Genomic DNA, 115,343 nt, shown 5'->3' on the forward strand with positions numbered 1-115,343 from the left:
CGAGGCCGAAGCCGACGAAGAGCGTATCGATGCCGAGCGTGCGCTTGAAATCGCCACCGACGGGGATCGAGCCGCCGCTGCCGATCGAGACGACGCGACCGCCCCATTCCTCGGCGAGCGCGACGCGAGCCTTCTGGAGCACCGGCGAATCCACCGGCACGGCCAGCGCCGGGGAGCCGGAATGACTGATGAACTCGGCGGTCACGTCCTCGGGCAGGCGCTCGCGGATGAACTGGTGGAAGGCAGTGGCGATCTTCGCCGGGTCCTGGTCGCCGACGAGCCGGAACGAGACCTTGGCAGAGGCTTTACCCGGAATGACCGTCTTGCTGCCCTCGCCGGTATAGCCACCCCAGATGCCGTTGACGTCGCATGTCGGGCGCGACTGAATCTGCTCGATCAGCATCCGCCCCTTCTCGCCGATGGAGTGCTTGAGCCCGATCTGGCCGAGGAAATCCTTTTCCGTCAGGTTCAGGTCGGCCCATTCGGCCTTCTGGGCATTGGTCGGCTCGTGCACGCCCTCGTAGAAGCCGGGGATGGTGATGCGGCCGGTCTCGTCATGGATCTCGCCGAGGATGCGCGCGAGGAGATGGATCGGGTTGGCGGCCGCGCCGCCGAACAGGCCGGAATGCAGGTCGCGATCGGCCGCCGTCAGCGTCACCTCCTGATAGACCATGCCGCGCAGGGTCGAGGTGATCAGCGGCGTCTCGCGGTCCCACATGCCGGTGTCGCAGACCAGCGCGTAATCGGCCTTCAGCTCCGCCGCATTGGCCTTGATGTAGCCGGGCAGGTTGACCGAGCCGGATTCCTCCTCGCCCTCGACCAGGATGGTCAGGCCGATCGGCAGGTCACCGGTCTCGGCCAGCGTCGCGCGCAGCGCCTCGATGAAGGTCATCACCTGGCCCTTGTCGTCGCAGGCGCCGCGCGCCGAGATGATCTTGCGGCCAGGCTCCAGTTCGCGGACGGCCGGCTTGAACGGATCGGTATCCCAGAGGCTGACGGGATCGACCGGCTGGACGTCGTAGTGGCCGTAGAACAGCGCATGCGAGGCGCCAGGCTTGGGACGGTGGGCAAGAACGACGGGGTGCCCGCCGGTTTCGCGCAGCTCCGCCTTGAAGCCGAGCCCCTCCAGATCAGCCCGCAGCCACTCCGCAGCAGCACGCGTTTGCGCATTGAAAGCCGGGTCGGTGCCGATCGAGGGGATCTCGAGCCAGGCGGAGAGACGGTCGAGAGAGGCGTCGAGCCCATCGTCGAGGCGAGCGAGAATGGCGGGAAGCTTGGTCATGTCGGCCATCGGATGCGATTCAGGTGACGGCATCATGGCAAGCCCCGCTGCGGGCGTCAGCTCCTATTCGCGCATGGCGGGCAGGCTCGCGCTTCTGCGCCCTGACGCTAATTGCCAATCATTCGCAATTGCGTTGACAGACCGACAACGAGCCGATACCCCTTATTGCAATCAAGTTGCAGCAAGGCCTCATCATGTCGCAAAGCGCCCCCGAATCCTCGTCGATCTGGCTTCGATCGCGGGGCGAACCGTCCCTGACGGATGTCTTCCGCACCATCAAGGTCACGCCGAGCTCGTCGAGCTGGCGCAAGTTCCTCGCCTTCTTCGGGCCCGGCTATCTCGTCGCCGTCGGCTACATGGACCCCGGCAACTGGGCGACATCGCTCGCCGGCGGCGCCCAGTACGGCTACACGCTGCTCGTCGTCGCGCTGGTCTCGAACCTGATGGCGATCATCCTGCAATCGCTCTGCGCACGGCTTGCCATCGCGACGGGGCGCGACCTCGCCCAGGCCTGCCGCGATGCCTATCCGCCCTATATGGCCTGGCCGCTCTGGCTATTGGCGGAACTGGCGATCTGCGCCACCGACCTTGCCGAGGTGATCGGCACCGCGATCGGCCTCAACCTGCTCTTCGGCATCCCGCTCGAGATCGGCGTGCTGATCACCGCCTTCGACGTCTTCATCATCCTGTGGCTACAGACGCGCGGCTTCCGCTGGATCGAAGCCTTCATCATCACGCTGCTCGGCGTCATCGCGCTGTGCTTCGGCATCCAGATCGCGCTCGCCGATCCGAACTGGGGCGAGGTCATCCGCGGCTTCGCGCCGACGACGGAGATCGTGACCAACCCGAACATGCTCTACATCGCGCTCGGCATCATCGGCGCGACGGTCATGCCTCATAACCTCTACCTGCATTCCGGCATCGTGCAGACCCGCGCTTATGGCGAGACGCTGCCGGAGAAGCGCGAGGCACTGAAATTCGCGACGATCGATTCCACCCTCGCGCTCTGCTTCGCGCTGCTGATCAACGCCTCGATCCTGATCCTCGCCGCCGCGACCTTCCACAAGGCCGGCCATACCGACGTCGCCGAGCTCGGCAAGGCGCAGGAACTGCTGCAGCCCCTGCTCGGCGCCTCGATCGCGCCCGCGCTCTTCGCCATCGCCCTGCTCTGCTGCGGCCTGAACTCGACGGTGACCGCGACCATGGCCGGGCAGATCGTGATGGAGGGCTTCCTGCGCATCCGCCTGCCGGCCTGGATGCGGCGGCTGGTGACGCGCCTCGTCGCCATCGTCCCGGCGATTGCGGTCACGCTGATCTATGGCGAGAGCCAGACGGCGAAGCTCCTGATCCTGAGCCAGGTCGTTCTCAGCCTGCAACTACCCTTCGCGGTCGTGCCGCTGGTGATGTTCACCGCCTCGAAGGACAAGATGGGTGCGCTTGTCGCCCCGCGCTGGCTCAGCCTGACCGCAGGCATCGTCGCCGCGATCATCATCGTGCTGAACATCAAGCTGATCGTCGATTTCGCGACCGGGGCTTGAGGGCAATAGCGCCCCCCGACGCGCGTCATGCTCGGGCTTGACCCGAGCATCTACTGCCGACAGAGGCTCAGGCATCCTTTCCGGGCCGAGATTCTCGGGTCGAAGCTTCGCTTCGCCCGAGAATGACGCGCTTAAGCAGCCCTCAGCGCTTCCCCGACATCGAGCCCAGAATACCGCGCAGGATGGCGGTGCCGACCTGCCGACCGATCGAGGTCGCGGCCGAACGGGCGGCGGAGGTGATGATCTTCTCGGCCATGCTCTGCGGCAGCGGACCGCCACGCGAGCCCGGCCCCGTCTTCGGGCGCTGCTGCGGAGCGCCGCCGAGCCAGCCGCCGATCGTGTCGAGGATGCCGCCGCCCCCGCCGCCATCCGCCGACGCTTCGATCGGCGAGCCGTCCGGATTCAGATTCTTGCGCTTCAGCAGCATTTCATAGGCCGACTCGCGGTCGACCATGGTGTCGTACTTGCCCTTCTCGGGCGACATGTTGATCGCCTGCTGGCGCTGCTGTGGCGAACACGGGCCGACCTGCGCCATCGGCGGCGCGATCAGGGCACGCTCGACCATCTCGGGCGAGCCCTTGCCCTCGAGCATCGAGATCAGCGCCTCGCCGACGGCAAGCTGGCTGATCGCCTCCTCCGTGTTGATCTTCGGGTTCTGGCGGAAGGTCTCGGCAGCGGCGCGCACCGCCTTCTGGTCGCGCGGGGTGAAGGCGCGCAGCGCGTGCTGGACGCGGTTGCCGAGCTGTGCGAGCACCGTATCCGGGATATCGAGCGGGTTCTGCGTGACGAAATAGACGCCGACGCCCTTCGAGCGGATCAGGCGCACGACCTGCTCGACCGCCGTCAGCAGGGCCTTAGGGGCGCCGTTGAAGAGCAGATGCGCCTCGTCGAAGAAGAAGACGAGCTTCGGCTTATCGAGATCGCCGACTTCGGGAAGCTGCTCGAACAGCTCCGAGAGCAGCCAGAGCAGGAAGGTGGCGTAGAGCCGCGGATTGTTCATCAGCTGGTCGGCGGCGAGGATGTTGACGATGCCGCGGCCGTCGCGATCCGTCTTCATCAGGTCGTTGATGTCGAGCGCCGGCTCGCCGAAGAAGAGATCGCCCTTCTGGTTCTCCAGCACGAGCAAGGCACGCTGGATCGTTCCGACCGTCGCCGACGTGACGTTGCCGTATTTGGTGGTCAACTCCTGCGCATTCTCGGCGATGAAGGTCAGGATCGCGCGCAGGTCCTTGAGGTCGAGCAGCAGCAGCTTCTGCTCGTCGGCGATGCGGAAGGCGATGTTGAGCACACCTTCCTGCGTGTCGTTGAGATCGAGCAGGCGGGCCAGCAGCAGCGGGCCCATCTCGGAGATGGTGGCGCGGACCGGGTGGCCCTGCTCGCCGAACACATCCCAGAAGACGGTCGTGAACTGGTCCGGGTCATACTTGAGGCCAAGTTCCTTGGCCCGGTTGACGAAGGGCGGCTTCGAATCGCCGGGCGCGACAATGCCGGAGAGATCGCCCTTGATGTCGGCTGCGAAGACCGGGACGCCGTTGCGGGCGAAGCCCTCGGCCATCACTTGCAGGGTCACCGTCTTGCCGGTTCCGGTCGCGCCGGTCACCAGCCCATGGCGATTGGCGAGCTTGAGCAGAAGGTTTTCGGGCTTGCCGCTCTTGCCGATCAGAATCGCGCCGTCATTCGCCATTGAAATTCGTCCATCAGGTTTCGCGCCGGTACGGCAAGGGTGTAACCAAACGACGCAGAAGGCGGAAGCCCGGGGCCGCTGGAAATCAGATCGTAAATATGTAAACTATTTTTCGAAGACTTCGTGGCGAAGCCATTCTGGCAAGGGGTTTGGGTATCATGGAAGAATTGCTCACGCGCGTGGCTGCGGCCGCCGGCATCAATGAAGAACTCGCCCGCAAGGGCGTCGGCATCATCCTTGCCTTCCTGCAGAAGGAAGGCCCCGCTGCCGAGATCGGCCAGTTGATGGCCGCGCTGCCGGGCGCGCAGGAACTGGCCGATGCCGAAGGCGGCGCCAAGGGCGGCATGCTCGGGGCGATCGGCGGGCTGATGGGCGGCGGCGGGGGCGTGATGGCGCTCGGCGGCCAGTTGATGGGTGCGGGCCTCTCGATGGGCCAGATCCAGAGCATCTCGAAGGAAATGTTCGCCGTCGGCCGCGAAAAGGCGGGCGAGGACGCGATGGGCGCCATCGTCGGCGCGATCCCGGGCCTCGGCCAGTTCGTCTGATTCCATCGAAATTCCCGGATCGCCGCGGCGCCGTCTCAGGATGGCTCCGCGGCATTTTTGCATTCCCGCACCTGCCTTGCGACGAAGTAGGGATGGCGGTGCGCGCGCACCCATGGCAATCAGCGCTCCACGGCTGCACATTGTGCGGAAGAGGAGCATAGGCGCGCATGAACTCGGCTGCCCCATCCGACCTTCCCTATCTCGACGCTTTCGCGGCGCCGTCGCATGACGCGTGGCGCGTGGCGGTCGACAAGGTCCTGAAGGGTGCCGATTTCGAGAAGAAGCTCGTAGGCCGGACCGCCGACGGGATCCGCATCGAGCCGCTCTACCCTGCGGCAACCGCATCGACACGGGCATTGCGCGCCGAAACCGGGCGCTGGCATGTCGCGGCCCGTCTCGACCATCCGCAGCCGGACGAAGCGCGGGTTCTCGCTCTCGCCGATCTCGAAGGCGGCGCCGACACGCTGACCATCAGCTTTGCGGGCGCGCAGGCGGCGCACGGCTACGGACTCGCTGCCGACAACGTGGCAGCGTTCGATGCCGCACTCCAGGGGGCGATGCTGGACCTGATCCGGTTGCGGCTCGACCCGGCCCCACAGGCCCGCATCAATGCCCTGTTGCTGGCTGCCCTGATCCAGAAGCGCGGCCATGCGCCGAGCGAACTCTCCGTCTCCTTCGGCCTCGACCCGATCGGCGTCTTCGCCGGCCGTGGCTCGCTAGCAGCGCCCTGGCCCGAGCTTGGCCGCCGGCTTGCGGCAACGATCCGCACGCTGAAGGAGCGTGGCTTCGCCGGGCCGTTCATCGAGGTCGACAGCCGGCCTTATCATGAGGCCGGCGCCAGCGAGGCGCAGGAGCTCGGCGTGGTGCTTGCCACGTCGGTCGCCTATCTGCGCGCGATCGAGGCGCAGGGCATGACACTGTCCGAGGCGCGGGATGCCCTGGCCTTCACGCTGGTCGCGGATACCGACGAGTTCCTGACCGTGGCGAAGTTCCGCGCCGCGCGCCTGCTTTGGGATCGCATCCAGCAGGCTTGCGGCCTGACACCGAAGCCGGCCCGCATCCATGCCGAGACGGCATGGCGCTCGCTGACCAGGCGCGATCCCAACGTCAACCTGCTGCGCGGCACCGTCGCCGCCTTCGCGGCCGGCGTCGGCGGCGCCGACTCGATCGCCGTCCAGCCCTTCACGGCCGCGCTCGGCCTGCCTGACGCCTTCGCGCGCCGCGTCGCCCGCAACACCCAGCTCATCCTGCTCGAAGAGAGCAATCTCTGGCGCGTCGCCGACCCCGCCGCCGGCGCCGGCGGCTTCGAGACGCTGACGCAGACGCTCTGCGAGCAAGGCTGGCTGGCCTTTCAGGAGATCGAGCGGCAGCGCAGCGGGGATCTCGCCGGCATTGTCGCAGCCCTGGTCGACGGCCATCTCCAGAAGACGCTCGCCGAGCAGCGCGCCACCCGCGCCAAGGCCGTGGCGACCCGCCGCGAGCCGATCACCGGCACCAGCGAGTTCCCCAATATCCGCGAAGAGAAAGCGGCCGTGTTCGCCGTCGCGCCGGTCAAGCTCGACGGCAAGCGCGTGCAAGGCAGTCTTGCGGAGCGCAACCAGGGCGAGATCATCCGCTCCTTCGTCGACGGCGCCGGCCGGGCCGACGCTCTCGCGGCGCCTGCCGCGGGCCTGCGGGCGGAGCCCCTGCCCTCGCTCCGGCTGGCGGAGCCGTTCGAGGTGCTGCGCGACAAGGCCGACGCCCAGCCGAAGCGCCCCATCGTCTTCCTGGCGACGCTTGGCCCGATCGCCGATTTCACGGCGCGCGCCGGCTTCGCCCGCAACCTGTTCGAAGCCGGCGGTTTGGCGGCGGCCAGCGGCGATGGCTTCGCCAAGGATGGCGCGACCGATCTCGACGCGCTGATCGCCGCCTTCCACGCCTCGGGCGCGAAGCTCGCGTGCCTGTGCGGCTCGGATGCCGCCTATGCCGCTGAAGGTGCCGTCGCAGCCGAGGCGCTAGCCAAGGCTGGCGCAACCGTTTGGCTCGCCGGCCGGCCGGCCGAGACCGAAGCCTTGAACAAGGCCGGCGTGACCTCGTTCATCTATATGGGCTGCGACGTGGTCGAGACGCTCACACATGCTCAGGCCGTCGCAGGCGCCTGACCGGAGACAAGAGTTTGACTGCCATCGCCCTCACCATCGCCGGTTCGGATTCGAGCGGCGGCGCCGGCATCCAGGCCGATCTCAAGACCTTCGCGGCGCATCAGGTCTATGGTGCCAGCGTCATCGTCGCGCTGACCGCACAGAACACCAGAGGCGTCAGCGCCATTCATGCCGTGCCGCGCGATTTCGTCGCCCAGCAGATGGACGCCGTGTTCGAGGATCTCGACGTCAATGCCGTCAAGATCGGCATGCTGGCGACGGCGGAGCTGATCGAGACGGTCGCGGCCGGGCTCAAGCGCCATGGCGCAAAGAATGTCGTGCTCGACCCCGTCATGATCGCGGCCTCCGGGGCGCGATTGCTGGAAAGCGCGGCGGTCGAGGCGATCCGGACCCATCTCTTCCCGCTCGCGACGCTGATCACGCCGAACCTGCCTGAAGCCGCCGCGCTGCTCGGCATGGGCATGGCCGAGACCGATCAGGCCATGGACGAGCAGGCGGAGAAGCTGGCCGCGCTCGGCGCGGCCAATGTGCTGGTCAAGGGCGGCCACGGCACCGGCGAGATCAGCAGCGACCTCCTGCTGCTCGCAGGAGGTGCGCGCCAGCGCTTCAACGCGCCGCGTCTCGCGACGCGCAACACGCATGGCACGGGCTGCACCCTGTCCTCAGCCATCACCGCCAACCTCGCCAAGGGGCTGGATCTGCCGGAGGCTGTCGGCCACGCCAAGACCTATATCTCGGCCGCCATCGCCGCGGCCGATCAGGTTGCAGTTGGCCACGGCCACGGACCGGTGCATCATTTCCATCATTGGTGGGACCAGGGGAGCCAGCCATGACCGCGATCCCGGATTTCACGAAGTTGTCCTTCGCCGCCGGGGCTCGCCCCGCTGCCAGCGCGTTGCCCACGGGCGAAGCCTGGCAGACGCCCGAGGATATCCCGGTCAAGCCGGTCTATACGGCAGCCGACCGCGACGGCCTGCCCTTCGTCGAGACGCTGCCGGGGATCGCGCCCTATCTGCGCGGCCCCTACCCGACCATGTATGTCAACCAGCCCTGGACGATCCGGCAATATGCCGGCTTCTCCACGGCCGAGGATTCCAACGCCTTCTACAGGCGCAATCTCGCCGCAGGCCAGAAGGGGCTTTCAGTCGCTTTCGACCTCGCGACCCATCGCGGCTATGACAGCGACCATCCGCGCGTCGCCGGCGATGTCGGCATGGCCGGCGTCGCGATCGACTCGATCTACGACATGCGCACCCTGTTCTCCGGCATCCCGCTCGACCAGATGAGCGTGTCGATGACGATGAACGGCGCCGTCCTGCCGGTGCTGGCGCTCTATATTGTGGCGGCGGAAGAACAAGGCGTGCCGCAGGCCAAGCTCTCGGGGACCATCCAGAACGACATCCTCAAGGAGTTCATGGTCCGCAACACCTATATCTATCCGCCCTCGCCCTCGATGCGGATCATCGGCGACATCTTCGCCTTCACCTCGGCGAACATGCCGAAATTCAACTCGATCTCGATCTCCGGCTATCACATGCAGGAGGCTGGCGCGACGCAGGACCTCGAGCTCGGCTACACGCTGGCCGACGGCGTCGAATATATCCGCGCCGGCCAGCGCGCGGGGCTTTCGGTCGATGTCTTCGCGCCGCGCCTGTCCTTCTTCTGGGCGATCGGCATGAACTTCTTTATGGAGGTCGCCAAGATGCGCGCCGCCCGGCTGATCTGGGCGAAGCTCGTCAAGGATTTCGGGGCGCAGAACGAGAAATCCCTGCCGCTGCGCACCCATTGCCAGACCTCCGGCTGGTCGCTGACGGCCCAGGACGTGTTCAACAACGTGCCGCGCACGATGATCGAGGCGATGGCTGCGACGCAGGGCCATACCCAATCGCTGCATACCAACGCGCTCGACGAGGCCTTGGCGCTGCCGACCGATTTCTCCGCCCGCATCGCCCGCAACACCCAGATCCTGTTGCAACAGGAGAGCGGCACGACCCGGATCATCGATCCCTGGGGCGGCTCCTATTATGTCGAGCGGCTGACCGCCGAGCTCGCCGAGAAGGCCTGGGGCCATATCCAGGAGGTCGAGAAGCTCGGCGGCATGGCCAAGGCGATCGAGGCCGGCATCCCGAAACTCCGCATCGAGGAAGCCGCCGCCAAGACGCAGGCCCGCATCGATGGCGGCCAGCAGGCGATCATCGGCGTCAACTGCTACAAGCCCGACAACGAGGCGACGATCGACGTGCTCAAGGTCGACAATGCCGCCGTGCGCGCTCAGCAGCTCGACAAGCTCAAGCGCCTCAAGGCCGAGCGCAGCGAGACCGAGGTCGAGGCTGCCCTCACCGCGCTGACCAATGGCGCGGCCGGCAACGGCAACCTGCTCGATCTCGCGGTGAAGGCTGCCCGCGCCAAGGCGACGGTCGGCGAGATTTCCATGGCGATGGAGAAGGTCTTCGGGCGCCACCGCGCCGAGATCAAGGCGATCTCGGGCGTCTACAAGCGGGAGGTCGGCGAGATGAACCCAGCCGTGACGCGCGTCCAGTTGATGTGCGAAGCCTTCGAGGAGGCCGATGGGCGCCGCCCGCGCATCCTCGTCGCCAAGATGGGGCAGGACGGCCACGATCGCGGCCAGAAGGTCATCGCCTCGGCCTTCGCCGATCTCGGTTTCGACGTCGATATCGGCCCGCTTTTCGCGACGCCCGACGAGGCGGCGCGACAGGCGGTCGAGAACGACGTCCATATCGTCGGCGTGTCGTCGCTGGCGGCCGGCCACCTGACTTTGGTGCCGGAGCTGAAGGCCGCGCTCGCCAAGGCCGGCCGGCCCGACATCATGATCGTGGTCGGCGGCGTCATCCCGCCGCAGGATTTCGACGCGCTGATCGAAGCCGGCGCCTCGGCGATCTTCCCGCCCGGTACCGTCATCGCCGATGCGGCGGAGAAGCTGCTGCAGGAACTGAACGAGCGCCTCGGCTACGCCCAGCGGACGGCGGCGGAATAAAAGAAGGCGGGCGCTGCCAACCGACAGCGCCCGCCCCATGATCACGACCGACGTGGCGACACTTACCGCCAGCCGTAACCATAGCCGTAACGCGGCGGTGGCGGCCGCATGCCATATTCGTCGGAGTAGCGGTGCCAGCGGCGGTGCCCCCAGAAGCCGTAGACGGCGGGCGGCGCGGAGCGCCAGCCATAACCATAGGCCGGGCGATCATAGGAGCGCTCATAGCCACCGCCGAAGGCCCGGGCCTCGCCAGCCCCGGCGAATGTTGCCCCTGCGAGCACGGCACCACTGAGCGCGAGCGCTGCCAAACCGATCCGGGCGCGATTGCCAAACATGGTCTCATGTCCTGTTCCGGCAGGGATCGCCCTGCCACGGATCGGACATTCGCAGGTTCTGGCTGAACGGGCTTTGAGGGCGCCGTTCAGCCCGTGTTTATCCAAGGAGCCATGCCGTCATTGCGAGGAGCGCAGCGACGAAGCAATCCAGGGGGACTGGGTTCAACGTCTCACCCAATCCCCCTGGATTGCTTCGCTGCGCTCGCAATGACGGATAAATTCGACCCAAGGCAGCCTAGCTGCCGGAGAGCTGCTCGCGCTTGAGCAGGAGCGAAGCCGCGATCACCACGACGGCGACGGCGCCGATCATGATCGTGCAGGCGGCGTTGATCTCGGGCGAGACGCCGAGCTTGACCGCCGAATAGAGCCGCATCGGCAGCGTCGTCGCGCCGGGCCCGGTCGTGAAGCTCGCGATGACGAGGTCGTCGAGCGAGAGCGTGAAGGCCAGCATCCAGGCTGCCGCCACCGCCGGCCAGATCAAGGGCAGGGTCACGGTCCGGAAGGTGACGAAGGGCGTGGCGCCCAGATCCTGTGCCGCTTCCTCCAGCGAGCGGTCGAAGCCGGCCAGCCGCGATTGCACGACGATGCAGGCGAAGCCGAGGCTGAAGGTCGCGTGCGCGATCGTGACCGTCCAGAAGCCGCGCTCGACATCGGCGGCGACGAAGAGCAGCAGCAGCGACAGCCCCGTCACCACCTCGGGCATGACGAGCGGCGCCAGCACCATGCCTGAGAACAGCGTGCGCCCCATGAAACGGCCATGGCGCGCCAGAGCAAGTGCCGCCAGCGTACCGAGGATCGTCGCCAACGTCGCGGAGACGAAGCCGAGGCGGATCGAGAGCCAGGCAGCATCGAGCAGCGGCCCGTTCTGCATCAACGCGCCGTACCAATGCGTCGAGAAGCCGCCCCAGACCGTCACCAGCCGCGAGGCGTTGAAGGAGTAGGCGACGAGCGTCAGGATCGGCAGGTAGAGGAAGGCGAAGCCGACGATCAGCGCCAGGATCAATCCGGGACCGAGCCGGCTCATGCCGCCAGCTCCCGCCGCAGCCGTGCCCGCTGGGCGAGGACGAGCGGCAGCACCAGCGCGACGAGCAGCACCACCGCCACGGCCGAGGCCAGCGGCCAGTCGCGGTTCGAGAAGAACTCGTTCCAGAGCACTTTGCCGATCATCACCGTATCGGGGCCGCCGAGCAGGTCCGGGATGACGAATTCGCCCACAGCCGGGATGAAGACCAGAGCGGAACCGGCGAGGATGCCGGGCAGCGATAGCGGCAGCGTCACCGTCAGGAAGGCCGTGATCGGTGTGGCGCCGAGATCGGCCGCCGCCTCGAGCAGGCCGCGATCGAGCTTCTCCAGCGTCGCGAAGAGCGGCAGCACCATGAAGGGCAAGTAGGAATAGACCATGCCGAGAAGCACCGCCGTCTCGGTGTTGAGCAGACGTAGCGGCTCGGCCTCGAAGCCGAGGAAGGCGAGCGCGGCGTCGAGCAGCCCTTCCGGCCGCAGGATGCCGATCCAGGCGTAGACGCGGATCAGGAAGGAGGTCCAGAATGGCAGGATGACGAAGACGAGCAGGATTCCGCGCCAACGCGCGGGCGCCGATGCCATGGCGTAGGCGAGCGGATAGCCGATCGCGAGCGCGAAGATCGTGGTCAGCGCCGCAATGCGTAGGGAATAGAGATAGCTCTGCCAGTAGAGCGGATCGTCGCCGAGCAGGCTGAAATTCGCGATATCGAGCTGCGAGAGGAATTCGCCGAGCTGGGCGAAGCCTTCCCAATGCGGGGCATAGGGCGGCAGGGCCGTCGCAGCTTGCGAGAAGGCCATGCGCAGCACGATGGCGAAGGGAGCGAGGAAGAACAGCGCCAGCCAGAGATAAGGCACGGCCACCACGAGGCGGCGTAGGCGCTGCAACGAGGCGGCCGCGCTCATGGCGGCAACACCATGCCGGCCTCGACATCCCAAGAGAGCCAGACCTTGTCGTCCCAGGCGAAGGGCCGGGCCATCCGGCGCGTCCGGTTGGCCAGAGCGACCTTGACGAGCTGGCCGCCCTGCCCCTCGTCGCCCTGGCCCAGCATTACCTGGATCATGGTGAAGTCGCCGAGATAGCCGATATCCCAGATCTCGCCCGCGACCTTGTTGACGGCCTGCAACGGCTCGTCATGAGCGATCTCGATCTTCTCCGGCCGGATGCCGACGATGAGGGGCTCGCCCGGCTTCAGCGCCGGCGCCTCCTCGTCGAGCTCGACGGTGCCGACGATCGGCACGTCCGCACGCACGAGTTCGCCTTCAACGGCCGCGATCCTGCCCTCGAAGATGTTGATGTCGCCGACGAACTCCGCGACGTGCCGATTGGCCGGTGCCTCGTAGATCACGTCGGGCGGGCCGATCTGGACGAGCTTGCCATGGTCCATCACCGCCATGCGGTCGGCCATGGTCATCGCCTCGTCCTGGTCGTGGGTGACGACCATGAAGGTCAGGCCAAGCTCGCTCTGCAGATCCATCAGCTCGAATTGGGTCTGTTCGCGCAGCTTCTTGTCGAGCGCCGCCATCGGCTCGTCGAGCAGAAGCAGCTTCGGCCGCTTGGCCAGCGAGCGGGCGAGCGCGACGCGCTGGCGCTGGCCGCCGGAGAGCTGATGCGGCTTGCGCCCACCAAGACCGGAGAGCTTGACCAGCGCCAGCATCTCCTCGACGCGCCGGTCGATCTCGGCGCGCGGCAGCCCCTCGCGCTTCAGCCCATAGGCGATGTTGCCGGCCACGCTGAGATGCGGGAACAGCGCATAGGACTGGAACATCATGTTGATCGGCCGCAGATGCGGCGGGATGCCGGTGATGTCCTGCCCGTCGAGCAGGATCGTGCCGGCATCCGGCGTCTCGAAACCGGCGAGCATGCGCATCAGCGTGGTCTTGCCGCAGCCGGAGGGGCCGAGCAGCGCGAAGAACTCGCGCGGGTAGAGCGCGAGCGAGAGATCGCCCACCGCGGTGACGTCGCCGAAGCGTTTGGTCACGCCCCGGAACTCGACCAGCGGCTTCGCCGCCGGGTCGTTCCAGGGCTGGAAGGCCCGGCGCACGCTGCCGGGCGAGGTCTTCTTCATGGTGCTCGCGACCTGTCCGGAGCCGGTCACTTGCCGGTCTTGACGCGGGTCCAGAGCCGGTTCACCAGCCGCTGGGACTTCTGGTCATAGGGCGTGATCGTGTAGAGCCGCCCCATCACTTCGTCCGACGGGTAGATGCCGGGATTGTCGCGCACCGCCGCCGACAGGAACGGCTTCGAGGCGAGGTTGCCGTTGGCATACTGGATGAAGTCCGAGTTCTTCGCCGCCATCTCGGGCCGGTTGACGAAGTCGATGAACTTCATGGCAGCCTCGACATTGCCGGCATCCTTCGGGATCACCAGGGAGTCGAACCACATCAGCGCGCCCTCCTTCGGGATCGAATAGGCGATCTGGACGCCGTTCTTGGCCTCCTCCGCGCGCTTCTTGGCCTGGAGGATGTCGCCGGAATAGCCGACGGCCAGGCAGATATCGCCGTTCGCCAGCGCGTTGATGTATTCCGAGGAGTGGAACTTCTGGATATGCGGGCGGATCTTGCGCAGAAGCTCGCCGGCCCTGTTGAGATCGGCCTCGTTCTTGGAATCGGGATCAAGTCCGAGATAACGCAAAGCCGCGGGGAACATCTCCTCGACCGCATCGAGCACATGCACGCCGCAATTCGACAGCTTCTTGAGCTGATCCGGTTCGAAGACGATCTTCCAGCTATCGATCACCGCATCCGGGCCGAGCCGCTCCTTCACCTTCGCGGTATTGTAGCCGATCCCGGTCGTGCCCCACATGTAGTTCACGGCGTATTTGTTACCGGGATCGTACTTGCCGAGCCGCGTCTGAATCTCGGGCCAGATATTCTTGAGATTCGGCGCCTTGTCCTTGTCGACCGGCTGGTAGATGCCCAGCGGGATATGGCGCGGCAGGAAGGATGCGGTGACGACGATCAGGTCGTAGCCGGTCTTGCCGGCGAGAAGCTTGGTCTCGACCGTCTCCATCTGGTCGAAGGTATCGTAGACGACGGTGATACCGGTTTCCTTCTTGAAGGCGTCAAGCACCTCCGGATCGACATAATCAGACCAGTTGAAGATGCGCAGTTGCTTGTCCTGCGCGGCCACTGGTGCGGCCAGAAGTCCCAATCCGATCGCGCAAGCTGCAATCGCCTCGGTCAGTCGCTTCGTCGTCCTACCCAATCCGCCCCTCCATCGTGTTGGCGCGCGCACGCTACCAGCTTTCCCCCCGGCATCAACCGCGATCGGGCGCGAGCGAACGCCCGCGCACAGGCAAGCTGCGCCTGACGCAAGCGTGATGCGCCGGGTTCTTGCCGGCCCGCGCCGTCATGCACATACCGTACCGCATGCGCCTTCTCCGCCGCTTCCTGCTGTTCTTCGCGATCGCCTTCCTGCTGCCGCTCGCGAGCCATGCGGGCTGGTGGATCTGGCAGACGCATGCGCCGGACTGGCAGCGCGCCGACTGGACGAGCGCGAAGCTCCTGCCGGCGGCTTCGGTCGAGCCTGAAGCCACGGTACATGTTTTCGCCGCGCGCGTCGGGCGCTGGCGCGGCATCTTCGCGCATCATTCCTGGGTGGTGGTGAAGGAGCGGGGTGCGAGCGCCTATACCCGCTTCGATGTCGTCGGCTGGGGTGCGCCGGTCCGGGTCAACCATCGCGATGCCGATGGCCGCTGGTTCGGCAACATGCCGGAGCCGGTCGCCGAGCTTCGCGGCGAGGCAGCGGAGCGGCTGATCCCGCGCATCCGTGCGGCGGTCGCGAGCTATGCGTATTCCAGCCCCGGCAGCTATCTCGCATGGCCGGGGCCGAACTCGAACAGCTTCGTCCAGCACGTGCTGGCGGAGGTGCCCGAGCTGCATCAGGCGCTGCCGCCGACAGCGCTCGGCAAGGACTGGCGCGCCGACGGGCTCTTCGCGGGGCTTACCGCCAGCCGCACCGGTATCCAGGCCTCGCTCTACGGGCTTGCCGGCGTGACCGTGGGCTGGGTCGAGGGCATCGAGATCAATCTGCTCAGCCTCGTCGCCGGGCTCGACCTGCGCAGCCCGGCGCTGAAGCTGCCGGGCTGGGGACGGGTCGGAGTTTAAGGTTTCGAGGCGGTCAAACCGCCTCGAAGGCCTGCGCCAGATCCGAGATCAGGTCCTCGATATTCTCGATGCCGACGGAGATGCGGATCAGCGCGTCGGTCAGGCCGATCTCTTCGCGCAATTCGCGGGCGACACCGGAATGGGTCATCGCGGCGGGATGCGAGACCAGCGTCTCGGTGCCGCCGAGGCTGACCGCGAGCTTCATGATCTGGAGGTTGTCGAGCAGCGCGAAGGCCTCCTTCTCGCCGCCCTTGACGTCGAAGGCGAAGGTCGAGCCCGCCGCCGTGCACTGGCGGTCGAAGACGGCCTTGCGCGGATCGCTCTCCTTGAGATTGCCGAGATAGTGGACCCGGGCGACCTTGGGATGGCTTTCGAGGTATTCCGCGACGAGCTTGGCGTTCTCGTTGGCGCGGCTCATGCGGATGTCGAGCGTCTCCAGCGAGCGCATCAGCATCCAGCAGGAATTGGGATCGAGCTGCGTGCCGAGCGAACCGCGCCAGCCCTTGACCTGCCGCACCAGCGCCTCCGAACCGCTGATCGAGCCGCCGACGAGGTCGGAATGGCCGCCGACATATTTGGTCAGAGAGAGCAGCGAGAGGTCGGCGCCCTGCTTCAGCGGCTTCTGGTATTTCGGGCCGAGCATGGTGTTGTCGACCACGACGGGCGGGCGATGGCCCTGCGACTTCTCCAGCTCGTCGGCGATCGCCTTACAGGCGGCGAGGTCGACGAGGCCGTTGGTCGGGTTGGCCGGGGTCTCGACCAGGATCATCGCGACGCGGCCCTTGGCGGCGGCCGCCTTGGCGACGTCACGCATCTGCGCGATGTCGAGCCCGTCGGTGAAGCCGAAGGGCGTGACGCCGAAGGCGCCCATCTGGTTCTTCAGCAGCGTCTCGGTGCCGCCATAGAGCGGGCGCGAATGCAGGATCGTGTCGCCGGGCCGCAGGAAGGCGAAGCAGGTCGTTGCGATCGCCGCCATGCCCGAGGCGAAGACAGCGCATTTCTCGGCCTCGTCCCAGATCGCCAGGCGATCCTCGAGGATCTCCATGTTCGGGTGATTGAAGCGCGAATAGACCAGGCCGGGCTTCTCGCCGGGCTTGGGTTGGCGCCGGCCGGAGGTGAAGTCGAAGAAATCCTTGCCCTGCTGGGCGTTCTCGAAAACGAAGGTCGAGGTCAGGAAGACCGGCGGCTTGAGCGAGCCCTCCGACATGGCCGGCGAGTAGCCGAAGCCCATCATCAGCGTCTCGGGATGGAGCTTGCGGTTGGCGATCCGGTCCTTGTGGTAGTTGTCTTCGCTCATGGCCGTCTCCCTTGCGATCCTGCTGCGCAGGCCGGTTTCTGCCACCAGATTATTCCTATCGGCGCGCCATTGCTTGGCCGATCAGCATCATCCTAATGTGCAATAAGCAGCTTTCTGCTCAATTTTGATTTAGATGGAGCATATCATGCTCGACAGCATCGACCGCCGGATTCTCGCCGTACTGCGTGAGGACGGGCGTATCACCAACCAGGACCTGTCGCAGCGCGTCGGGCTTTCGCCGACGCCCTGCCTTCGCCGCCTCAAGCGGCTGGAAGAGACCGGTGTCATCCAGGGCTATACGGCCGTCGTCGACCCCAAGGCCTATGGCCTGCCCTTCAGCGTCTTCGTCTCGGTGCGGCTGACCCAGCAGAACCAGGAGCAGATCGCCGAATTCGAGAAAGCGGTCGAAAGCTGGAGCGAGGTGGCCGAGTGCTATCTCATGACCGGCTCGCAGGACTATCTGCTGCGCGTCGTCACCGACGGCATCGAGGGCTATGAACGCTTCCTGAAGCAGAAGGCGACGCGATTGAAATGCATCCAGTCGGTCGAATCCAATTTCGCTTTGGCGACGATCAAGAAGCGCTCCGGCCTGCCGCCGATCTAGCGTCGTTCAACGAGAGCCGAACAGCTCCGCCGCCGCGGCCTTGGCCATGCCGCTCTGCTGATGCGCCACGCCCGGCACGTCGACCTCGCGCCAGCGGAGCGCCACGCCGAGACGGCGCGCCTCGTCCGTGGCTGTGGCCATGAAATGCTGCCCGCGTGCGAAGCGGGTCGGCCCCTGATCCTCCGCGCCGCGGGATTTGTTGAGTTGGTGGTGATTGGGGTCGATGTCCTGATCGCCGAGCATGACCAGCATCGGCTTGGCGAGGGCGCGAGCCAGCGTCGCATCGGCGGCAGGCGTCCCCTTGAGCGAATAGGGATAGGCGCGCGCCCCGCTCTCGCCGGTCAGCGCGGGCAACGTGTAGTAGCCGGCATTCGCCACCGCGGCCGTCGCGATGCGCGCCTCCGGCATGAGCATCACCATGCGGTGCACGAACTGGGCACCGGCCGAATGACCGAAGATCGTGTAGCTGTTGCCGGCGACGCGGCCGCGGGCGCGGGCGGTGTCGAACAGCCTTTCGATCAGGCCGAAGGTCCATTTCGCCTTGTCCGGCTCGCCGCGTACCCCACCCTGCTGGAACAGGCGGCTCGGAAACTGGTCATTGTCGAAACGCGGGGCCAGAACGAGGAAGCCCGCCTGATCGGCCGCAGCCTTCCAGGCGTCGCGCGCGCCCTTCGCGTTGCGGCCCATGCCATGGATCGCGATCAGCAACGGGCAGGGCTTGGCCGCGCAGGCCGGCGGCGCATAGCTCGAAACCTCGATGGTGGCCGGCAGCGGATCGGCGTAGCTGCTCTCGGCCGGTCCAATCTGAGCGAAGAGTGCCGGTGTCTCGGCCGATGCGGCGCTGAGGCCAAGGCCCAGCGCCAACACAACGACCGTCAATCCCCTGCCCAGCCGCTTCATTCCGCCCGCCCTCTCGTGCATCGGCCCCAGAGGCAGATAGCACCTTTCGGCGGAATCCGCGCGCGGCGACCTAGCCGCTGCGATCCATGGCGCGGCGCACGACCTGCGTGACCTCGCTATTGGACAGGAAGAGGTCGTGGCGCAGCATGCTCCAGCCCCGGCCGGATGTATCCGCGACCCTGACGCCCAAAGCCTCCAGCCGCGAGCGATCCGCCGCTCCGGCCCGCGCGACGCCACCCGCGATGCGGGCGGAGACCGCCAGCGCGCGATCGCCGGGATCGATGATCACGGTCATGCGCTGAGCCAGGGGCCCGAGCTTCTTCACCGTCTGCTCGAAGGCGTCGATATCGACATCGGGCGAGGCCAGCACGACCGAACCGATCCGGGCGTAGAGCTCCTGGGAATCGCGCAGCTCGCGCAGGCCTTCTAATGTCAGGAAGGTGCCCATGGAGTGAGCGACGATATGGATGCGGCCGACAGTCGGATTGGCGACGAGCGCCTGCAGCGCCTGGACGAAGCCATCGCGCGACCAGAGCGCGCTCTCCCGATCATAGGCATAGTCGAAGAACTTGCCGCCGGAGGGCCAGGTAAACAGCGCGGTGCGACCCTGGAATTCCAGCGAATGCGAGAGCTGGCCGGCGCTGCGCGCGGCGGTCTCGAAGGTCTCGTTGAAGCCGTGAATGTAGAGCAGCACGTCGCGCCCGTTCACGGAATCCGAGAAGGCGCGCGCCGCGTCCCTCGTCGTCTCCTTGGAAATCCCGAGCACAGCCCAGTCGCCGCTCACCGCCGAGGAGACCCGGCCTGCGATACCGCGCCCCGGCGGCGCCAGCCGCGCCTCGGCAAAGGTCAGTTGGCCGCGATCGGTGCTGAAATAGGGCGTGGCGTTGCCGGTCGACTGGCGCGTCGTCATGACGAGCAATCGCGGGTCCTTGCCAAGCGCCGACGTATCGGCCCGCTCAGGCTCCGAGAAGGGCGAGACGCTGGCCTCACTCTGCGCACAGGCGGTCAGGCCGAGCGGCAGGAACGCCGCAAGGGCCAGCGAACGGCATGAAAAGGCGCGCCTTGTAACGGGCATGGGGACAGGCATCCGATCAGAATTTGAGAGGCCGATCTGACGGCCGAACCTCTAAAGGCAGGCCAACGCGGCCATAATGGGGCAAGAGCGCCGCCTCTCGATGAAGCGACGGCTGGCGTTGCGCCGGGGCGACATCACCGCGTCGCGCCCGAGATAATGGTGATCGGCGCGGTGACGACGAGCCCGACCGTCGAACCAACCGTCCCCATGACCCCGCCGGCGATATCACCGACCCTGTCGCCGAATTGCGGCCCGGCAAAGCCGATGCCCTTGTCCTGCTGCAGCCTTTGGCCGATGAGCTGCACCACTTTCGGCGAAGACGCGAATTTCGCGTGGTTCAGGCTGTCGCTGGAGGAAACCTCGGAGATGTCGATCAGCTTCACGCCGAGCTTTTCCAGCTCCGCAATCGTTTCGGTGTCCTTGCTCGACACCGCGCCCAATCGCTTTTTGTCGCCGGCGAAGCGCCGGGAGAAGTCGAGCGCGCGGTCGTCGGCCGAGACGAAGACCGTCACCGGCCGCCGGATCTCGCGCATCTGCGTCTTGAAGACGTCGAGATCGACATCCGGCGCCGCGAGCATGACGTCGCGCAACTTGCCGCCAAAGGTGCCGTCACCACGGATCGCGGCCTGGCGCAAGGTCTCCAGCGTCAGCAGCGTGCCCATGGAATGGGCGAGGATATCCATGCGCGAGGTGCCAAGGTCGCGGGCGATGGCACGCAGGTTCAGCTCGAGGAAATCACGGGAGTAGAAGGCGCTTTCACGGTCGTAAGGGTAGGCCAGGAGTTGCCCCCGTGAAGGCCAGGTGAACAGCACCGGCACGCCCTTGAAGCCGGAATCATGGACGATCTGGGCGAAGCGATAGACCGCATCGGCGAAATTCGTGTTGTAGCCGTGGACGAAGACCAACACGTCGCGCTGGGACGCCGGCCGCCGTTGCAATTCCTTGCGCACGTCGGAGACGACCGGCGCGAGATCGAGCTTCTGGATATAGGTCGCGGTGAAATGCTTGGCAGGATCGCCCGGCCCCGAATCGGGCAGCTCCAGGTCGCCGGTCTTGTGGTTGCGCGGTACGGTGATGTCGAGACGGGCGAAGGAGAGCTTCGGTCCGCGCTCGCCGCTGAAATAGACCGGCTGCGCCGAGATTTCGCGGGTCGTTGCGACATAGATCTGAACGGTCCCGGCGATGTCCGCCTTCGGTGCCTCGCTCAGTTCCAGCACGCGCGGCGTGCCACAGGCCGCGAGCGCCAACGGGAGCAGCAGGACCAACAGGAAAACACGAAGCCGCAGCGCCACGCACATCATCGCCAAGTCGTCTCATTGCCACGGCGGATTCACAAGATGCGCACATGACACAGTGATGAAGGAAGTGAAGCGCGAGGACGCCTTGTCGGCCATGCCAGCAGCTTGCTAACTGGCGAGATGGTCGACAGCAGCTCTCCAGCCGATCCGCTCGGCGACGCCATCCTCGCCGGCGATCGTGCAGCTCTGGCCCGCGCGATCACGCTTGCGGAATCGCGCCGGGCCGACCACCGCGAGCAGGCACAGGCCCTGATCCAGCAGCTTTTGCCCCATACCGGACGGGCGATGCGGGTCGGCATCACCGGCGTGCCCGGCGTCGGCAAATCGACGACGATCGATGCGCTCGGCTCCTATCTCACCGGCAAAGGCCATAAGGTCGCGGTGCTCGCGGTCGACCCCTCCTCGACCCGCACCGGCGGCTCGATCCTCGGCGACAAGACGCGGATGGCCCGGCTCGCGGTCGACAGCCAAGCCTATATCCGCCCCTCCCCCTCCTCGGGCACGCTCGGCGGCGTCGCAGCCAAGACGCGCGAGACCATGCTGCTCTGTGAGGCCGCAGGCTTCGACGTCATCCTCGTCGAGACGGTCGGGGTCGGCCAATCGGAGACGGCGGTGGCCGACCTCACCGATTTCTTCCTCGTGCTGATGCTGCCCAATGCCGGCGACGAATTGCAGGGCATCAAAAAGGGCATCATCGAGCTCGCCGACATGATCGCGGTGAACAAGGCCGATGGCGACGGCGCCATCGCCGCACGCGCTGCCGCCGCACAATACAAGGCAGCCCTCCACATCCTGGCGCCGGCCTCGTCGCTGTGGAGCACGCCGGTCCTGACGATCTCGGGGCTGACCGGGCTCGGCCTCGATGCCCTCTGGTCCAAGGTCGAGGACCATCATGCCCGGTTCGAGGCCAAGGGCCTGATCGCCGAAAAGCGCCGCCGGCAGGACGTGAAATGGATGTGGGCGATGGTGCAGGACCGATTGCAGGCGAAGCTGCGGCACGATCCCGCCCTGAAAGCCCGCACTCCGGAGCTAGAAGCCGCCGTCGCGGCCGGTCGCCTGCCGCCGACGGCAGCTGCCGACGAGATCGCCCGGGCGCTGGGATTGTGAACCGACCGCCGGGAGCCGCGGTTCCGGATCGGTACAGGTGAAGCTGGCACGCGGCTTGATCGGCACCGGTCGAGCAGGAGTTTCCATGGTTCTTTCCCGACGCAGCGTACTGGCGATGGGCCTTTTCGGCACGGTCTCGCCCGTTCTGCCCGCTCAGGCCCAGTCGCGCGGCGCGGCAGCCGGCCCGCTCGGCCATCTCGGGCTCGATGCGGGCCAGTTCGGATTGCGCCCGGGCGCGGCCGAGGATCAGTCACGGCAGTTGCAGGCAGCCTTGAAGCAGGCGGCCACGCGCGGCGCGCCGCTCCTGCTGCCGCCCGGCCGCTATCGGATCGGTGGCGTCACCCTGCCCGAGAACGCCCGGATCATCGGCGTGCCCGGCGAAACCCATCTCGTCACGGCGAATGGCCAGCCCCTGCTCATCGCCCGCGATATCGGCCGCGCCGCGCTTTCCGGCCTAAGCTTCGACGGGCTCGACATTCCCGCCACCCAGCGCAGTGGCCTGCTTGCCGCAGGAAATGTTGGCGAGATCACGGTCTTCGAATGCGCCTTCGCCAAGGCCGGCTCGGTCGGGCTGACGCTCGACCGCTGCGGCGGGCGCATCACGGCGAGCCGGTTTCGAGGGATGCGGGATGCAGCGCTGTTCTCGATCGATTCGAAAGCTCTCACCATCGAGCAGAACCGGGTCGAGGATTGCGGCAATAACGGCATCCAGATCTGGCGCAGCGAGCTGGGCGACGACGGCTCGATCGTCCGCGGCAACCATGTCATGCGCATCCGCGCCGAGGGCGGCGGCAGCGGCCAGAACGGCAACGGCATCAGCACCTTCCGCGCCGGCGGCGTCCTCATCGAGGGCAACCAGCTGCGCGATTGCGCGATGACCTTCATCCGCAACAATTCCGGCTCGGGCGTGCAGATGCTCGGCAATCAGGGGCGGCGCTGCGGCGAGGTCGGCCTCTACAGCGAATTCGCCTTCGAGGGTGCGATCATCGCCAACAACCTCGTCGAGGACTGCGCGGCGGGCGCGACCATGACCAATCTCGACCATGGCGGGCGCGTCGCGGTCTGCGCCAACAACATCATCCGCAGGGCAAAGCGGGTCAGCATGCCGTACACCAAGGACCCGGTCGGCGGATTCGGTGTCCATGTCGAGGCGGAAGCCACTGTGACCGGCAATGTCATCGAGGATGTGAGCGATGCCGGCATTGCGCTCGGCTGGTCCTGGGGCATGCGTAACCTCGCCGCCACCGGCAACGTCATCAGAAAAACCGGCATCGGCATCTCGGTCTCACTCGTGCCGAAGGAACGCAATGCGCTGATCGCGAACAACGTCATCGCGGAAGCGCGCGACGGCGCCGTGATCGGCACCGAATACGGCAAGCCCGTTACCGGCGACCTCACGAAGGCTCCCGACGCCAAGGCGTCGGGGATCGTGATCGCGAACAACGCGGTGCGTTGAACTCGGTCCATCCCCGAGCCCTCATCCTGAGGAGCCGCGCCAGCGGCGTCTCGAAGGATGCTCCAGGAGGTTCCCCAGGCATCTGAAGCATCCTTCGAGACGCCATTTCCAAGGAAATGGCTCCTCAGGATGAGGGCTCGGACAGTTGCTGCCCCCGGCTCAGGCGACCGGCGCGCGGATGCGGCCGACCTCGATGCCGTTCCAGTTCTTCAGCACGGTCTCGCGCAGCGGCGCGAAGGCTACCTGCGTGGCATCGTCCATCGGCAGGAAGCGTGCGATCAGGGCGCCGAGCGCGATCTCCGCGGCGCGACCGGCGCCGTCATCGCATTTCAGGGCGATGCCATAACCGAGTTCCGGCAGCGCGGCGCAATAGACGCCCTCGGCACCGGTCTTGGTGAAGGCGCGCGCGCCGAGCAGGCCCATCAACCGGGTATCGTAGCGGCCGGTGCCGGCGACCATGAAGGGATGGGCCGCCGCGGCAGCCCGGATGCGCGCCGCCGCCTTCGCCCGCTCCGGCCCGAAGCCCCGGCCGGTGCCGAGCCGCGCAAAACCCAGCGCCAGCGCTGAAAGCGGCACGGCGTAGGACGGGATCGAGCAGCCGTCGATGCCCATCCGGTCGGCACTGTGCGCGGCGCCGGTCACGGCTTCCAGCGCACCGCGCACCGCCTGCTGCACGGGATGGCTCGCCTTCACATAGCCCTTGGGATCCTCGTCCATGTTGCAGGACAGGCAGACGAAGCCGGCGTGCTTGCCGGAGCAGTTGTTGTTGAGGGCGCTCGGCTCGGCGCCCGACTTCGCCAGGGCGCGCGAGACCAGTTCGTTCGACGGCCAATGCGCGCCGCATTCGAGGCAGCCGGCGTCGCGCCCGGCCTTGCGCAGCATCGACAGCGAGGTCTCGGCATGGAGCGGCTCGCCGGAATGCGAAGAGACGGCGAGCGCGATCTCGGCCTCGGTCAGCCCATAGCGATCAGCAGCGCCGCTCTCGATCAGCGGCAGGCCCTGAATCGCCTTGACGGCCGAGCGCGGGAAGACCGGGCGCTCGACATCGCCGGCGGAAAATACCACGCCGCCATCGGCATCGACGACGATCGCAGCGCCGCGATGGCGCGATTCGACGACATTGCCGCGCGTGACCTCGGCGAGAACAGGGTTTTCCATGGCGACCTCCATTGCCCATTCGTGTGGGCTTGCCGCCTTTTGGCGCCGACCCGGGGTCCTGTCAAAAGCGCTGGCGCGAAGCGCGCCGGGCTGCCACGGTGCGGCCCAGCAAACCTGCGCCCTTCAGCGATGGACGATCGATGTCGCCTGACTACGAGACCGAGTACAACAACCGCGCCCGCGTGCCGGAACACCCCGGCATCATCGCCAGCTGGCAGACCGATGCCGCCGCCTATCGCAGCGAGGCCCTGTGCGAGCTGGACGTCTCCTATGGCGAAGGCGCTCGCCAAGCCTACGACCTCTTCAAGCCCGATGCGATCCGGGGCAATGCGCTGGTGATGTTCATCCATGGCGGCTACTGGCAGGCGCTGGACCGCAGCTATTTCTCGCATATGGCGCGCGGGCTGAACCGGCTCGGCCTGCCGGTCGCGGTCGTCGGCTATGACCTCTGCCCGCAGGTCCATCTTGGCCATATCGTCTGGGAACTGCAGCAGGCGGCGGCGGCGCTCTGGCGGCGCTTCGGCCTGCCGGTTGTTGCGACCGGCCATTCCGCCGGCGGCCATCTCAGTGCTTGCGCGCTCGCGACCAACTGGAAGAATGTCGACCCGAATCTGCCGGACCAGCTCGTGCCGGCCGCCTATGGGATCTCCGGCCTCTACAACCTGAAGCCGCTGACCGAGACCAGCATCAACAAGGCGCTGGGCCTCGACATGGAGGCAGCCGAGCGCGAAAGCCCGCTGTTCTGGCCGGCGCCGTCGCGCTTGACGATGGATGCCGTGGTCGGAGGCACCGAGAGCGACGAATATCACAAGCAGAGCCGCCGGCTCGTCGACGTCTGGGGGCTGGAAGGCGTGGCGACGCGCTACGAGGAGATCCCCGGCGCCAACCATTTCACCGTGATCGCCGGGCTGAGCGATCCCGAAAATGCGATGACACGACGGATCGCCGCGCTCGCCGGCGCTTGATCTCCCCCCATCCAGGATTCTATCCAGACGGCATCAGAGTTTCGGAGTGCGCGATGCAGACCTTCTTCGTCGAGATCAAATGCAAGCTCGGCAAGACCTACGAGGTCGCCAGCGAACTGGCCGATCGCGAGATCGCCTCCGAGATCTACTCGACCGCCGGCAATTACGACATCCTGGCCAAGTTCCATGTCGGGGCCGATGTCGATATCGGCCATTTCGTCGCGCAGAAGGTGCAGTCGATCCCCGAGATCGCCGACACGCACACGATCATCACCTTCAAAGCGTTCTGAGCGCGCGACACGTTACCTCAGCCCTCATCCTGAGGAGCCATTCCGCGAGGAATGGCGTCTCGAAGGATGCTCCAGGAGGTTCGGAAGTCCACCGGAACATCCTTCGAGACGCGCCTGCGGCGCTCCTCAGGATGAGGGCTCACATATTCAACTCGGCTTCCCCGGCGCCGGGGATTTGTCGAATCGTTTCCGGCGCTTGCGTGCGACTTCTCGCATGCCGATTCAGCATCTTGCCAAATTGATTCAAGTTCGCGCCTGAGCCATCCTTTCCGCCCCGGCGAAACTGCTAGCGGTGCCGATGGCTTGACGGCATGGGGGCTTTCGCGCGACCAGCAACATTCCGACTGCGGGGATGAAGGCGCGCGATGAAAAGCACTCTCTCGAACGATCTGCGCTCGGGCGCGCTCGTCTATCACCGCCAGCCCCGCCCCGGTAAGCTCGAGATCCAGGCGACCAAGCCGCTCGGCAACCAGCGCGACCTCGCGCTCGCCTATTCGCCTGGCGTCGCCGCCGCCTGCGAGGCGATCGTCGACGATCCCTCCGAGGCGGCCGAACTCACCTCCCGCCAGAACCTCGTCGCCGTCATCACCAACGGCACGGCCGTGCTCGGCCTCGGCGATATCGGCCCGCTCGCTTCCAAGCCGGTGATGGAGGGCAAGGCGGTCCTCTTCAAGAAATTCGCCGGCATCGACTGCTTCGACATCGAGGTCGAGCAGAAGAACATCGAGAAATTCGTCGAGGTCGTCGCAGCGCTGGAGCCGACCTTCGGCGGCATCAATCTCGAGGATATCAAGGGGCCGGAATGCTTCGAGATCGAGGAGCAGCTCAAGGCCCGGATGAACATCCCGGTCTTCCATGACGACCAGCACGGCACGGCGATCATCGTCTCGGCCGCCGTCCTGAACGGGCTCGACCTCGCGGGCAAGAAGATCGCCGACGTCAAGATCGTCGTCTCCGGCGCGGGCGCCGCCGCGCTCGCCTGCACCAACCTGCTGGTCGAGCTCGGCGCGCAGCGCAAGAACATCTGGGTCACCGATATCGACGGCGTGGTCTACAAGGGCCGCAACACGCTGATGGACCGCTGGAAGGAGGTCTACGCGCAGGAGACCGACGCCCGGACGCTCAATGACGTCATCGGCGGCGCCGACATCTTCCTCGGCCTGTCCGCCGCCGGCGTGCTCAAGCCCGAGATGGCCAAGCAGATGGCACCGAAGCCGCTGATCCTGGCGCTCGCCAACCCCAATCCCGAGATCACGCCGGAGGACGCGCTCAGCGTTCGCCCCGACGCGATGATCTGCACCGGCCGCTCGGACTATCCGAACCAGGTCAACAACGTCCTCTGCTTCCCCTATATCTTCCGCGGCGCGCTCGACGTGCAGGCGACCACGATCAACGAGGCGATGAAGCTCGCCGCCGTGCGCGCCATCGCCGCGCTCGCCCGCGAAGCGACCTCCGACATCGCGGCGCGCGCCTATGGCGGCGAGGCCTCGACCTTCGGCGCGACCTCGCTGATCCCGAACCCATTCGATCCGCGCCTGATCATGCGCATCGCGCCGGCCGTCGCGGAGGCTGCGATGGCGACCGGCGTCGCCCGCAAGCCGCTGGTCGACGTCGAGGCCTATCGCGAGCAGCTCTCGCGCTTCGTCTTCCGCTCCGGCTTCCTGATGAAGCCGCTCTTCCAGAAGGCCAAGGCCGATCCCAAACGCGTGATCTATGCCGAGGGCGAGGACGAGCGCGTGCTGCGCGCCGCCCAGGTCGCGCTGGAGGAAGGGCTTGCGGTTCCGATCCTGATCGGCCGCCCGAGCGTGATCGAGACGCGCATCCAGCGTTTCGGCCTGTCGCTGAAGCCCGGCGTCGATTTCGAGGTGGTGAATCCCGAGGACGACCCGCGCTATCGCGACTATGTCCAGACCTATCTCGACATCGCCGGTCGGCGCGGCATCACGCCCGAGGCGGCGCGCGCGCTGGTGCGCACCAACAACACCGTGATCGCGGCGCTTGCCGTGGCACGCGGCGAGGCGGACGCCATGATCTCGGGTCTCGAAGGCCGGTTCATGTCGCGGCTGCGGCATATCAAGGACATCATCGGCATGGCGCCGGGCGTCTGCGATCTCGCGGCGATGACCCTGATCATCACCAACAAGGGCGCCTTCTTCCTGTTGGACACCCATGTGAAGCACGATCCGACGGCGGAGGAGATCGCCGACATGACCGTGCTCGCCGCCGACCATGTCCAACGCTTCGGCATCGATCCGAAGATCGCGCTCTTGTCGCATTCCGATTTCGGCGCAGCCGACACGCCCTCCTCGCTCAAGATGCGCAAGGCGCTGAAGCTGATCCGCGAGCGGGCGCCGCATCTCGAATGCGACGGCGAGATGGAGGTCGATACCGCCCTCGTGCCGCTGATCCGGGAGCGCGTCCTGCCCTCCTCGACGCTGAAAGGGATGGCGAACGTCCTGATCTTCCCCAATCTCGACGCCGCCAACATCTCCTACCAGTTCGCCAAGGTGATGGCCGACGCGCTGCCGGTCGGGCCGATCCTGATCGGCACGGCCAAGCCCGCGCATATCCTCACCGGCTCGGTGACGGCGCGCGGCGTGGTCAACATGACCGCTGTCGCCGTGGTCGAGGCGCAGGAGAGCGCAGCCGCTGCGGCCGGGCGCTGAGCCTGTAGCCAGCTCCTGACAACCAAAGCGCGAAAACCACGGCCCGGCCGTCGTTTTCGCGCTTGGCAGACTCGATCCGACAGGGTCTACTTCCCTGAAGTCGGGCATCGCTCGCAACGACGCCCGCTTCGAGGGAGGTTGCCATGCTCGACGTCACGCGCCGTCACGCGCCCTTGGCGTTCGCCGCCATCCTGGCCGCGACCCGCACCGCAGGCTCCCAGGGCCGGATCGTCTTCCATCGCGGCAATGACGGCGATCCCGAAACGCTCGATCCACACAAGACCTCCACCGTCGCGGAAGCGCATCTGCTGCGCGACCTGCGCGAGGGCCTCGTCATCCACAATATGAAGGGCGAGGTCGTGCCCGGCGTCGCCGAAAGCTGGACGATGAGTCCGGACGGCAGGAGCTGGCGCTTCAAGCTGCGCGGCAACGCAAAATGGTCGAATGGCGATCCGGTCAGGGCCTCGGACTTCGTCTATTCCTTCCGGCGCATCATCAACCCGGAAACCGGCGCGAAATACGCCAACCTGCTCTTTCCGATCCGCAATGCCGCGGCGATCCACAAGGCGACCGCCGGCACCTCGCTCGAAGCGCTCGGCGTCACCGCTCCCGACGAGAGCACGCTGGAGATCGCGCTGGAGCAGCCGACGCCCTATCTGCTCGAACTCCTGACCCACCAGAGCGCCCTGCCCGTGCATGCGGCCAGCGTAGCCAAGGCAGCACAGGAGCCCGCGAAACCTGAGAACTGGGTCACCAACGGCCCCTACATGCTCAAGGAGCTGGCGCCGAACTCGCATATCCGGCTCGACCGCAACCCGCACTTCCACGCAGCCAGCGAGGTGAAGATCGATACCGTGATCTTCTACCCGGCCTCGGACCTCGCGGCGGCGGCGCGGCGCTTCCAGATTGGCGAACTGCATCTCACCACCGACATACCGGCCGACCAATTCAAGAGCCTGAAGGACAAGCTCGGAGAGCAGGTCCGGATCGGCCCCTATCTCGCGACCTATTTCCTGATCATCAACAGCGCCAAGCCGCCCTTCGACGACGAGCGCGTCAGGCGGGCACTCTCGTTGCAGATCGACCGCGAGTTCATCGCCGACCGGGTCTGGGGCGGCACGATGCTGCCGGCCTATGGTGTGATACCGCCGCGTATCGGCAATTACGGCGAGCGCGCCGAGCTCGATTTCCGCCATGCCTCCGTGCTGGAGCGCGAGGACGAGGCGAAACGGCTGCTCGCCTCGGCCGGGTTCGGCAGCGTGCCGCTCCAGGTCGAATTCCGCTTCAACACCACCGACAACAACCGCCACACGGCGGAGGCGATCGCCGAGCAGTGGCGCGCCATCGGCGTCGAGACCCGCTTCGTCGAGGCCGATTTCCGCACGCATTTCGCCTATCTGCGCGATGGCGGCGATTTCGACGTCGCCCGCTATGGCTGGATCGGCGATTATTCCGACCCGCAGAACTTCCTCTTCCTGTTCGAGAGCGACAATGCCGGCTTCAACATCGGCAAGTACCGGAACCCGCAATTCGACGCGCTGATGAAGCTCGCGACCGAGGAACTCGACATCGCCCGGCGTGCCGCGATCTTGCGCGAGGCCGACAGCATCGTCATCCGCGAGGAGCCCTGGATTCCGGTGCTGCACTACTCGACCAAGAACCTGGTCTCGCCCAAGCTCGCCGGCTTCGAGCCGAACCTGCGCGGCGCGATCCCGACACGGTTCCTAAGCTTGAAGGCGTAGTTTTCTGGGCCGCTCTTCCAGAATCATCCCGGACGGAGCGTAGCGCAGATCCGGGATCCATGCCTGGACCTCTATCGAACAAGCTTCCGGCATGGATCCCGGGTCTCCCTCCGGTCGCCCGGGATGACCCGCGTGTTTCCATTGAAAGCCGTCGTGTCGGCTCGACAACCGGCCCTGCGCCAGACGCCGGGCTGTTTCCCCGCCTTGAGGCTCGCAACCGGCGCCAAGCTTCGCTAGGAAGGGCCGGCGTTCCCTTCCAATCAGCGAGTCCGCATCGATGAGCCGCATCGTCTACGTCAATGGCGCCTATCTTCCCGAGGAAGAGGCCAAGATTTCCGTTTTCGACCGCGGCTTCATCTTCGGCGACGGCATCTACGAAGTTTCGGCAGTGATCGGCGGCAAGCTCGTCGATTGCGAGGCGCATCTGGCTCGCCTCGAGCGCTCCTGCGGGGAAATCCGCCTCGGCCTCCCCTGGTCCAAGGCCGAGCTCGTCGCGATCCATCAGGAGCTGATCAAGCGCAACAATCTCGACGAGGGCGGCATCTACCTGCAGGTCTCGCGCGGCGCTTCCGACCGCGACTTCCCCTTCCCGAAGGATGTCGCGCCCACGCTGGTGATGTTCACCCAGGCCCGCAACTTCGTGAATGCGCCGACGGCGAAGACCGGCATCAAGGTCGTCTCGACCCCGGACCTGCGCTGGGCCCGCCGCGACATCAAGAGCGTCAACCTGCTCGCCCCCGTGCTCGCCAAGCAGTTCGCGCTGGAAAGCGGCGCGCAGGAGGCCTGGCTCACCGAGGACGGTGTGGTGACGGAGGGCGCCTCCTCCACCGCCTGGATCGTCAAGGGCAAGACGCTGATCTCGCGCCCGCTCTCGAACAAGGTGCTGCCGGGCATCACCCGCAAGGCCGTTCTGGCCTATCTCGCGGAATCCGGCTTCAGCTTCGAGGAACGCGAGTTCACGCTGGCAGAGGCGCTCGACGCCGAGGAGGCCTTCATCACCTCCGCGACCAGCCTCGTGATGCCGGTGACCACGATCGACGGCCACACGATCCATAACGGCGCCCCTGGCCCGACCGCGCTGCGCCTGCGCGAGATCTATATCGACTACGCCCGCAAGGGCGGCGTGCTGGGCTGAGCCTCAACGCGGGTCATCCCGGACAAGCGGCGCAGCCGCGCCGATCCGGGATCCATGCCTGAACCGTTCCGGAATGGATCCCGGGTCTCCGCTTCGCTGCGCCCGGGATGACTCCAGGTGATGGAGAGGGCGCTACAGGACCACCCGCTCCCCCATCACATAGGTCGCGGCGACATTGCGCTCGTCGCCGAGCGTGACGAGGACGAACAGCTCCTCCACCAGATCGCGCGCCGTCTCCATGCGGTGCGCCATCGCCCGCGTCGCACTCGTGTCGAGCACGACGACATCGGCCTCGCGGCCGAGCTCGAACGAGCCGATGAGATGATCCAGACCGAGCGCCACCGCATTGCCGCGCGTGACCGCGTGCAGGGCTTCCAAAGCCGACAGGCTTTGCCCTTGAAGCTGCAGCACCTTGTAAGCCTCGGCCATGGTCCTGAGCATCGAATAGGATGTGCCGCCGCCGATATCGGTGGCGACGGCGACCTTCACGCCGCGCTGCCTTGCATGAGCCCAGTCGAAGAGGCCTGAACCGAGGAACAGGTTCGAGGTCGGGCAGAACACCGCGACCGCCTCTGTCTCCGCAAAGGCCTGCCATTCGTTATGGGTCATGTGGATGCAGTGACCCATCAGGCTTTTCGGGCCGAGCAGGCCGTAGCGGCGATAGATGTCCGCATAATCGGTCGCTTCCGGGAAAAGCTCGCGGGCGAAGGCGATCTCGGCGCAGTTCTCGTCGATATGGGTCTGGACATGGCAGTCGGGATGCTCGGCCGCCAGCTTGCCCGCTGCGGCCATCTGCTCCGGCGTCGAGGTGATCGCGAAGCGCGGCGTGATCGCATAGAGCTGCCGGCCCTTGCCGTGCCAGCGCGCGATCAGCGCTTTGGTGTCGCGATAGCTGCTCTCGGCGGTGTCGGTCAGCGCTTCCGGCGCGTTGCGATCCATCATCACCTTGCCGGCGATCATGCGGGTGTTGCGGCGCTGCGATTCCGTGAAGAAGGCCTCGGCCGATTGCGGATGGACTGAAGCATAGACCGCCGCCGTGGTGGTGCCGTTGGCCAGCAATTCATCAAGGAAAAAGCGCGAGAGCTTCTCGGCATGGCCCTGCTGCGCCAGCTTCTGCTCCTCGACGAAAGTATATTTGTTCAGCCACTCCATGAGCTGAGCACCGTAGGAAGCGATGACCTGCGTCTGCGGCATGTGGATATGGGCGTCGATGAAGCCCGGCATGATCAGATGCGGGCGGTGATCGACGATCTCCGCCTCGGCCGGCAGCATTCGCAGCAGTTCCCCCGCCTCGCCCGCCGCCTTGACCAGCCCGTTCTCGATGACGAGCAAACCGTCCGCGACATAGCGATGCGCCGTCTCGCCGGCGCTCTGCGGGTCATCGACGAACCAGAGCAGGCGGCCACGCAAAGCGCGCAAGGAGGTGGATGCGATCACGGCGGGCAGCTCCGGCACAATTCCACATCACATCTGCACCAAATCGAAGCTTCCGGCCAAGCGCGGATCATGCCTAATCTGCAGGCATGATTTGGCTTTGCGAATGGAGCGGGCAGGATGCGTGAAAGCTTGCGCTTCCTGCTCGGCGACAGGCTGGTCGAGATCGACCGCTGCGATCCGACGCTCACCGTGCTCGACTGGTTGCGCCTCGACCAGCGCATGACCGGCACCAAGGAAGGCTGCGCCGAAGGCGATTGCGGCGCCTGCACGATCGTCGTCGGACGGCTCGACCGTGGCAATCTGCGATACGAAGCGATCAACGCCTGCATCCGCTTCCTGCCGACGCTGGACGGCTGCCAGCTCCTCACCGTCGAGCATTTGAAGGGCGCGGATGGCAGTCTGCATCCGGTCCAGCAGGCGATGGTCGAGTGCCACGGCGCGCAATGCGGCTTCTGCACGCCGGGCTTCGTGATGTCGCTGCTGGCGCTCCGGCTGAACGAGGCGGAGCCAAGCGTCGGCCGCATCGAAGATGCACTCGCTGGCAATCTCTGCCGCTGCACCGGCTATGAGCCGATCATCGCCGCAGGCCGCCGCATGGACGCGATCGCGCCGCGCGAGGCTGATCCCTTCCTGCGGGAGCGCGAGGCCGTAGCGGCGCGGCTTGCAGCGCTGAACGATACCGAGACGCTCGCCCTGCAAGGCGAAGGCGGGCGTTTCTACGCTCCCGCGACCACCGAAGCGCTGGCGGGGCTCGTCGCTGCGCACCCTCAAGCGACACTCGTCGCTGGCGCAACCGACGTTGGGCTCTGGGTCACCAAGGCAATGAAGCGGCTCGATCCGGTGATCTATCTCGGGCGGATCGAAGCCCTGCGGACCATTAGCGACGATGGCGATCATCTGCGCGTCGGCGCTATGGCCTGCCATATCGATGTCCGTAACGCTCTGGCCGCTCTTTCGCCGCAGCTCGACGAACTGATGCGCCGTTTCGGCGGTGAGCAGGTGCGCAATGCCGGCACGATCGGCGGCAACATAGCCAATGGCTCGCCGATCGGCGATCTGCCACCGGCGCTGATCGCGCTCGATGCGACGCTGGTGCTGGCTCGGCGCTCCGAGACCGCAATCGAGCGCCGCTCGATCCCGCTCGAAAGCTTCTTCATCGAATACCGCAAGCAGGACCGGCGCCACGGCGAATTCGTCGAGGCCGTGCTGGTGCCGAAGCTGGCTGGCAGCATGCTGTTCCACGCTTCCAAGGTCTCGAAGCGCTTTGATGAAGACATTTCCGCCGTCTGCGGTGCCTTCCGACTGACACTCGGGAGCGAAGGGCGCATCAGCGAAGCCCGCCTCGCCTATGGCGGCATGGCCGGCATTCCCAAGCGTGCAGCAGCGGCTGAAGCTGCCCTCGTCGGCCAGATATGGAACGAGACGGCCGTCACGGCCGCGATTGCAGCCCTCCCGCAGGATTTCACGCCGCTCGACGACATGCGCGCCTCGGCGCATTATCGGCTCAAGATCGCCGGCAACCTGCTGCGGCGCTTCCTGATCGAGACGACGCAAGGCGCGACGGAAACGCGGGTCGCCGGCCTGCTGGCGGAGGCCGGCCATGGCTGATGCACGTCGCAAGCTCGATATCGGTCTGGAGAGCGGCCCGGTCGGCAGCTCCCGCATCCACGATTCCGCGCCCAAGCATGTCGCAGGCGAGGCGCTCTATATCGACGACATCGCCGCGCCCGAAGGCCTGCTGCACGCCTATCTCGGCACGAGCCAAATCGCCCATGGCAAGCTGATGTCGCTCGATCTCGCGGCGGTCCGCGCCGCGCCGGGCGTCGTCGCCCTGTTGACGGCGGCGGATATCCCCGGCGCCAACGACATCTCCTCGACGCATCTGCATGACGAGCCGGTCTTCGCGACCGATGCCATCCTGTTCCACGGCCAGCCGCTGTTTGCGGTGGTGGCCGAAACGCGCGAGCAGGCGCGCCATGCCGCGGCGCTGGCTAAGGCCGAATATCTTGAAGAATCGCCGCTGATCGACATCGCCGCCGCCCGCAAGGCCGGCGGCAAGCTGGTCACTGCGCCGCTCAAGCTGGAGCGCGGCGATGTCGCGGCGACATTGGCAGCGAGCCCGCGCCGGCTGAAAGGCTCGATGGCGATCGGGGGCCAAGAGCATTTCTACCTCGAAAGCCAGATCGCGCTCGCAATCCCCGGCGAGGACGAGGACATGGCCGTGCTGATCTCGACCCAGCACCCGAGCGAGGTCCAGCACATGGTCGCGGCCGTGCTCGGCGTCGGCTCGCATGCGGTCACGGTCGAAGTCCGGCGCATGGGCGGCGGCTTCGGCGGCAAGGAGACACAGGCCAATCTCTTCGCCTGCGTGGCGGCCATCGCAGCCCGCAAGCTGAAGCGGCCGGTCAAGCTCAGGCCCGATCGCGACGACGACATGGCGATCACCGGAAAACGCCACGATTTCGTCTGCGATTACGAGATCGGCTTCGATGACGAAGGCCGCATCCATGCGCTCGATGCGGTCTATGCGGCGCGCTGCGGTTGGAATGCCGATCTGTCGGGGCCGGTGACGGACCGCGCGCTGTTCCACATGGACAATTGCTATTTCTACCCGGCGGTGCGCGCCCGCTCGGAGCCGCTCTTCACCAATACCTGCTCCAACACCGCCTTCCGCGGCTTCGGCGGGCCGCAAGGCATGGTCGGGGCCGAGCGCTTCATCGAGGAGGTCGCCTATGCGACCGGGCTCGACCCGTTGGAGGTGCGGCGACGCAATCTCTATGGCGGCGCCGGCCGAGACGTCACGCCCTATCACCAGACGGTCGAGGACAATATCGCGGCCGACGTCATCGCCGAGCTGGAGCGGCGCTCAGACTACCAGGCGCGCAAGGCGGCGATCCGCGAGGCCAACAAGGGGAGTCCGATCGTCAAGCGCGGCATCGCACTGACGCCGGTGAAGTTCGGCATCTCCTTCACCGCGACATGGTTCAATCAGGCGGGTGCGCTGGTGCATGTCTATACCGACGGCACGGTCGCGCTGAACCATGGCGGCACCGAGATGGGGCAAGGGCTCTACATCAAGGTCGCGCAAGTGGTGGCCCATGCCTTCGGGATCGGGCTCGATCAGGTCAAGATCACCGCGACGACCACCGGCAAGGTGCCGAACACCTCGGCGACCGCCGCCTCCTCCGGCTCCGATCTCAACGGCATGGCGGCGCTCGATGCCTGCGAGACGATCACGAAGCGATTGACCGAATTCGCCGCGAAACATTGGCAGGTCGAGGCGGAGGATATCACCTTTCTGCCCGGACGCGTGAAGGTCGGCGCTCGCGAGATCGCCTTCAAGGAGTTGATCGCAGCAGCCTATATGGCCCGCATCCAGCTTTCGGCGACCGGCTTCTATACGACGCCGAAAATTCACTGGGACCGCAAGGCCGGGCGCGGCCATCCGTTCTATTATTTCGCCTATGGTGCGGCGGCGGCAGAGGTCGCGATCGATACGCTGACCGGCGAGTACAAGGTCGAGCGTGTCGATATCCTCCACGATTGCGGGCAGTCGCTGAACCCGGCGATCGACAAGGGCCAGATCGAAGGCGGCTTCGTGCAGGGCATGGGCTGGCTGACGACCGAAGAGCTGGTCTGGGACAGGAAGGGGCGTCTCTGGACCCACGCGCCCTCGACCTACAAGATCCCCGTCGCCTCCGACCGGCCGCGCATCTTCAACGTGTACCTGCTGGAAAATGCGCCGAACCGCGAGCCGACGATCCACCGTTCCAAGGCGGTGGGCGAGCCGCCCTTGATGCTCGCGATCTCAGTGCTCCACGCGTTGTCGGATGCGGTGGCGAGCGTCGGCGATCATCGCATCTGCCCACGCCTCGATGCGCCGGCGACGCCGGAGCGCGTGCTGGACGCGGTCGAGCGGGTCAGGGCGGAGATGGGGCGGTGAGAAGGCTTCGCCACACCCTTCACCGAAACAGGCGCGGGAGGGCGCTATGATCCTCGCCGCCTTCCTCACCGCCCTTCAACGCGACGGCATCGTTCTCGTCCGCATTGAAGCCGCAGAAGGCTCGACGCCGCGCGAGGCCGGCGCCTGCATGGCGGTCAGCCCGAATGCCATCGCGGGAACCATCGGCGGCGGGCAGCTCGAATTCCACTGCATCGACATCGCCCGGCACATGCTCAGCGAGGGCGCCGAGGACCAGCTGCTCGACATTCCGCTCGGCCCGCAGATGGGCCAGTGCTGCGGCGGGCGGGTGCGTGTCTCGCTGCGCCATGCCGGCGCGGCCGAGATCGCCCTGTTCAGCGCCCGCGAGAAGGCGGAAGCCGCGGCGCGGCCACCGGTCCTGATCTTCGGCGCCGGCCATACCGGCCGGGCACTGGCCCATGCACTCGCCCCACTGCCCTTCTCCGTCTCGCTGATCGACGACCGCGACGATGTCATGAGCGGGCTGCCAGCGACCATGACCTGCATCCGCATGGCCGACCCCGTCGATGCGGTCGCGAACGCGCCTGCAAGAGCCGCCTTCGTTGTGCTCTCGCACAGCCACGCCCTCGACTACCGACTGGCGGAGGCGGCGCTGGCCCGCGGCGATGCCGCCTATATCGGCATGATCGGCTCGGCCACCAAGCGTGCCCGTTTCGAGGCGAGCTTCCTGCGCAGCGGCGGGCGGCGCGAGGCGCTCACGCGTTTGACCTGCCCGATCGGCGGTTCGGATGTGGACGACAAGCGCCCGGAGGTGATCGCGGCCTTGACGGCAGCCGAGCTGGTGCGTTGCTTGCTTGGCCGCCGGGAGCCGGCGAAAGGGAGACGTTCGCGACATGAATCAGCCGCGTGAGCAGGAAGTGCCGCCGCGGCTGGCGCTCGCCCATATCTCGAAGAGCTTTCCCGGCGTCAAAGCCAATGACGACATCAGCCTGAGCGTCAAACCCGGCGAGATTCACGCTCTGCTTGGCGAGAACGGCGCCGGCAAGTCGACGCTGGTCAAGATCATCTACGGCGTGCAGCAGGCCGACGAAGGCACCATTCACTGGAATGGCGAGGCGGTCGCGGTCCCCTCGCCCAAGGCCGCGCGCAGGCTCGGCATCGGCATGGTCTTCCAGCATTTCTCGCTGTTCGACGCGATGACGGTGATCGAAAACATCGCGCTCGGGCTCGACGAGGCTGTCGATCGCGAGGAGCTGAAGAGCCAAGTCGCCGCCATCCTGCAATCCTATTCGCTGCCGCTCGATCCCGAACGGGAGGTGCATACGCTCTCGGTCGGCGAGCGGCAGCGCATCGAGATCGTGCGCTGCCTGCTGCAGAAGCCGAAGCTCCTGATCATGGACGAGCCAACCTCCGTACTGACGCCGCAGGAGGTCGAACGCCTGTTCGCGACGCTGCGCCAGATCGCGACTGACGGCTGCTCGATCCTCTACATCTCGCACAAGCTCCACGAGATCAAAGCGCTCTGCGACAGTGCCACCATCCTGCGCGGCGGCCGCGTCGTCGCGACCTGCGATCCCCGGGTCGAGACGACCAAGCGGATGGCCGAGCTGATGATCGGCGCCGAGTTGCGCAAGATCGAGCACGGCAAAACGGCGAGTACTGGTGCTGTCCGGCTGGAGGTCAAAGGCCTGTCGCTCCCCGGCGAACCGCCCTTCGGCACCGATCTGGAGAGCGTTTCCTTCGAGGCGCGAGCTGGCGAGATCCTCGGCATCGCCGGTGTCGCCGGCAACGGGCAGGCCGAACTCCTGACCGCGCTCTCGGGCGAGCAGCTCGCCGCCGGCGCCGAGGCGATCAAACTCGACGGCAAGGCGGTCGGCCTGGAAGGCGCAGGCGCCCGCCGGGCGCTCGGCCTCGCCTGCGTACCCGAGGAGCGCAACGGGCATGCCGCCGTGCCGGATTTCTCGCTCGCCGACAACGGCATCCTGACGGCGCGCCACCGCCTGCCGCTGGCGCCGCATGGCTTTATCAGCCGCGGCAGCGTGAAGCGCTTCGCCGATGGTGTCATCAAGCTCTTCGACGTCCGCACCACCGGCAATGCCGCGCTCGCGCGCTCGCTCTCGGGCGGCAATCTGCAGAAATTCATCATGGGCCGTGAGATCGGCCAGCAACCGGCCGTGCTCGTCGTCTCCCAACCGACCTGGGGCGTCGATGCCGGCGCCGCGGCGGCGATCCGGCAGGAGCTCGTTGACCTCGCCGCCAAGGGCTCGGCGGTGGTCGTGATCTCGCAGGATCTCGACGAATTGCTCGAGCTTGCCGACCGGCTCTGCGTCATTAACGAAGGGCGGTTATCGGCGCCGCGCCCGGTTGCCAGCCTCGGCATCGACGAGATCGGCCTGATGATGGGCGGTGTCCACGGCGCGGAGGCGGCCCATGCTTGAATGGCGCCGCCGCCGCGAACCCAGCACGCTGATGCTGCTCTCGAGCCCGCTGATCGCGATCGGGCTCACCATGCTCATCGGCATGATCGTCTTCACCGCCATGGGCTATGACGGCTTCCACGCCGTCGAGAGCATCTTCCTGACGCCCTTCCTGGAGCCGCAGCGCTGGGGCGATATCGGGGTCAAGGGCGCCCCACTCGTCATGATCGCGCTCGGCCTTGCCGTCGGTTTCCGGGCCAATGTCTGGAATATCGGCGCCGAAGGGCAGTACATCATGGGCGCGATCGCCGGCACCGGCGTCGCGCTCCTGACCTACGACATGACGGGATGGTGGATCCTGCCCGCCATGGTCCTGGCCGGCATCCTCGGCGGCATGGCCTGGGCCGCGATCCCCGCCTTCCTGCGCGTCAAATTGCAGGTCAGCGAAATCCTGACCAGCCTGATGCTGACCTATGTCGCGGTGCAGGTCCTGTATTTCCTGGTGCGCGGCCCATGGAAGGATCCGGGCGGCTTCAACTTCCCACAGACACGGATGTTCACCGCCGACCAGACGCTGCCGACCGTACTCGAAGGGACGCTCGTCCATCTCGGCATTCCCGCCGCGCTCGTGCTTGCGGTCATCGCCTGGCTGCTGATGGAGAAGACGACGGCGGGCTATGCGATCAAGGTCGTCGGCCTCGCGCCGGCCGCAGCGCGCCATGGCGGGTTCAGCGCCGCGCGCACCACCTGGGCGACGATGCTGGTCAGCGGCGCGCTCGCCGGGCTTGCCGGGCTGTTCGAGGCGGCCGGCCCGTTCGGACAGCTCACGCCGCAATTCCCGGTCGGCTACGGCTTCACCGCGATCATCGTCGCCTTTCTCGGCCGGCTGAACCCGCTTGGCATCGTCTTCGGCGGCATCGTGCTGGCGGGAACCTATGTCGGCGGCGAGATCGCCCAATCGACCGTCCGGCTGCCGCAGGCCGCGACCGGGCTGTTCCAGGCGACGCTGCTGTTCATGCTGCTGGCGACCGACGTGCTGGTGAGGTGGCGGCTCGTCTTGAAGCGGAGGGCGGCATGACCTCTGCCATGCTCGTCTCCATCCTGATGACGCTGATCGCGGCTTCGACGCCGTTGTTGCTGGCTTCCCTGGGCGAGCTCGTCGCAGAGAGGGCTGGCGTGCTCAATCTCGGCGTCGAGGGCATGATGCTCTGCGGCGCGGTCGCGGGCTTCGCCGTCGCCTTCTCGACCGGCAGCACCGGCGTCGGCCTCATCGCGGCGATGCTGGCCGGAATCGCAGCTTCGATGATCTTCGCCGTGCTCGCGCTCTCGCTGATGGCCAATCAGGTCGCGACGGGGTTGGCGCTGACGATCTTCGGCATCGGCGCCTCCTCGCTGATTGGCGCCGGCTTCGTCGGGCGCACCGTGACGCGGCTGCAGCCAGTATTCCCGGCGGCGCTCTCCGAGCACCCGCTGCTGCGGGTGATCTTCGGTCACGACATCCTCGTCTATCTCTCGCTCGCGCTCGTTGCAGGTGTCAGCTGGTTCCTGCGCCGGACGCGGCCGGGGCTGATCCTGCGCGCCGTCGGCGAGAACGATGCCTCGGCCCATGCCATCGGCTATCCGGTCGTTGCCATCCGCTATGCCGCCGTCGCCTTCGGTGGCGCGCTGGCCGGGCTCGGCGGCGCCTATTTCTCGCTGGCGCTGACGCCGATGTGGGCGGACCGCCTGACCGCCGGCCGCGGCTGGATCGCGCTCGCCCTCGTCGTGTTCTCGGCCTGGAAGCCGGGGCGCCTGCTGCTCGGGGCCTATCTCTTCGGCGCCGTGATGACGCTGGAATTGCAGCTCAAGGCAGCCGGCGTCACCTGGCTCGCGCCAGAGGTGCTGGCGATGGCCCCCTACCTTGCGACGATTGCAGTTCTGACCATGATGTCGCTAGGACGAAAGACCGGCCGGCTCGACGCGCCCGCCTGCCTCGGCAAACCCTTCTCGGCGTCGTGACGCCGCAACTCACAACGGGGAGTTTTTAGGATATGACCAGCATCATCACCCGCCGCCGGCTGACCTTCGGCGCGGCCGCCGCCTCCACCCTGCCGATCCTCGGCCGCGGCGCCTCGGCGCAGGCGCCGCTCGGCGTCGGCTTCGTCTATGTCGGCCCGATCGGCGATCACGGCTATACCTGGACGCATGACCAGGGCCGGCTCGCGCTGGAGAAGGAATACGGCGCGAAGATCAAGACCAGCTTCATCGAGAACGTCGCGGAAGGGCCGGACGCCGCCCGCGCCATCCGCCAGCTCGCCCAGGCCGGCAACCAGCTGATCTTCGCAACCTCCTTCGGCTTCATGAACCCGACGATCCAGGTCGCCAAGCAGTTCCCGAAGCTGCATTTCGAACACGCGACCGGCTATATGCGCGCCGAGAACGTCGCCACCTACAATGCGCGCTTCTACGAGGGCCGCGCGGTGCTCGGCACCATCGCCGGCCACATGTCGAAGTCCGGCCAGGCGGGCTATGTCGCCTCCTTCCCGATCCCGGAAGTGGTGATGGGCATCAACGCCTTCCACCTCGCCGCCCGCAAGGTGAACCCGAACTTCAAGACCAAGGTCGTCTGGGCCTCGACCTGGTACGACCCCGCCAAGGAAGCCGACGCCGCCAAGGCGCTGATCGACCAGGGCGCCGACATGATCACCCAGCACACCGATTCCGCCGCCCCGCTCCAGGCGGCAGAGCAGCGCGGCGTCTTCGCCTTCGGCCAGGCCTCCGACATGAAGGCCTTCGCGCCGAAGGCCCATCTCACCGCCATCGTCGACGACTGGTCGGGCTACTACATCAAGCGCGTCAAGGACGTCATGGACGGCACCTGGAAGACCGGCGACGTCTGGGGCGGCCTCAAGGCCGGCATGGTCAGGATCGCGCCCTATAACGACGCTGTCACGCCCGCAGCCCGCGCGGCCGCCGACGAGGTGATCAAGGGCATCACGGCCGGCACGCTCCACCCCTTCACCGGCGAACTGAAGGACCAGAAGGGCGAGGTTCGCCTCAAGGCCGGCGAGACGGCCAGCGACGAGATGCTCTCGAAGATGGACTGGTACGTCGACGGCATCCAGGCCTGAGCCTGACACCTTCACTGCGGCAGCGGCTCGCACCGCCGCCGCAGCGATTCGCCGGCTCCGGCGCCTGACGAATGGTCAATCCGGCCGCCAAAGCCCGTTCTGGCTCTAAATGGGCTTGCTCCTGCCCCGAAACGGACGGAACGAAGCCGTTTCCTGTGCGTATCCACCGCCGCGGGCATCGTCTTTCCGCGGTAACCGTGGCAACTGCGTGAGTTGCGCGCCGCGAATGGCATCCATGTGTCGCGGTCGCTCGTGTCGGAAACGAGCATGAACGGCCGTCATCCAGCACGCGACGCCTGAACCACCTTCTCAAGGAGGAATTCATGACCAAGAACGAACTGATCGCCGCCATCGCCGAAGAGACCGGCAAGACCAAGGCCGACGTCTCGGCCATCCTGGCCTCTCTCGGCACGACCGTCGCCAAGACCCTGAAGAAGGGCGACGACGTCACGCTCGGCGGCATCGGTAAGCTCTCCGCTGCCAAGCGCGAGGCCCGCGAGGCCCGCAACCCGTCCACCGGCGCGACCATCAAGGTTCCGGCCAAGACCGTCGTGAAGTTCAAGGTCACCAAGGACCTCGCCGACGCGGTGGCGTAACAGCCAACGTTCGGGTTCGAGCAGCGTCTGCACATGAAGCGCGGACGCTGCTTGACCCAGCGCACCATGCCCTCACATTAGCGGCATGTTCCTTCGCCTCTTCACCGATCTGCGCGCCGCCAAGGTCCCTGTGACCCTGCGCGAATACCTGACGCTGCTCGAAGGGGTGGAGGCCGATCTCGCCGAGCATCGCGTCGACGAGTTCTACTATCTCGCCCGCGCCACGCTGGTGAAGGACGAGCGCCATCTCGACAAGTTCGACCGCGTCTTCGCCCAGGTCTTCAAAGGCATGGAGACACTGCAGCAGGCGATCGAGGAAGCCGGCATTCCCGAGGAATGGCTGCGCAAGCTCGCCGAGAAATTCCTGACCGACGAGGAAAAGGCCCAGATCGATGCGATGGGCTGGGAGAAGCTCTGGGAGACGCTGAAACAGCGGCTCGAGGAGCAGAAGGGCCGCCATCAGGGCGGCAACAAGTGGATCGGCACCGCCGGCACCTCGCCCTATGGCGCCTATGGCTACAATCCCGAAGGCATCCGCATCGGCCAGGACAAGAACCGCAATTTCCGGGCGGTGAAGGTCTGGGACAAGCGCGAATTCAAGGATTTCGACGACACGCGCGAGCTCGGGGTGCGCAACATGCGGATCGCGCTCCGGCGCCTGCGCCGCTTCGCCCGCACCGGCGCGGCCGAGGAGCTCGATCTCGACAACACGATCTCCGAAACGGCCCGCCACGGCTACCTCGACGTGAAACTGCGCCCCGAACGCCGCAACGCGGTCAAGGTGTTACTCTTCCTCGATGTCGGCGGCTCGATGGACTGGCATATCGAGCTGGCCGAGGAGCTGTTCTCGGCGGCACGGGCCGAGTTCAAGCATTTCGAGCATTTCTACTTCCACAACTGCCCCTATGAGCGGGTCTGGAAGGAGAACCGCCGGCGCCACGACCAGCAGATCGCGACCTGGGACGTGCTTCGGACCTACCCGTCCGACTATCGCCTCGTCTTCGTCGGCGACGCCTCGATGAGCCCCTATGAGATCGCCATGCCCGGCGGCTCGGTCGAGCACTGGAACGAGGAGGCCGGCGAGGTCTGGATGGAACGACTGGCGGCCAAGTTCCCGAAATCGGTCTGGCTCAATCCGGTGCAGCAGAATCTCTGGAACTACACCCAGTCGATCCGCCAGATCGGTGGCCTGATGGGCGGGCGCATGTTCCCGCTGACGCTCGACGGGCTCGATGGCGCGATGAAGGTTCTGGCGCGGTGAGGCCTCTTTCCCATGGGTCATCCCGGCCAAGCCGGGTCGCAGCGCCGAGCCGGGATCCATGCCTGAACCTCTATCGGAAATGCTCCGGCATGGATCCCGGGCCTACGTTTCGCTTCGCCCGAGATGACATCAAACCAACCGAAATTGCCCTAGAAATCCGCGATGCATAACGACGACGACGCCCCTGCCCCAAGCTGGCGCCAACGGCCCAAGCCTGTCGGCTTCGAGATCGCCTACAAGCTCGACGGCGACACGCTGGAAGTCGACAGGACGCGCCGGGTCGACAGCATCCGCTTGAGCGCGGTCGAGCAGGTGCGCTTCGTCTACGCGCCCGGCAATATCTCATCGAAGGGCTACAAGACGCAGCTCAGGCTCAGCGACGGCCGGACCGTGACCTTCGGCAACCTGTCCTGGCGCTCGCTGACCGATCTCGACCGCGACGATCCACGCTATCACCGCTTCGTCACGGCGCTGGCGGCCGCCATTGCAAAGGCCAATCCGCGCGCCCGCTTCGTCGCCGGGCGGCCGAAGCCGATCTGGCTCGGCGTCACCGTCGTCGGCGCATTGTCGCTGCTGATGCTCGCGGCCTTCACGCTGCGTGCCTTCCAACAGGGCGCGACCAACGCCGGTCTGCTCGGCGTCCTGCTGACAGCCGCCTCGTTCTGGCAGGTCTGGCCGCTCGTCAAGCTCAACCGGCCGCGCGAACTCGCGACCGGAGAGGTGCCTGACAGCCTCGTCCCGGGCGGGACGGGTTGACGTTCAGCGAACCACCAGCACCGAGCACTTCGCCCGGCGTACGATCGCCGAAGCGTTCGAGCCGATGACATAGGCGAGCATGCCCGGCTCATGCGAGCCGATGACGATGAGGTCGATCCCGCCCGCGTCCGCCTCGGCCAGCACCTCGCCATGGACGGAGCCGATCAATACCTTAGCGGAAACCTGCTCGGCCGGGAGATCGACCTTCGCCGCGATCTCGGCGAGCTTGGCCTCGGCATCCTCCTGCTGTTCGGAATCGAAATCGGCCGGCACGAATTCCATATAGGTGACCGGGATAAGCGAGCGGACATAGACCAGCCGCACGCGCCCGCCCGAAATCTTGGCGAAGGATACGGCTGCCGCGATCGCCGGCTTTGCCAGCTCGGCCTCGGCGAGATCTACGGGGACCATGATCGATCTGTACATCGTATCCTCCATGGCATCGGGCCGAAAAACGAATGCCGTCTTTCGGATGTCCCGACGATATCACAAATGATGCTTAGATCGCTGTTGCGGCGCCCGGCAGGGCGCGGCGATCTCAGCCGGTCGTGCAACCATCATGGAGTTTGCCAGCACCCGCGCCATGATCCAGCGCAAAATGCGGGATGCGGCGCAGCGCCGCGCGCGGGACTAACCCTGGCGTTCGGGTGTGCGGACGACGAGGCCGTCGAGATCGGCACGGATGCGGATCTGGCAGGAGAGGCGCGAATTCGGACGGACGTCGAAGGCGAAGTCCAGCATGTCCTCCTCCATCGGCTCGGCATGGCCGACAGCGGCAGTCCAGGCATCGTCGACATAGACATGGCAGGTGGCGCAGGCGCAGGCGCCGCCGCATTCCGCCTCAATGCCGGGCACCGCATTGCGGATCGCCGTCTCCATCACGGTCGAGCCGATTTCGGCCTCGACGGTGCGGCTCTCTCCATGAGCGTCGATGAAGGTGATGTTCGGCATGGGGAACTCCGGCGGCGCGATCTCCGGCACCGCTTAGAGCATTTCAAAGCGGCACGGAACGGGATTTCGTGCCGCAGCCGCCTGCTCAGGCGGCACAATCGAAGCGGGCGATGACCGCCCTCGCCTCGGCTGCAGCAAGGGCCAGCGCATCGAGCGCGGTTTCGCTCGCCTGCTGCTCCGGTCCGGCGAGACTCTCCTCGATGCGGTCGGCTGCCTCCGCGACCTGCCAGGCGCCGACAGCACGGGCTGCGCCCTTCAGCGTATGGGCCGCATCCATCCGCGCCTGCCGGTCGGCGCTGCCGTGGATCGCGCGCAGGTGGACGACGCATTGCTGGGCGAAGAGCGCGAGCAATTCGCGCAAAAGCTCGTGGTCGCCGGCGGTCTGGCGGGAGAGATAGGCGAAATCGATGACCTTCTCAGTCATGTCGGGAACTCTTGGGCAATCGTCATCGAATGGCCGCATGGGCCAGCCTCATGCCCTTTCAGGAAGCGCCCTGATGGTAAACGAGGCGTTAACGACGTTTGTGAATCGTGCGGTCAAATGGGTTTCCAAGGGTCCTGGGGTCCACTACCCTTCCAATTGGTAAATGATGGGCGCAGTGTCTCCGTTCACCCGGCCAGAGGCGGCATGGGGCGACGGAGATCACCGTACGCGCCCATGTTCAGTAGCGTGGCGAGGCGGCAACGATGAATCGGCCCAAGAAGCTCCAGGACCCCACTGAAGCTGCGATGTCGGCGATCGAAGAGGCGCTTCGCCTTGACCAGCCCAAGGACAGCACCGAGACGCCGGTCGAGACGGAGCCGCGGCTGCCCACGACCAGCGAGAACGACCTGAAGCTCGAGCTGCCGCGCGTCGAGCCGGCCCCGGCTTCACCCGCGTCAGCACCTGCCGCCCCCGCCCCTCAGCAGCCGGCGCCGCCACGCGCCGCGATCGCGCCTGATACCAGCCGCGTCGCCAACGACGATCGCCGGGATTCGAGCTCGCTGGTCCAGGCCTTCGCCGTGCGCCCGTCCAGCAAGCCCTATTGGTTCGCAGCGTTGGCCTCGCTCGCCTGGCTCGGAGGCGCCGCCTTCGTCCTGCTCGGCCGCTACGGTTCGTTCAGCAACGGCCTGCCTGAGCCCGTCGCCAGCTTCGGCATCGGCGAATGGACACTGCTCGCGCTCTCGATTGGCGCGCCGGTCGTATTCTTCTTCGTGCTGGCAGCACTCTATCGCCGCACGCAGGAAATGCGCCTGATCTCGCGTGCCATGACCGAGGTCGCGCTGCGCCTCGCCGAGCCTGAGGTCGCCGGCGCCGATTCCGTGCTGTCGCTCAGCCAGACCATCCGCCGCGAGGTCGCCGCCATGGGCGACGGCATCGAGCGCGCCGTGGCGCGCGCCGGCGAGCTTGAAACCATCGTCCGCGGCGAGATCTCGACGCTGGAGCGCGCCTATGCCGACAACGAAATCCGCCTACGCTCGCTGATCGACGAGCTCGTCACCCAGCGCGAGGCCGTGGTCGGCAATGCCGAGCGCGTCAAGCTCGCCATCAGCGGCGCCCATGACGGGCTCGCCAAGGACCTCGACAGCGCCAGCCGCACCATTGCGGAAGCCGTCTCGCAGGCCGGCGACCGCGTCACCGGCTCGCTCGGCGCCAAGGGCGACCAGATCACCCAGGCCCTCGGCCGCGCCGGCGAGAAGATGATCGAGGAGATCAGCGGCCGCAGCCACGACCTCGTCGAGCGCCTGCAGATCACCTCGGGCGAGGTGTCCGAGCGCCTGGCCGGCGCCAGCGGCAACCTGTCCGACATGCTCGACGGCCGCGCCAAGGAGATCGCGAGTTCGCTGGAGCGCACTGGCGCGGTCCTCACCGAGGGCCTGACCGCAGGCGCCCAGGATGTCACCCGCGCCATCAGCGAAACCGGCACGCAGGTCGCCGAGACGCTCACCGGCCGCGTCGAGACCGTCAACGAACTGCTGAAAAATACAGGCGAGACCCTCGCCCGCGACATCTCGGCGCGCGGCACGGAAGCGGCCGAGCGCTTCGAGGTCAGCAGCCGCAGCATGGTCGCGCTGATCGAGAGCCAGAGCGAGGCCTTGCAGGCGCGACTGGCGGAATCCGGCGAGGCGCTGCGCAACATCCTTTCCGACGAAGGCGAGAGCGTCACGACGCGCCTCGCCGAGGTCGGGCGCGGGGTCAACAGCCTGCTCGTCCGCCAGAACGAGGCCATCGCCAACCGGCTCACCGAAGTCGGCGAGAGCGTCCATGGCCTGATCGGCACGCATGGCGACACGCTGGTCAGCCGCCTCAACGAGACCGCCCGCACCGTCGACGACGTGCTGCGCGAGCGTAGCGAAGCGATCATCCTGCGCGTCAGCGATGTCAGCCAGTCCCTCGGCGAATCCGTCGCGCAGCATGGCGACGCGCTCACCGGCCGCATCTCCGACGTGGCGGGCCAGGTGAACGGCCTGTTCACCGATCAAGGCAGCAAGCTCGTCGACCGCCTGAACGAAACCGGCCAGACTGTCCATACCCTGCTCGACCAGCAGGCAGAAAGACTTGTCGGCCGCGTCTCCAGCGCCGGCAGCGAACTCGCCGATCTGGTCGGCCAGCAGAGCGACGGCGTCGTCAATCGCGTTGCCGAAGCCGGCCGCAGCCTCGCCAGCCTGATGGGCGAGCACAGCGACGCCACCGTCGCGCGCGTCTCGAATGCTGGCGCCGATGTCGCCAAGCTGCTGTCGGAGCGCAGCGAGGCGCTGGTTTCCAGCGTCTCGGGCGCCGTCAACTCCGTCGAGACGCGCCTGCGCGACGAGAGCGAACTGCTCGTCAACCGCCTGACCCAGGCCGGCCAGGACGTCAGCGCCGTCGTCGGCAACGAGAGCGAGCGCCTGATCACCGGTCTCTCCGAGACCGGCATGCGCGTCAGCGCCCTGCTCGAGGAGCAGGCCGGCGCGATGACCGTGAAGGTTTCGCAGGCCGGGCTCGAGATCAAGGACCTGCTCGGCAACGAGAGCCAGGCGCTGGCCAGCCGCGTCGCCGATGTCGGCCGCTCGGTGCACGGTATCCTGGCGGAGCGCTCGAACGCGCTGATTACTCGCCTCGCCGAGACCGGCGCCAGCATCGACCAGCAGCTCGACGAGCGCGGCGAGACGCTGGCCGCCCGCGTCACCGGCAGCATCGAAGCGGCGAGAAGCGCCCTCGAACAGCAGCAGACCGGCTTCCTCGCCAGCGTCAGTGAGACCGGCGAGAAGGTCGGCGCCCTGCTCGGCGAGCAGCGAGAGGCCATGGTGCGCGATCTCGTCAGCACCGGCCGTGAGGTCCACACCCTGCTCGGCGAGCAGAGCGAGGATCTGGCGCGCCGCATGACCGATGCGACCCGCACCCTCACCGAGACCATCAATGTCGATGGCCGCCATGTCGCCGACCGCGTCTCCGAGGCGACGCAAGGGTTGCGCGACACCTTCACCGTCCATGCCGAGGACGCCCGCACCATGCTCGCCGGCACCGGCCGCGAGATCGTCATGGCGCTGACCCAGCAAGGCGGACGCGTCAACGAGGCACTCTCGGCCAACGCCGAGTCGATGCTGCGCTCGGTCGAGGGCCGCGCCCAGGCGCTGAACGAAGCGCTGGCGCTGCGCCACGACGCCTTGACCAAGCTCTTCGACGAGCGCGGGCATGAGATCGAGGCCGCGCTCGGCGGACGCCTCGCCGCGTTCTCGGCGCTGTTCGATACGCAGGGCCGCGACGTCGAGAACGCGCTCGCCGCGCGTCTCGGCGCCTTCGAGGACCTCATCGTCAACCAGGGCGGCACGCTGACCGCCAAGATCTCCGGCGACGCGCAGCAGCTCACCGCCGCGCTCCATGCCGGCATCGCCCAGGTCGAGAAGCTGATCTCCGAGGACAGCGTCGTGCTGGCCGACAAGGCCGGCGCCCGCGCACTGGAAGCCGCCGAGATGCTCGCCAACCGCACCCGCGAGGCGGCCGACGCGATGGAGAGCCAGATCAAGCTGTTCGAGGACCGCTCGGGCGCCAAGAGCGCCGAGATCGCCGGCACGCTCGACAGCCTGATCGCGCGCATCGACGGCAGCCTCGGCTCGCGCGCCACCGCCCTCAACGAGGCGCTGGTCGAGCGCACGGTCGATATCGCCCGCGTGCTGGCCGAAGGCGGGCGCGACGTCACCCGCGCGCTCGCGGCCAAGGCCGACGAGATCGGCGAGGTCGTCACCTCGAAGAGCGAGTCGCTCACCCGCACGCTCAGCGACAAGGCTGACACGATCAATGCGACGCTGGGCGGCCGCGCCCTCCAGATCGCCGATACGCTCGACCAGAGCGTCGCGCGCTTCGAGGAGCGCGTCGTCGGCCGGCTCGACACCGTCTCGCACACGCTCGACACCCGCGGCGACGAGATCGCCGTCACGCTGCAGGGCCGTTCGGACGCCATCGCCTCGGCTCTCGCCGAGCGGGCGCAGGAGCTGCGCGCGCTGTTCGACGACCAGGGCGGCGGCATGGTCTCGGCGCTCGCCGGCCAGAGCGAGGCGATCGCGGCTGCGCTCACCGAGCGCGCGGAGCAGCTGCGCACCCTGTTCGACGATCGCGGGCTCGGCATCGTCGCCGCGCTCGGCCGTCGTGGCGACGCCATCTCGGGCGCGCTCGACCAGCGCGCCGAGCAATTGCGCGCGATCTTTGAGGGCCAGGGCGCCGGCATCGTCACCGCGCTGGAGCGCCAGGGCACGGCGATCGCCAACTCGCTGGACGAGCGGACGGACGCCATGCGCGCCGCCTTCGACGCCAAGGGCCACGGGCTCGTCGAATTGCTCGGCCGCCAGGGCGATACGATCACCCAGTCGCTCGACGAGCGCATGGAAGCGCTGCGCGCCGTGTTCGACGCCAAGGGCAGCGGCCTCGTCGCGGCTCTCGGCGAGCAGGGCGCGACCTTCACCCAGTCGGTCGACGAACGTGTCGAGGCTCTGCGCGCCGTGTTCGACGCCAGGAGCAACGGCGCCGTCGAAGCCCTGAACGAGCGCGGCGAAGCGCTTGCCAACGAGTTCGCCTCGGTCGGCGAGACGGTGGTGCGTGCGCTGGAAAGCCGCGGCAACGCCATCGTCGCCGGCCTGCGCGATCGTGGCGCGGCCATCGCCAACGCCGTCGAGGCCTCGTCCAACGCGCTCCGCGAGACGCTCGAATCCGGCTCGCGCCAGTCGATCGATGCGCTGGTCGGCACCAACGAGCAGCTGCGCGAGGAGCTCGGCGGCATGCTGGGGCGCCTCGGCGAGGCCAACAAGCTGATGCAGCAGATCGTCAACGGCGCGAACAAGAACCTCGCCGCCGTCGAGAACAGCCTGTCGACCCGCGTCGGCGAATTGCAGACCGTGATCGGAACGGTGATGGCGGAGGCCGGCTCGGCCTCGCAGCAGGTCACCTCGCAGATCGCCGAGCTGAAGAGCTTCTCGGAAGGCACGCTGCGCGAGACTGCGGCACTGATCGGCCAGCTCGACGACCGCGGCACCTCGCTGAACGACGTGACGCAGGCCAGCAGCGCGGCGCTCAACGCCGTCGCCGGCCGGCTGGAGCAGATCGAGGGCCGCGTCGGCAAGGCCCTCTCCGAGCGCCGCGAGGCGCTGGAGCAGCTGCACGGGCTGATCGCCAACCGGACCGACGATGTCGAGTCGATCACCCGTTCCTTCGCCTCGCTGATCGACGAGTCGCTCAGCACGGCCGAGGCACGCGCCCGCCAGATCGGCACGGTCCTGTCCGACTCGGCGGAATCGACCACGAACGCGATCGCCCAGCAGTTCGAGACGATCCGCTCGGCCACCGGCCAGGAGCGCGAGCGCACGGCGGAAGCCCTGCGCGCGGCCTATGCTCAGGTCTCGACCGAGATCAGTGGCGAGATCGCCAAGGTGACCGAGCGCTTCCAGAAGGCGGCGCAGGACATGCGCGGCATCACCGGCGACATCCAGCGCGAGCTGGAAGCAACCCGCGCCGAACTGAAGCGCGGCGTGCTCGAACTGCCGGCCGAGGCCCAGGAATCGACCTCGGCCATGCGCCGGGTCGTCGCCGAGCAGATCAAGGCGCTGAACGATCTCACCGAGATCGTGACGCGCGCCGGCCGCCGTGGCGACGTCTCGCTGCCGATCGACCACGTCGCCAGCCGGCGCCCGGTCGCGGCTGCCGCCGCCCCTGCCCCGGCGGCTCCGGCCCCGGCCGCTCCCACCCGGCCTGCCCAGGCGTTCACGCCTGCGCCGCAGCCCGCGCCCGCCGCGGAGGAGCCGCTGCTGCGGCCGTCCATCGATGCGGCGAGCGAGCCCGCGCAGCCTGCCGCGCTGCGTCCCAACGTCCGCATCGAGACCGCGACCGCGCCGACTCGTCCCACCCCCGTGCAGGAGGCGCCACGCCGCCAGCCGGAGCCGGCTCAGCAGCAGCCGGCCAAGGCGGGCTGGCTCTCGGACCTGCTGACCCGCGCTTCGCGCGAGGACAAGCAGCCGGAGCCAAGCAAGCCGACGTCGCATTCGATCGAGAAGCTCGACTCGCTCTCCGTCGACATCGCGCGGATGATCGACCATGACGCGGCCGTGGAGTTGTGGGACCGCTACAAGCGCGGCGAGCGCAACGTCTTCACCCGCCGGCTCTACACGCTGCAGGGCCAGCAGACCTTCGACGAGATGCGTCGCAAGTACCGCCGCGACGCCGAGTTCAAGGACACGGTCGACCGCTATATCGACGAGTTCGAGCGCCTGCTCGGCGAAGCCGCCAAGGACGACCGCGACTCGATGGTAGCCAAGACCTACCTGACCTCGGAAACCGGCAAGGTCTACACGATGCTGGCCCATGCCAGCGGGCGCTTCGAGTAAGCGCGCAGCTCCAGCAACCGAAATGCGCAAGGCCGCCCTGACGGGCGGCCTTTCCATTTTGGGCTGTTCCGCAAAGGCCTGCCGCGCGCCTGGGACGCACAGACCTTCAATGGAAACGCGGGTCATCCCGGCCGGAGCGATGCGAAGAGCCGGGATCCATGCCTGAACCTTGATCGGAAGCGTTCCGGAATGGATCCCGGGTCAAGCCCGGGATGACGGCGTGTTTCCGGGTGAAATCGGCAGGTTTAAGCCGCCGCGCGGAAACGCGCCTCGCCTCGGTTCACGAAGCAGGTCTTGTCGAACAGGGCGAGGTCCAGCGGATTGGGCAGCCGGACATCCACGATCTCGGGGAATGGCCGGCTCGAGCCCTCATAGGAGCGGTCGATCTGCGAGAGGAAGACGAGGATCAGGCCCCTCTCCCGCGCGAATGCCTTCAGCATGCTCACTTGAAGCGCCAGCTCCGGCGTATCACGGCGCTGGTCGAGCAATTGCAGGTAATCGATCACCGCCACCGTGCCGCGCGGCGCTTCCGCCAGTCTCGCAACGATGTAGTCGGCGCTGATCGCATCGGAGCAGTCGCAGTCGAACAGGCCGGCAAATTCACCCGGCTCGATCTTGATCGCGCGCAACCGGGAGAGCACATCGGCCGGCGTGTATTCGAGCGTGAGGAACAGGCCGCGACGCCCGGACCGCATCGCTTCCGCGAGCAAAGCGAGGCTCGCCAGCGTCTTGCCCTGCCTCGGCCGCCCCGCCATCAGGACGAGATCGCCCGGCTCCAGCAGGGGCCAGAGCGCGCGAACCGAAGTCATTCCCGGCTGCTTCGCCGCAAGCAAGCTCCAGCTGCGATAGCCCTCCTCGCCCGCGATGCGGTCGAGCGCGGTGTGGAGCGGTATGCGCTCGGCCCGGCTCAGGAGCCTCGCCTTGCGCTTCAATTGATGGATCGGGGCCGACAAATTCATGGCGTGAACCTCCTATCGCGAGCAGCTGGCGCAATCCCTCCTTATGCGTGATGCCCGGACAGACGGTCGGATCGTCGGAAATGCCCTGCATGACGATGCTTCCCCGGCTGGAGGGGGGAGGCTCGGGCCGAGCCGGAATCACAGCCTAGCGCAGCCGGCCCCGGAAGGGAATCGGCTGCGATCGCCCTGGGAAACTATGGGCGCTGCGAAGGCGCGCTCAGCGCGCCCAGCGCACGATCTCGACCAGAACCTGCGACAATGCCTTGTCGAGCGCCTGGGCCGCGCCCGGTCCGTCGACCGCGCCGGCCGGCACGCGCGCCGCGAAGAGCCGCGCCCGCTGGATCTGCCCGGTCCTGTCACCGACGATGCGGGCGGTGATCTCGACCACCGCCATGCCCGTCGCGGCATCGATGTTGAAGCTGCGGATATTGGTGTTGAGCTGGACATCGGGCGAGATGCGCTGGCCCGGCCCCGAGACCGAGCCGACGCGGCCGGCATTCTCGAAGGTCTGGATCAGGCGCGCCTGCACCAGGGCGGGAACCCGGTCCGCCCATTGCGCCCCACCGACGAAGGAGAGCGCGCCGCTCGAATCCCTGACGATGACGCGATCGGAGTCGAGCGCCTGCACCGCCGTCGGCTCGGCCACGACCATGATCGCCCGCGAGCCTCCGACCTTGCCGAAACCACCGGGAGCCGAAAGGTCGAAGGTGGTCGGCGTCGCCCCGCCGCCGCAGCCTGCGAGCAGTGCAGCCGCAGCCACGACCAGCGCCGGAAGGAGGCGATGAGCCCGGCGGGCCGCAGGAAGCTGAACCTCGATCGTCATGGGGCTAGCGGGATCCGTTGTACTGGGGGAGCGGCGGTTTGCCGCCGAATATGAACTGCTGCGGGTTGCGTTCGAAATTCCGCAAGGTGCGGTTGAGTTCCGTGAGCGTCCGTTTGCCGTCCGAGGCCAGCGTCTCGACATCGCGCAGACCCGGCCCGGTGAAGCGGCTGATGCCGGCGGTGATCTCAGCGGTGCGCTTGTCGAGATTGTCGGCGAGCGTGCGGATCGACTTGGCGGCATCCGCGACCTCCTGGAAGGCGCTGCGGCCATCGGGCCCCGACCCGGATTCAAGGAAGCCCTTCGCCGCCTTGAGCACGCCCTCGACCTGATCGGCCGCGCGGTCGAGCTTGGCCGAGAGCGAGGCCGCGTCCTTGACGACCTTGGCGACATCGGCGCTGGAGCCGCCGAGCGCGCCAGTGAACTTGTCGACATTATCGACGATGCTGGCGATCCGGTTGCGATCGACCGAGCGCACCACCGCCGTCAGTTCCTCGCTGAGCGATTGCAGCTTCTGCGACAGCGGCTGGATCGTCTCGGCGATGTTGCCGAAGCCGGCCATCAGCTTGTCGAGCCCGTCGGCATTGTTGCCGAGCGCCTGAGAGAACTTCTCGACATTGCGGACGGTGTTGTTGATCGGCGTGGCGTTCTGCTTGATCAGCCCGTCGAGCGAGGTCAGCATGCCATCGGCCTTCTGAGCGACGTTGCGCACGGTCTCGATGATGTCCTGCAGCTCCGAACGCTCGGCGATGATCGTCGGCATCGGCTCGCCGGGCTTGGCCTTCAGGACCGGCGCGGAGGGATCGCCGCCGATGAGCTGCAACGCGACCACGCCGGCCAGCCCTTGCGCCTCGATGCGCGCACGCGTGTCCTCGCGCAGAGGCGTGGTGTTGGCGACCTGGATCACGGCATAGATGCGTCGCGGATCGTCCGGCTGGAGCTCGATATTGGTGACCTCGCCGACGCGCAGGCCGTTGAAGAGCACGCTCGATCCGCGCCCGAGCCCGGTCACTGTGCCAGTGAAGATGACGCGGATGCTCTCCTTGCGCCCGGCCCCGCCACTGTTGAACCAGTAGACGAAGCCGAAAGCCGCCGCGAGGACCGCGAGCGTGAACAGGCCGACGAGTGCGTAATTGGCGCGCGATTCCATCGTCTAGAGGCTCTGTCCCTGCTCTCCCGCCGGCAGCCTGGCCATGGCGCGCTCCCCGCCGAAATAGGCCTTCAACCATTGATGGTCGGACGCCAGCATCGTCGCCAGCGGCCCAACCGCGATCACCTTCTTGTCCGCCAGGGCGGCGATTCGGTCGCAGGCATGATACAGGCTGTCGAGGTCGTGGGTTACCATGAAGACGGTGAGACCCAGAGTCTGCTTCAAGGTCATGATCAGGTCGTCGAATTCGGCGGCGCCGATCGGGTCCAGCCCCGATGTCGGCTCGTCCAGGAAGACGATCTCGGGATCGAGCGCGAGTGCCCGGGCCAAAGCCGCGCGCTTGATCATGCCGCCCGAGAGTTCGGAAGGCGCCTTGTCGGCGGCATCGCGCGGCAGGCCGACGAGATCGAGCTTCACCATCGCCAGTTCGTCGAGCAGATCGGGCGAGAGCTGAAGGTACTCGCGCATCGGCACCTGGATGTTCTGCTTGACCGAGAGCGCCGAGAACAGCGCGCCCTGCTGGAACATCACGCCGAAGCGCCGCTCGAGCACGCGGCGCTGTTGCAAGTTGAGGTCGTCGACATCCTCCCCGAAGACCTCGATGGTCCCGCGCGCCTTGCGGACGAGGCCGAGGATGGTGCGGGTCAGCACCGACTTGCCCTGGCCAGAGCCGCCGACGAAGCCGAGGATCTCGCCGCGCAACACGTCGAGATTGAGCCCGTCCATGATCACCTTGTCACCGAAGGCAACCTTGAGATCGCGGACGCGGATCACCGCTTCAGGCGCGCCAGGAGCCTGCGTCGGATGGGGGTGGGAAGCATCTTGCCGCGCCATCGTCAGAACTCGATCGAAGCGAAGAACATGGCGAAGAGCCCGTCGACGACGATGACCATGAAGATCGCCTTCACCACCGAGGCCGTGACCTGACGGCCGAGCGATTCCGCCGAGCCCTTGACCGCGAACCCTTCGATCGAAGCGATCAGGCCGATGACGAAGGCCATGAACGGCGCCTTGATCAGGCCGACCGCGAAATGCTTCCAGGTGATGACCGATTGCAAGCGGGCGAGGAAGGTGTCGACGCCGATGCCGCCATAGAGCCAGGAGACCAGCCCGGCGCCGACCAGGCCGGCCATCGCGGAGATGAAGGTCAGGATCGGCAGCGAGATGATCAGCGCCAGGATGCGCGGCACGACCAGAACCTCGATCGGGTCCAGCCCCATGACGCGCAAGGCATCGATCTCCTCGCGCATCTTCATCGAGCCGATCTCGGCGGTGAAGGCCGAGCCCGAGCGGCCGGCGATCATGATCGAGGTCAGCAGCACCGCGAGTTCGCGCAGGATCAGGATGCCGGTGAGGTTCACGACAAAGGCGGAAGCGCCGAACTGCTGGAGCTGGAAGATGCCCTGCTGGGCGACGATGCAGCCGACGAGGAACGAGATCAGCATGATGATCGGCGCGCCGTTGAAGGCGATCAGCTCGACCTGGTTGACCAGCGACGGCCCCCGGAACTTGCGCGGACCGAGGACGACGCTGGCCGAGCCGACCACGACCTCGCCAAGAAACATGGCGCCGCCGACCATGTCGCGCCCGAAGCGCACGACGCCCTCGCCGATATCGACGAGGATATCGACGACGCCGACATGCCGGTGCAACTTCGGCGGATCCTCGTCATGAACCTGGACCTCAGCGAGCAGGATGCCGTGCTCGGGCTTGCTGCTGACGAGCTCGAGCGCGACGCCCTTTCTCTCCTCGCGTGCCTTCAGGCGGTTGAGGACATAGGCACCAAGCGTGTCGAGCCTGGTCACGTCCGAAAGGTCGATCCGGGCTCCCGTCTCCGCAGGCAGGCGCTCGGTGATCTCGCCGATCAGTTCTTCGATGCGGGGGGCGCGGTCGGCGCTCCAGGAGCCCGAAAGCGCCACCGCCAGCCTGCCCGCATCATCGCGGAGGATCACCTGCGGTTCGGCGGTATCGAGGCTCGCCATGTTGCCGTGAGGTCCTTGTCCCCTGGCCGGAACGGCCGTGAGGCGCCGCGCGGCCGCGCGGTGCCGGCCACACCAACCTCCACCCCCTGCCCTGTATTGCCGCGCCGTGCGCGCTTGGCAAGCATCGAGCCGACCGAGGCCCTCGGCCGGGCAGGGAAGCCTTCCGAGAACGCGGGAACCGCGGCTTTGCCGGCTGTTTGTTCCAATTCGGGGCGAAGGCAGCAATTCCTTAAGAAATCGCAAGGCAGGCTCGGAAACGTAACGTCACGACCGCCCTCCTGATTCGGCCGGTCCTTCGAAGGCAGATCCGTCATGGGCGACGTCCGCTCGCTGACACCGCTGAGCCAGGCCGACTACGAGGCGATCGAAGCCGCGGTGATGGAGACGGCGCGCGGCCGCTGGTTCATGGTGGAATACGCCAAGCGCAACCGGCAGGCGGACACGCTGCAATTGCTCGGCGCCATCCAGCGGATCGAACGGGTCGTCGGCCTTGGCGTGCACGAGACCAGCCGGGAAACCAATCTGATTGAGGCAGCCGCGCTGATCAGCGACCTGCGCACCGATCTCGAGCGGATCAGCGGCAAGGCCGAGGCGCGTTCATCCGGGCTTGCCGCGCAGATCGAGAAGGCCGCCGGTTCCGTGCTCGCCGCGGCCGAGAGCATCCAGGAGACGGCCTGGAGCCTGCGCGAGACCGGAGCGGACGCGGAAGCCTGCGACGCGCTCGACCGGAACGCCTCCGAAATCTCGACGGCGATCGGCATCGTCGACAGCGTGGTCCAGCGCATCGACAAGATCGCCGACACGATCGCGATGCTGGATTCCAGCTTGCGGGCCTTTGGTGAAGTCTCGCGCGAGTCGAGCGTGAGCTTCGAGGCGATGGCGGCCTCCGCAGAGGCGATGACGGTGCCCGCTCCCTCCGCCGCGCCGCGCCACTACGCCGATATCGAGATCGCGACCGATGGCCAAGAGCCCGTCCCGCTGGAGCGCAGCGACCGCCCGGCGGACGAAGCGCGCTTAAGCACCGTCCAGTTGCTCGACGACGACATCGTCTTCAGCGATCAAGCCGACACGCCACCGGCGGCCGCGCGTCTGACGGCGGCGCAGTCGGAAACCGCGCTGCGCGAGATCGACGCGATGCCGGCCGAGCGCAAGCTCGCCTATTTCGTCTAGATCGGTTTTCGCCTTGACTGAAGCGTCATTGCCAGGAGCGCAGCGAAGCAATGACGGCCTGACGGTTCAATCAGCTCTAAAATTGCTCTAGCTTCCTCGCCAGCCGCTCAGTTCTCGCGGCGGATGGCGCTTTCGTGCCAGCGGTGCAGCAGCAGGTACGAGATCAGGCTGGTCGCGAGGAAGATCGCGATACCCGAGAGCGAGATCATCACCAGCGCTGCGAAGACGCGCGGGATCTTGAGCTGGTAGCCTGCCTCCAGGATGCGATAGGCGAGACCCGAGGCGCTGCCGCCGGTGCCCGCGACGAACTCGGCGACGACGGCTCCGATCAGCGCAAGCCCACCGGAAATCTTCAGCCCCGCCAGGAAATAGGGCAATGCCGCCGGCAATTTGAGATAGCGCATCGTCTGCCAGCGCGAGGCGCCGTAGAGCTCGAACAGGTTGACGAGGTTATGGTCGGCCGAGTTCAGTCCGAGGATCGTGTTCGACAGGATCGGGAAGAAGGCGACGATCCAGGCGCAGATCAGGAGCGAGAGGTCGATATCATTGGCCCAGATGATGATCAGCGGGGCGATCGCGACGATCGGCGTGACCTGCAGGATGACCGCATAAGGCAAGAGCGCCATCTCCAGCCATTTCGACTGGCTGAACAGCACGGCGAGCGTCACGCCGACGACGACCGCGGCAGCGAGCGCCATGAAGGTGATCTTCAAGGTGACCCAGAGCGAGCCGGAGAGCGTACCCCAGTCGGCGACCAGCGTCTGCCCGACCAGGATCGGCCCGGGCAGCACATAGTGCGGGATATCGTTCCAGCGGACCGCGAACTCCCAGAGTGCCAGCACGATGACGCCGATCACCAGCGGCGCGAGGATGCGCGGCCAGACGCTGGCGGGCACGCCGAGGATACGGGTCTCGGCCATCGCGACGGGCAGCGCTTGCGCGTCGGTGCCATCGGAGCTGAGCGTTTCGGCGGGTGAGCTCATCGGCCGATCGCCTCCTTCAGCGTATTGGAGGCGACGCGGCAAAGATGGGCGTATTCGCCGGAGGTCCGGAACAGTTCGTCGCGCGGATAGGCGGCGTCGACCGAAAGATCGGCCATGACCCGGCCGGGCCGGGCCGCCATCACCACGATGCGCTGCGAAAGATAGACGGATTCGAAGACCGAGTGGGTGACGAAGACGGCGGTGAAGCGCTCGCGCTCCCACAGCGCGAGCAGGTCATCGTTGAGGCGATGACGGGTGATTTCGTCCAACGCCGCGAAGGGCTCGTCCATTAGCAAGATCTTGGGCCGCATCACCAGCGCGCGTGCAATCGAGACGCGCATCTTCATGCCGCCCGACAATTCGCGCGGATAGGACTTCTCGAAGCCCTTGAGGCCGACCAGAGCGAGCATCTCGGCGGCGCGTGCCTCGGCCTCGGCGCGGGCTACGCCCCTGAGCTTGAGCGGCAGCATGACGTTGGTCAGCGCGTTGGCCCAGGGCATCAGCGTCGGGTCCTGGAAGACGAAACCGAGATCGCGGGCGCCATGACCGGTGCTGCCTTGCGCCTCGCCGGTCTCGCCTGGCCAGGTGATCGTGCCGGCCGTCGGCGCGCCGAGGCCCGCGATCATGCGCAGCAGCGTCGACTTCCCGCAGCCCGACGGGCCGAGCAGACTGATGAACTGCCCTGCCCCCAGTTCGAGATCGACGTCGCGAACGGCGAGCGTGCCGTTGGCGAAGCGCTTCGAGACGTGCCGGACCGCCACCAGCGGCGTGCTGGCGCTCTCGTTGCCCGGAGGTGTGCTTAGATAGGCCGTGTCCAAAGCCTGATGATCCGATCTACGAAATGCCGTCATTCTCGGGCGAAGCGAAGCTTCGACCCGAGAACCTCATGACGAGAAGGCACTGGTTTCCGAGATGCTCAGGGCTCAAACCCGAGCACGACGTTCCTTCTCAGCCCTTGCCGATGCCCTTGTTGACGAAGTCGAGGCTGTAGGCCTTCTTCACGTCGACTCCGGCCGGAACCACGCCCGCCTCGCTCATCGTCTTGTAGAAGCTTGCCCAGCGCGCATCGGTCATGGCGCCGATGCCGAGCGTCTTGGCGTCGCCGGAGACGACGATGCCGCGATCATTCATCACCTTGAGCGCGTAGTCGATCTTCTCCTGATCCATGTCGGGATTGTCCTTCAGGATCCGGGCATTGGCGGCCTCGTTGCCGGCGCCGCCCTTCATGTACTCGGCCCAGCCTTCCAGCGTCGCATCGGTGAAGCGCTGCACCAGCTCCTTCTTCTCCTGGACCATCTTCCGGGAGAGCGTGATCGTGGTGTTGTAGTTCTCGAACCCGGCATCGGCGAGCAGATGCACGACCGGATCGACACCCGCCTTGCGGATGACGAAGGGCTCGGAGGAGAGGAAACCCTGCTGCGTCAGCTTCTTGTCGGCCAGGAACGGCGCCATGTTGAAGGTGTAGGGGCGAATCTGCTCGTCCTGGAAGCCGAACTTCAGCTTCAGGAAGGGCCAGAAGCCGACGCGGGCCTGCGCCGCGATCAGGATCGGCTTGCCCTTGAGGTCCGCGAGCGTGTCGTTGCCCTGGCCGGGATGCGAGATCAGGACCTGCGGGTCCTTCTGGAAGATCGAGGCGATGCAGAGGAAGGGCAGGTTCTCATGCGCGAAGCTCAGCGCCTCCAGCGAGTTGCCCATGATCATGTCGACACGGCCACCGAGCAGGAGCTGGGTCGGGTTCTGCTGCGGGCCGCCGGGGCGGATATCCACGTCGAGCCCGTATTTCTTGTAGATGCCGTTGGCGGCGGCGAGGTAGAAGCCGCCATGCTCGGTCTGGGCGCGCCAGTTGGTCTGGTAGCTGACCTTGTCGAGCGTCTGTGCGTTGACCCGCGCGCCCGGCACGGGGATCAGCAGGGAAGCGGTGGAGCCGCCGATCAACCCGAGCGCGGCACGCCGGTTCACGCGATATTTCATCGTCGTCATCTTGCTCTCTCCCCTCACGCTGCGGCCGGGCCAAGCCACTGGCCCGTCTCCTTATCCCATGCGATAGGACGACGGGACAATGCAACGCCGTGCGGCCGGGTTTCTGCACAGAAACAAGGCGATCGCATCGGCTCCTGACAGGCCTGATCATGACCGCACGTTTCTGGGGCGACCTGAAGAGCTCCGACTTCGCCACACTTTCACCTGACCGCACCGTCGCCGTGCTGCCACTAGCTGCCATCGAGCAGCACGGCCCGCATCTGCCTGTTTCGGTCGATACCACCGTGATGAACGGGATGCTGGCCGAGGCGATGCCGCTGGTGCCTGATGATCTCGACGTGCTCGTCCTGCCGACGCAGGCCGTCTGCAAGTCGAACGAGCACCTGCATTCGCCCGGCACGGTCACCATCGGCTGGGAGAGCGCGATCCGTTCCTGGATCGAGATCGGCGAGAGCGTGAAGCGGGCGGGCCTGCGCAAGCTCGTGCTGATCACCTCGCATGGCGGCAATGTCGACCCGATGAAGATCGTGGCGCGGGAGCTGCGCGTCGATCACGGCATGCTCGCCATCTGCACGGCCTGGATGTCCTTCGGCCTGCCAGAGGGGCTCTTTGGCGAGCTCGATATCCGCCACGGCATCCATGGCGGTGATGTCGAGACCTCGCTGATGCTGCATTTCCGGCCCGACCTCGTCGACATGGGCAAAGCCGCACTGTTCAAGCCGCATACCGTGACGATGGCCGAAGAAGGCTACACTCATCTGCGCCCGACCGGCCCGCATGCCTTCGCCTGGATGGCGCAGGATGTTAACCGCGCGGGTGCCGCGGGCAATGCCAGTCTCGCGACCGCCGCGAAGGGCAAGGCGACGGCAGCGTTGCAGGCGCGGGGCTTCGCCAAGTTGATGGCCGACGTCGCGCGGATGCCGCTCGATACGCTCTACAAGGCGGGCTGAGCCTCACTCGGGATCGAGGAGGCGCGGCCCCGGCCCCTCCTCGGCCAGGCGATCGAGCGGGTTGTGCAACGGGCAATCCCGTACCGAGAGGCAACCGCAGCCGATGCAGCCGTTCAGATGATCGCGCAATCGCGTCAGCCGGTCGATGCGGCGTTCCAGTTCCTGCTTCCAGGCGGATGAAAGCCGCGTCCAATCCGCGACGGTCGGGGTGCGTTCCTGTGGCAAGGCCTTGAAGGCCTCGCGGATGGTCTTCAGCGGGATGCCGGCGCGCTGCGCCACCTTGATGATCGCGACCCGGCGCAGCACCTCGCGGGCATAGCGGCGCTGGTTGCCCCGCGTCCGATGGCTGCGGATCAGCCCTTCCGCCTCGTAGAAATGCAATGCCGAGACCGCGAGCCCGCTGCGGCGGGCGACGTCGCCGACGCTGAGCTCGCCCGGCAAACGCGCCTGCTGGGACATTGGGAACGCCTCTTGACCTGAACCTTACTTGAGGTTCTATAAGCCGCGCTCCCGTGATGCAAACCGGAGCGTTTCCATGCACCAGAAGGTCGATACACGGATCAGGCTCGCCCTGATCTACGGCAGCAACCGCGAAGGCCGCTTCTGCGACAAGGTCGCTGGCTGGGCGATCTCGCAGATCGCGGGCGACGGCCCGTTCGACCTTGCGATCGTCGATCCCGGCGAGATCGACCTGCCGCCGCGCCATGTCAGCGGCAAGCACCCTGCCCTCGAAGAACTGCGGCAGGTCATCGGCTGGGCCGACGGCTTCGTCGTGGTGACGCCGGAATACAATCGCGGCTATCCGGCGATCCTGAAGTTCCTGATCGACGCGGTCGGGCCGGAATGGCGCGGCAAGCCGGTCGGCTTCGTCTCCTATGGCGGCATCTCGGGCGGCCTGCGTGCCGTCGAGCAATTGCGCCTCGTCTTCGGGGAGCTGCATGCCGCGCCGATCCGTGATGGCGTCGCCTTCGCCGATATCTGGAGCCGCTTCGACGCGGAAGGCGCCCTGCTCAATGCCGACCGCGCCGAGCAGGCGATGGCAACGATGCTGGCGCAATTGCACTGGTGGGCGAGCGCGCTGCGCAAGGCGCGCGAGGAGGTGCCTTACGGCCAGTTCGCGGCAGCCTGATACGTCACGCGAACGTGGAAAGAGCTTCACAAATCCGAACTGGTCTCCTGGTGGCGGGATGCGGAACAATGTCCGTCCCGAGACTAGATCGTCGTGCGTCCTGGCGGATGCAAAGCGACGATCTAGCTCTTTGTCATCGCATCGGATTCTTCCGAAAAGTGGTCCCCACTTTTCGGTCCGATGCAGGAGGAGCCGACGGATATGAAGCTCAAACTTCTCCGCAACGCGACGCTGAAGCTCATATACGGCGGCAGGACCTTCCTGATCGATCCGGATTTCGGCCCGCGCCATAGCCGCCGCTCCTTCACCGGGCGCTCGGAGAACCCGATGGTCGAGCTGCCCGAGCCGATCGAGGACATCATCGCCGGCGTCGACACCGTCATCGTCTCGCATCTCCATGCCGATCATTTCGACGAGGTCGCCAAGGAGCGCGTGCCGAAGGGCCTGCCGATCATCTGCCGACCGGGCGACGAGGCTGCGATTGCGCAGGCGGGCTTCTCCTCGATCACGGCGATCGACTGCTATGTCCGACTGGGGCCAATCATCCTGAAGCGGCACCCGGCGCAGCACGGCACCGGTGCCGTCGTCGACAAGATGGGGCCGGTAATGGGCCTGAGCTTCGAGGCGCCGGGCGAACCGACGCTCTACTGGTGCGGCGACAGCGTGCTCTATCCGCCCCTGCGCGACGCCGCGACAGCAACAGGGCCGGACGTCATCGTCACGCATTCCTGCGGGGCGAAATGGGACGACACGCTGATCGTGATGGACGACACGCAGACGCTCGATCTCGCCGAAGCCTTCCCGCGCGCGACGGTGATCGCCACGCATATGGAAGCGCTTGATCACGCCACCGTCAGCCGCGCGGCTTTGCGCAAAGCGGCCAAGGAGCGCGGCGTCGACATGCAGCGCCTGCGCATCCCCGCCGATGGCGAGACGATCGAGCTCGGCGTGCCCGCGCTGGTTTAGGCGCTCAGTGACAAGATCAAACGCGGGATCCCCTCTCCTTACAGGAGAGGATTCCCCGCGCCTTTGTCGTCAGGGTCTGATCAGGCGAGGCACCTGCCTCGCCTGATAATGACGCGCGGAGCCGTTATTCCCCTGCCTTCAGCTGCTTGGCGTAGATGTCCTTGTACTGCTCGCGCAGCAGGTTCTTCTGCACCTTGCCCATGGTGTTGCGCGGCAATTCGGCGACGACGAAGACCTGCTTGGGCTGCTTGAACTTGGCAAGCCGCTGCTCCAGCGCCGTGGCGATGCCCTTCGCGGTGATCTCGGCGCCGGGCTTGCAGACCACGACGGCGGTGACGCCCTCGCCGAAATCCGGATGCGGCAGGCCGATGACGGCGCTCTCGATCACGCCGGGCATCTCGTCGATCTCGGTTTCGACTTCCTTCGGATAGACATTGTAGCCGCCGGTGATGATCAGATCCTTGCCGCGCCCGACGATATGGACGTAGCCGGCGGGATCGATCTTGCCGAGATCGCCGGTGATGAAGAAGCCGTCGGCCCTGAACTCGGCCTTGGTCTTCTCGGGATTGCGCCAGTAACCCTTGAAGACGTTCGGGCCCTTGACCTCGATCATGCCAATCTCGTCGCGGGCGATCTCCTTGCCGGTCTCGGGGTCGACGACACGCGCCGAGACGCCCGGCAGCGGGAAGCCGACCGTGCCGGCCACCCGATCCCCCTCATAGGGATTCGAAGTGTTCATGTTGGTCTCGGTCATGCCGTAGCGCTCGAGGATGGCGTGGCCGGTGCGGGCGCTCCACTCGCGATGCGTCTCGGCCAGCAGCGGCGCCGAGCCGGAAACGAAGAGGCGCATATGCTTCGTCGCCTCCTTGGTCAGGTGGGCATCCTGCAAAAGCCGCACGTAGAAGGTCGGCACGCCCATCATGCTCGTCACTTGGGGCAGATATTTGAAGACCTGCTCGGGATCGAACTTAGGCAGCAGGATCATCGAGGCGCCGGACAGCAGGATCACGTTGGTCGCGACGAAGAGACCGTGGGTATGGAAGATCGGCAGGGCGTGCAGCAGCACATCGCCCTTCGTGAAGCGCCAGTAGTCGACCAGCGCCAGCGCGTTGGACGACAGGTTGTCGTGGCTCAGCATCGCGCCCTTGGAGCGGCCGGTCGTGCCGGAGGTGTAGAGGATGGCAGCAAGATCGTCCGGCCCGCGCGCGACATCGGTGAAATCGCTCGAGGCGGCATTCGCCTTGTCGAGCAGGCTGCCGGCTCCGATGCCGAGCGTCTCCAGCTTGGCGCCGGCCTTCTCGGCATAGGGACGCAGCGCTTCGGCCCTGGCGGGATCGCAGACGAAGATGGCGGGCTCGGCATCGCCCAGGAAATACTCGATCTCGGCCGGAGTGTAGGCGGTGTTGAGCGGCAGGAAGATCGCGCCGGCCCGGACGGTGCCGAGATAGAGCATCAGCGCCTCGAAGCTCTTCTCGACCTGGACGGCGACGCGGTCGCCCGGCTTGACGCCAAGCCCGACGAGAGCGTCCGCGAAGCGCGCGGAAACCGCGACCATGTCGCCATAGGAGAAACGCCGGCCGTCATCGAGCAGCGCGAAGGGCGCATCCGGCGCCGGCATGCGCGAGCGGATCAGGTCGAAGAGATGATTGCCCATGATTTCGGGTCCTTTCAGGCGTTTCCGTCTCGGTAAACTACAGCCCTCATCCTGAGGAGGCCCGCAGGGCCGTCTCGAAGGATGCTCCAGATTACTCCGGAGCCTCCTGAAACATCCTTCGAGACGCCGCTGACGCGGCTCCTCAGGATGAGGGCTGAGGGGATTTGCATCGCACTCAACTCGTAGCAGGGCGCAGCAGCTTGCGCACGCCCGACGAGGCCACCACCGTGTTGCGGGTGGCGAAGGCCTCGTGGTTTGTCTCGATGTCGTCGAGGTCGTAGCGGTAATTCACCATCACGCCATGCGACTCGCGCAGGCCCCGTGCCGAGAGATTGCCACCGACATTGATCCGCTCCAACCGCGCGCCATTGCCGAGATGGAAGCGCGCGACCGGGTCGATGACCCGGCCCGACGCGGTGCGTGCCCGCAGCATGTATTGCGCCATCATCTGGCCGAGCAGCTTGTCGCGGCGCGCCTTCGTCACATCGTCGAGCGAGATCGTCTCGCCGGCCGGGCGGGCAAGCTCGGAGCGCTCCTCGTTGGTGAGGACGAGATCGCCGGATTCTTCCGCGATGCCGACCAGCCAGCGGGCGAAACCCGGCACCGGCGAGAGCGTGACGAAGGTATCGAGCCCCGGCAATTCGCGCTTCAGGTCCTCGGCCACCTGCTTGATCAGGAAATTGCCGAAAGAAATGCCGCGCAGCCCCTCCTGGCAATTCGAGATCGAATAGAACACCGCCGTCGTCGCAGCCTGAGCCGGCAGGATCGCCCGCTCGGGCTCCAGCACCTCTCCGATGCTGCGCGGGGTATCGCCGGTCAACGCGACCTCGACGAAGATCAGGGGGTCGTCGACAAGCTGGGGATGGAAGAAGGCGAAGCAGCGCCGGTCAGCCGGCTCCAGCCGGCGCCTCAGATCGTCCCAGCCCTGGATCTCGTGCACCGCCTCGTAGCGGATGATCTTCTCCAGCACGTTGGCCGGCGTGCGCCAGTCGATGCGACGCAGGACGAGGAAGCCGCGGTTGAACCAGGAGCCGAAGAGATGGCGGAAATCGTCGTCGATGCCCTTCAGCTCGGGCTCCGCCGCCATCGCCTCGAACAGGGCCTCGCGCATCCGCACCAGCACATGCGTGCCCTCGGGCGCAAGGTTCAGGCGACGAAACAGTTCCTGCCGGCGCGGCTCGGACGCCTGATGCAGGGCCGCGACGGTCGCCGGGGCTGGCTTGGCGCGATAGGCCTCGATCGCCTGATCGAGTCGGTCGTGATCGGGGCCGAAGCGCTCCTGCAGCATATTGAAGAAGGCGAGCCGGCCGGGCTTGTCGAGCCCCTGCCAGGCCTCCAGCACGGCCTGCGCCAGCGCCATGCCCGAAGCCTCGCCGCGGCCGGAGAGCAGGTCCTCGCAGAGCTTGTCGATCGGGCGCGAGCGGTTCCCCAGGAAACGCTCGAAGCCGATCAGCGCGCGGCCGCGATCCGCCACGTTGGTCAGAAGTTCGCCGAGAAATGCCATGTCCATGCCGGCTCCCAGTTCGCAGGCTGATCCTATACGAGATTCAGCGCAGGCAAATCGGGCATCAGCGCAGCAGGTTCCAGGCTTTCAGGAAGAAATCCGGCGCGCCGAAATTGCCGGATTTCAGCGCGACGACCATCTCCGGCCCGTCAACGACGCGCGTCCAGGGCACGCCGGGGTCGATTTCAGGGCCGATTTCCAGCGTGCGGATGCCAAGACCGAGCACGGTCGCACCGGAGGTTTCGCCACCAGCGACCAGAAGCCGCGTCACGCCACCTTCGGACAACCGGCGCGCCAGCTCGGCGAAGGCGTGCTCCACGATGCTGCCGGCCTTCTCGCGACCAAGCTTGTCCTGCACCAACGCGACCTCGGACGGGTCGTCGCTGGAATAGACGAGGAACGGCTTGTCGGCCGGCTGCGCCAGCGCCCAGGCGGCGAGGCCGGCGGCATCCTGCCGGCCATCGGCCAGCGCGAAGGGATCGACCTTCAACGCGGGGTAGCCCGCCTCCAACGCCGCCTTGATCTGGCCGCGCGTCGCAGTCGAGCAGCTGCCGGAGATGATGCCGGCGCGTCCGGCGGGCGCCTTCAGGTCCTGCGGGCCAGGTCGCTCCGGCAGCAGGCCGGCGCGGCGGAAATTCTGTGGCAGGCCCATGGCAATGCCCGAGCCGCCGGTCAGCAGGACATGCTCGGACACGGCATGGCCGAGCGTCATCAAATCCTCGTTGGTCAGCGCGTCGGTGACGGCATAGCGGATGCCATCGGCCTCAAGCTTCGCGAGGCGCGCCTTCACGGCGGTGGGACCGGCGAGCACGGTGGCGTAGTCGACGAGGCCGGTTTCGGTCTTTGCCTGCGCGGACATCAATCGCATCAGGTTCGAATCCCGCATCGGCGTCAGCGGGTGGTCCTTCATCGAACTTTCGTGCAGCGGCACCGCGCCGACGAAGAGATAGCCCTGATAGATCGAGCGGCCATTGGCCGGGAAAGCCGGGCAGACGATGGCGAGCCCGGCACCAAGGCGCTCGGCCAGCGCATTCGCCACCGGCCCGATATTGCCCTCCGCCGTCGAATCGAAGGTCGAGCAGTATTTGAACAGGATCTGGCGCGCGCCGGCCGCGAGCAGCGCCTCGCAGGCAGCAAGCGAATCCGCCACGGCCTCGACAACCGGATTGGTCCGCGACTTCAGCGCGACGACAATCGCATCGGCCTCCGGCAGGGCGGAGCCGGCCGGGGGCACGCCGATGACCTGGACGGTGCGCATGCCCGCGCGGTTCAGCATCAACGCGACATCGGTCGCGCCCGTCATGTCGTCGGCGATCACGCCCAGCAGCATACCCAATCTCCCTCAAGCCCAGTCGGGTTTCCTGAACGTCCTTTAATCACACTAATCACAGCCGCCCAACGAGGCGACCGCCATGGCCGCATCGTGCACGCCCGCCACGGACATGGAACCCCGGCTTCCCGCAACGTTGCCTCTGCCCACGCGGCGGGCAGGACTGCCTCAGAATTGATGCGGCGCGTCATCGACGGCGCACGCGATCTGAGTCAGTTTAGTGCCACAAGGAACGAATTGAGCAGGACGACCCTCGTGCCAAGCGGCGGGAACGTTCGCCGACACCGTCCGGAACGAGGGGACCATCATGAAGCTGTTGAAGGTTGCGATTTCGGCTGCCGCGCTCGCGCTTGCGACGATACCGGCACTGGCCCAGGCCCCGTCGACCCTGCGGATCGGCGTGCAGGAAGACCCCGACATGCTCGACCCGCACAAGGCACGCACCTTCGTCGGCCGCATCGTCTTCATGGGCCTGTGCGACCGGCTGCTCGACATCACGCCGGAGCTGAAGCTGGTGCCGCGGCTGGCGACGGAGTGGGGTTTCTCCACCGACGGACTGACGCTGACGATGAAGCTGCGCAGCGACGCCAAGTTCCATGACGGTGAGAGCTTCAACGCCGAAGCCGCCAAAGCCAATCTCGAGCGCGCGATGACCCTGCCGGATTCGCTGCGCAAATCGGAGCTCGCCTCGGTCGACAAGGTCGAGGCCCCGGATGCGACGACGCTGGTACTGAAACTGAAGCGGCCCGATGCGACGCTGCTCGCCCAGCTCACCGACCGCGCCGGCATGATGCTCTCGCCCAAGAGCCTCTCCGGCGATGTCACGGCGAAGCCGATCTGCTCGGGCCCCTACAAATTCGTCGAGCGCGTCCAGAACGACCGGATCGTGCTGGATAAATTCAAGGAGCACTGGGAAGCAGACAAATACAGCTTCGACCGCATCATCTACCGGTCGATCCCCGATACGACGGTGCGCCTCGCCAATCTGCGTTCGGGCGAACTCGACATCCTGGAGCGGATGGCGCCGACCGATGTGAAATCGGCTCAGGGAGACAAGTCGCTCAAGGTCATGAGCGTCGCCAATCTCGGCTACCAGGGCATCACCGTGAACACCAATAATGGCGAGGCGGCGAAGCAGCCGATCGGCCTGGACAAGCGCATCCGCCAGGCACTCTCGCTCTCGATCGACCGCAAGGTGCTGAACGACGCCGTGTTCGACGGGCTCTATGAGCCGATGCTCCAGCCGTTCAACCCCGGCAATCCCTATCTCAGCGCCGATTTCCCGGTGCCGCCCCGCGACGTCGCCAAGGCGAAGGCGCTGATGAAGGCCGCTGGCACCGAAAAAATCTCGGTCGAGCTTTTCGTTACCAACAATCCGGTCCAGGCGCAGGTCGGCCAGGTGATCCAGGCGATGGCGCAGGAGGCCGGCATCGACGTCCAGATCCGCTCGACCGAATTCGCCAGCCAGTTGCGCGACCAGCAGCAGGGCAAGTTCCAGCTCAGCTTGATCGGCTGGTCCGGCCGGATCGACCCGGACGGTAACATCCACGCCTTCGTCACCACCAAGGGCAACCAGAACGACGGCAAATATTCCAATCCGCAAGTCGACAAGGAGCTCGACGAAGCACGCACGATCTACGAGCCGGCCGCGCGCAAGAAGCACTACGATGCCGCGCAGAAGATCCTGCAGGACGAGTTGCCGATCATTTATCTCTACAACGACAAGCGCTATTTCGCGCTGCGGGCGAACATGCAGGGCTTCGTGATCAACCCGGACGGAATGATCCGGCTCGCAGGGTTGAAGCGTTCGTGAGGATCCGCGAGTTGGCAGGCCATGGCGATTCCGCCATGGCCGTCATTGCGAGGAGCGTAGCGACGAAGCAATCCAGGGGGACACAGAGCTCTGCCGCCCCTGGATTGCTTCGCTGCGCTCGCAATGACGGTGGGAGCAGCCGATGGCCACGCTGATCCTCCGCCGCATCCTGATCGCGATACCGACGCTGTTCCTGGTATCGCTCTTCGTCTTCGCCCTGCAGCGCGCGCTGCCGGGCGACCCCTTCCTCGTCATCGCCGGCGAGGAACGCGACCCCGAGGTGATCGCGCGGCTGCGCGAGATCTACCGCATGGACGATCCGATCTTCGTCCAGTTCTTCGCCTGGCTCGGACAGGTCGTGCAGGGCGATTTCGGCCGCTCGCTGCGCACGGGTGAACCGGTGCTGGGGCTGATCCTGCAGAAGTTGCCGGTGACGATCCAGCTCGCCACGGCTTCAATCCTGATCGCGATCTCGATCGGCATCCCGATCGGCATCCTCGCGGCGCGGCGCAAGGGTACGCTCGTCGACTATTCGGCCAGCGCAGTCGCGCTGTCAGGGCTCTCGATCCCGAATTTCTGGTTCGGGATCATGCTGATCCTCCTGGTCTCGGTGCACCTGAAATGGCTGCCGGCCTCGGGCTACGAATCGATCTTCGTCCACCCCTGGGAAGCGATCAAACGCCTGATCATGCCGGCCTTCGTGCTCGGCAACGGGCTCGCCGCCTTCCTGATGCGCCATACCCGCTCGGCGATGCTGGAGGTGCTGCGCTCCGACTATGTCCGCACCGCCCGCGCCAAGGGGCTCGACGAGGACACGGTCGTGCATCGCCATGCGCTGCGCAACGCGCTGGTGCCGATCATCACGCTGACGACGCTGCTCTTCGGCGAGTTGCTGGCCGGCGCGGTGCTGACCGAGCAGGTCTTCACCATCCCCGGTTTCGGCAAACTCATCGTCGATGCCGTGTTCAACCGCGATTACGGCGTGGTGCAGGGCGTGGTGCTGTGCACGGCCATCGGCTTCATCCTGATGAACCTGATCGCCGACATTCTCTATGTTCTCGTCAATCCGCGCTTGAGGACCGGCTGATGGCATCGCTCGATTCCATCTCCTCGACTGGTTCCGCCAACGGTGTGAAGGCCCGCCCGGGCGTGCTTTCCCGCCTCGTCCGCAACAAATCGGCGCTGATCGGCGGCAGCATCGTGCTGATCTTCGTTCTGATGGCGGTGCTGGCGCCGGTCCTGCTGCTGGCGGATCCGTTCAAGTCGAACTTCCTGGCCATCCGCAAGCCGCCATCCGAGCTCTACTGGTTCGGCACGGACGAACTCGGGCGCGATCAGGTCACGCGGCTGTTCTTCGGGGCGCGGGCCTCGCTGCTCGCCGGCATCGTCTCGGTGCTGATCGCGGTGGCGATCGGCCTGCCCTTCGGCCTCCTCGCGGGCTGGTATGGCGGCTGGGTCGACATCGCGATCTCGCGCGTCACCGAAGCCTTGCTGGCCTGTCCGTTCCTGATCCTCGCCATCGCGTTTGCCGCCGTGCTCGGCCCGTCGCTGACCAATGCGATGATCGCGATCGGCCTCTCGGCCGTGCCGATCTTCATCCGGCTGATCCGCGGCCAGGTGATGAACGTGAAGGCGGAGGATTTCGTCGAGGGCGCGCGGGCTGTCGGCGCGCGCGATCTCAGGCTGATGTTCCGCCATGTCCTGCCCAACACCCTGTCCCCCATCGTGGTGCAGTCGACATTATTCATGGCGCAGGCGATCATTCTCGAAGCCGCCCTCTCCTTCCTTGGCCTCGGCCAGCAGCCGCCGGCGCCCTCCTGGGGACAGATGCTCAACGTCGCCAAGAACTTCATGGAGCAGGCGCCGTGGATGTCGGTGGCGCCGGGCGTCTGCATCTTCCTCGCCGTGCTCGGCTTCAACCTGCTCGGCGACGGCCTGCGCGACGCGCTCGACCCGAAAGAAAACTAGAAGATGCCCCCTGCCACCCTCAGCCCTCATCCTGAGGAGCCGCGAAGCGGCGTCTCGAAGGATGCTTCAGGAGGCGCCTTGTGCGAGACCATGATGGATGCTGGCTCTACATCGTAAAATGCAGCGACGGCAGTTTCTACACCGGCACCACGCGTGCGGACGTGGCAACCCGCGTCGGCCAGCACAATGCAGGACTTCATTCCGACAGCTACACTTTCACCCGAAGGCCAGTTAGCCTCGTGTTCGCTGAGCATTTTCCCAACATCCTCGACGCAATCACCATGGAGCGACGCGTCAAAGGTTGGTCCCGACGAAAGAAACAAGCCATGATCGACGGTCGCTGGGACGAATTACTCGAACTTGCGAAGCGCCAGCAGTGAGCTTTCCTTTGCCGCGTGATTTCGAGCCTTCTGGAGCATCCTTCGAGACGCCGCTGCGCGGCTCCTCAGGATGAGGGCTGAGCTGAGATCTAATTCCCTTCTTCCTGTTTGACTGGATCCACCCATGTTCACCACCCGCCCCGAAATCCTCGGTACCTTCGGTGTCGTGACCTCGACGCACTGGCTCGCCACCGCGTCGGGCATGGCGATGCTGGAAAAGGGCGGCAACGCCTTCGACGCCTGCGCCGCCGCCGCCTTCGTGCTGCAGGTGGTGGAGCCGCATCTCGTCGGCCCGGCCGGTGACATGCCCGCCGTGTTCTATTCGGCCGAGACCGGGAAGGTCGAGACGCTCTGCGCGCAGGGACCGGCCCCGCAGGCGGCCACCATCGCCGCCTACAAGGCGCTCGGCCTCGACCTGATCCCCGGCTCCGGCCTGCTCGCCACCGTCATCCCCGGCGCCTTCGGCGGCTGGATGAGGCTGTTGCGCGACCATGGCCGGCTCAAGCTGCGCGACGTTCTCGAACCCGCGATCGGCTATTTCGAGAACGGCCACCCGATGCTGCCGCGCGTCTCCGATTCGATCCGGGAGCTGACCGATCTCTTCAGCAACGAGTGGGCGAGCTCGGGCGCGGTCTACCTGCCCGGCGGCAATGTGCCGGAGGCGCGCAAGCTCTTCGCCAACAAGGCCGCGGCCGAAACCTACAAGCGCATCCTCGCCGAAGCGGAAGCCAAGGGCAGCGATCGCCAGGAGCAGATCCAGGGCGCCTATGACGCCTGGTACAAGGGCTTCGTCGCCGAGGCGATGGACCGCTTCTGCCGCACGCAGGAGGTGATGGATTCCTCCGGCCGCCGCAACAAGGGCCTGCTGACCGCGCAGGACATGGCGAATTACCAGCCGACCTACGAGACGCCGACCTCGGTGACCTATCACGATTGGGAGGTCTTCAAGATCGGGCCCTGGGGTCAGGGTCCGGCCTTCCTGCAGACGCTGAAGATCCTGGAGGGCGTCGACCTCGCCGGGATGGGGCCGGCGAGCCCTGAGTTCGTGCATCATGTCGTCGAGGCGATGAAGCTCGCCTTCGCCGATCGCGAGGCCTATTACGGCGACCCGGATTTCGTGAAAGTGCCGCTCAATACCCTGCTCTCGGCGGACTATGCCGCCGGGCGGCGCGGGCTGATCGGCGAGCGCGCCTCGCTGGAACTGCGCCCCGGTATCGTCTCGGGCTACGAGGCTCAGGTCGCGCATGCGATGAAGGCGCTCGGCGCCATCGCCCAGCCGACCCAGGGAAGCGCCAGCGTCGGCGAGCCGACCATGGCCTCGATGGTCGCGGCCGGCCGCAAGGGCGACACCGTCCATATCGACGTCATCGACAAATGGGGCAACATGATCGCGGCAACGCCGTCCGGCGGCTGGCTGCAATCCTCGCCGGTGATCCCGGAACTCGGCTTCCCGCTCAATTCGCGCGCCCAGATGTTCTGGCTGGAAGAGGGCCTGCCCTCCTCGCTTGCGCCCGGCAAGCGGCCGCGCACGACGCTGACGCCCTCGATCGCCTTCGAGAACGGCAAGCCCCGCCTCGCCTTCGGCACGCCGGGCGGCGACCAGCAGGAGCAGTGGCAGCTCGGCCTGTTCCTGCGCCGGGTCCATCACGGCCTCAACCTGCAGGAGGCGATCGACCTACCGTTGTTCCACACGCAGCATTTCCCCTCCTCGTTCTACCCGCGCTCGTCGCGGCCGGGCCACATGATGATCGAGGAGAGCATCGGTGCAGCCGCCCTTGCCGAGCTGGAACGCCGCGGCCATGCCGTCGAGAAGGCCCCTGCCTGGACAGTCGGGCGCCTGACGGCGGCAGAACGCGGCGATGACGGCCTCTTGCGCGCCGCCGCGACGCCGCGTCTGATGCAGGCCTATGCTGCGGGGCGCTGAGCTCTGTTCCACTGTTCTCCCTCCGCGGTCATCCCGGGCGGAGCGAAGCGAAGACCCGGGATCCATGCCTGAACCGTTCGGGCATGGATCCCGGATCAGCGCCGCTCACGCGGCTTGTCCGGGATGACAGCGTTCAATTTTCATTGGCCCGAGACCGTCTTTCAGGAGCTGACTACATGACCTGGTCCATCGTCGCCCGCGACGCCGCGACCGGCGCCTATGGCGTCGCCGTCTCGACCTGCGCCTTCGCCGTCGGCGCCCGCGTGCCCTATGGCGGCGGGCGGATCGGCGCCATCGCGACGCAGGCTTTCGTCAACCCGCTCTACGGGATCGATGGGCTGAGGCTGCTGCAGGAGGGCCGCTCGGCGGTCGAGATCATCGCGACGCTGACAGCCGCCGACGAGGGCCGCGCCCATCGCCAGCTTCATGTCATCGACCGCGACGGCAAGATCGCTTCGCACACCGGCGCGGCCTGCATCGACTGGTGCGGCGCCGTCGACGGGCCGCAGGTCTCGGTCGCCGGCAACATGCTCTCCGGACCGGAGGTCGTGCAACAGACGCTGAAGGCCTATATCGCCGCGTCCGCGCTCGATTTCGACGAGCGCTTGCTGGTCGCGCTGGAAGCCGGCGAGAAGGCCGGCGGCGACAAGCGCGGCAAGCAATCCGCCGCCATCCGCATCTGGAGCGGCGAGCCGGTGCCGAGCATCGACATCCGCGTCGACGATCATGCCGATCCGCTCAGGGAGTTGCGGCGGCTTTGGCGTGTCGCCCATCAACGCTCAGTGCCGTTCCAGCAGGCCTCCCCCTCGCGCGGGCGCCCGGCCGGGGTCACCGACCGGACCGAGCTCGACCGCCTCTGCACGGAATATGCCGCCGCCTGGAATGCCCGGCACCCGGAGACCTGACCAGCCAGGCGCATTCTCGCGACGCCCGTCGCGTGATAGGCTGACGCTTCGTCATCCTGTCATTCCGGCGAGTGGAGAATGTGATGGCCGACCCGGATCACGAAGCTCTCCAGAGGCGCGTTGCCTCGCTGGAAGCACAGGTCGCAGCCTTGCTGCAGGCGATTTCGGCGGATCGCGGCGGCAATGTCGTCATCAACGCGCCGGGCTCGCTGACCGTCAATTGCGGGATGGGCATTGCGCTGACGGCCGGCAGCGTGATGTCGCTGACCGCAGGCGGCATTCTTGCCGTGGCCGCAGGCGCCAATGCCAATGTGGTCGTCGGCAGCCGGCTGCGCGTCAGCAGCGGCCATGAAGCTTCGTTCGAAACACGGAATTTCAACGTCACCGCGGCTGTGGGCTGCGAGATCGATAGCGGGCAGAATTTCGCGATCAGGGCCGGCAAGGACATGGCGATGAGCGTCGGGAAGGACATGGCCGTCCATGTCGGCAAGACGCTTTCAATCGACAGCGCCGACGCGGCAGCGCTGAAGAGCGGCGATGCCAGGTTGAGCCTGAAGAAGGACGGCAATGTCGAGCTGCAGGGCCGCGACATCACGCTCAAGGCGACCGGACGCATTGAGGCCAAGGCGTCCGGCAATGTCACGATCAAAGGATCAAAGATCCTGCAGAATTGAAACGCGTCCGTCATGCTCGCCCTTGTGGCGAGCATCCACGTCTTGGACACCGCGCGGCATCAACGAAGACGTGGATGGTCGGGACAAGCCCGACCATGACGGCGGAGGCCGTTCTGGCGGCTCAGGTCAGACGCCCACGCGCCGCGACCGGCAGTTCCCCGATCAGCTTGTCGCCGCGCACGGTGATCAGGCGATCGACCATGTTGACGACGACGCAGACATGGTTCGGCACGATGCGCACGACCTCGCCGACGAGCGGGCGCTTGTTCGAGGCCGACAGGTCGAGGAAGCCGTGCTCCTCGGCGAATTGCGCGATCCGCGCCGCCGGGTACTCGAGGATGTAGCCGTGGCCGTCGAGGTTGCCCTTGTCGCTGGTCAGCGTCTTCGAGCCTGAATCGAGGATGCCGCGCTCGGGCCCCGCCCGGCTCACCACGGTCGCATAGACCATGAGCGCGCAATCCTCCAGCGTCGCGACGCCGGCCGCGATCTGCATGCGGTCGTTGAAGATCGAGGTGCCCGAACGATGCTCGGTCGAGCCCTTCAGCTTGCCGATATGGGGCAGATTGGGCGAACCGCCGGTCGAGACGATGTCGGCCTTGAGGCCGGCATCGCGCAGGCCGGCATTGGCGGTGTCAAGGAAGACCTGCGTCCGCTCCCAGCCATCCTCCGGCGGGTACATCAGGAAGCCGGCGAAGCGCAGGCCGGGCGAGGCCGCGACCATCTTCGCCAGTTCGACCGCCTCGCCTGGCGTCTCGACGCCGGCGCGCTTGCGGCCGGTATCGCATTCGATGACCACCTCAAGATCACGGCCTGCGATCTCGCCGGCCCGCGGCAGGCCGGAGATCGTCACCGGGTTGTCGGCCGCGACGATCATCCGGACGCGGCGCTGGAGCGCGCCGAGGCGGCCCAGCTTCTCCTCGCCGAGGATGTTGTAGCTGATCAGGATGTCGTCGATGCCGCCATCGGCCATGACCTCGGCCTCGCCGAGCTTCTGGCAGGTAATGCCGCGCGCGCCGGCCTCGATCTGGAGCCGCGCCAGTTCGGGCGACTTGTGCGTCTTGATATGCGGGCGGTTGGCGAGGCCGGCCGCATCGCAGGTGGCCTGGAGACGGGCGATATTGGCCTCGACCTTGTCGAGATCGATCACCACGGCCGGCGTGCCGTAGCCGCGGGCGATCTCGGCCGCGAGCGGGGTGGCGGCCGGCTGGTCGACGGCTCTGGAGGTGGTCGCGGTCACGCTCATGGATGCACCTTGACGATAACTTCGATCTCGACGGTCATGCGGTTCGGCAGCGAGCCCATGCCGACAGCCGAGCGGGCATGGCGGCCACGGTCGCCGAGCACGGCGACGAAGAGGTCCGAGCAGCCGTTGATGACCTTGGGGTGATCCGAGAAGTCCGGTGCGGCATTGACCATGCCGAGCAGCTTGACGACCTCGACCTTGTCGAGCGAGCCGACCGCCTTCTTCATTGCCGCGAGCAGACCGAGGCCGGTCTGCCTGGCGTGCTCATAGGCCTGCTCGACCGTGACATCGGTGCCCACCTTGCCGGTCGGGTAAGTGCCGTCTGCCCGCTTCGGTCCCTGGCCGGAGAGATAGACCATGTCGCCGACCTGCTTGAAGCTGACATAGGTCGCGACCGGCGTCGGCACGTCCGGCAGGGTCAGCCCCAACTCCTTCAGCCTGTCTTCGGCGCTCATGACGTTTCTCTCCTCAAATCCTGCCGGCGCTTGCCCTGCCGGCTTGTCCTGTCAGTCGTTCAGATCGCGGCGCATATAGCGGGCCGCATCGTCATAGCTCGCGAGCTTGCGATCAAGCGCGGGGTCATGCACCTCGCGAAAGCCCTGCCGCCGCCAGAAGCCGGTCGAATCGTTGACCGCGACCAGCGCCAGGCTCGTATAGCCGCGTTCAGCCGCATGGCGTGCGATCTCGGCAACGATCGCACCGGCCGCACCGCTGCCGCGCCCGGAAGGGAGCAGGGCGAGGTCGTGAACATACCAGTTCGCGACGCCGCGCGGGATCTCCCCGAGCAGGGAGTTCAGGGCGGGAATGGCGCCCGCCGGCCAAGGATGGCTGACGAGATAGCCTTGCAGCGCGCCGTCTTCGCCGGCCAGCACATGGCAGCCCTCGGGCGCCAAGCACAAACGCTCGGCAAAGACCGCCTGGTCCTCGGGATAGTCCGGGTGCAGCACGGCCGCGATCGCCATCACGGCCGGCAGGTCGGCCGGCGCCATGCGGCGCCAGCCTGTTTCATGAGACATGGACGCTTACGCCACGACCTTCGGGAACTTGCTGGTCCGCTTCGGATGCCACCACTTGCCCTTGAGCACGACGCCCTCGGAGGCGATCTTGCGGTCACCGATCAGGTGCTCGCCGACGACGTCGACATAGTCGAACTTGCCTTCCTTGACGGTCAGGATCGTCGCATCGCCGAGCGAGCCGACCTTGAGCGAGCCGTATTCCGGCCGCTTCAGCGCCATGGCGGCATTCACGGTCGAGGCGGCGATGACGTTGTTCAGGCTCATGCCCATGCAGAGGAACTTCGACATGGTGGTGACCTGATCATAGGCCGGGCCGTCGATGCAGAGCTTGTGCACGTCGGACGAGATCACGTCCGGCTCGAAGCCGTTGGCGAGCATGGCGCGCGTGGTCTTGAAGGAGAACGAGCCTTTGCCGTGGCCGATGTCGAAGATGACGCCGCGCTTGCGGGCGGCCAGCACTTCCGGCTTCACCGTGCCCTGCGCCGTCGCGGGCGCATTCGGGAAGGGGCGGAAGGCATGGGTCAGCACGTCGCCCGGACGGAGCATGCCGATGACCTCCTCGTAGGACGGTGGCGGATGATCGATATGGCACATCAAGGGCATGCCGACCTCATTGGCGACCTGCAGCGCGATGTTGAGCGGCACGGTACCAGAGGTACCCGAAGCATGCAGGCCGACGCGAACCTTGATGCCGACGATGTAGTCGCGGTTCTTGTCGGCGACCTCGACGCAGTCGATCGGGTTCATCAGGCGCAGATCGCCGCTTTCGCCGACCATGACGCGATGGTCGAAGCCGTAGATGCCGGCATGCGAGACATGGAGATAGGCAAGGATGCGTGCCTGGCTCTGCTCGATGACGTGCTTGCGGAAGCCCGCCCAATTGCCGGGGCCGGCCGAGCCAGTATCGACCGAGGTGGTGACCCCGGAAACGCGGCAGAACTCGTCGGCGTCGATGCCGAGCGAGGTGCCGCCCCAATAGACATGGGTGTGCAGGTCGATCAGGCCGGGCGAGACGATATAGCCGGAGACATCCCGGATCTCCTTGGCGCCCTTCAGGTCCTTGCCGAAGCCCGACACCTTGCCGTCCGTGAAGGCGACATCGAGGATGCCGTCATGCTTCTGGGAGGGGTCGATGACGCGGCCACCCTTCAGGATGAGATCGTGGGTCACTTTTTTGTCCTCTGGGAGTGATCAAACCGGGGAAACCGCGCCCTTGCGCTCGACGATCAGGCCGTAGGCCTGCGGCTCGCGATGCCTGGCGAAATTGAAGGTGGAAGCCTTGTAGCTCTTGCCGAGATCCATATCGCAGCGGGCGACGACGAGTTCGTCGCCCTCGGTCACGGCCTGCGCCACGACCTCGCCGGTCGGTGCGATGATGCAGGAGCCGCCGATCTGGTCGACGCCGGCCTCCAGCCCCGCCTTGGCGACGCCGACGACCCAGGTGGCGTTCTGGTAGGCCCCGGCCTGCATCACGAGCTGGTTATGGAAATTGCCGAGCCGGTCATGGTCCGGCGCCGGCGGGTTGTGCTTGGGCGTATTGTAGCCGAGCACGATCAGTTCGACGTCCTGCAGGCCCATCGAGCGATAGCTCTCCGGCCAGCGACGATCGTTGCAGATCATCATGCCGATATTGGCGTCCATCGTCCGCCAGACCGGCCAGCCGAGCTCGCCCGTCTCGAAATAGCGTTTCTCCAGGTTCTGGAAGGGCGCCGCCGGCCGGTGCTCGGGATGACCCGGCAGATGGATCTTGCGGTACTTGCCGACGATCGCCCCGCGCTTGTCGACGAGGATCGCGGTGTTGAAGCGACGCTTGCGGCCCTGCTCGAAGGCGAGCTCGCAATAGCCCAGATGAAAGCCGACGCCGAGGCGCTTGCTCTCCTCGAAGAGCGGCGCGGTCTCGTTCGAAGGCATCGCGCTTTCGAAATAGCTGTCGATCTCGGCTTCGTCGTCGATCCACCAATGCGGGAAGAAGGCGGTGAGCGCCGCTTCCGGATAGACGACGAGATCGGCGCCATGACTCTTGGCCTGCCGCATCAATTCGACCATGCGGGCGACGGCCGAGGCCCGGCTTTCATCGCGCTGGATGGGACCGAGCTGGGCGGCGGCGACGGTGAGGATGCGGGTCACGTCATGGCTCCGGATGAAGATCACCCTGCGGACAAGGCTTTCAGGCACTGAGCCGGCGCGTCAAGCGCCGGCAATGCGGGGCGTGGGTTGCCCCAGCTGCGGGGCAACCCCTCAGAGGGTCTTGGCAAGCCTTGGATCGAGCGAGTCTCTGAGTCCGTCGCCGAGCAGGTTGACCGCAAGCACGGTGATCGAGAGGAACACGGCCGGGAACAGGATGATATGCGGCCGGACCTGCCAGAGCGCCCTGCCCTCGGCCATGATGTTGCCCCAGGATGGCGTCGCCGGCGGCACGCCGGCGCCGATGAAGGACAGGATCGCCTCGACGATCATCGCGCTGGCGCAGATATAGGTCGCCTGCACGCTCATCGGCGCGAAGGTGTTGGGCAGGATGTGGCGGAAGATGATGCGCGGCACCCGCGCACCATTGGCCACCGCCGCCTCGACATAGGGCTGCTCGCGCAGAGACAGCACGACGCCGCGCACGAGACGGGCGACGCGCGGGATTTCGGCGATGGTGATGGCGATGATGACGTTCTGGATCGAGCCGCGCGTCAGCGCCATCAGGGCGATGGCGAGCAGGATCGGCGGGATCGACATCATGCCGTCGATGACGCGCATGATGATGCCGTCGGCCCAGCGGATAAAGCCGGCGAAGAGGCCGATCGCCAAGCCGATGGCCGAGGACAGGACCGCCACGCTGAAGCCGACGAGCAGCGAGACGCGAGCACCGTAGATCACGCGCGAATAGACATCGCGGCCGAGCATGTCGGTGCCGAACCAGTAAAGTTCGGACGGTACGCGCGTGCGCCTTGCCGGCGAGATCGCCGTCGGGTCGGTGGTCCAGAGCAGCGGCGCGAAGATGCCGATCAGCGCCATCAGAATGAGGAGTCCGCCACCGATCGCGACGGAGGGGTGCCGGCGCAGATAGCGGCGGAAGCGGGCGGCGCGGCCGAGTTCGGCCTTCACCGGTTCAGCGGCAGGAGCCGCGGAGGTCGCAAGGGTCGATGGCGCGGTCAATAGCGGATCCTCGGGTCGACGAGGGTATAGGTCAGGTCGATCAGCAGGTTCACCAGCACGTAGACCAGGCTGAACATGAGCACGACGCCCTGGATGACGGGATAGTCACGACGCAGGATCGCATCGACGGTGAGCCGGCCGAGGCCGGGAATGGCGAAGACGCTCTCGGTGACGACGGCACCGCCGATCAGCAGCGCGATGCCGATGCCGATGATGGTGACAATCGGCACCGCCGCGTTCTTCAGCGAGTGCAGGAAGAGCACGTCCTTCTGCGCCACGCCCTTGGCCTGGGCCGTGCGGACATAGTCCTGCTGCAGCACTTCGAGCATGGTGGCACGGGTAATGCGGGCGATCAGCGCGATATAGACGAGGCCCAGCGTGACGGCCGGCAAGATCAGGTTCCTGAGCCAGGGCCAGAAGCCCTGCGAGATCGGCGTGTAGCCCTGCACCGGCAGCCAGTCGAGCTTGAGCGCGAAGAAATAGGCGAGCAGGTAGCCGACGACGAAGACCGGGACGGAGAAGCCGAGCACGGCGAATCCCATCGCCGCCTTGTCGACCCAGCTGCCGGCCTTCCAGGCCGCGACCACGCCCATCGGCACGGCGACCACGACGGCGAAGATCAGCGTCAGCACCATCAGGGAGAGCGTCGGCTCGATGCGCTGCGCGATGAGTTGCGTCACGGGCAGGTTGGTGAAGATCGAGGTGCCGAGATCGCCCTGGATCACGCGGAACGACCATTCGGCGAAACGGACCAGATAGGGCCGGTCCAGGCCGAGGCTGGCGCGGATGCGCTCGACATCGGCCGGAGACGCCTGGTCGCCGGCGATGATGGCGGCGGGATCGCCCGGCGCGACATAGAGCAACGAAAAGACGAACAACGCCACGAAGGCCATCACGGGGATGGTCGTGACGATGCGTCTGACGACGAAAGCGAGCATGGGGCCGTCGGACCTCGTTCAAAGCGGTACCAGGAATCGCGGCCCGGACTTCTTCCGGGTCGCGACGAAGCGAGGCAGCGGAGCCTGAGCAGCTCCGGAAACGCGGAGCGCCTTGCTGCTCCGCGAGAGAGTGATCAGCCCTTCTTGACGTCCCAGAAGAAGGGCAGCGGGCCGCTGACCACGCCGGTGACGTTCTTCCGCCAAGCCTGGTAGCTGAGATAGAAGCCTGTCGGCGCGAAGACGACGTTCTCGACGGCGGCCTTGTTGAGGCGGCCCATCGCCGCCTTCTCCTCGGCGAGGTCCTTAGCGTTGAACCAGTTGGTGACCTCGGCCTCGACCGACGGCACGTCCGGCCAGCCGAACCAGGCCTTGTCGCCATTGGCACGGATCGCGGTGTAGGCGGCCGGATTGATGCAGTCGGCGCCGGCATGCCAGGTGTGGAACATGCTCCAGCCGCCCTGGCCCGGAGGCGTCTTCTGGGCGCGACGGGAGCCGACCGTGCCCCAGTCCGTGGCGACGAAATCGACGTTCATGCCGATGCTCTTGAGCAGCGAGGCGGTCACGTCGCCCATCGACTTGGTCGCCGCCATGTCCTGCGCGACGACGCAGACCACCGGCTCGCCCTTGTAGCCGGACTCCGCCAGGAGCTTCTTGGCCTCGGCGACATTGCGCTTCTTGAGGATGTCGCCGCCCTCCTCTGTGTAGAGCGGCGTGCCCGGCGTGAAGAAGCCCGGCAGCGGCTTCCAGAGCTTGTCGTCGTCGCCGACGACGGCGCGCATGTAGTCTTCCTGGTTCAACGCCGTCAGCACGGCCTGACGCACCTTCAGGTTGTTGAAGGGCGGGAACAGGTGATTCATGCGGAAGGCGCCGACATTGCCCAAGGGATCGCCGATGTCGACATTGATGTCCTTGTGGCCCTTCAGCACCGGCACGAGGTCGGCGAGCGGGGTCTCCCACCAGTCGACCTCGCCGTTCTGGAGCGCGGCGGCGGCGGTCGCCGGATCGGGCATGATCACCCATTCGACGCGGTCGACGAGGATGTTCTTGCCGCCGGCCAGCCAGTCCGCCTTCTCGGAGCGCGGCTTGTAGTCGGCGAATTTCTCGAACACCGCCTTGGCGCCCGGCACCCAGTCGCTGCGCAGGAACTTCATCGGGCCGGAGCCGATATATTCGGTGATCTGCGTGAACGGGTCGGTCTTGGCGATGCGCTCGGGCATCACGAAGGAGCAGGGCGCGTTGTTCTTGGCCAGCGCCAGCAGCATCTTCGGGAAGGGCTGCTTGAGCGACCATTTCCAGGTCAGCTCGTCGACGGGTGCGAGCTCGACCTGGATGGCGCGGAGCATCAGGCCCATCGGATCGCGCGCCGACCAGCGCACGAGGCTCGCCACCACGTCCTTCGAGGTGACGGGCGTGCCGTCATGGAACTTGAGGCCGGAGCGCAGCTTGAAGGTCCAGGTCAGGCCGTCGGAGGAAACCTCCTCGGCCTCGACCATCTGGCGCTGCGGCTGGAACTTCGAATCGATGCCATAGAGCGTGTCCCAGACCAGCGCTGCGGCGTTGCGGACGACGTATTGCGTCCCCCAGATCGGGTCGAAATTCGCGAGATTGGCCTGCGGTACGAAGCGTAGCGTCTTGGCTGGGCTTTGCGCGAGGGCCGGCATCGCCAGCCCTCCCGTCGCGGCGGCCACACTGGCGCCCGTCGCGGATTTCAGAAACGTCCTGCGATCCATCCTGCTCTCCCCTGAAGCGGCGCCTCTGTGCGGGCTGCCTTGGCGCGAGTTTGGGCAGAAAAATTCCACCTGACAACACGCAGACATCCCCAATCGAGGCCCTCTCGCCGCCTGCACGGTTCGTGCCAAACGGAACTTCTGTGGGTGATCACGATGTTTCAGCTTCCAGACGTTCGATTTCGATCCGGTTCTGGAGGAAATGAAAAAATCGCGGACTAAATCGGTTTGACCGGTTCATCCACACGCGCGAAGGGACGCGCCTGCTCGAAGGCCGCTGCAGCCCGCAAAACGAGCGCATCCTTGCCGAAGGCGCCGACGATCTGGAGCCCGGCGGGCAGGCCCGCCCTGGTCAGGCCGCAAGGCACCGAGACAGCCGGCTGCTCGGTGATGTTGAAGGGGTAGGTGAAGGGCGTCCAGCGCGTCCAGTCCTCGCCATAGGCGCCATCCTCGGGCGTGTCGCGTCCGACCGCGAAAGCCGGCAGCGGCAAAGTCGGCGTCAGCAGCAGGTCGTATTGCTGGCGGAACTGCGCCATCCGATAGGCCAGCGCATTGCGCCGGTTCAGCAACGCATCGACATAGGCCGAGGCCGGGATGCGCTCGCCCTGTTCAGCCACCGCGACGAGGCCGGGGTCCATCTGCTTGCGGCCTGCCGCATCGATGCTCTTCAACGCCAGTGCCGCGCCGGAGGACCAGAGCGTCATCAGGATCTCGATCGGATCGTCGAATCCCGGATCGACCTCCTCCACCGTCGCGCCAAGCTCGGCGAAGACCTGCGCGGCGGCAGCCGTCAACGCCGCAATCTCCGGATCGACGGTGACGTTCTGGCCGAGGCGCGGCGACCAGGCGACGCGCAAGCCCCTCAACCCACCCTTGAGCCCGTCGACATAATCCGGCGGACGATCCGTGAGCGCCGTCATGTCGCGCGCGTCGGGCTGGCCGATCACCTTCATGGCGAGCGCCGTATCGGTGACGGTGCGGGTCAGCGGCCCGAGATGGGCGAGGAAGCCCATCACCGAGATCGGCCAGGCGGGGACCCGGCCATAGCTCGGTTTCAGGCCGACGACCCCGGTGAAGGCCGCGGGAATGCGGATGGAGCCGGCTCCGTCCGTGCCCATATGGAGACAGCCGAGATTGAGCGCGGCGCAGACCGCGGCGCCCGAGGAGGAACCGCCCGGCCCGGTGCCGGTGTTCCAGGGATTGCGGGTAATGCCAGTGAGCGGCGAGTCGCCGACGCCCTTCCAGCCATATTCCGGCATGGTGGTCTTGCCGAGAAAGACCGTGCCGGCCTCGCGCAGCCGCGCCGTGATCGGGGAATCCTCGGCGAGGGGCGCGTCCGAGGCGATGGCCGAGCCACGCTGCATCGACCAGCCGGCGACGCCGAGGTTATCCTTGATGGTGACGGGCACGCCGTCGAGCGGGCCGATCGCCTCGCCTCTCAGCCAGCGCGCCTGCGAGGCCTCGGCCATGGCGAGCGTCACGGCCTCGTCGCGGACGGCGAAGGCGTTGACCTCAGGCTCGAAGCGCTCGATGCGGGCGAGCGTATCCTTCGCGACCTCGACGGGAGAGAGCTGCTTGCTCGCATAGAGCGGGCCGAGCTCGGCGGCGGAAAGCGAGGCGATCGTCGTCATGCGGAAACCTCTCAGGCGTTGGCGACGCGCCAGGCGGTGGTGAGCAGGATATTGGCACCGGCGACCATATCGTCATCGGTGCTGAACTCGGCCGGGTTGTGCGAGAGCCCGCCGATCGAGGGGATGAAGACCATCGCCGTCGGGCAAAGCCGCGCCATCATCTGAGCATCATGACCGGCGCCGGAGATCATGCGGCGGATCGGCAATCCGAACTCGCCGGCGCTGCGCTCGACCTCGGCGATCAGTTCCTCGGCAAAAGGCGTCGCCGGGAAGCGCGCGAGATCGCGGAAGGAGATCTCGATGCCGTCGCGCGCGGCGAGTTCGGCACAGAAGGCACGCACCGCTTCCTCGGCCTGGGCTAGCGGCGCGTCGAGCGGATTGCGCAGGTCGAGCGTCATCACCACGGTCTCGGGCACGACATTGACGTTACCGGGCTGGACGCGGATGACACCGCTATTGGCGAGCTGATTGGGGATGGTCTTGGTCAATTCGTTGGCGAAGATGTTGATGCGCGCGGCGGCGAGGCCGGGGTCCTTGCGATAGGCCATCGGCGTCGTGCCGGCATGGCTCGGGCGGCCCTTGAGGGTGAGCTCGAGCCAGCAGATGCCCTGGATGCCGGTGACGGCGCCGAGCCCGCCACCCTCGTTCTCCAGCACCGGCCCCTGCTCGATATGCATCTCGAGATAGGCATGAGCCGGCAGGAAGCCCGGCTTCTCCGCGCCCTCGTAGCCGATCCGCTTCAGTTCGGCGCCCAGCCCGATGCCGTCGGAATCGACCTCCCTGTGCGCCGCTTCGACGCTCATGCCGCCGGCCCAGACATAGGAGCCGAGCATGTCGGGATGGAAGCGCGCGCCCTCCTCGTTGGTGAAGGCGATCACCGCCATATCGCGCTTCGGGGTCAGGCCGGCATCGCGCAAGGCTGCGAGAACCTCGACGCCGGCGATGACGCCAAGCGCGCCGTCGAAGCGCCCGCCGGTGCCGACCGTATCGATATGCGAGCCCATGATGACGGCCGGGCCGTCCTCAAGCCCCTTCAGGACGCCGACGATGTTGCCGATCGCATCGACCCGGGTATCGAGGCCGAGCGCCTGCATCTGGCCGACCAGCCAGTCGCGGCCCTGCCTGTCCTCATCGGTCAGGGCGAGACGGCGACAACCGCCTTCGGGCGTCGCACCGATCTTCGAGAGTTCTGCCAGGCGCGAGGTCAGCCTCGCTCCATCGATCCTCAGATTGGTGCTCATCGGTTCAGGCCCTCCGTCGTCGGCAAGGCAAGATGCAGACCACGGCCGGACTTGTCGACCCGCGTCCAACGCATCGGCTCCGGACAGCGGCGCGCGTGACACCGGCTGTTTCGGCTCTCCGATCGGCGGTAGAAGCGGCGCCCCATGTCTGCAATCGCCGAATCCCGCACGCATCATTCCTGGCTCGCGGAGGCCCGCGCCATGCTGGCCCTGAGCTGGCCGATGGTGCTGACCAATGTCGCGCAGAACGCGATGACGGCGACCGACGTCATCATGATGGGCCATCTGAGCCCTGATTCGCTGGCCGCCGGCGCGCTTGGCACCAATCTCTACAATGCCGCGCTGATCTTTGGCATCGGTGCGATGGGCGCGGTCTCGCCGATGATCGCGATCGAGCTCGGCCGCAACAAGCACGCGGTGCGCGACCTGCGCCGCACGGTCCGACAGGGCTTCTGGGCCGCTGCGACCATGGTCGGGCCGATGTGGCTCTTCCTCTGGCAGGCCGAGTTCATCCTCAGGGCGATGGGACAGGACCCAGCCCTGTCGAGGGCAGCGGCGTCCTATATCCACACGCTGCAATGGGGCCTGCTGCCCTTCTTCCTCTATCTGTGCCTGCGCGGCTTCGTCGCCGCGCTGCAGCGGCCGCGCTGGGCCTTCATCGTCGTGCTCTTCGCCGTGGCGTTCAACGCCTTCGCCAACTGGTGCCTGATGTTCGGGCGGCTCGGTTTCCCGGCACTCGGCCTGCCCGGCTCCGGCATGGCGACCGCGCTATCGTCGACCCTGATGTTCCTCGGCCTGGCGCTCGTCGTCATGCTGGACCGGCGCTTCCGGCGCTATCAGGTGTTCGGCCGCTTCTGGGTGCCGGACTGGCCGCGCTACCGCGCCTTCTGGCGCATGGGCCTGCCGATCTCGCTGACGCTCTCCTTCGAATCGCTGATCTTCTACGGCGCCGCCTTCATGATGGGCCTGATCGGCTCGACCGCTCTCGCAGCCCATGCCATCGCGATCCAGATCGCCTCGCTCGCCTTCATGGTGCCGCTCGGCATCGGCCAGGCCGGGACCGTGCGCGTCGGGCGCGCCTTCGGCTCGGGCGACAAGGAGGGCATCCGGCGCGCCGGCATGATGGCGCTGATCCTGGCGCTGAGCTTCATGAGCTTCACGGCGCTGCTGATGGCGACGGTGCCGCACTCGCTGATCGCGCCCTTCCTCGACCGCTCGAAGCCCGGCGCGGAGGCGGTCGCTCAGATCGCCACGATCTTCCTGTTCTATGCCGCCGTCTTCCAGATCGCGGACGGGGCGCAGGTCATCGGCTCGTCGATCCTGCGCGGCCTCGGCGACACGCGCCTGCCGATGATCCTCGCCGGCATCGGCTACTGGGGCATCGGCCTGCCGCTCTCGGCCGCGCTCGGCTTCCTGACGCCGCTCGCCGGCAGCGGCATCTGGATCGGGCTGGTGACCGGGCTCTCGGTCGTCGCCGTGATGATGCTCTGGCGCTGGTGGGCCCGAGAAAGCCTGGGATTGCTGAAATGGGGGCTGCACGAGGCGGCCTGACCTGACGAGGCAGCGCTCAACGCTGTTGCCGAATGGCAACAGCGTTGCACAGACACAATTTGGCCATCTCCTGTTCACCCCACGGCCATCTCGGCAACCTTGAACGGGGGTCGTCAACGGCGCATGGAACCACGGCGCCGTTCCGCCGTTCATTCCTGCCTGTAACGCCGAGTTGTCCGTCGATGTCCCCCGTCCGTCCGTCCGCCTCTCCCCTCGCCCGGCCGACCCGCCGCGTCTTCGCGGCCCTGAGTCCGCTCTTCCTCGCCGCCTGCGTCGCGACCAGGCGCCAGGAGCCGTTCGAGGTGCCGAATCGGGGGCCGCAGATCAGCGCCGAATATCTGTCGATGTATGGCGAGCGGCCGGATGAGCAGCACCCGCTACCAGCGACGGATCTCACCGAGGTCGATCCGCAGTTCCTGCGCCGCATCGTCACCTACCCGACCCCCGAACGGCCCGGCACCATCGTCGTCGATACCGACAACCGCTTCCTCTATCTCGTCCAGGAGGGCGGCAAGGCGATCCGCTACGGCATCGGCGTCGGCAAACAGGGCATGTCCTGGCGCGGCCGCGCGACGGTCGCGCGCAAGGCCCAGTGGCCGCGCTGGACCCCGACGGCGGCGATGATCGCCCGCGAGCCGGAGCGCAACCGCCCCTGGGCCGGCGGCATGGCCGGCGGCCTCGAGAACCCGCTCGGCGCCCGCGCGCTCTATCTCTATCAGGGCAACCGCGACACGCTGTACCGCATCCACGGCACCTCGGAGCCGTGGTCGATCGGCAAGTCGGTATCGTCGGGCTGCATCCGCCTGTTCAACCAGGACATCATCGACCTCTACAGCCGCGTTCCGTCGGGCACGACGGTCGTGGTTCTGAACCGCGGCACGCTGCAGGCGCCGTCCGATGTCGACGAGATGCCGCCGCCGGACGACGATTTCGGCAACATCTGACGCAAGCTGCGTCACGCCGACGCCTTGATACCGTCACAGGGCGATCCCACCTCTTGAGCGCGGCGCAACCGTGCCGCCCAACGAGAGGAGATGACGATGACGCCGCAGGAACGCGACGTGATCGCCGGGATTTTCGACCGCCTGAAACAGGCGGCCAATCAGCCCCGCGACCCCGAGGCTGAGAGCTTCATCGCAGAGCGCCTGCGCGAGCAGCCCTATGCGCCCTATGCCATGGCCCAGGCGGTCTATGTGCAGGAGCAGGCGGTGACCAATCTGCATCAGCAGGTCGAGAGCCTGCAGGCGCAGCTGCGCGAGGCCCAAAGCCGCGCCAGCGAGGCCGCGCAACCGCAGGCCGGTGGCTTCCTGTCCGGCATCTTCGGCGGTGCGTCCGTACCCCGCACCGGCTCGGTCCCGCCCGTGCCGCTGCGCACCGACGCCGCCGCTCCCTCTGCCGCCTGGAACACGCAGCCGCAGGCCGCCGCCCCGGCGCAGGCCATGCCGATGCAGCCGCAAGCACCGCAACCCGGCCCGTGGAGCAACCAGCCGCAGCAGCCGTCCCGCGGCGGCGGCTTCATGGCGAGCGCGCTGACCACCGCGGCCGGCGTTGCCGGCGGCATGATGCTCGGCAACGTGCTGAGCAATGCCTTCGGCGGCGGCAGCAAGCCCGCGGCCCAGGCGGCGAGCGACACGAGCTCAGGCAGCACGTCGGGGGCCACCTCCCAGCAGGCCGCTTATGATCAGGGCGCCAGCGATCAGGCGGCCTATGACAGAGGCTCGTCCGATCAGGCGCAGCAGGACCGTGGCTACGGCCAGGGCTATGACGGCGAGGCCAACTACCAGAACGCGAGCCAGGACGACAGCGACCCCGGTTTCGACGATGGCGGCGGGGACGACGACAGCTGGGTCTGAGGACGGACTGCCCGTCCCGCCTCACCGATAGAATGCAAACGGCGGCCGCGATGCGCGACCGCCGTTTGTCATTCCAGGATCAGGCAGCACCCGACCTCAGATCACCAGTACCTTCGCGCCGACACGCACGCGCTCGTAAAGGTCCGTCACGTCGTCATTGGTCATGCGGATGCAGCCCGAGGAGACCGCCTGCCCGATCGTGTTGGGCTCGTTCGTGCCGTGGATGCGGTAGAGCGTCGAACCCAGATACATGGCGCGCGCGCCCATCGGGTTCTCGGGGCCGCCGGCCATGAAGCGCGGCAGGTCGGGCCGGCGCTTCAGCATCTCGCCGGGCGGCGTCCAGCTCGGCCATTCCGCCTTGCGGGTGATCGTCTTCATGCCGGCCCAGGAGAAGCCCGGCCGACCGACACCGATGCCGTAGCGCATGGCCCGGCCGCCCGGTTGCACCAGGAAGAGGAAACGCTGCGGCGTATCGATGATGATCGTGCCGGGCTTGTGCGGGCCGTCATAGGCGACTTCCTGCTTGCGGAAGCGCGGGTCGACGATCTGCTGGATGCCCTGCTGCGGCTCGACCGGCTGGCCGAGCGCGGCCATGCGGCGGCTGACCTGCGGCTGGCGAGCCGCCTCGAAGGGATCGACCTCGTAGCCGCCCTGCGGCTGCATGCGCTGGCCATAGGCATAGCCGCCCGGTCGGTTATAAACAGCGCCGCTCCGTCCCGCCGGTGTCGGATCGCGGCCCGTCATCAGCATCTCGATGAAGCCGCCGCCATAATTGCCGCGCCCTCCGGAAGCCATCGGGTCGTTCGGCGCGGCATAACCGTAATTCTGGCGATAGCCCTGCGCGGAAGCCGGCCCGGCCATAGCCAGAGCCCCGGCGGCGGTCAGGAGCGGGAGAAGGATCTTTCGACGCATGACGCAGGTACTCTCGACATCGATCGCCGGAAGCCTGCGACGCGCCCTCAAAGGAATGGTGAATCGTTGACTCTCAAAGGCGGAAACCGGCCTTAAACCGCTCAATTCTCGGAATTAACCTTAGCGAGCCGTCAAGCGACAGGGTGAAGGAAAGCTTGTCGGCCTCACCGCCGGGCCGCGCGCCGGGCGAGCCAGCGCAGCGTCAGGCCGGTGCGCCAGCGGCCGACATCGCAGGCCAGAATCACCGCCGCATAGACCACCCCACCCAGGCCGATCTGAAGCGGCAGTTCGAGCCCGGCCGGAAGCGCACCGCGCAGCGGCCAGAGCGCGAGCCCCATGGCGGCACCGGCAGCGAGAATGCAACCGATCTCGCGCAGCGGCGGCAGGATCGACAGCGCACGCAAAGCGATCACGGCCATGACCAGCAGCGCGGTCAGATAGGCGGCGCTCTGTGCGATCGAAACCGTCATCGGCGCCAGCGCTCCCGGCGAGGCGAAGATGATGGCGAGGTTGACGGCGAGCCCGATGAGCGCGGCGAGGATGGCGACGAGCGTGCGTTTCGCCAGCAGGAATACGGGGGCCAGCGCCGCCTGGAACAGCGCGATCGCCGCAAAACCCGGCAGGAGCGACGCCATATGACCGGCGAAATGGCCGCGGAAGCTTGCGGGTACGAAGAGCCGTTCGAAGGCCGGCAGGACCAGCCAGAAGCCGAGTGCCACCGGGAGCACGCAGGCAAGTACAGGAACCATATTCCGGGCGATGCGCTTCTGCGCGGCGACACGCCCGCGCGTCTCATCGAGGCGGATGACCTCGCGCAGCAGCACGATCTCGAGCATCGAGGCCAGCACCGGGAAGAGCCTGAGGCCGATATCGGAGGCCAGCGAGAAATAGCCGGCCTCGGCGAAACCGTGGCTCTCGGCCAGGATGGCGCGGTTGATAAGCGGAATCGCGGCATAGACGGCGTTGCCCGCGACCAGCGGCAGGGCATAGCGCGCAAAACCGCGCATCAGGTCCGTCCGAAGCGCGCCCGGTGCCGGCTTCGCATCGGCCAGGCGCCGGCGAACGGCCAGAGCGGCAGCAACTGCGCTGAGCACGCCGCCGAGGAGCACGACAGCCGGATCACGGGCCAGCCAGGCACCACCGACCATCAGCAACAAGGCCGCCACGCTCCTGACGAGCACGAGCCGGGCATAGGCCGCATCGAGGAAGCGGGCGCGGGCGATGGCTGCGTGATAGTCGAACCAGCCGGCGGCGATACCGCCCGCGACCGAGATCATCAGCAGCGCGGCAGGGAGTCCGGCATCGACGCCCGCCAGCAACGCAGCGGCCAGCAGCGCACAGAGCGACAGGCTCACACCGGCGAAGAGCAGATCGAGCGTCGCCCGGATACCGGGGTCGCTCTCCCGGCTTTGCAGCGAATAGAAGCGGACGACGGAGAGCTTCAGCCAGTCGAGCAGCGCCGTGTTGACCAGCACGACGGTGGCGGCGCCGATGGCATAGAGCCCGAAGGCCTCCGGGCCGAGGAACAGGGCGACGAGCAGCCCGAGGACGAAATTCAGCCCGGCATTGATGATGAAGGGCAGAAGAACAGTCATCGTGCCCCAGAGGCTGTTAGGGACTGTGGGATGGAAGGCCCGACTCACCGACGGTGTGCCTCCCAGAATCGGGGGTAACCGGACGGACCGGGTTTTCCAAGGGGGCGTTGCGAAGCCCGACGAGCCGCCTGCCCACGCCCTGTCGCCACGGCATTGGGCGATCCCGTTCCCGCATCTTCACGACGGCAGGATTTGCCCCTAAGGCAGGCAAATGACCCCGCCTATCCGGCTTGCCCGCGACGACGATTCCGGCCCGCTCTCCGCCCTCATCGCGGCGAGCTTCGCGGAATATCCGGGCTGCGTCTTCGTCGAGGAAGAGCTTCCCGAACTGCGCCGGCCTGCGTCCTATTTCGCGGCCAAGGGCGGCGTCCTCTGGATCGCGGACGGGCCGGACGGACGTGTCGCCGGCTCGCTCGGCGTCGTACCTGTGCCGGAGCAGAACGCCGTCGAGCTGGCCAAGGTCTATGTCGACCCCACTTTCCGGGGCGCCGGGCTGGCACAGACCCTCTTCGCCAGGGCGGTCGACTTCGCGGAACAGGGCGGCTTCGCCGAGATGACGCTGTGGTCCGACACGCGTTTCACCCGCGGCCATCGCTTCTACGAGAAGCTCGGCTTCGTGCGCTGGCCAGGCGAACGCTATCTCGGCGACCTCTCGGAAAGCTGGGAATATCACTTCCGCAAGCCGCTGCGCCGCGCGTCGTGACTGCGGCCGTCGCCTTCCGGGCCGCACTCGGCATCGCCCTGCTCACCGCCATGGACGGTGTGATCAAGGGCCAGATGCAGCAGCATCCGTTCATCGTGGCGCTGTTCATGCGCTTCCTGATGGGCGGCATCTGCGCGCTCATCGTGCTCGCCATCGCCCGTCCCAACCGGCCGACCCGCGCCAGCCTCATCGGCAATGTCGCGCGCGTACCGCTCGTCGTGCTGACGGCCGGCAGCTTCTTCTATTCGGTCTCGGTTCTGCCGCTGGCGGAGGCGCTGACGCTGTCCTTCCTGGCGCCGGTCTTCGTCGCGCTGCTCGGCGGGCTCCTGCTCAAGGAGAAGATCGACAGGCGCATCCTGCAGGCGCTCGGCTTCGGACTCGCCGGCATGCTGGTGATGGTCTGGCCACGCCTGCAGGGCCATGTCAGCGGCGCCAGCCTCGGCGTCGCCGCCGCGCTGTTCTCGGCGGTGAGTTACGCCTTCAACCTGATCCTGCTCAGGCGCATCGCGGTCCGCGAGCACCCGACCGTCATCGTCGCCTTCCAGAATGTCGGGCCGGCGGTGTGCCTCGCCATTCCGGCGGCTCTCGCCTTCGTGCCGATGACGCTGACGGACCTCGCGGCCTATCTGTTCGCGGGCGCGCTCGGTGTTGCCGGGCATCTCACGCTGACCTCGGCCTATGCGCGCGCCGCCGCCTCGCAGCTGGCTCCCATCGAGTACACGGCGCTGATCTGGGCGAGCCTGCTCGGCTTCTTCGTCTTCGGCGAAGTGCCGCTCTATACGACCTATCTCGGCGCGCTGCTGATCGTCGCGGGCGCTGTCGCAGTCAGCCGGCGTTAGATTTCGCCGGGAAGACCATGCAGGTCTCGGTGCCGTGCGCGAGCAATTTGCCGCGCGCATCGACCAGCTTGCCTTCCGTCGTGATCACCGAGCTGCCGCGATGGATCAGCTTGCCCTCGCAGCGCACCGGGCCGTTGTCCGGCATGACCGGACGGACATAGTTCAGCTTCATCTCCAGCGTGGTGTAGCCCTCGCCCGGCTTCAGCGTGGCGTGGGCGGCGCAAGCCATGGCGGAATCGAGGATCGTCGCGGTCCAGCCGCCATGGATCGTGCCGAGCGGATTGAAGAAGCGGGCGGAAGGCTGGCCGACGAAGACCACCCTGCCCTCATCGGCCTCGACCAGCTCGAAATCCATCGCATCGGCGAAGGGCGGCGCCGGATTGGTGCCGGCGATGATCCCGCGCAGGAAGCTCAAGCCATCGCCCGCGACCAGCTCCTCGCGAGACACCACCCCAACCGCGCGCTTCATGCCGATCTCCATTCGTGTAACTGCACGATATGGATGAGACAGTGAAGGCGTCAACGGGTAGAATGGCAATAGATGCTTCAGGGCCCTTGAAGCATGCGAGCCCTCATCCTGAGGAGCAGCCGAAGGCTGCGTCTCGAAGGATGCTTCAGGAGGCTCGGGAGCGATCTGGAGCATCCTTCGAGACGCCGCTTCGCGGCTCCTCAGGATGAGGGCTGAGTTTCGAATCCGTCAGCGCTCGCCGCGCGCGGCCCGGCGCAAAGCCCTGAGGTCGTCGCGGGTTTCGCGCCAGCGCTCCTCGCCGAAACCACCCTCGATCTTGTCCTGCGCCGCGCGCCAGTAGGGGATCGCGGCCTCGATCGCGGCCCTGCCCTTCTCGGTCACCGCATAGACCGAGGCGCGGCCACGGCACTCGACCGGCTCCACCAATCCTTCAGCCGCCAGAAGCTGGAGATTGCGCGTCAGCGAGGTCCGCTCCAGCGCAAAGCGTTCGGCCAGTTCCGTGACCGATTTCCACTGGCCGGTGCTGAGCGCAGAGAGCAGCACGAACTGCGTGATCTTGAGGCCGCTCGGGCGCATCGCCTCGTCATAGGCCCGCGTCACCGCCCGCGCCGTCATGCGCACATGCAGCGCGACGCAGGAGCGGGCGATGGCGTCGAGGCACGGGTCGGGAGCGGGCGTCGTCATTCCGCCATGTTAGCGTGTTCAAGCGCTGCTGCCAGCAGGCTTGAAGCGGCCTGCGACACCGCATCCGCCGACGTTCACTTTATCGCGGGGTGCTTCCTTGACTCTCCGTACCCCCACGCCTATCTCCGCTGGCATCTGTTAGCACTCTCACTTGGTGACTGCTAACAGCCTCCCCCGGGAGCCCATCAGCGGCGCCCGAACCGAATAAGACCGAGAGGAAGACAGAACCATGAAGTTCCGTCCGTTGCATGACCGCGTCGTGGTCCGCCGCCTTGACAGCGAAGAGAAGACCAAGGGCGGCATCATCATCCCCGAGACCGCCAAGGAAAAGCCCCAGGAGGGCGAGGTCATCGCCGTCGGCTCCGGCGCGCGTGACGAGGCCGGCAAGCTCGTCGCCCTCGACGTCAAGAAGGGCGACCGCGTCCTGTTCGGCAAGTGGTCGGGCACCGAGGTCAAGATCGATGGTCAGGACCTCCTGATCATGAAGGAATCCGACATCATGGGCGTCGTCGGCTGATAGCCGCCTGACCTCTCCAGCAATTTTCCAGTTCCAGTCCAAGGAGTAGCTCTCATGGCTGCCAAAGACGTCAAATTCGGCACTGAAGCCCGCGACAAGATGCTGCGCGGCGTGGATGTCCTCGCCAATGCCGTGAAGGTCACGCTCGGTCCGAAGGGCCGCAACGTCGTGATCGAGAAGTCGTTCGGCGCTCCGCGCATCACCAAGGACGGCGTCACCGTCGCCAAGGAGATCGAGCTTTCCGACAAGTTCGAGAACATGGGCGCCCAGATGGTCCGCGAAGTCGCTTCGCGCCAGAACGACCATGCCGGCGACGGCACCACCACCGCCACCGTTCTCGCCCAGGCGATCGTCCGTGAAGGCGCCAAGTCGGTTGCGGCCGGCATGAACCCGATGGACCTGAAGCGCGGCATCGACCTGGCGGTCGAGGCGATCGTTTCGGACCTCAAGAAGAACTCGAAGAAGGTCACCTCGAACGCGGAAGTCGCGCAGGTCGGCACCATCTCGGCCAACGGCGACTCGTCGGTCGGCGAGATGATCTCGAAGGCCATGCAGAAGGTCGGCAACGAGGGTGTCATCACCGTCGAGGAAGCCAAGACCGCCGAGACCGAGCTCGACGTCGTCGAGGGCATGCAGTTCGACCGCGGCTACCTGTCGCCGTACTTCATCACCAACTCCGAGAAGATGGTCGCCGAGCTCGACGACCCCTACATCCTCGTCTTCGAGAAGAAGCTGTCGTCGCTCCAGGCGATGCTGCCGATCCTCGAGGCCGTCGTGCAGACCGGCAAGCCGCTGCTCATCATCGCCGAGGACGTCGAGGGCGAGGCCCTGGCCACGCTCGTCGTCAACAAGCTCCGTGGCGGCCTGAAGGTCGCGGCCGTCAAGGCTCCGGGCTTCGGTGATCGCCGCAAGGCCATGCTCGAGGACATCTCGATCCTGACCGCCGGCCAGATGATCTCGGAAGACCTCGGCATCAAGCTCGAGACCGTGACGCTCAACATGCTCGGCCGCGCCAAGCGCGTGCGCATCGAGAAGGAGAACACCACGATCATCGACGGCGCCGGCAAGAAGAAGGACATCGAGGCTCGCGTCGGCCAGATCAAGGCCCAGATCGAGGAGACCACCTCGGACTACGACCGTGAGAAGCTCCAGGAGCGTCTGGCCAAGCTCGCCGGCGGCGTCGCGGTGATCCGCGTCGGCGGCGCGACCGAGGTCGAGGTCAAGGAGAAGAAGGACCGCGTCGACGATGCCCTGAACGCCACCCGCGCTGCGGTGGAAGAAGGCATTCTTCCTGGCGGTGGCGTTGCGCTCCTGCGCGCGCTGTCCTCGGTCAAGTCGATCAAGACCCAGAACGACGACCAGAAGACCGGTGTCGAGATCGTCCGCAAGGCGATCACCGCCCCGGCTCGCCAGATCGTCGAGAACGCTGGCGATGACGGCGCGGTCGTGGTCGGCAAGCTGCTCGAGTCGAAGGACTACACCTACGGCTACAACGCCCAGACCGGCGAGTACGGCGATCTGGTCAAGTCCGGCATCATCGACCCGACCAAGGTCGTCCGCACGGCGATCCAGGACGCGGCTTCGATCGCGGGCCTGCTGATCACCACCGAGGCGATGGTCGCCGACCTGCCGAAGAAGGACGCCCCGATGCCCCCGATGGGCGGCGGCGGCATGGGCGGCATGGACTTCTGAGGAAGTCCAGACGCCCAAAGCGTCTGAATTCCGAAACCGGGCAAGCCCGGTTTCGGGGGCGGCATGGACTTCTGATCCAGCCTCTCAGGCAATTTCCAGAGAAGGCCCGGCGCAAGCCGGGCCTTTTTCGTTTCGACGGCGGCGCAATGCATTGGATGGCATGGTCGCGCCATGCGCTCGCGGCACCCCGCTGGGCTGCCATTGCCATGCCACCGCCATGTCTTCTCGCCTATAAAAGTGGCAAGCGCGCCGACTTCTGACGCGCCCAATGGCAATCATCGGGAGAGGCCCATGACAACCTCCAAATTCCTCACCGGCGTCGCTTTCGCGGCCACGCTGCTCGCCTCACAGATCGCTCGCGCCGATATCACCATCGGCCTTGTCGCGCCGCTGACCGGCCCCGTCGCCGCCTATGGCGACCAGGTCAAGAACGGCGCTCAGACCGCCGTCGACGTGATCAACAAGAATGGCGGCGTGCTCGGCGAGAAGCTCGTGCTGAAGCTCGCCGACGATGCCGGCGACCCGAAGCAAGGCGTCTCCTCCGCCAATCTCCTGGTCGGAGAGAAGGTCAAGTTCGTGGTCGGGCCGGTGACCTCCGGCGTCGCCATGGCGGTCTCCGACGTGTTCGCCGAGAGCGGCGTGCTGATGGTGACGCCGACCGCGACCTCGCCGGCGCTGACGACGCGCGGCCTCACCAATGTCTTCCGCACCTGCGGCCGCGACGACCAGCAGGCGGACATCGCCGCTGCTTATGTCCTGAAGAACCTGAAGGACAAGAAGATCGCGATCGTCCATGACAAGGGCACCTACGGCAAGGGCCTCGCCGACGCCTTCCAGAAGGGCATCAATGCCGGCGGGCTGAAAGAAGTGACGGCGCTGACCGTCAATCCCGGCGACAAGGACCTCTCGGCCGTGGTGACACGGCTCAAGGCCGCCAATGTCGAAGTGATCTATTTCGGCGGCTATCACCCCGAGGGCGGCCTGCTCGCGCGCCAACTCGCGGATGCCGGCGTCAAGGCGACGATCATCGGCGGCGAGGGCCTGTCCAACACCGAGTTCGCGGCGATCGGCGGCGACCATGCCACCGGCACGCTGTTCACCAACGCGACCGACGCGCTGAAGAACCCCGACTCGGCCCAGGCCGTCGCGGCGCTGAAGGAGAAGGGCATTCCGCCGGAAGCCTTCACGCTCAACGCCTATGCCGCCGTCGAGGTGCTCAAGGCCGCGATCGAGAAGGCCGGCAAGCCGGGCGATGCCAATGGCGCCGGCAAGGCCCTGCAGTCCGGCATGCCGGTCAAGACCGCGATCGGCACGCTGACCTATGGCAAGACCGGCGACCTGAGCTCGCCGAGCTTCTCAATGTACAAATGGGACGCCGGCAAGATCGTCGCCGCCCAGTGATCGGCTAAAGCCGACCCTTCCAGCTTTGCGCCCCGGACGAGCCCCGCTCGTCCGGGGCGTTTCGTTTCCGATGTGCCCTTTTGATCTTTCACGGAACCACGCCGTCATCCCGGGCTTGACCCGGGATCCATCGTAGAACGCACCGCCCTATGATGGATTCCGGATCGGCGCCGCTTCGCGGCTTGTCCGGAATGACACGCGATTTCCGAGAGGGCGGAGCGTTTTCCAAGGCCTCTCCGCCGGATGACAATTTGCTCATCCTGGCGCGGCGCCATTGAAAGGCCACTCCCGCTGCGACATGGTCCGAATCGTGGCTTTCATCGTCTCCCGCCAGGATTCCCGTCTATGCGCCTGTTGAGCATTCTCGTCGCCGTGCTGGCGGCTGCCACGCTGGTCTTTGGCCAGCAGGCCGGATCGGCCAATTTGATCGGCATGGGCGTCGTCGGCCTGCTGCTGGCGGCGGTCACCTTCCGCTCGCCGAGCCTGCCCTTCTTCCTGCGGATCTTCTCCGGCGTCTTCGCGATCGAATACCTGCTGTTCGGCGCGTCTGCGATCGCGGCGCAGCTCGGCTGGTGGCCTGAGACGCTCGGCATCCCGCCAATCCCGACGAGCCTGCCGACCACGGTCGGCGTCTTCGCGATCCTGATCTACGCGATCTCCTTCGTGCCGGTGATCGCGCGCATCGCGCGGCTGGCCTCGCCCTATTTCGAATCCGACGAGGTCACGACAGCTAATCTCTGGCCGATCGGTCCGTTCAAGATCCGGCTCGGCGTCCTGGCGGTTGCACTCTTCGTCTTCCTGATCGTCATCAACCAGCTTCAGGTCGGCATCTCGCTCAGGATCTCGTTCTTCAGCCGCGACATGTTCGATTCGCTGCAGAACAAGGATGCGCCGACCTTCTGGTACCAGATCTTCTGGGTGTTCGTGCCCTGGGCGACGATCTGGGTCGTCTCGAACCTGATCGAGCTGTTTGCCAACTACACGATCCTGATCCGCTGGCGGCAGTTCATGGCGAACGCCTACACGAAGACGTGGCTCGACCATGCGACGCATTACCGGATCGCGCTCGCCGGCAGTGTCGACAACCCCGACCAGCGTATCGCCGAAGACACCCGCTCCTTCGTCAACCAGACCTATAACTTCGCGCTGCCCCTGCTCTCGCAGATCTCCACGCTGGTCTCGTTCTCGATCATCCTCTGGAACATCCCGGTCGCCTTCACCCTGCCGGGCACCTCCTTCGCCGTGCCCGGCTACATCTTCTGGGTGGCGTTCTTCTATGCGGCGGCGGCCACCTGGCTGACCCACCTGATCGGCCGGCCCCTGATCCGCCTCGAGTTCGAGCAGGAGAAGCGGGAGGCGAATTTCCGCTTTGCCCTGGCGCGCCTGCGCGAATATTCCGAGCAGATCGCGCTGATGGTCGGCGAACCGACGGAGCGCGCCCATCTCGCCCGGCGCTTCGGCGACATCGTCGAGAACTTCTACCGCCTGGTCTGGCGCCGGCTGAAGCTCACGGCCTTCACCTTTTCCTACAACCAGGCCAGCGTGGTCGTCCCGACCATCATCCTGGCACCGTATTTCTTCGCCGGCACGATCACGCTCGGCGTCCTGCAGCAGGTATCGGGCGCCTTCGACCGGGTGCAGACGGCCCTGTCCTTCATCATCAACAGCTACTCCTCGATCGCCTCCTATCTCGCCTCGATCAACCGCCTGACCTCCTTCGAAGCCGCGATCGCCGATGCGCAGCACGGCGCGATCAGCGAGGAGGCCCTCGGCCGCGAGACCTCGCGCGACGAGAGCCTGCATATCCGCGACGCCACGCTCCTCCTGCCCAACGGCAAGCCGATCGTGAAGCTCGGCGCGCTCGATCTCGGCAGGACGCGCTCGACGCTGCTGATCGGCCCTTCCGGTTCGGGCAAGTCGACACTGTTCCGCGCCATCGCCGGCATCTGGCCCTTCGGCGATGGCAGGGTCGGGATTCCGGCCGGCGCCGAGATCATGCTGCTGCCGCAGCGCCCCTATCTGCCACAGGGCACGCTCAGGGCGGCGCTGGCCTACCCGGCCGAGGAAGGCGCCTATGACGACGCCGAGACCCGCGCCGCGATGGACAAGGTCAAGCTCGGCCATCTCGCCGACAGGCTCGACGAGGTCGACCTGTGGGGGCAGCGGCTCTCGGGCGGCGAGCAGCAGCGGCTCGCCGTCGCACGCGCCCTCCTGAGCAAGCCGGACTGGCTCTTCCTGGACGAGGCGACCGCCTCGCTCGACGAGAAGCTGGAGGGCGAACTCTACGCGACGATCGATCGCGAGCTGCCGCAGGCCCACATCGTCTCGATCGGCCATCGCGCGACGTTGCGCACGATGCACGACGCCATCGTCACCATGGAGCCGAATGCCGACGGTACCTTCACGCCGACGCCGACGGCGAAAGTGCGGGCCGCCTGAGACGGCCCGCACCAGCTTCTCCGTTCGGGGGAGCTGGTGCATCAGGCATCGCGGATACGAAGGACATCGCCGCCAAAATGAAAAGGGTCGCTCGCGCGACCCTTTTCTCATTCGTCTCTTGCATGACATCCTCCCCTCGAAGGGAAGGACTGGCGTCCGTCAGAGCGAGCGGCTGAGCGTCACTTCGCCAGCCCCGCCCTTCAGGACGAGACGGCCGCTGACGAGATCCCATTTGCTCGTCGCGCGCAGCGCCAACAGGAATGCCTTCTCGAACTCGAGCATGCCCTTGTCGCAGCTGCGCTTGGTCAGCGCGATCGGGCCGACCGCGAAGCCCTGCTGGCGCAGCGGATAGGCCGCGGCCGAAAACGTATTGCAGCCGCCGAAGCCTGTGCCGCGCAGATTCATATCGACCATGAGGGTCGCGCGACGATCCTGGACGGGCTTGCCGTTCAGCGCCACGACGCTCCAGCTCGCACCGAGCGGGAAAGTTTTTTCCTGCTGCGAGATCGGCGTGCCCATCGCCTGATACTGCTCGCGCGTCGGCTGGCCTTCCTTGCCGCCGCGGCGCTGGGCAACGGCTTCGCTCGAAGCCAGCATCGGCACGGCCAGGCTCGCAAGAACGGCCGCAAGGCCAAGGCGTCGGATCATGATCGTCTTACCTGCATTCACTCGCACGGCAGCGCGCCGGGCTGCCAAACCGGTTAACGCCTAGAATCCAATTCGTTCAGGATCAAGGCTGAACCGCAACTGGTCCCGTCATTCCGATGCTGCCATGCAACATCAGATGCGTGCGTTCAAGCGCTCCAGCAAGCGGTTCGCGCGGCGGAAGACATAAGCCGGGGCGCTGACGGTGACATCATCGGCGCCGAGCCCGTCGAGATGCTCGACCAGCGCGAAGACGGCCTTGTCCGGGCAATGCAGCGTCAATGGCGCGCCAGCAGCCGGCAGGCCGAACGGCATGCGCGCGCCGAAGCGCTTTTCCAGCACCGCCAGCGCGTCCGCCGCGAGATCGAGCCGGGCCCGGACCTCACGGATCGTGCGCCCTTCTTCCTCCGCCGCGATGCGCGACAGGATGGTCTTGGCCGCCGCCTTCGCCCGCTCGCCCCAGGGCGCCCGCATCGAGGCAACGAGATTGGCCTCGGAGGCCAGCATCACGCCGTCGTCGAGCACCTTCAGCGCGTTGGCGGATAGCGTCGCGCCGGTCGTGGTAATGTCGACCACGATCTCGGCCGTGCCGGCGGCAGGAGCCCCCTCGGTCGCGCCGAGGCTTTCGACGATGCGGTAATCGGCAAGGCCGTGCTGCGCGAAGAAGCGGCGGGTCAGGTTTACGTATTTGGTGGCGACGCGCAGCTTCTTGCCGTGGCGCGCCCGCATCGCCGAGGCGACGTCGTCGAGATCGGCCATGCTACGCACGTCGATCCAGGCCTGCGGCACGGCGACGACGACATTGGCGTGGCCGAAGCCAAGCGGGGTCAGCATCTCGACCGCCGCATCGGCATCCGAGAGCTGCTCACGAACCAGGTCCTCGCCGGTGATGCCGATATGGGCGGCGCCGGACGAAAGCTGCGCCACGATCTCGGAGGCCGAGAGGAAGGCGACTTCCGCCCCGTCGACGCCGGCGATGGCGCCGCGATAGTCGCGCTCGCCGCGCGACTTGACGAATTTCAGGCCCGCCCGACCGAAGAAGGCGGTGGCGTTCTCCTGGAGGCGGCCCTTGGAGGGGACGGCGAGGACGAGCGGAGCGTCGTTATCCGGCATCTGGCTCATGCGGCGTCTCCCGTCAGGCGGTCGAGCCAGAGCGAGGCGCCGACAGCAGGGATCGGCCGGCTCGCGCCGAGACGTCCGAGCACGTTGTCGTAGCGCCCGCCGCCGGCAACGGGCTTGCCGTCGCCGCGGGCCTTGTCGTGAAGCTCGAAGATGAAGCCGGTATAGTAGTCGAGATTGCGGGCGAAGCCGGCCGCGAAGCGGATGGCGCCGATATCGACGCCGCGCGCCGCGAGGAAGCCGGTGCGCTCGTCGAAGGCGTCGAGCTGGCGGCCGATATCGAGCGAAGCCTGGTCGGCAAGCGCGCGCAGCGAGGCCGAAGCCGCATCGGGATCGCCGGAGACGGCGAGCACCTGCGCCAGCAGCGCCTTGACGTCGCTATTGACCGGGTTCTCGCGTTCGGCGGCGCGCGCCAGGAAGCGCTCGGCGATATCGGCGGCGGAGCGCCCGCCGACGGTCGAGATGCCGGCGATCGAGAGCACGTCCTCGACGAAAGCCCGGGCGGCCTTGGGGTCCTGCCCCTCGAGCGCCTTGAGCAAGCCGGCATGAGCGGCTTCGCCATCGGCAGCTGGGGGATCGAGCGCGTCGACAGCGTCTGTCCCCTTGCCTTGCACCACGGCGCGGACCAGGCGGCGGCGCGCGCCCTGCGGCACGGCAAGCCCATCAAGCAGCGCGCCGAGAACGGCGACATCGCCCATAACGATGCGCGGCTCGGCCAGGCCGAGCATGGCCGCGGCCTCGATGGTCAGCGCCATGACCTCGGCATCGGCGGCGGTGAAATCGTCGCGACCGAAGGATTCAATACCCGCTTGCAGGAACTCGCCGGGCTCACTGGCCCGCATGCGGAAGACCGGGCCGGCATAGGCATAGGCCGCCGGTTCGGTCGAGCCTGAGGCGATGTGATCGAGCGCGACGGGGATGGTGTATTCGGGGCGCAGGCACCAGTCGCGGCCATCGGCATCCTGCGTCATGAAGATGCGGCGGCGGATATCCTCGCCGGAAAGATCGAGAAAGACATCGGCCGGCTGCAGGATCGCCGGCTCGGCATGGGCATACCCCTCGCCGGCGAAGAGCGCGATCACGGTCTCGATGCTGGCACGGCTTGCGGGCACGGCTCGTCCTGTCCTGTTGCGAGCGCCGCGCCGGATATCAGCATCGGATTGCTCCGAAAAGGGAACGCCACTTTTCGGTCCGATGCTCTAGCAGCGACGCCGCGAATTTTCGAGGGATTTGAGGGAAATGGGTGAACGGGAATCGAAGGGCGCCGCTATCGTCATGGTCGAGCCTGTCTCGACCATCCACGTCTTCACCGGGCAGAGGCCACACTCAAGACGTGGATGCTCGCCACAGGGGCGAGCATGACGGAAGCGCCCTTTACGAATGTCGCGCCAGCACCCGCTTCACGCCCTCAACCAGGTCCGCGACCGGCACGGCGAACTGGGCCTCGGCCTGCTTGGCCTTGTGCTCGGCGGAATCCTTGACGTCGCGGCTGGCGGCGGCGAGCTCGGCGCCGAGGATCAGGTCCTTGATCACGACCGTGCCGGCTTCGCGCTCGGACGAGCCCTGAATGATCGCGCAGATCGCACCGCGTCGGTCGGCATATTTCATCTGGGCGTTGAAGCCGGAGGCGCCGAGATAGAGGTCCGCCCGCAGCAGCGGCTTGCCGTCCACATCCTTGGCCTGACGCAGCGCCGAGACCATTGCCTGATAGCCCGGCATGAACTCAGGCGACTTGTTATCCATCGCGGTGACGACGACGAGGGGCAATTCGTTCCGGCTGTCGACGATCGGCGATTTCACTGCCTTCAGCGCCGAAAAGAGCCGCGAGACACCGATGGAGAAGCCAGTCGCCGGCACCGGCTCGGGCCGGAAGCGACCGACGAGGCCGTCATAGCGCCCGCCGCCCGCGACCGAGCCGAAGCGCACGACCTGCCCATCATCATTGGTGACCGGGAAGGTCAATTCCACCTCGTAGACCGGGCCGGTATAGTATTCGAGGCCGCGGACGATCGAGGGGTCGATGATGATGCGACCGAGATAGCCGGCCGCCGTGATCAGCTCGCGGATCTGCTCCAGTTCCGCGATGCCGGCCTGACCATTCTCGGCGCCTTCGACAAGGCCGCGCAGATCGGCAAGTGCCACGGCCGAGAGCCTGGCGGAACCTTCGCTGTCCTGAGCATTCGTCTTGCCCAGCTCTGCGAGCTTCTGGCCGAGTTCGAGATAGCGCAGGATGCGGTCGGATTGAGCATCGGACAACCCAGCGCCCTTGGTGAAATCGCCGCTCTCGTCCTTGCGGCCTTCACCGAGGAGCTTGCGGACTTCCTCCAGCGGGAACTTGTCGGCCTTGTCGATCGCCCTGAGCACGGTGAGGCGCGCGGCGGGGTCGATCCCGGCCGCATCCATCACGCCGTCGAGCACCTTGCGGTTGTTGACCTTCACGACGTAGTCGCCGCGCTTGATGCCGAGCTTCTCCATCGTGTCAGCGGCGAGCATGCAGATCTCGGCATCGCCCGCGACGGTGCCGCTGCCGACGATATCGGCATCGAACTGCATGAACTGGCGGAAGCGCCCTGGCCCCGGCTTCTCGTTGCGGAAGACGTAGCCGACGCGATAGCTGCGATAGGGCTTCGGCAGCGCATCGAAATTCTCGGCGACATAGCGGGCGAGCGGCGCCGTCAGGTCATAGCGCAGCGAGAGCCACTGCTCGTCATCGTCCTGGAAGGAAAAGACGCCCTCGTTCGGCCGGTCCTGATCCGGCAGGAACTTGCCGAGCGCGTCGGTGTACTCGACGAAGGGCGTCTCGACGGGATCGAAGCCATAGACCGAGAAGCTCTCGCGGATGACGGAGAGCATGCGCTCGGTCGCGGCGACATCGGCCGGGCCGCGATCGACGAAGCCGCGCGGCTGGCGGGCCTTCAGCTTAGCAGGGGCGGTCTTGTCGGCGGACATGGCGTGCGGAACTCGAATTGGGGGCGTGCGGTACAAAACGTACGAGGCGGGTTAGACCGCCGCGACGCAGGGGGCAAGTCACGGGGCGTCATTCTCGGGCGAAGCGAAGCGCAGACCCGAGAATCTCATGACGAGAAAGCTCGTCATTCCGGACAAACCGCGAAGCGGTGCCGATCCGGAATCCATCGGAGGCCTCGGTGCTCTATGATGGATTCCGGGTCTCCCTTCGGTCGCCCGGAATGACGAAACGGGTCATGAGATGCTCGGGTCAAGCCCGAGCATGACGCGCGTCTGAGCTACTCCGCCGCCAGCCTCGCCTCCCGCAACGGCCGATCCGCGATCCCCGCCCGCGCCAGCTTCTCCGGCAGCGGCCCGCCGGTCGCCCAGTCCAGCAGCTCGGCGGTATGGACCACCGGCGTCGTCGCTCCCTTGTCGGCAAAGCCTTTCGCGAGCTGGGTCATGCAGCCGATATTGCCGGTCGCGACCAGCATCGGTCTGGTGCGCTCGATATTGCCGATCTTGCGCTCGCGCAATTGCCCCGCGATCTCGGGCTGGAGGATGTTGTAGACGCCGGCCGAGCCGCAGCAGATATGGCCCTCCGGCACCTCCTTCACCTTGAAGCCAGCTCCCGACAACAGACGCTTCGGTCCGTCCTTGAGCTGCTGGCCATGCTGCATGGAGCAGGCCGAGTGATAGGCGATCGGCATCGCGACATCGCGGACGTGAGCAAGCTCCAGCGTCTCCAGGAACTCGGTGACGTCCTTGGCCAGTGCGGAGACCTTCGCCGCCTTTTCGGCATAGGCGGGCTCGTTGCGGAACATGAAGCCGTAATCCTTGATCGTCGTGCCGCAGCCGGAGGCCGTGATCAGGATCGCGTCGAGCCCGTCGCCGTCGATCTCCGCCATCCAGGCATCGATATTGGCGCGGGCGAAGGTAAGCGCATCGTGCTCCTGCCCCATATGGTGGACGAGCGCGCCGCAGCAGCCCTCCCCTTTCGGCAGCACCACCTCGACGCCGTGGCGGTTGAGCAGGCGGATCGTCGCCTCGTTGATGGCGGGGTCGAGCACCGGCTGGGCACAGCCCGACAGCAACGCGACGCGACGCTTCCGTTCGACCGGCGGCGGGAAGCTTTGCGGGCCTTCCATAGCGGAACGCGTGGGCAGGCGGGCAGGCGCCAGCGCCAGCATCGCCTTCAGGCGCGAGCCGACGACCGGGATGATGCCGAGGACAGGCGCCAGGGGCTTGCCGACAAGGGCCACCAGCATCGCCGCGCGGAAGCGGCCGGGATAGGGCAGGATCGCCGCCAGCACCTTGCGCAGCAGACGGTCATGCCAGGAACGCGTGTAGGTCTCCTCGATATGGGCGCGGGCGTGGTCGACGAGGTGCATGTAATGCACGCCCGAAGGGCAGGTCGACATGCAGGAGAGGCAGGAGAGGCAGCGGTCGATATGGGTCACGACCTCCGGTGTGGCGGGCTTGCCGTTCTCCAGCATGTCCTTGATCAGGTAGATGCGTCCGCGCGGGGAATCGAGCTCGTCGCCCAGCAGCAGATAGGTCGGGCAGGTCGCGGTGCAGAAGCCGCAATGCACGCAGGTGCGCAGGATCTTCTCCGAGGCCGGCATGCGCGGATCGGAAGCGAGGCGTTCGGGGGTGAAGTTCGTCTGCATCAGATCCCCGCATAGATCCGGCCGGGCTCGAAGATGCCGGCGGGATCGAAGCTTTTCTTGATGCCGGCCGTCACCCGCATCAGTGGTTCGGCCAGGGGCTGGAACACGTCCACGGCGGCACGGATCGCATCGGGCGCCCGCACCAGCGTCGCATGGCCGCCGAGCGGCTTCAGCGCGGCGCGGATCGCAGCGGCGCCGGCATCGCCATCGGCTGGAACCGCGAGCCAGACCAGCCCGCCGCCCCAATCGTAGAACCAGCGGGCGCCCGGGACCATGCGGGCGATCGCGGCGGTGGCCTTAGGGCCGTTGGTCGGGGCGAGCGAAAGCCGCCAGACCGCCTCATTGGTTCCGGCGAAGAATGTCGCGTCGCGGATATCGGTCCAGAGTTCAGTCGGCGCCGTTCCTTCAAGACGCTCGGGAACGCCATATTCGCCGAGCAGCAAGGCGAGCTCACCGGAACGGTATTCGATCGAATCCGAAAAATGCTCCAGCCGCAGCAGGGTCCGCGCCTGATCGCCGGCAAGCCCGGCGGGAAGATGCGCGGCCGCCATCGGTTCGAAGGGCGAACCCAGCGCTTTCGACAAGAGCGCGACGCCGTCGCTGTCCGACAGGCCGCTCCATTGCAGCGTGACGATACGTTCCGGCTGCGGCAGCACGCGGAAGGCGACCTCTGTGAGGAAGCCGAGCGTGCCGTGGCTGCCGCTGAGGAGCTTCACGAGATCGAGGCCTGTGACGTTCTTCATCACGCGCCCGCCGGACTTGATCATCTCGCCCCGGCCATTGACCAGCCTGACGCCGATCAGGGAATCTCGGGCGGCGCCGGCATTGATCCGGCGTGGGCCGGAAATGTTGCAGGCGGCGATGGCGCCAATCGTCGGCTCGCCTTCGCTGCCGTAGAGGGCGCGGTGGTCCATCGGTTCGAAGGGCAGCATCTGGCCGCGCTCGGCGAGGGTTTCCCGCACCAGCGCGAGCGGAGTGCCGGCGCGGGCTGCGATGACCATCTCGGCCGGCTCGTAGAGCGTGACGCCGGTCAGGCCGGCGCTGGAGAGCGTGCTCGCGGCCTGGGCGGGGCGGCCGAGCCCGGCGCGCGTGCCGCCGCCGCGCAAAATGAGCGGCACGCCATTGTCGACGACCGATTTCACGACGGCGCAGGCTTGCGCCTCGGTGGTGGGCGTGTGGACGATCATGCTCTGCCGCCTGTCATTGCGCCAAAAGCGGATAGAGGTCGTTCCAAAGTGGATTGCCCTCCTCGATCAATCGGATTTTCCAGTCCCGCCGCCACTTCTTGATGTCTTTCTCGCGGTCGATCGCTTCCTGCGCAGTCTGATGCGCCTCGTACCAGACCAGCCGATCCACCCCGTATCTCCGGGAAAACCCAGGCGTTACTTTGCTTTTGTGCTCGTAGACGCGTCGGGCAAGGTCTCGTGTCACCCCTAGATACAGGGTTCCATGCTGACCACTTGCCAGCAGATAAACGTGGAACGGCAACAACATCCTCCGCCGTCATTCCGGGGCGCCGCAAAGCGGCGAGCCCGGAACCCAGAACCGATGCCGCCCGCAAATGAAGCGCATCGATCTGATCAAGACAACGATATCCCGCATCGGTTCTGGGTTCCGGGCTCTTCGCTACGCGAAGCCCCGGAATGACGGAGAGGTTCATTACGCCGCCACCCTGCCTTCCAGCGGGAAGACCTTCGCCGGGTTGAGCAGCCAGCGCTCGTCGAACACCGCCCTCACCCGCATCTGCTGGGCGAGGTCTTCCGGGTTGAACTGGAAGGTCATCAGGTCGCGCTTCTCGATGCCGACGCCGTGCTCGCCGGTGAGGCAACCGCCAACCTCGACGCAGAGCTTGAGGATGTCCATGCCGGCATCCTCCGCCTTCTGCGCCTCGACAGGATCGTTGCAGTTGTAGAGGATCAGCGGATGGAGATTGCCGTCGCCGGCATGGAAGACATTGGCGACGCGCAGGCCATGGCCCTTCACGATCTCATCCATGCGCCGGAGCACATAGGGCAATTGCCCGGTCGGGATGGTGCCGTCCATGCAGATATAGTCGGCGATGCGGCCGGTGGCGCCGAAGGCGGACTTGCGGCCCTTCCAGATCGCAGCCGCCTCCATCGCCGATTTCGATTCCTTGACCGTGCTGACGCCGTGCCCCCTGGCGATCGCCACGATGCGGGCGAGCTGGGCGTCCATCTCCTCGTCCGAGCCCTCGACCTCGATGATCAGCAGCGCCTCGACATCCATGGGATAGCCGGCCTTGGCGAAAGCCTCGCAGATCTCGATGGCCGGCTTGTCCATGAACTCCATCGCGACCGGGATGATGCCGGCGCCGATGATGGCGGCGACCGCCGCGCCCGCCTGCTCGCTGGTCGGGAAGCCGAACAGCACCGGCCGCGCGCCCTCGGCCGAGCGCAGGATGCGCACCGTCGCCTCGGTGACGATGCCGAGTTGGCCTTCCGAGCCGTTGATCAGGCCGAGAAGGTCGTAGCCGGGTGAGTCGAGGTGGGCGCCGCCGATCTCAACAATGCTGCCGTCGAGCATGACCATCGTGACGCCGAGCACGTTGTTGGTGGTGACGCCATATTTCAGGCAGTGCGCCCCGCCCGAGTTCATGCCGATATTGCCGCCGATCGAGCAGGCGAGCTGCGATGAGGGGTCGGGCGCATAGAAGAAGCCCTCGGCCGAGACCGCGCCGGTGACCGCGAGATTGGTCACGCCGGCCTCGACCCGCGCGACGCGGTTGGCATAGTCGATCTCGAGGATGCGGTTCATCTTGGAGACGCCGATCACGACCGCGTCCTCCTGCGGGATCGCACCGCCGGCGAGCGAGGTGCCCGCGCCGCGCGGCACCACCGGCACGCCCTGCTCCCGGCAATAGCGCAGGACGGCCGCGACCTCCTGCGTCGTCGAGGGCAGCACGACGGCGAGCGGCATGCGGCGATAGGCCGTCAGCGCATCGGTCTCGTAGGGGCGGCGCTCGTCGTCGCTGGTGATCAGCGCCTGCGACGGGACGAGGCGCGCGAGGCCGGCGATGATCGATTCGCGGCGGGCGAGGATGCCGGCATCCGGCACCGGAAAAGCTATCGCACTCATCTCTCCCCTCCGATCTCCACGACTCGCGGCACGCCACGCACGGCATTCTCTGCGCGGCAGATTAGATCAATTCAATGGCACTTGCAGCGCGGCCAAAGCCAGCCATTATTTCCAGATTGGAAAAGGTGGCGTGGCGATGGACCGGTTCGGCGATCTCGACGTGTTCGCACATGTGGTGACGACCAAGAGCATGTCGGCGGCCGGGCGGCAGCTCAATCTGTCGCCGGCGGTCATCTCGAAGCGCATCCGCCGGCTGGAGGAGCGGCTCGGCGTGCGCCTGCTCCAGCGCACGACGCGGCAGCTTGCCCTCACAGAGGCCGGACAGGGCTTCTACGAGCGCGTCGTCTCGATCCTGTCCTCGATCGAGGAAGCCGAGTCCTGGGTGTCGAGCGGCGCGGGCCAAGTGCGCGGCACGCTCAGGGTCTCGGCGCCGACCTCCTTCGGCCGGATGCATGTCGCGCCGCATCTCAAGCGCTTTCTCGACGCCAACCCGCTGGTGACGGTCGAGCTCGTGCTGAGCGACGCCTTCGTCGATGTCGTCGGCGAGGGTTTCGATCTGGCGATCCGAATCGCCGACCTGCAGGATTCGAGCCTCGTGGCCAAGCGCCTGGCCCGCAATCACCGGGTGCTCTGCGCGACGCCGGGCTATCTCGCCGAACACGGCACGCCGGCCGATATCGCCGAGCTGTCGCGCCATACCCTGATCGCGCATAACGCCGACCATTGGCGGCTGGACGGACCGGAAGGCCCGGTCTCGGTGCGGGTCAACGGCCCGCTCCGGACCAATTCCAGCGAGGTCGTTCGCGAGGCGCTGCTGGGCGGCGTCGGTATCGCCCTGCGCTCGACCTGGGATGTCGGGCCGGAGCTGAAATCCGGGGCGCTGCAGCGGGTCCTGCCGGCCTACGCAGTCGGCTCGCGCGTCGCGATCTATGCGGTCTATCCGAGCCGCCGGCATATGGAGCAGAAGGTGCGCGCCTTCGTCGACTATCTCGGCGAGCTCTACGGCGCCACGCCCTATTGGGATGCGGGGCTTGCGCTCTAGGCCATTGCCGAGCGCCGCGTCGCGCCGTCATGCTCGGGCTTGACCCGAGCATCTCAAGACAAGAAGGCTCCTCCTTCTGCCTGAGTTTCTCGGGTCTACGCTGCGCTTCGCCCGAGAATGACGATCGGGCATTCAGGGAGAACTGGCATGTTCGGCGTGCTCGAAGGCACTGGGGTTACGGTTCACGATCCGCGGTTCCATCGCGTCATTCCGGGCTCGGCCCGCGTCGAGCGGCTCTGGACCGGCGCGCGCTGGTCGGAAGGACCGGCCTGGTTCCCGGCCCATAACACGCTGGTCTGGTCGGATATCCCGAACGACCGCATGCTGCGCTACGACGCGCTGACCGGCCAGGTCGGGACTTTCCGCCAACCGGCGCGCAACGCCAACGGCAACACGGTCGATGCGCAGGGCCGGCTCGTCACCTGCGAGCATGGCGGGCGGCAAGTGACTCGCACCGAGCATGACGGCTCGGTCACCGTGCTGGCGAGCCATTTCGGCGGAAAACGCCTGAATTCGCCCAACGATGTGGTGGTGAAGTCGGACGGCTCGATCTGGTTCACCGACCCCGATTACGGCATCCTCAGCGACTATGAGGGCGACAAGTCCCCAAGTGAGATCGGCGCCTGCAACGTTTACCGGATCGATGGGCAGAGCGGCGAGATCGCGATCGTCGCCGACGATTTCGTCAAGCCCAACGGCCTCGCCTTCTCGCCTGACGAAAGCATCCTCTACATCGCCGATACCGGCGCCAGCCACGATCCCGAAAACGGGCCGCGGCATATCCGCAGCTTCCAGATGGGCGCGGACGGCATCACGCTCGGCGCGTCGGAAGTGTTCGCCACCTGCACCGCAGGGCTGTTCGACGGCTTCCGCCTCGATGTCGAGGGCCGGATATGGACCAGCGCAGCCGACGGCGTCCATATCTACCACCCGGACGGCACGCTGATCGGCAGGGTCGCGATCCCCGAAATCGTCGCCAATGTCTGCTGGGGCGGCCCGAAGCTCAACCGCCTGTTCATCTGCGGCACGACCTCGCTCTATGCGGTGATGACGCACACGAACGGGGCGCGGCGACCGTAAGGGCTTTTTTCGGCGCCTCACCGTCATCCCGAGGTGGGCGGCAGGTCCGAGCCCGGAACCGATGAACACGAGGGACGTCATTCTCGGGCGAAGCGAAGCGCAGACCCGAGAATCTCAGGACAAGAAGGCACTGGTTTAAGAGATGCCCGGGTCAAGCCCGGGCATGACGAAGGGCTCCATCAAAGCCGAGCAGATCAGGATCGGCCCCGGTCAGGAGCCCGGCGGCACGTTCTTCACGCGGGCCAGGACGAGCGGCATGGCGAGCCCGATCACGACGAAGCGCACGAGGTGGTGCGCGCCGACATAGAGCGTGTCGAGCCCCATGGCGAAGGCGAGCATCGCCATCGCCTCCAGGCCTCCCGGCACGAAGGCCGCCATGCCGCTGGCATAGGAGACATTGGCGAGCCAGGCTGCCGGCCAGGCGAAGACGAAAGCCACGACGATCGAGACGGCAAAGCCGCCGATGGCGAGCGGGAACAGCCCCTTCAGCTCGCCCCGCGGAATATGCGCAATGCGCCCGCCCATGGTGGTACCCAGCAGGATCTGCACGGCGATCTGGATCGGCATGGGCAGCGCGCCCTCGATGAGACCGCTGCCGTGGAGCGCGGCGCTCGCGAAGGTGGCGCCGAACATCAACGGCGCGGAGAGGCCCAGCCGCTCGAAGACGAGCCCGAGCGCCAGCCCCGCCATCGTCAGGCCGAACATCGTGTCGGCCCCGACCGATTGGGCGACGGGCACCGGCATGCCGGCGGAGGCGCCGCTCAGTTGCATGACGCTCGGCAGAAGCGCGACCAGGACGAGCAGGCGAAACAGCTGGACGACGGAGATCCGGCCGATATTGGCGCCCTTCGCCTGCGCCACCGCGAGCACGGTCGACAAGGCGCCGGGGGCGGCGGCGAGCAAGGCGTCGATCCAGGGCCAGCGCGCGACATGGCGCAGATAGGCGCCCGTCGCGAGCATGATCGCGGTGACGCCGACGAGAAGGATGACGAGGGAAGCGGGATAGCGGGCCGCTGCTGCCAGTGCTTCGGGCGTCGCCGCCGAACCGAGGATCGTGCCCGACAGAACCATGGTGGAATCGAACCAGGGCCGGCGCAGCGTCGGCAGCGGGCGGATGAGCGCAACGATCGTGCTGATCAGCATCGAGCCGGAAAGCCAGGCCGCGGGCATGCCGAGCAGCGCAAAGGCGCCGCCCCCGACAGCCGCCAGCGCGATGACCAGAATCTCCCGCCAGAGGATCGTCAGCCGGGTCTTGGGGTAGCCGAACGCCTTCATCGCCTTCCCGTCG

General features: G+C 66.6%; 98 protein-coding genes. 47 read left to right on the plus strand and 51 right to left on the minus strand.

From position 1 onward, the window contains the following. The coding region (locus Q0Q02_RS02655) for a M20/M25/M40 family metallo-hydrolase (protein WP_293806633.1) at positions 1-1,291 on the minus strand (1,291 nt) is incomplete at its 3' end. Between the two features lie 185 nt (positions 1,292-1,476). Between Q0Q02_RS02655 and Q0Q02_RS02660 the strand changes: the two genes are divergently transcribed. After that, positions 1,477-2,820 (plus strand): Nramp family divalent metal transporter, encoded by a 1,344-nt coding sequence (locus Q0Q02_RS02660; RefSeq protein ID WP_293806635.1) that lies wholly within the window; start codon positions 1,477-1,479, stop codon positions 2,818-2,820. A gap of 142 nt (positions 2,821-2,962) precedes the next feature. On the opposite strand, the gene Q0Q02_RS02665 is transcribed toward Q0Q02_RS02660, so the two are convergent. Continuing rightward, positions 2,963-4,504, minus strand: a complete 1,542-nt coding sequence (locus Q0Q02_RS02665) for a helicase HerA-like domain-containing protein (RefSeq protein ID WP_293806637.1) — start codon at positions 4,502-4,504, stop codon at positions 2,963-2,965. Between the two features lie 158 nt (positions 4,505-4,662). On the opposite strand from Q0Q02_RS02665, the gene Q0Q02_RS02670 reads away from it, so the two are divergent. The 4 genes from Q0Q02_RS02670 to scpA all read left to right on the plus strand — a co-directional run bounded on the left by Q0Q02_RS02670 (position 4,663) and on the right by scpA (position 10,185). After that, entirely contained in the window at positions 4,663-5,049 is a 387-nt protein-coding gene (locus tag Q0Q02_RS02670; RefSeq protein WP_293806639.1) for a DUF2267 domain-containing protein, read from the plus strand. A gap of 167 nt (positions 5,050-5,216) precedes the next feature. Next, positions 5,217-7,190, plus strand: a complete 1,974-nt coding sequence (locus tag Q0Q02_RS02675) for a methylmalonyl-CoA mutase subunit beta (RefSeq protein ID WP_293806641.1) — start codon at positions 5,217-5,219, stop codon at positions 7,188-7,190. Positions 7,191-7,204: 14 nt separating this feature from the next. After that, complete coding sequence (thiD, locus tag Q0Q02_RS02680; RefSeq protein ID WP_293806643.1) at positions 7,205-8,023, plus strand: bifunctional hydroxymethylpyrimidine kinase/phosphomethylpyrimidine kinase; 819 nt, start codon at positions 7,205-7,207, stop codon at positions 8,021-8,023. After that, positions 8,020-10,185 (plus strand): methylmalonyl-CoA mutase, encoded by a 2,166-nt coding sequence (scpA, locus tag Q0Q02_RS02685; protein ID WP_293806645.1) that lies wholly within the window; start codon positions 8,020-8,022, stop codon positions 10,183-10,185. The genes thiD and scpA overlap by 4 nt, the downstream gene beginning before the upstream one ends. Positions 10,186-10,247: 62 nt before the next feature. Here the strand turns inward: scpA and Q0Q02_RS02690 are convergent, their stop codons facing one another. The 5 genes from Q0Q02_RS02690 to Q0Q02_RS02710 all read right to left on the minus strand — a co-directional run bounded on the left by Q0Q02_RS02690 (position 10,248) and on the right by Q0Q02_RS02710 (position 14,745). Next, positions 10,248-10,520: a hypothetical protein gene (locus Q0Q02_RS02690; protein WP_293806647.1), complete on the minus strand. Its 273-nt coding sequence runs from the start codon at positions 10,518-10,520 to the stop codon at positions 10,248-10,250. Between the two features lie 235 nt (positions 10,521-10,755). Then, on the minus strand, positions 10,756-11,544 hold the full coding sequence (locus Q0Q02_RS02695) for an ABC transporter permease subunit (protein ID WP_293806649.1): 789 nt from the start codon (positions 11,542-11,544) through the stop codon (positions 10,756-10,758). Further along, positions 11,541-12,443: an ABC transporter permease subunit gene (locus Q0Q02_RS02700; protein ID WP_293806651.1), complete on the minus strand. Its 903-nt coding sequence runs from the start codon at positions 12,441-12,443 to the stop codon at positions 11,541-11,543. The genes Q0Q02_RS02695 and Q0Q02_RS02700 overlap by 4 nt, the downstream gene beginning before the upstream one ends. Continuing rightward, positions 12,440-13,606 (minus strand): ABC transporter ATP-binding protein, encoded by a 1,167-nt coding sequence (locus tag Q0Q02_RS02705; RefSeq protein WP_293806969.1) that lies wholly within the window; start codon positions 13,604-13,606, stop codon positions 12,440-12,442. Before Q0Q02_RS02705 ends, Q0Q02_RS02700 begins: the two co-directional genes overlap by 4 nt. 26 nt (positions 13,607-13,632) lie before the next feature. Further along, the gene (locus tag Q0Q02_RS02710) at positions 13,633-14,745 is read right to left on the minus strand and encodes a polyamine ABC transporter substrate-binding protein (protein WP_293806653.1); all 1,113 of its coding nucleotides are present in this window, start codon (positions 14,743-14,745) and stop codon (positions 13,633-13,635) included. A 164-nt stretch (positions 14,746-14,909) separates the two neighbouring features. Between Q0Q02_RS02710 and Q0Q02_RS02715 the strand changes: the two genes are divergently transcribed. After that, a complete protein-coding gene (locus Q0Q02_RS02715; RefSeq protein WP_293806655.1) occupies positions 14,910-15,647 on the plus strand; it encodes a DUF3750 domain-containing protein in 738 nt (245 codons plus the stop codon). A gap of 13 nt (positions 15,648-15,660) precedes the next feature. Here the strand turns inward: Q0Q02_RS02715 and Q0Q02_RS02720 are convergent, their stop codons facing one another. Then, positions 15,661-16,944, minus strand: a complete 1,284-nt coding sequence (locus Q0Q02_RS02720) for a cystathionine gamma-synthase family protein (protein WP_293806657.1) — start codon at positions 16,942-16,944, stop codon at positions 15,661-15,663. 145 nt (positions 16,945-17,089) lie between these two features. Between Q0Q02_RS02720 and Q0Q02_RS02725 the strand changes: the two genes are divergently transcribed. Continuing rightward, a complete protein-coding gene (locus tag Q0Q02_RS02725) occupies positions 17,090-17,548 on the plus strand; it encodes an Lrp/AsnC family transcriptional regulator (RefSeq protein ID WP_293806659.1) in 459 nt (152 codons plus the stop codon). Between the two features lie 6 nt (positions 17,549-17,554). Here Q0Q02_RS02725 and Q0Q02_RS02730 read toward each other — a convergent pair whose 3' ends face one another. From Q0Q02_RS02730 to Q0Q02_RS02740, 3 genes are all read right to left on the minus strand, one after another. Then, the gene (locus Q0Q02_RS02730) at positions 17,555-18,448 is read right to left on the minus strand and encodes a hypothetical protein (protein ID WP_293806661.1); all 894 of its coding nucleotides are present in this window, start codon (positions 18,446-18,448) and stop codon (positions 17,555-17,557) included. A gap of 70 nt (positions 18,449-18,518) precedes the next feature. Further along, the gene (locus Q0Q02_RS02735) at positions 18,519-19,523 is read right to left on the minus strand and encodes an alpha/beta hydrolase (RefSeq protein ID WP_293806663.1); all 1,005 of its coding nucleotides are present in this window, start codon (positions 19,521-19,523) and stop codon (positions 18,519-18,521) included. Positions 19,524-19,657: 134 nt separating this feature from the next. After that, on the minus strand, positions 19,658-20,824 hold the full coding sequence (locus Q0Q02_RS02740) for an alpha/beta hydrolase (protein WP_293806971.1): 1,167 nt from the start codon (positions 20,822-20,824) through the stop codon (positions 19,658-19,660). Positions 20,825-20,941: 117 nt separating this feature from the next. Between Q0Q02_RS02740 and meaB the strand changes: the two genes are divergently transcribed. Continuing rightward, a complete protein-coding gene (gene meaB / locus Q0Q02_RS02745) occupies positions 20,942-21,928 on the plus strand; it encodes a methylmalonyl Co-A mutase-associated GTPase MeaB (RefSeq protein WP_293806665.1) in 987 nt (328 codons plus the stop codon). Positions 21,929-22,013: 85 nt separating this feature from the next. Then, on the plus strand, positions 22,014-23,384 hold the full coding sequence (locus Q0Q02_RS02750; protein ID WP_293806667.1) for a TIGR03808 family TAT-translocated repetitive protein: 1,371 nt from the start codon (positions 22,014-22,016) through the stop codon (positions 23,382-23,384). Between the two features lie 159 nt (positions 23,385-23,543). Here Q0Q02_RS02750 and Q0Q02_RS02755 read toward each other — a convergent pair whose 3' ends face one another. Continuing rightward, entirely contained in the window at positions 23,544-24,542 is a 999-nt protein-coding gene (locus Q0Q02_RS02755) for an asparaginase (protein WP_293806669.1), read from the minus strand. 140 nt (positions 24,543-24,682) lie between these two features. On the opposite strand from Q0Q02_RS02755, the gene Q0Q02_RS02760 reads away from it, so the two are divergent. The 5 genes from Q0Q02_RS02760 to Q0Q02_RS02780 all read left to right on the plus strand — a co-directional run bounded on the left by Q0Q02_RS02760 (position 24,683) and on the right by Q0Q02_RS02780 (position 31,340). Then, complete coding sequence (locus Q0Q02_RS02760; protein ID WP_293806671.1) at positions 24,683-25,507, plus strand: alpha/beta hydrolase; 825 nt, start codon at positions 24,683-24,685, stop codon at positions 25,505-25,507. Between the two features lie 53 nt (positions 25,508-25,560). After that, positions 25,561-25,797, plus strand: coding sequence for an Lrp/AsnC ligand binding domain-containing protein (locus Q0Q02_RS02765; RefSeq protein WP_066610093.1), 237 nt, complete (start codon positions 25,561-25,563; stop codon positions 25,795-25,797). A 365-nt stretch (positions 25,798-26,162) separates the two neighbouring features. Beyond that, positions 26,163-28,463 (plus strand): NADP-dependent malic enzyme, encoded by a 2,301-nt coding sequence (locus tag Q0Q02_RS02770; RefSeq protein ID WP_293806673.1) that lies wholly within the window; start codon positions 26,163-26,165, stop codon positions 28,461-28,463. A 143-nt stretch (positions 28,464-28,606) separates the two neighbouring features. After that, a complete protein-coding gene (locus Q0Q02_RS02775; protein ID WP_293806675.1) occupies positions 28,607-30,205 on the plus strand; it encodes a peptide ABC transporter substrate-binding protein in 1,599 nt (532 codons plus the stop codon). Positions 30,206-30,482: 277 nt separating this feature from the next. Beyond that, positions 30,483-31,340 carry a D-amino-acid transaminase gene (locus Q0Q02_RS02780; protein WP_293806677.1) on the plus strand — a complete coding sequence of 286 codons (858 nt, stop codon included), beginning with the start codon at positions 30,483-30,485 and terminating at the stop codon, positions 31,338-31,340. A 132-nt stretch (positions 31,341-31,472) separates the two neighbouring features. Here Q0Q02_RS02780 and guaD read toward each other — a convergent pair whose 3' ends face one another. After that, positions 31,473-32,774 (minus strand): guanine deaminase, encoded by a 1,302-nt coding sequence (gene guaD, locus Q0Q02_RS02785; protein ID WP_293806973.1) that lies wholly within the window; start codon positions 32,772-32,774, stop codon positions 31,473-31,475. A gap of 120 nt (positions 32,775-32,894) precedes the next feature. Between guaD and xdhA the strand changes: the two genes are divergently transcribed. From xdhA to Q0Q02_RS02835, 10 genes are all read left to right on the plus strand, one after another. Continuing rightward, positions 32,895-34,385 carry a xanthine dehydrogenase small subunit gene (gene xdhA, locus Q0Q02_RS02790; RefSeq protein ID WP_293806679.1) on the plus strand — a complete coding sequence of 497 codons (1,491 nt, stop codon included), beginning with the start codon at positions 32,895-32,897 and terminating at the stop codon, positions 34,383-34,385. Beyond that, a complete protein-coding gene (xdhB, locus tag Q0Q02_RS02795) occupies positions 34,378-36,720 on the plus strand; it encodes a xanthine dehydrogenase molybdopterin binding subunit (RefSeq protein ID WP_293806681.1) in 2,343 nt (780 codons plus the stop codon). The genes xdhA and xdhB overlap by 8 nt, the downstream gene beginning before the upstream one ends. Positions 36,721-36,766: 46 nt before the next feature. Continuing rightward, complete coding sequence (gene xdhC / locus Q0Q02_RS02800; RefSeq protein ID WP_293806683.1) at positions 36,767-37,609, plus strand: xanthine dehydrogenase accessory protein XdhC; 843 nt, start codon at positions 36,767-36,769, stop codon at positions 37,607-37,609. After that, entirely contained in the window at positions 37,593-39,137 is a 1,545-nt protein-coding gene (locus Q0Q02_RS02805) for an ABC transporter ATP-binding protein (RefSeq protein WP_293806685.1), read from the plus strand. The genes xdhC and Q0Q02_RS02805 overlap by 17 nt, the downstream gene beginning before the upstream one ends. Beyond that, the gene (locus tag Q0Q02_RS02810; protein ID WP_293806687.1) at positions 39,130-40,194 is read left to right on the plus strand and encodes an ABC transporter permease; all 1,065 of its coding nucleotides are present in this window, start codon (positions 39,130-39,132) and stop codon (positions 40,192-40,194) included. The genes Q0Q02_RS02805 and Q0Q02_RS02810 overlap by 8 nt, the downstream gene beginning before the upstream one ends. After that, positions 40,191-41,114: an ABC transporter permease gene (locus Q0Q02_RS02815; RefSeq protein ID WP_293806688.1), complete on the plus strand. Its 924-nt coding sequence runs from the start codon at positions 40,191-40,193 to the stop codon at positions 41,112-41,114. The genes Q0Q02_RS02810 and Q0Q02_RS02815 overlap by 4 nt, the downstream gene beginning before the upstream one ends. Before the next feature lie 32 nt (positions 41,115-41,146). Beyond that, complete coding sequence (locus Q0Q02_RS02820) at positions 41,147-42,226, plus strand: BMP family ABC transporter substrate-binding protein (protein ID WP_293806689.1); 1,080 nt, start codon at positions 41,147-41,149, stop codon at positions 42,224-42,226. A gap of 296 nt (positions 42,227-42,522) precedes the next feature. Further along, positions 42,523-42,822 (plus strand): HU family DNA-binding protein, encoded by a 300-nt coding sequence (locus tag Q0Q02_RS02825; protein ID WP_293806975.1) that lies wholly within the window; start codon positions 42,523-42,525, stop codon positions 42,820-42,822. A gap of 85 nt (positions 42,823-42,907) precedes the next feature. Beyond that, complete coding sequence (locus tag Q0Q02_RS02830; protein ID WP_293806691.1) at positions 42,908-44,083, plus strand: VWA domain-containing protein; 1,176 nt, start codon at positions 42,908-42,910, stop codon at positions 44,081-44,083. A gap of 162 nt (positions 44,084-44,245) precedes the next feature. Beyond that, a complete protein-coding gene (locus Q0Q02_RS02835) occupies positions 44,246-44,839 on the plus strand; it encodes a hypothetical protein (RefSeq protein ID WP_293806693.1) in 594 nt (197 codons plus the stop codon). 3 nt (positions 44,840-44,842) lie between these two features. Here Q0Q02_RS02835 and Q0Q02_RS02840 read toward each other — a convergent pair whose 3' ends face one another. The 3 genes from Q0Q02_RS02840 to Q0Q02_RS02850 form a co-directional block, all read right to left on the minus strand. Further along, on the minus strand, positions 44,843-45,265 hold the full coding sequence (locus Q0Q02_RS02840; protein ID WP_293806695.1) for a universal stress protein: 423 nt from the start codon (positions 45,263-45,265) through the stop codon (positions 44,843-44,845). 204 nt (positions 45,266-45,469) lie between these two features. After that, positions 45,470-45,790 carry a 2Fe-2S iron-sulfur cluster-binding protein gene (locus tag Q0Q02_RS02845; RefSeq protein ID WP_293806697.1) on the minus strand — a complete coding sequence of 107 codons (321 nt, stop codon included), beginning with the start codon at positions 45,788-45,790 and terminating at the stop codon, positions 45,470-45,472. An 85-nt stretch (positions 45,791-45,875) separates the two neighbouring features. After that, positions 45,876-46,214 carry an Hpt domain-containing protein gene (locus tag Q0Q02_RS02850; protein WP_293806699.1) on the minus strand — a complete coding sequence of 113 codons (339 nt, stop codon included), beginning with the start codon at positions 46,212-46,214 and terminating at the stop codon, positions 45,876-45,878. 263 nt (positions 46,215-46,477) lie between these two features. Between Q0Q02_RS02850 and Q0Q02_RS02855 the strand changes: the two genes are divergently transcribed. Then, positions 46,478-52,621, plus strand: coding sequence for a hypothetical protein (locus tag Q0Q02_RS02855; protein ID WP_293806701.1), 6,144 nt, complete (start codon positions 46,478-46,480; stop codon positions 52,619-52,621). A gap of 245 nt (positions 52,622-52,866) precedes the next feature. Here Q0Q02_RS02855 and Q0Q02_RS02860 read toward each other — a convergent pair whose 3' ends face one another. The 5 genes from Q0Q02_RS02860 to Q0Q02_RS02880 form a co-directional block, all read right to left on the minus strand. Beyond that, complete coding sequence (locus Q0Q02_RS02860) at positions 52,867-53,580, minus strand: DNA helicase (RefSeq protein ID WP_293806703.1); 714 nt, start codon at positions 53,578-53,580, stop codon at positions 52,867-52,869. A 217-nt stretch (positions 53,581-53,797) separates the two neighbouring features. Then, positions 53,798-54,403, minus strand: coding sequence for an ABC-type transport auxiliary lipoprotein family protein (locus Q0Q02_RS02865; RefSeq protein WP_293806705.1), 606 nt, complete (start codon positions 54,401-54,403; stop codon positions 53,798-53,800). A 4-nt stretch (positions 54,404-54,407) separates the two neighbouring features. Continuing rightward, a complete protein-coding gene (locus tag Q0Q02_RS02870; protein WP_293806707.1) occupies positions 54,408-55,550 on the minus strand; it encodes an MlaD family protein in 1,143 nt (380 codons plus the stop codon). Positions 55,551-55,553: 3 nt separating this feature from the next. Continuing rightward, entirely contained in the window at positions 55,554-56,384 is an 831-nt protein-coding gene (locus tag Q0Q02_RS02875) for an ABC transporter ATP-binding protein (RefSeq protein WP_293806709.1), read from the minus strand. Between the two features lie 2 nt (positions 56,385-56,386). Further along, positions 56,387-57,532, minus strand: a complete 1,146-nt coding sequence (locus Q0Q02_RS02880) for an MlaE family lipid ABC transporter permease subunit (protein ID WP_293806711.1) — start codon at positions 57,530-57,532, stop codon at positions 56,387-56,389. Between the two features lie 312 nt (positions 57,533-57,844). Here Q0Q02_RS02880 and Q0Q02_RS02885 point away from each other — a divergent pair, with 312 nt between their 5' ends. Continuing rightward, the gene (locus tag Q0Q02_RS02885) at positions 57,845-58,702 is read left to right on the plus strand and encodes a hypothetical protein (protein ID WP_293806712.1); all 858 of its coding nucleotides are present in this window, start codon (positions 57,845-57,847) and stop codon (positions 58,700-58,702) included. Between the two features lie 107 nt (positions 58,703-58,809). On the opposite strand, the gene Q0Q02_RS02890 is transcribed toward Q0Q02_RS02885, so the two are convergent. The 3 genes from Q0Q02_RS02890 to Q0Q02_RS02900 all read right to left on the minus strand — a co-directional run bounded on the left by Q0Q02_RS02890 (position 58,810) and on the right by Q0Q02_RS02900 (position 61,665). Continuing rightward, on the minus strand, positions 58,810-59,622 hold the full coding sequence (locus Q0Q02_RS02890; protein ID WP_293806977.1) for an ABC transporter permease: 813 nt from the start codon (positions 59,620-59,622) through the stop codon (positions 58,810-58,812). A gap of 59 nt (positions 59,623-59,681) precedes the next feature. After that, positions 59,682-60,503: an ABC transporter ATP-binding protein gene (locus tag Q0Q02_RS02895; RefSeq protein ID WP_293806714.1), complete on the minus strand. Its 822-nt coding sequence runs from the start codon at positions 60,501-60,503 to the stop codon at positions 59,682-59,684. Between the two features lie 130 nt (positions 60,504-60,633). Next, complete coding sequence (locus tag Q0Q02_RS02900) at positions 60,634-61,665, minus strand: ABC transporter substrate-binding protein (protein ID WP_293806716.1); 1,032 nt, start codon at positions 61,663-61,665, stop codon at positions 60,634-60,636. Between the two features lie 149 nt (positions 61,666-61,814). Between Q0Q02_RS02900 and Q0Q02_RS02905 the strand changes: the two genes are divergently transcribed. After that, positions 61,815-62,615, plus strand: coding sequence for a creatininase family protein (locus Q0Q02_RS02905; protein WP_293806718.1), 801 nt, complete (start codon positions 61,815-61,817; stop codon positions 62,613-62,615). A gap of 3 nt (positions 62,616-62,618) precedes the next feature. On the opposite strand, the gene soxR is transcribed toward Q0Q02_RS02905, so the two are convergent. After that, positions 62,619-63,074 carry a redox-sensitive transcriptional activator SoxR gene (gene soxR, locus Q0Q02_RS02910; RefSeq protein ID WP_293806720.1) on the minus strand — a complete coding sequence of 152 codons (456 nt, stop codon included), beginning with the start codon at positions 63,072-63,074 and terminating at the stop codon, positions 62,619-62,621. 76 nt (positions 63,075-63,150) lie between these two features. Here soxR and Q0Q02_RS02915 point away from each other — a divergent pair, with 76 nt between their 5' ends. Both Q0Q02_RS02915 and Q0Q02_RS02920 read left to right on the plus strand, forming a co-directional pair. Continuing rightward, positions 63,151-63,744, plus strand: coding sequence for an NAD(P)H-dependent oxidoreductase (locus Q0Q02_RS02915; RefSeq protein ID WP_293806722.1), 594 nt, complete (start codon positions 63,151-63,153; stop codon positions 63,742-63,744). A gap of 201 nt (positions 63,745-63,945) precedes the next feature. After that, positions 63,946-64,710 carry an MBL fold metallo-hydrolase gene (locus Q0Q02_RS02920; RefSeq protein WP_293806724.1) on the plus strand — a complete coding sequence of 255 codons (765 nt, stop codon included), beginning with the start codon at positions 63,946-63,948 and terminating at the stop codon, positions 64,708-64,710. Between the two features lie 124 nt (positions 64,711-64,834). Here the strand turns inward: Q0Q02_RS02920 and Q0Q02_RS02925 are convergent, their stop codons facing one another. The 3 genes from Q0Q02_RS02925 to otnK all read right to left on the minus strand — a co-directional run bounded on the left by Q0Q02_RS02925 (position 64,835) and on the right by otnK (position 69,198). Beyond that, positions 64,835-66,364 (minus strand): malonyl-CoA synthase, encoded by a 1,530-nt coding sequence (locus tag Q0Q02_RS02925; protein ID WP_293806726.1) that lies wholly within the window; start codon positions 66,362-66,364, stop codon positions 64,835-64,837. A 175-nt stretch (positions 66,365-66,539) separates the two neighbouring features. Next, a complete protein-coding gene (locus Q0Q02_RS02930; protein ID WP_293806728.1) occupies positions 66,540-67,874 on the minus strand; it encodes a malonyl-CoA decarboxylase in 1,335 nt (444 codons plus the stop codon). Positions 67,875-67,932: 58 nt separating this feature from the next. Further along, positions 67,933-69,198: a 3-oxo-tetronate kinase gene (gene otnK / locus Q0Q02_RS02935; protein ID WP_293806729.1), complete on the minus strand. Its 1,266-nt coding sequence runs from the start codon at positions 69,196-69,198 to the stop codon at positions 67,933-67,935. Between the two features lie 307 nt (positions 69,199-69,505). On the opposite strand from otnK, the gene Q0Q02_RS02940 reads away from it, so the two are divergent. The 7 genes from Q0Q02_RS02940 (at position 69,506) to Q0Q02_RS02970 (ending at position 76,862) form a co-directional block, all read left to right on the plus strand. Next, complete coding sequence (locus Q0Q02_RS02940; RefSeq protein ID WP_293806731.1) at positions 69,506-71,011, plus strand: ABC transporter substrate-binding protein; 1,506 nt, start codon at positions 69,506-69,508, stop codon at positions 71,009-71,011. 142 nt (positions 71,012-71,153) lie between these two features. Next, positions 71,154-72,098 carry an ABC transporter permease gene (locus tag Q0Q02_RS02945; protein WP_293806733.1) on the plus strand — a complete coding sequence of 315 codons (945 nt, stop codon included), beginning with the start codon at positions 71,154-71,156 and terminating at the stop codon, positions 72,096-72,098. Further along, complete coding sequence (locus Q0Q02_RS02950; RefSeq protein WP_293806735.1) at positions 72,098-72,979, plus strand: ABC transporter permease; 882 nt, start codon at positions 72,098-72,100, stop codon at positions 72,977-72,979. The genes Q0Q02_RS02945 and Q0Q02_RS02950 overlap by 1 nt, the downstream gene beginning before the upstream one ends. Positions 72,980-73,059: 80 nt before the next feature. Next, positions 73,060-73,359, plus strand: coding sequence for a GIY-YIG nuclease family protein (locus Q0Q02_RS02955; RefSeq protein ID WP_293806737.1), 300 nt, complete (start codon positions 73,060-73,062; stop codon positions 73,357-73,359). Positions 73,360-73,483: 124 nt separating this feature from the next. Next, the gene (locus Q0Q02_RS02960; RefSeq protein ID WP_293806739.1) at positions 73,484-75,283 is read left to right on the plus strand and encodes a gamma-glutamyltransferase family protein; all 1,800 of its coding nucleotides are present in this window, start codon (positions 73,484-73,486) and stop codon (positions 75,281-75,283) included. A gap of 176 nt (positions 75,284-75,459) precedes the next feature. Continuing rightward, positions 75,460-76,188, plus strand: a complete 729-nt coding sequence (locus Q0Q02_RS02965; RefSeq protein WP_293806740.1) for a DUF1028 domain-containing protein — start codon at positions 75,460-75,462, stop codon at positions 76,186-76,188. Between the two features lie 83 nt (positions 76,189-76,271). Further along, on the plus strand, positions 76,272-76,862 hold the full coding sequence (locus Q0Q02_RS02970) for a hypothetical protein (protein WP_293806742.1): 591 nt from the start codon (positions 76,272-76,274) through the stop codon (positions 76,860-76,862). Positions 76,863-76,983: 121 nt separating this feature from the next. On the opposite strand, the gene Q0Q02_RS02975 is transcribed toward Q0Q02_RS02970, so the two are convergent. From Q0Q02_RS02975 to Q0Q02_RS03020, 10 genes are all read right to left on the minus strand, one after another. Continuing rightward, positions 76,984-78,105, minus strand: coding sequence for a D-TA family PLP-dependent enzyme (locus tag Q0Q02_RS02975; RefSeq protein WP_293806743.1), 1,122 nt, complete (start codon positions 78,103-78,105; stop codon positions 76,984-76,986). Then, the gene (locus Q0Q02_RS02980) at positions 78,102-78,560 is read right to left on the minus strand and encodes a RidA family protein (protein WP_293806745.1); all 459 of its coding nucleotides are present in this window, start codon (positions 78,558-78,560) and stop codon (positions 78,102-78,104) included. Before Q0Q02_RS02980 ends, Q0Q02_RS02975 begins: the two co-directional genes overlap by 4 nt. A gap of 51 nt (positions 78,561-78,611) precedes the next feature. Beyond that, the gene (locus Q0Q02_RS02985) at positions 78,612-79,121 is read right to left on the minus strand and encodes a GNAT family N-acetyltransferase (RefSeq protein WP_293806746.1); all 510 of its coding nucleotides are present in this window, start codon (positions 79,119-79,121) and stop codon (positions 78,612-78,614) included. A 6-nt stretch (positions 79,122-79,127) separates the two neighbouring features. Further along, positions 79,128-80,291 carry an amidohydrolase/deacetylase family metallohydrolase gene (locus tag Q0Q02_RS02990; RefSeq protein ID WP_293806748.1) on the minus strand — a complete coding sequence of 388 codons (1,164 nt, stop codon included), beginning with the start codon at positions 80,289-80,291 and terminating at the stop codon, positions 79,128-79,130. 21 nt (positions 80,292-80,312) lie between these two features. After that, on the minus strand, positions 80,313-81,248 hold the full coding sequence (locus tag Q0Q02_RS02995) for an N-carbamoyl-D-amino-acid hydrolase (RefSeq protein ID WP_293806750.1): 936 nt from the start codon (positions 81,246-81,248) through the stop codon (positions 80,313-80,315). Positions 81,249-81,359: 111 nt separating this feature from the next. Then, positions 81,360-82,214 carry an ABC transporter permease gene (locus Q0Q02_RS03000; RefSeq protein WP_293806979.1) on the minus strand — a complete coding sequence of 285 codons (855 nt, stop codon included), beginning with the start codon at positions 82,212-82,214 and terminating at the stop codon, positions 81,360-81,362. 47 nt (positions 82,215-82,261) lie between these two features. After that, entirely contained in the window at positions 82,262-83,203 is a 942-nt protein-coding gene (locus tag Q0Q02_RS03005; RefSeq protein ID WP_293806752.1) for an ABC transporter permease, read from the minus strand. Positions 83,204-83,337: 134 nt separating this feature from the next. Then, entirely contained in the window at positions 83,338-84,933 is a 1,596-nt protein-coding gene (locus Q0Q02_RS03010) for an ABC transporter substrate-binding protein (RefSeq protein ID WP_293806753.1), read from the minus strand. A gap of 215 nt (positions 84,934-85,148) precedes the next feature. Then, the gene (locus Q0Q02_RS03015) at positions 85,149-86,561 is read right to left on the minus strand and encodes an amidase (RefSeq protein ID WP_293806755.1); all 1,413 of its coding nucleotides are present in this window, start codon (positions 86,559-86,561) and stop codon (positions 85,149-85,151) included. Positions 86,562-86,572: 11 nt separating this feature from the next. Further along, positions 86,573-87,802 (minus strand): M20 family metallo-hydrolase, encoded by a 1,230-nt coding sequence (locus tag Q0Q02_RS03020; RefSeq protein ID WP_293806757.1) that lies wholly within the window; start codon positions 87,800-87,802, stop codon positions 86,573-86,575. A 144-nt stretch (positions 87,803-87,946) separates the two neighbouring features. Between Q0Q02_RS03020 and Q0Q02_RS03025 the strand changes: the two genes are divergently transcribed. The 3 genes from Q0Q02_RS03025 (at position 87,947) to Q0Q02_RS03035 (ending at position 91,206) form a co-directional block, all read left to right on the plus strand. Beyond that, positions 87,947-89,353: an MATE family efflux transporter gene (locus Q0Q02_RS03025; protein WP_293806759.1), complete on the plus strand. Its 1,407-nt coding sequence runs from the start codon at positions 87,947-87,949 to the stop codon at positions 89,351-89,353. Positions 89,354-89,535: 182 nt separating this feature from the next. Next, positions 89,536-90,297, plus strand: coding sequence for a L,D-transpeptidase (locus Q0Q02_RS03030; protein WP_293806761.1), 762 nt, complete (start codon positions 89,536-89,538; stop codon positions 90,295-90,297). 96 nt (positions 90,298-90,393) lie between these two features. After that, positions 90,394-91,206 (plus strand): DUF2076 domain-containing protein, encoded by an 813-nt coding sequence (locus Q0Q02_RS03035; RefSeq protein WP_293806762.1) that lies wholly within the window; start codon positions 90,394-90,396, stop codon positions 91,204-91,206. Between the two features lie 96 nt (positions 91,207-91,302). Here Q0Q02_RS03035 and Q0Q02_RS03040 read toward each other — a convergent pair whose 3' ends face one another. Both Q0Q02_RS03040 and Q0Q02_RS03045 read right to left on the minus strand, forming a co-directional pair. Next, complete coding sequence (locus Q0Q02_RS03040) at positions 91,303-92,118, minus strand: L,D-transpeptidase (protein ID WP_293806764.1); 816 nt, start codon at positions 92,116-92,118, stop codon at positions 91,303-91,305. 164 nt (positions 92,119-92,282) lie between these two features. Continuing rightward, on the minus strand, positions 92,283-93,713 hold the full coding sequence (locus Q0Q02_RS03045; RefSeq protein ID WP_293806766.1) for a polysaccharide biosynthesis C-terminal domain-containing protein: 1,431 nt from the start codon (positions 93,711-93,713) through the stop codon (positions 92,283-92,285). Positions 93,714-93,924: 211 nt separating this feature from the next. On the opposite strand from Q0Q02_RS03045, the gene Q0Q02_RS03050 reads away from it, so the two are divergent. Continuing rightward, positions 93,925-94,416: a GNAT family N-acetyltransferase gene (locus Q0Q02_RS03050; protein ID WP_293806768.1), complete on the plus strand. Its 492-nt coding sequence runs from the start codon at positions 93,925-93,927 to the stop codon at positions 94,414-94,416. After that, positions 94,413-95,255: a DMT family transporter gene (locus tag Q0Q02_RS03055; protein WP_293806770.1), complete on the plus strand. Its 843-nt coding sequence runs from the start codon at positions 94,413-94,415 to the stop codon at positions 95,253-95,255. The genes Q0Q02_RS03050 and Q0Q02_RS03055 overlap by 4 nt, the downstream gene beginning before the upstream one ends. Here the strand turns inward: Q0Q02_RS03055 and Q0Q02_RS03060 are convergent. Beyond that, complete coding sequence (locus Q0Q02_RS03060; protein ID WP_293806772.1) at positions 95,242-95,724, minus strand: PaaI family thioesterase; 483 nt, start codon at positions 95,722-95,724, stop codon at positions 95,242-95,244. The two genes, Q0Q02_RS03055 and Q0Q02_RS03060, sit on opposite strands and share 14 nt — an antisense overlap. Positions 95,725-95,952: 228 nt before the next feature. Next, positions 95,953-96,408: a MarR family winged helix-turn-helix transcriptional regulator gene (locus Q0Q02_RS03065; RefSeq protein ID WP_293806774.1), complete on the minus strand. Its 456-nt coding sequence runs from the start codon at positions 96,406-96,408 to the stop codon at positions 95,953-95,955. Between the two features lie 229 nt (positions 96,409-96,637). On the opposite strand from Q0Q02_RS03065, the gene groES reads away from it, so the two are divergent. The 4 genes from groES to Q0Q02_RS03085 all read left to right on the plus strand — a co-directional run bounded on the left by groES (position 96,638) and on the right by Q0Q02_RS03085 (position 102,457). Further along, positions 96,638-96,925 (plus strand): co-chaperone GroES, encoded by a 288-nt coding sequence (gene groES / locus Q0Q02_RS03070; RefSeq protein ID WP_047576256.1) that lies wholly within the window; start codon positions 96,638-96,640, stop codon positions 96,923-96,925. A 54-nt stretch (positions 96,926-96,979) separates the two neighbouring features. Next, positions 96,980-98,617: a chaperonin GroEL gene (gene groL / locus Q0Q02_RS03075; RefSeq protein ID WP_293806777.1), complete on the plus strand. Its 1,638-nt coding sequence runs from the start codon at positions 96,980-96,982 to the stop codon at positions 98,615-98,617. Positions 98,618-98,908: 291 nt separating this feature from the next. Continuing rightward, positions 98,909-100,018 carry a branched-chain amino acid ABC transporter substrate-binding protein gene (locus Q0Q02_RS03080; RefSeq protein ID WP_293806779.1) on the plus strand — a complete coding sequence of 370 codons (1,110 nt, stop codon included), beginning with the start codon at positions 98,909-98,911 and terminating at the stop codon, positions 100,016-100,018. A 345-nt stretch (positions 100,019-100,363) separates the two neighbouring features. Further along, positions 100,364-102,457, plus strand: a complete 2,094-nt coding sequence (locus Q0Q02_RS03085; protein ID WP_293806781.1) for an ABC transporter ATP-binding protein/permease — start codon at positions 100,364-100,366, stop codon at positions 102,455-102,457. Between the two features lie 159 nt (positions 102,458-102,616). Here the strand turns inward: Q0Q02_RS03085 and Q0Q02_RS03090 are convergent, their stop codons facing one another. The 8 genes from Q0Q02_RS03090 to Q0Q02_RS03125 all read right to left on the minus strand — a co-directional run bounded on the left by Q0Q02_RS03090 (position 102,617) and on the right by Q0Q02_RS03125 (position 111,933). Then, positions 102,617-103,105 (minus strand): META domain-containing protein, encoded by a 489-nt coding sequence (locus tag Q0Q02_RS03090; protein ID WP_293806782.1) that lies wholly within the window; start codon positions 103,103-103,105, stop codon positions 102,617-102,619. Positions 103,106-103,237: 132 nt separating this feature from the next. Further along, a complete protein-coding gene (gene hisG, locus Q0Q02_RS03095; protein WP_293806981.1) occupies positions 103,238-104,215 on the minus strand; it encodes an ATP phosphoribosyltransferase in 978 nt (325 codons plus the stop codon). A 5-nt stretch (positions 104,216-104,220) separates the two neighbouring features. Then, positions 104,221-105,333, minus strand: coding sequence for an ATP phosphoribosyltransferase regulatory subunit (locus Q0Q02_RS03100; protein WP_293806784.1), 1,113 nt, complete (start codon positions 105,331-105,333; stop codon positions 104,221-104,223). A gap of 262 nt (positions 105,334-105,595) precedes the next feature. Further along, on the minus strand, positions 105,596-107,170 hold the full coding sequence (gene hisS, locus Q0Q02_RS03105; protein ID WP_293806786.1) for a histidine--tRNA ligase: 1,575 nt from the start codon (positions 107,168-107,170) through the stop codon (positions 105,596-105,598). 296 nt (positions 107,171-107,466) lie between these two features. Continuing rightward, on the minus strand, positions 107,467-108,837 hold the full coding sequence (gene glcF, locus Q0Q02_RS03110) for a glycolate oxidase subunit GlcF (RefSeq protein ID WP_293806787.1): 1,371 nt from the start codon (positions 108,835-108,837) through the stop codon (positions 107,467-107,469). Next, positions 108,837-110,024, minus strand: a complete 1,188-nt coding sequence (locus Q0Q02_RS03115) for an FAD-binding protein (protein ID WP_293806788.1) — start codon at positions 110,022-110,024, stop codon at positions 108,837-108,839. Before Q0Q02_RS03115 ends, glcF begins: the two co-directional genes overlap by 1 nt. A 13-nt stretch (positions 110,025-110,037) precedes the next feature. Further along, positions 110,038-110,325, minus strand: a complete 288-nt coding sequence (locus Q0Q02_RS03120; RefSeq protein WP_293806983.1) for a GIY-YIG nuclease family protein — start codon at positions 110,323-110,325, stop codon at positions 110,038-110,040. Between the two features lie 171 nt (positions 110,326-110,496). After that, the gene (locus Q0Q02_RS03125) at positions 110,497-111,933 is read right to left on the minus strand and encodes an FAD-linked oxidase C-terminal domain-containing protein (protein ID WP_293806790.1); all 1,437 of its coding nucleotides are present in this window, start codon (positions 111,931-111,933) and stop codon (positions 110,497-110,499) included. A gap of 136 nt (positions 111,934-112,069) precedes the next feature. On the opposite strand from Q0Q02_RS03125, the gene Q0Q02_RS03130 reads away from it, so the two are divergent. Continuing rightward, entirely contained in the window at positions 112,070-112,975 is a 906-nt protein-coding gene (locus Q0Q02_RS03130) for a LysR family transcriptional regulator (protein WP_293806985.1), read from the plus strand. A 147-nt stretch (positions 112,976-113,122) separates the two neighbouring features. Continuing rightward, positions 113,123-114,055: an SMP-30/gluconolactonase/LRE family protein gene (locus tag Q0Q02_RS03135; protein ID WP_293806792.1), complete on the plus strand. Its 933-nt coding sequence runs from the start codon at positions 113,123-113,125 to the stop codon at positions 114,053-114,055. Positions 114,056-114,265: 210 nt separating this feature from the next. Here the strand turns inward: Q0Q02_RS03135 and Q0Q02_RS03140 are convergent, their stop codons facing one another. Continuing rightward, positions 114,266-115,330, minus strand: a complete 1,065-nt coding sequence (locus Q0Q02_RS03140; RefSeq protein WP_293806794.1) for an AbrB family transcriptional regulator — start codon at positions 115,328-115,330, stop codon at positions 114,266-114,268. Between the last annotated feature and the right edge of the window lie 13 nt (positions 115,331-115,343).

This window comes from uncultured Allobosea sp. (assembly GCF_945956895.1).
Taxonomy (GTDB): domain Bacteria; phylum Pseudomonadota; class Alphaproteobacteria; order Rhizobiales; family Beijerinckiaceae; genus Allobosea.

Coding starts and splice junctions, on each gene's coding strand:
- Q0Q02_RS02660 (WP_293806635.1), top strand. CDS start 1,477: ATGTCGCAAAGCGCCCCCGAATCCTCGTCGATCTGGCTTCGATCGCGG.
- Q0Q02_RS02665 (WP_293806637.1), bottom strand. CDS start 4,504: ATGGCGAATGACGGCGCGATTCTGATCGGCAAGAGCGGCAAGCCCGAA.
- Q0Q02_RS02670 (WP_293806639.1), top strand. CDS start 4,663: ATGGAAGAATTGCTCACGCGCGTGGCTGCGGCCGCCGGCATCAATGAA.
- Q0Q02_RS02675 (WP_293806641.1), top strand. CDS start 5,217: ATGAACTCGGCTGCCCCATCCGACCTTCCCTATCTCGACGCTTTCGCG.
- scpA (WP_293806645.1), top strand. CDS start 8,020: ATGACCGCGATCCCGGATTTCACGAAGTTGTCCTTCGCCGCCGGGGCT.
- Q0Q02_RS02690 (WP_293806647.1), bottom strand. CDS start 10,520: ATGTTTGGCAATCGCGCCCGGATCGGTTTGGCAGCGCTCGCGCTCAGT.
- Q0Q02_RS02695 (WP_293806649.1), bottom strand. CDS start 11,544: ATGAGCCGGCTCGGTCCCGGATTGATCCTGGCGCTGATCGTCGGCTTC.
- Q0Q02_RS02700 (WP_293806651.1), bottom strand. CDS start 12,443: ATGAGCGCGGCCGCCTCGTTGCAGCGCCTACGCCGCCTCGTGGTGGCC.
- Q0Q02_RS02705 (WP_293806969.1), bottom strand. CDS start 13,606: ATGAAGAAGACCTCGCCCGGCAGCGTGCGCCGGGCCTTCCAGCCCTGG.
- Q0Q02_RS02715 (WP_293806655.1), top strand. CDS start 14,910: ATGCGCCTTCTCCGCCGCTTCCTGCTGTTCTTCGCGATCGCCTTCCTG.
- Q0Q02_RS02720 (WP_293806657.1), bottom strand. CDS start 16,944: ATGAGCGAAGACAACTACCACAAGGACCGGATCGCCAACCGCAAGCTC.
- Q0Q02_RS02725 (WP_293806659.1), top strand. CDS start 17,090: ATGCTCGACAGCATCGACCGCCGGATTCTCGCCGTACTGCGTGAGGAC.
- Q0Q02_RS02730 (WP_293806661.1), bottom strand. CDS start 18,448: ATGAAGCGGCTGGGCAGGGGATTGACGGTCGTTGTGTTGGCGCTGGGC.
- Q0Q02_RS02735 (WP_293806663.1), bottom strand. CDS start 19,523: ATGCCCGTTACAAGGCGCGCCTTTTCATGCCGTTCGCTGGCCCTTGCG.
- Q0Q02_RS02740 (WP_293806971.1), bottom strand. CDS start 20,824: ATGATGTGCGTGGCGCTGCGGCTTCGTGTTTTCCTGTTGGTCCTGCTG.
- meaB (WP_293806665.1), top strand. CDS start 20,942: ATGGTCGACAGCAGCTCTCCAGCCGATCCGCTCGGCGACGCCATCCTC.
- Q0Q02_RS02750 (WP_293806667.1), top strand. CDS start 22,014: ATGGTTCTTTCCCGACGCAGCGTACTGGCGATGGGCCTTTTCGGCACG.
- Q0Q02_RS02755 (WP_293806669.1), bottom strand. CDS start 24,542: ATGGAAAACCCTGTTCTCGCCGAGGTCACGCGCGGCAATGTCGTCGAA.
- Q0Q02_RS02760 (WP_293806671.1), top strand. CDS start 24,683: ATGTCGCCTGACTACGAGACCGAGTACAACAACCGCGCCCGCGTGCCG.
- Q0Q02_RS02765 (WP_066610093.1), top strand. CDS start 25,561: ATGCAGACCTTCTTCGTCGAGATCAAATGCAAGCTCGGCAAGACCTAC.
- Q0Q02_RS02770 (WP_293806673.1), top strand. CDS start 26,163: ATGAAAAGCACTCTCTCGAACGATCTGCGCTCGGGCGCGCTCGTCTAT.
- Q0Q02_RS02775 (WP_293806675.1), top strand. CDS start 28,607: ATGCTCGACGTCACGCGCCGTCACGCGCCCTTGGCGTTCGCCGCCATC.
- Q0Q02_RS02780 (WP_293806677.1), top strand. CDS start 30,483: ATGAGCCGCATCGTCTACGTCAATGGCGCCTATCTTCCCGAGGAAGAG.
- xdhA (WP_293806679.1), top strand. CDS start 32,895: ATGCGTGAAAGCTTGCGCTTCCTGCTCGGCGACAGGCTGGTCGAGATC.
- xdhB (WP_293806681.1), top strand. CDS start 34,378: ATGGCTGATGCACGTCGCAAGCTCGATATCGGTCTGGAGAGCGGCCCG.
- xdhC (WP_293806683.1), top strand. CDS start 36,767: ATGATCCTCGCCGCCTTCCTCACCGCCCTTCAACGCGACGGCATCGTT.
- Q0Q02_RS02805 (WP_293806685.1), top strand. CDS start 37,593: ATGAATCAGCCGCGTGAGCAGGAAGTGCCGCCGCGGCTGGCGCTCGCC.
- Q0Q02_RS02810 (WP_293806687.1), top strand. CDS start 39,130: ATGCTTGAATGGCGCCGCCGCCGCGAACCCAGCACGCTGATGCTGCTC.
- Q0Q02_RS02815 (WP_293806688.1), top strand. CDS start 40,191: ATGACCTCTGCCATGCTCGTCTCCATCCTGATGACGCTGATCGCGGCT.
- Q0Q02_RS02820 (WP_293806689.1), top strand. CDS start 41,147: ATGACCAGCATCATCACCCGCCGCCGGCTGACCTTCGGCGCGGCCGCC.
- Q0Q02_RS02830 (WP_293806691.1), top strand. CDS start 42,908: ATGTTCCTTCGCCTCTTCACCGATCTGCGCGCCGCCAAGGTCCCTGTG.
- Q0Q02_RS02835 (WP_293806693.1), top strand. CDS start 44,246: ATGCATAACGACGACGACGCCCCTGCCCCAAGCTGGCGCCAACGGCCC.
- Q0Q02_RS02840 (WP_293806695.1), bottom strand. CDS start 45,265: ATGTACAGATCGATCATGGTCCCCGTAGATCTCGCCGAGGCCGAGCTG.
- Q0Q02_RS02845 (WP_293806697.1), bottom strand. CDS start 45,790: ATGCCGAACATCACCTTCATCGACGCTCATGGAGAGAGCCGCACCGTC.
- Q0Q02_RS02850 (WP_293806699.1), bottom strand. CDS start 46,214: ATGACTGAGAAGGTCATCGATTTCGCCTATCTCTCCCGCCAGACCGCC.
- Q0Q02_RS02855 (WP_293806701.1), top strand. CDS start 46,478: ATGAATCGGCCCAAGAAGCTCCAGGACCCCACTGAAGCTGCGATGTCG.
- Q0Q02_RS02860 (WP_293806703.1), bottom strand. CDS start 53,580: ATGAATTTGTCGGCCCCGATCCATCAATTGAAGCGCAAGGCGAGGCTC.
- Q0Q02_RS02865 (WP_293806705.1), bottom strand. CDS start 54,403: ATGACGATCGAGGTTCAGCTTCCTGCGGCCCGCCGGGCTCATCGCCTC.
- Q0Q02_RS02870 (WP_293806707.1), bottom strand. CDS start 55,550: ATGGAATCGCGCGCCAATTACGCACTCGTCGGCCTGTTCACGCTCGCG.
- Q0Q02_RS02875 (WP_293806709.1), bottom strand. CDS start 56,384: ATGGCGCGGCAAGATGCTTCCCACCCCCATCCGACGCAGGCTCCTGGC.
- Q0Q02_RS02880 (WP_293806711.1), bottom strand. CDS start 57,532: ATGGCGAGCCTCGATACCGCCGAACCGCAGGTGATCCTCCGCGATGAT.
- Q0Q02_RS02885 (WP_293806712.1), top strand. CDS start 57,845: ATGGGCGACGTCCGCTCGCTGACACCGCTGAGCCAGGCCGACTACGAG.
- Q0Q02_RS02890 (WP_293806977.1), bottom strand. CDS start 59,622: ATGGCCGAGACCCGTATCCTCGGCGTGCCCGCCAGCGTCTGGCCGCGC.
- Q0Q02_RS02900 (WP_293806716.1), bottom strand. CDS start 61,665: ATGACGACGATGAAATATCGCGTGAACCGGCGTGCCGCGCTCGGGTTG.
- Q0Q02_RS02905 (WP_293806718.1), top strand. CDS start 61,815: ATGACCGCACGTTTCTGGGGCGACCTGAAGAGCTCCGACTTCGCCACA.
- soxR (WP_293806720.1), bottom strand. CDS start 63,074: ATGTCCCAGCAGGCGCGTTTGCCGGGCGAGCTCAGCGTCGGCGACGTC.
- Q0Q02_RS02915 (WP_293806722.1), top strand. CDS start 63,151: ATGCACCAGAAGGTCGATACACGGATCAGGCTCGCCCTGATCTACGGC.
- Q0Q02_RS02920 (WP_293806724.1), top strand. CDS start 63,946: ATGAAGCTCAAACTTCTCCGCAACGCGACGCTGAAGCTCATATACGGC.
- Q0Q02_RS02925 (WP_293806726.1), bottom strand. CDS start 66,364: ATGGGCAATCATCTCTTCGACCTGATCCGCTCGCGCATGCCGGCGCCG.
- Q0Q02_RS02930 (WP_293806728.1), bottom strand. CDS start 67,874: ATGGACATGGCATTTCTCGGCGAACTTCTGACCAACGTGGCGGATCGC.
- otnK (WP_293806729.1), bottom strand. CDS start 69,198: ATGCTGCTGGGCGTGATCGCCGACGACATGACGGGCGCGACCGATGTC.
- Q0Q02_RS02940 (WP_293806731.1), top strand. CDS start 69,506: ATGAAGCTGTTGAAGGTTGCGATTTCGGCTGCCGCGCTCGCGCTTGCG.
- Q0Q02_RS02945 (WP_293806733.1), top strand. CDS start 71,154: ATGGCCACGCTGATCCTCCGCCGCATCCTGATCGCGATACCGACGCTG.
- Q0Q02_RS02950 (WP_293806735.1), top strand. CDS start 72,098: ATGGCATCGCTCGATTCCATCTCCTCGACTGGTTCCGCCAACGGTGTG.
- Q0Q02_RS02960 (WP_293806739.1), top strand. CDS start 73,484: ATGTTCACCACCCGCCCCGAAATCCTCGGTACCTTCGGTGTCGTGACC.
- Q0Q02_RS02965 (WP_293806740.1), top strand. CDS start 75,460: ATGACCTGGTCCATCGTCGCCCGCGACGCCGCGACCGGCGCCTATGGC.
- Q0Q02_RS02970 (WP_293806742.1), top strand. CDS start 76,272: ATGGCCGACCCGGATCACGAAGCTCTCCAGAGGCGCGTTGCCTCGCTG.
- Q0Q02_RS02975 (WP_293806743.1), bottom strand. CDS start 78,105: ATGAGCGTGACCGCGACCACCTCCAGAGCCGTCGACCAGCCGGCCGCC.
- Q0Q02_RS02980 (WP_293806745.1), bottom strand. CDS start 78,560: ATGAGCGCCGAAGACAGGCTGAAGGAGTTGGGGCTGACCCTGCCGGAC.
- Q0Q02_RS02985 (WP_293806746.1), bottom strand. CDS start 79,121: ATGTCTCATGAAACAGGCTGGCGCCGCATGGCGCCGGCCGACCTGCCG.
- Q0Q02_RS03005 (WP_293806752.1), bottom strand. CDS start 83,203: ATGCTCGCTTTCGTCGTCAGACGCATCGTCACGACCATCCCCGTGATG.
- Q0Q02_RS03010 (WP_293806753.1), bottom strand. CDS start 84,933: ATGGATCGCAGGACGTTTCTGAAATCCGCGACGGGCGCCAGTGTGGCC.
- Q0Q02_RS03015 (WP_293806755.1), bottom strand. CDS start 86,561: ATGACGACGATCGCCTCGCTTTCCGCCGCCGAGCTCGGCCCGCTCTAT.
- Q0Q02_RS03020 (WP_293806757.1), bottom strand. CDS start 87,802: ATGAGCACCAATCTGAGGATCGATGGAGCGAGGCTGACCTCGCGCCTG.
- Q0Q02_RS03025 (WP_293806759.1), top strand. CDS start 87,947: ATGTCTGCAATCGCCGAATCCCGCACGCATCATTCCTGGCTCGCGGAG.
- Q0Q02_RS03030 (WP_293806761.1), top strand. CDS start 89,536: ATGTCCCCCGTCCGTCCGTCCGCCTCTCCCCTCGCCCGGCCGACCCGC.
- Q0Q02_RS03035 (WP_293806762.1), top strand. CDS start 90,394: ATGACGCCGCAGGAACGCGACGTGATCGCCGGGATTTTCGACCGCCTG.
- Q0Q02_RS03040 (WP_293806764.1), bottom strand. CDS start 92,118: ATGCGTCGAAAGATCCTTCTCCCGCTCCTGACCGCCGCCGGGGCTCTG.
- Q0Q02_RS03045 (WP_293806766.1), bottom strand. CDS start 93,713: ATGACTGTTCTTCTGCCCTTCATCATCAATGCCGGGCTGAATTTCGTC.
- Q0Q02_RS03050 (WP_293806768.1), top strand. CDS start 93,925: ATGACCCCGCCTATCCGGCTTGCCCGCGACGACGATTCCGGCCCGCTC.
- Q0Q02_RS03060 (WP_293806772.1), bottom strand. CDS start 95,724: ATGAAGCGCGCGGTTGGGGTGGTGTCTCGCGAGGAGCTGGTCGCGGGC.
- Q0Q02_RS03065 (WP_293806774.1), bottom strand. CDS start 96,408: ATGACGACGCCCGCTCCCGACCCGTGCCTCGACGCCATCGCCCGCTCC.
- groES (WP_047576256.1), top strand. CDS start 96,638: ATGAAGTTCCGTCCGTTGCATGACCGCGTCGTGGTCCGCCGCCTTGAC.
- groL (WP_293806777.1), top strand. CDS start 96,980: ATGGCTGCCAAAGACGTCAAATTCGGCACTGAAGCCCGCGACAAGATG.
- Q0Q02_RS03080 (WP_293806779.1), top strand. CDS start 98,909: ATGACAACCTCCAAATTCCTCACCGGCGTCGCTTTCGCGGCCACGCTG.
- Q0Q02_RS03085 (WP_293806781.1), top strand. CDS start 100,364: ATGCGCCTGTTGAGCATTCTCGTCGCCGTGCTGGCGGCTGCCACGCTG.
- Q0Q02_RS03090 (WP_293806782.1), bottom strand. CDS start 103,105: ATGATCCGACGCCTTGGCCTTGCGGCCGTTCTTGCGAGCCTGGCCGTG.
- hisG (WP_293806981.1), bottom strand. CDS start 104,215: ATGCCGGATAACGACGCTCCGCTCGTCCTCGCCGTCCCCTCCAAGGGC.
- hisS (WP_293806786.1), bottom strand. CDS start 107,170: ATGTCCGCCGACAAGACCGCCCCTGCTAAGCTGAAGGCCCGCCAGCCG.
- glcF (WP_293806787.1), bottom strand. CDS start 108,837: ATGCAGACGAACTTCACCCCCGAACGCCTCGCTTCCGATCCGCGCATG.
- Q0Q02_RS03115 (WP_293806788.1), bottom strand. CDS start 110,024: ATGATCGTCCACACGCCCACCACCGAGGCGCAAGCCTGCGCCGTCGTG.
- Q0Q02_RS03125 (WP_293806790.1), bottom strand. CDS start 111,933: ATGAGTGCGATAGCTTTTCCGGTGCCGGATGCCGGCATCCTCGCCCGC.
- Q0Q02_RS03130 (WP_293806985.1), top strand. CDS start 112,070: ATGGACCGGTTCGGCGATCTCGACGTGTTCGCACATGTGGTGACGACC.
- Q0Q02_RS03135 (WP_293806792.1), top strand. CDS start 113,123: ATGTTCGGCGTGCTCGAAGGCACTGGGGTTACGGTTCACGATCCGCGG.
- Q0Q02_RS03140 (WP_293806794.1), bottom strand. CDS start 115,330: ATGAAGGCGTTCGGCTACCCCAAGACCCGGCTGACGATCCTCTGGCGG.